This is a genomic window from Streptomyces sp. NPDC093546 (genome assembly GCF_044765045.1).
Classification (GTDB): domain Bacteria; phylum Actinomycetota; class Actinomycetes; order Streptomycetales; family Streptomycetaceae; genus Streptomyces.
The window spans coordinates 1-112222 of sequence record NZ_JBIWJG010000005.1 but is presented as its reverse complement, the minus strand read 5'-3'; the positions used below and the strand labels follow the sequence as shown (position 1 = coordinate 112222).

At 71.0% G+C, this 112222-nt stretch carries 104 protein-coding genes, 5 tRNA genes, 3 pseudogenes and 1 riboswitch (1 of these 113 cut by a window edge); of the genes and pseudogenes, 40 read left to right on the top strand and 72 right to left on the bottom strand.

Annotation, left to right across the window (positions count from 1 at the left end; translation table 11 throughout):
* The 3 genes and pseudogenes from ACIRNI_RS13160 to ACIRNI_RS13150 all read left to right on the top strand — a co-directional run.
* On the top strand, positions 1-150 hold the end of the coding sequence (locus ACIRNI_RS13160; RefSeq protein ID WP_403551051.1) for a hypothetical protein. It extends 207 nt beyond the left edge of the window; only the last 150 of its 357 coding nucleotides appear in the window; its start codon lies off the left edge, out of view; it ends in the stop codon at positions 148-150.
* 138 nt (positions 151-288) lie between these two features.
* Positions 289-815, top strand: a pseudogene (locus ACIRNI_RS13155) (bifunctional DNA primase/polymerase).
* Positions 806-879 (top strand) — tRNA-Lys (locus tag ACIRNI_RS13150). The pseudogene ACIRNI_RS13155 and the gene ACIRNI_RS13150 overlap by 10 nt, the downstream one beginning before the upstream one ends.
* Before the next feature lie 50 nt (positions 880-929).
* Here the strand turns inward: ACIRNI_RS13150 and ACIRNI_RS13145 are convergent.
* Positions 930-2171, bottom strand: coding sequence for a M6 family metalloprotease domain-containing protein (locus ACIRNI_RS13145; RefSeq protein WP_403551049.1), 1242 nt, complete (start codon positions 2169-2171; stop codon positions 930-932).
* A gap of 336 nt (positions 2172-2507) precedes the next feature.
* On the opposite strand from ACIRNI_RS13145, the gene ACIRNI_RS13140 reads away from it, so the two are divergent.
* Complete coding sequence (locus ACIRNI_RS13140) at positions 2508-4373, top strand: putative bifunctional diguanylate cyclase/phosphodiesterase (RefSeq protein ID WP_403551047.1); 1866 nt, start codon at positions 2508-2510, stop codon at positions 4371-4373.
* A gap of 63 nt (positions 4374-4436) precedes the next feature.
* Here the strand turns inward: ACIRNI_RS13140 and ACIRNI_RS13135 are convergent, their stop codons facing one another.
* The 3 genes from ACIRNI_RS13135 to ACIRNI_RS13125 form a co-directional block, all read right to left on the bottom strand.
* A complete protein-coding gene (locus ACIRNI_RS13135; RefSeq protein ID WP_403551045.1) occupies positions 4437-6143 on the bottom strand; it encodes a glycosyl hydrolase family 18 protein in 1707 nt (568 codons plus the stop codon).
* A 223-nt stretch (positions 6144-6366) separates the two neighbouring features.
* The gene (locus tag ACIRNI_RS13130) at positions 6367-7443 is read right to left on the bottom strand and encodes an LLM class flavin-dependent oxidoreductase (RefSeq protein ID WP_403551043.1); all 1077 of its coding nucleotides are present in this window, start codon (positions 7441-7443) and stop codon (positions 6367-6369) included.
* A gap of 126 nt (positions 7444-7569) precedes the next feature.
* Complete coding sequence (locus ACIRNI_RS13125; protein WP_403551041.1) at positions 7570-8307, bottom strand: decarboxylase; 738 nt, start codon at positions 8305-8307, stop codon at positions 7570-7572.
* An 82-nt stretch (positions 8308-8389) separates the two neighbouring features.
* On the opposite strand from ACIRNI_RS13125, the gene ehuB reads away from it, so the two are divergent.
* The 6 genes from ehuB to ACIRNI_RS13095 all read left to right on the top strand — a co-directional run bounded on the left by ehuB (position 8390) and on the right by ACIRNI_RS13095 (position 12409).
* Positions 8390-9277: an ectoine/hydroxyectoine ABC transporter substrate-binding protein EhuB gene (gene ehuB / locus ACIRNI_RS13120; protein ID WP_403551039.1), complete on the top strand. Its 888-nt coding sequence runs from the start codon at positions 8390-8392 to the stop codon at positions 9275-9277.
* Positions 9274-9933, top strand: a complete 660-nt coding sequence (gene ehuC, locus ACIRNI_RS13115; protein WP_403551037.1) for an ectoine/hydroxyectoine ABC transporter permease subunit EhuC — start codon at positions 9274-9276, stop codon at positions 9931-9933. Before ehuB ends, ehuC begins: the two co-directional genes overlap by 4 nt.
* Positions 9930-10580, top strand: coding sequence for an ectoine/hydroxyectoine ABC transporter permease subunit EhuD (ehuD, locus tag ACIRNI_RS13110; RefSeq protein ID WP_403551035.1), 651 nt, complete (start codon positions 9930-9932; stop codon positions 10578-10580). Before ehuC ends, ehuD begins: the two co-directional genes overlap by 4 nt.
* Entirely contained in the window at positions 10570-11325 is a 756-nt protein-coding gene (gene ehuA / locus ACIRNI_RS13105; protein WP_403551033.1) for an ectoine/hydroxyectoine ABC transporter ATP-binding protein EhuA, read from the top strand. Before ehuD ends, ehuA begins: the two co-directional genes overlap by 11 nt.
* 166 nt (positions 11326-11491) lie before the next feature.
* Positions 11492-12250 carry an IclR family transcriptional regulator gene (locus ACIRNI_RS13100; RefSeq protein ID WP_403551031.1) on the top strand — a complete coding sequence of 253 codons (759 nt, stop codon included), beginning with the start codon at positions 11492-11494 and terminating at the stop codon, positions 12248-12250.
* An 85-nt stretch (positions 12251-12335) separates the two neighbouring features.
* Positions 12336-12409: transfer RNA gene (locus ACIRNI_RS13095), tRNA-Lys, on the top strand.
* Positions 12410-12493: 84 nt separating this feature from the next.
* Here the strand turns inward: ACIRNI_RS13095 and ACIRNI_RS13090 are convergent.
* From ACIRNI_RS13090 to ACIRNI_RS13080, 3 genes and pseudogenes are all read right to left on the bottom strand, one after another.
* Positions 12494-13087 carry a lytic polysaccharide monooxygenase gene (locus ACIRNI_RS13090; RefSeq protein ID WP_403551029.1) on the bottom strand — a complete coding sequence of 198 codons (594 nt, stop codon included), beginning with the start codon at positions 13085-13087 and terminating at the stop codon, positions 12494-12496.
* Positions 13088-13233: 146 nt separating this feature from the next.
* A pseudogene (locus ACIRNI_RS13085) lies at positions 13234-14157 on the bottom strand (SPFH domain-containing protein); the annotation flags it as partial.
* Positions 14158-14534: 377 nt separating this feature from the next.
* A complete protein-coding gene (locus ACIRNI_RS13080) occupies positions 14535-15863 on the bottom strand; it encodes a peptidoglycan-binding protein (protein ID WP_403551027.1) in 1329 nt (442 codons plus the stop codon).
* Between the two features lie 166 nt (positions 15864-16029).
* On the opposite strand from ACIRNI_RS13080, the gene ACIRNI_RS13075 reads away from it, so the two are divergent.
* From ACIRNI_RS13075 to ACIRNI_RS13065, 3 genes are all read left to right on the top strand, one after another.
* A tRNA-Lys gene (locus ACIRNI_RS13075) sits at positions 16030-16103 on the top strand.
* Positions 16104-16504: 401 nt separating this feature from the next.
* Positions 16505-18442 (top strand): glycosyltransferase family 2 protein, encoded by a 1938-nt coding sequence (locus tag ACIRNI_RS13070; RefSeq protein ID WP_403551025.1) that lies wholly within the window; start codon positions 16505-16507, stop codon positions 18440-18442.
* Complete coding sequence (locus tag ACIRNI_RS13065; RefSeq protein ID WP_403551023.1) at positions 18439-20391, top strand: galactose oxidase-like domain-containing protein; 1953 nt, start codon at positions 18439-18441, stop codon at positions 20389-20391. The genes ACIRNI_RS13070 and ACIRNI_RS13065 overlap by 4 nt, the downstream gene beginning before the upstream one ends.
* Positions 20392-20460: 69 nt before the next feature.
* Here the strand turns inward: ACIRNI_RS13065 and ACIRNI_RS13060 are convergent, their stop codons facing one another.
* The 14 genes from ACIRNI_RS13060 to ACIRNI_RS12995 form a co-directional block, all read right to left on the bottom strand.
* Entirely contained in the window at positions 20461-21483 is a 1023-nt protein-coding gene (locus ACIRNI_RS13060; protein WP_403551021.1) for a glycoside hydrolase family 6 protein, read from the bottom strand.
* Between the two features lie 146 nt (positions 21484-21629).
* Entirely contained in the window at positions 21630-22304 is a 675-nt protein-coding gene (locus ACIRNI_RS13055) for a class F sortase (RefSeq protein WP_355353531.1), read from the bottom strand.
* A gap of 5 nt (positions 22305-22309) precedes the next feature.
* On the bottom strand, positions 22310-22948 hold the full coding sequence (locus ACIRNI_RS13050) for a hypothetical protein (RefSeq protein WP_403551018.1): 639 nt from the start codon (positions 22946-22948) through the stop codon (positions 22310-22312).
* 121 nt (positions 22949-23069) lie between these two features.
* Positions 23070-23849 (bottom strand): HAD-IIA family hydrolase, encoded by a 780-nt coding sequence (locus ACIRNI_RS13045; RefSeq protein WP_355353525.1) that lies wholly within the window; start codon positions 23847-23849, stop codon positions 23070-23072.
* Positions 23850-23930: 81 nt separating this feature from the next.
* Positions 23931-25460 carry an alkaline phosphatase family protein gene (locus ACIRNI_RS13040; RefSeq protein WP_403551015.1) on the bottom strand — a complete coding sequence of 510 codons (1530 nt, stop codon included), beginning with the start codon at positions 25458-25460 and terminating at the stop codon, positions 23931-23933.
* 147 nt (positions 25461-25607) lie between these two features.
* Positions 25608-26666 (bottom strand): 2-aminoethylphosphonate ABC transporter substrate-binding protein, encoded by a 1059-nt coding sequence (locus ACIRNI_RS13035; RefSeq protein WP_403551013.1) that lies wholly within the window; start codon positions 26664-26666, stop codon positions 25608-25610.
* Positions 26667-26680: 14 nt separating this feature from the next.
* Complete coding sequence (locus tag ACIRNI_RS13030; RefSeq protein WP_403551011.1) at positions 26681-27478, bottom strand: ABC transporter permease; 798 nt, start codon at positions 27476-27478, stop codon at positions 26681-26683.
* Positions 27459-28304 (bottom strand): 2-aminoethylphosphonate ABC transporter permease subunit, encoded by an 846-nt coding sequence (locus ACIRNI_RS13025; RefSeq protein ID WP_403551595.1) that lies wholly within the window; start codon positions 28302-28304, stop codon positions 27459-27461. Before ACIRNI_RS13025 ends, ACIRNI_RS13030 begins: the two co-directional genes overlap by 20 nt.
* Before the next feature lie 40 nt (positions 28305-28344).
* Complete coding sequence (locus tag ACIRNI_RS13020; protein WP_403551009.1) at positions 28345-29412, bottom strand: ABC transporter ATP-binding protein; 1068 nt, start codon at positions 29410-29412, stop codon at positions 28345-28347.
* A complete protein-coding gene (locus ACIRNI_RS13015) occupies positions 29409-30098 on the bottom strand; it encodes a phosphonatase-like hydrolase (protein WP_403551007.1) in 690 nt (229 codons plus the stop codon). Before ACIRNI_RS13015 ends, ACIRNI_RS13020 begins: the two co-directional genes overlap by 4 nt.
* Before the next feature lie 5 nt (positions 30099-30103).
* Entirely contained in the window at positions 30104-31219 is a 1116-nt protein-coding gene (locus ACIRNI_RS13010) for a TIGR03364 family FAD-dependent oxidoreductase (RefSeq protein ID WP_403551005.1), read from the bottom strand.
* 99 nt (positions 31220-31318) lie between these two features.
* The gene (locus ACIRNI_RS13005; protein WP_403551003.1) at positions 31319-32128 is read right to left on the bottom strand and encodes a GntR family transcriptional regulator; all 810 of its coding nucleotides are present in this window, start codon (positions 32126-32128) and stop codon (positions 31319-31321) included.
* Between the two features lie 59 nt (positions 32129-32187).
* Positions 32188-33048, bottom strand: a complete 861-nt coding sequence (locus ACIRNI_RS13000; protein WP_403551001.1) for a hypothetical protein — start codon at positions 33046-33048, stop codon at positions 32188-32190.
* Between the two features lie 163 nt (positions 33049-33211).
* Positions 33212-34306 carry an ROK family protein gene (locus tag ACIRNI_RS12995; RefSeq protein WP_403550999.1) on the bottom strand — a complete coding sequence of 365 codons (1095 nt, stop codon included), beginning with the start codon at positions 34304-34306 and terminating at the stop codon, positions 33212-33214.
* 56 nt (positions 34307-34362) lie between these two features.
* Here ACIRNI_RS12995 and ACIRNI_RS12990 point away from each other — a divergent pair, with 56 nt between their 5' ends.
* The 3 genes from ACIRNI_RS12990 to ACIRNI_RS12980 all read left to right on the top strand — a co-directional run bounded on the left by ACIRNI_RS12990 (position 34363) and on the right by ACIRNI_RS12980 (position 36496).
* Positions 34363-35445, top strand: coding sequence for a Gfo/Idh/MocA family oxidoreductase (locus ACIRNI_RS12990; RefSeq protein WP_403550998.1), 1083 nt, complete (start codon positions 34363-34365; stop codon positions 35443-35445).
* Complete coding sequence (locus ACIRNI_RS12985) at positions 35442-35918, top strand: heme-degrading domain-containing protein (protein WP_403550996.1); 477 nt, start codon at positions 35442-35444, stop codon at positions 35916-35918. Before ACIRNI_RS12990 ends, ACIRNI_RS12985 begins: the two co-directional genes overlap by 4 nt.
* A 212-nt stretch (positions 35919-36130) precedes the next feature.
* Positions 36131-36496, top strand: coding sequence for a hypothetical protein (locus ACIRNI_RS12980; protein WP_403550994.1), 366 nt, complete (start codon positions 36131-36133; stop codon positions 36494-36496).
* Positions 36497-36550: 54 nt separating this feature from the next.
* Here ACIRNI_RS12980 and ACIRNI_RS12975 read toward each other — a convergent pair whose 3' ends face one another.
* The 3 genes from ACIRNI_RS12975 to ACIRNI_RS12965 all read right to left on the bottom strand — a co-directional run bounded on the left by ACIRNI_RS12975 (position 36551) and on the right by ACIRNI_RS12965 (position 38614).
* Complete coding sequence (locus ACIRNI_RS12975; protein WP_403550992.1) at positions 36551-37408, bottom strand: fumarylacetoacetate hydrolase family protein; 858 nt, start codon at positions 37406-37408, stop codon at positions 36551-36553.
* Between the two features lie 116 nt (positions 37409-37524).
* Positions 37525-38205 carry a YidC/Oxa1 family membrane protein insertase gene (locus tag ACIRNI_RS12970; RefSeq protein ID WP_403550990.1) on the bottom strand — a complete coding sequence of 227 codons (681 nt, stop codon included), beginning with the start codon at positions 38203-38205 and terminating at the stop codon, positions 37525-37527.
* Positions 38206-38314: 109 nt separating this feature from the next.
* Positions 38315-38614 (bottom strand): DUF6412 domain-containing protein, encoded by a 300-nt coding sequence (locus ACIRNI_RS12965; RefSeq protein ID WP_403550988.1) that lies wholly within the window; start codon positions 38612-38614, stop codon positions 38315-38317.
* Between the two features lie 105 nt (positions 38615-38719).
* Here ACIRNI_RS12965 and ACIRNI_RS12960 point away from each other — a divergent pair, with 105 nt between their 5' ends.
* The 8 genes from ACIRNI_RS12960 (at position 38720) to ACIRNI_RS12925 (ending at position 48847) form a co-directional block, all read left to right on the top strand.
* Positions 38720-39736 carry an SEC-C metal-binding domain-containing protein gene (locus ACIRNI_RS12960; protein WP_403550986.1) on the top strand — a complete coding sequence of 339 codons (1017 nt, stop codon included), beginning with the start codon at positions 38720-38722 and terminating at the stop codon, positions 39734-39736.
* A gap of 137 nt (positions 39737-39873) precedes the next feature.
* Positions 39874-40350: an excalibur calcium-binding domain-containing protein gene (locus tag ACIRNI_RS12955; protein ID WP_403550984.1), complete on the top strand. Its 477-nt coding sequence runs from the start codon at positions 39874-39876 to the stop codon at positions 40348-40350.
* A gap of 131 nt (positions 40351-40481) precedes the next feature.
* Positions 40482-40886, top strand: a complete 405-nt coding sequence (locus ACIRNI_RS12950) for a very short patch repair endonuclease (RefSeq protein ID WP_403550982.1) — start codon at positions 40482-40484, stop codon at positions 40884-40886.
* A 102-nt stretch (positions 40887-40988) separates the two neighbouring features.
* On the top strand, positions 40989-42524 hold the full coding sequence (locus tag ACIRNI_RS12945) for an ATP-binding protein (RefSeq protein ID WP_403550980.1): 1536 nt from the start codon (positions 40989-40991) through the stop codon (positions 42522-42524).
* A complete protein-coding gene (locus tag ACIRNI_RS12940) occupies positions 42517-43497 on the top strand; it encodes a PD-(D/E)XK motif protein (RefSeq protein ID WP_403550978.1) in 981 nt (326 codons plus the stop codon). Before ACIRNI_RS12945 ends, ACIRNI_RS12940 begins: the two co-directional genes overlap by 8 nt.
* 10 nt (positions 43498-43507) lie before the next feature.
* Entirely contained in the window at positions 43508-46438 is a 2931-nt protein-coding gene (locus ACIRNI_RS12935; RefSeq protein WP_403550976.1) for a Z1 domain-containing protein, read from the top strand.
* An 87-nt stretch (positions 46439-46525) separates the two neighbouring features.
* Positions 46526-47521: a DNA cytosine methyltransferase gene (locus ACIRNI_RS12930; protein ID WP_403550974.1), complete on the top strand. Its 996-nt coding sequence runs from the start codon at positions 46526-46528 to the stop codon at positions 47519-47521.
* Positions 47522-47608: 87 nt separating this feature from the next.
* Positions 47609-48847, top strand: coding sequence for a DNA cytosine methyltransferase (locus tag ACIRNI_RS12925; RefSeq protein WP_403550972.1), 1239 nt, complete (start codon positions 47609-47611; stop codon positions 48845-48847).
* A 24-nt stretch (positions 48848-48871) separates the two neighbouring features.
* Here ACIRNI_RS12925 and ACIRNI_RS12920 read toward each other — a convergent pair whose 3' ends face one another.
* The 4 genes from ACIRNI_RS12920 to ACIRNI_RS12905 all read right to left on the bottom strand — a co-directional run bounded on the left by ACIRNI_RS12920 (position 48872) and on the right by ACIRNI_RS12905 (position 54146).
* A complete protein-coding gene (locus tag ACIRNI_RS12920; protein ID WP_403550971.1) occupies positions 48872-49753 on the bottom strand; it encodes a DUF6339 family protein in 882 nt (293 codons plus the stop codon).
* The gene (locus ACIRNI_RS12915; RefSeq protein WP_403550969.1) at positions 49750-50715 is read right to left on the bottom strand and encodes a hypothetical protein; all 966 of its coding nucleotides are present in this window, start codon (positions 50713-50715) and stop codon (positions 49750-49752) included. The genes ACIRNI_RS12920 and ACIRNI_RS12915 overlap by 4 nt, the downstream gene beginning before the upstream one ends.
* Complete coding sequence (locus ACIRNI_RS12910; RefSeq protein WP_403550967.1) at positions 50712-52832, bottom strand: helix-turn-helix domain-containing protein; 2121 nt, start codon at positions 52830-52832, stop codon at positions 50712-50714. Before ACIRNI_RS12910 ends, ACIRNI_RS12915 begins: the two co-directional genes overlap by 4 nt.
* Positions 52833-53531: 699 nt before the next feature.
* A complete protein-coding gene (locus ACIRNI_RS12905) occupies positions 53532-54146 on the bottom strand; it encodes a hypothetical protein (RefSeq protein WP_403550965.1) in 615 nt (204 codons plus the stop codon).
* Positions 54147-54369: 223 nt separating this feature from the next.
* On the opposite strand from ACIRNI_RS12905, the gene ACIRNI_RS12900 reads away from it, so the two are divergent.
* Positions 54370-54672, top strand: coding sequence for a hypothetical protein (locus tag ACIRNI_RS12900; RefSeq protein WP_403550963.1), 303 nt, complete (start codon positions 54370-54372; stop codon positions 54670-54672).
* A 434-nt stretch (positions 54673-55106) separates the two neighbouring features.
* Here ACIRNI_RS12900 and ACIRNI_RS12895 read toward each other — a convergent pair whose 3' ends face one another.
* Entirely contained in the window at positions 55107-56396 is a 1290-nt protein-coding gene (locus ACIRNI_RS12895) for a DUF445 domain-containing protein (RefSeq protein WP_403550961.1), read from the bottom strand.
* A 99-nt stretch (positions 56397-56495) separates the two neighbouring features.
* Between ACIRNI_RS12895 and ACIRNI_RS12890 the strand changes: the two genes are divergently transcribed.
* Complete coding sequence (locus ACIRNI_RS12890; protein WP_403550959.1) at positions 56496-57776, top strand: SGNH/GDSL hydrolase family protein; 1281 nt, start codon at positions 56496-56498, stop codon at positions 57774-57776.
* A 167-nt stretch (positions 57777-57943) separates the two neighbouring features.
* Here the strand turns inward: ACIRNI_RS12890 and ACIRNI_RS12885 are convergent, their stop codons facing one another.
* The 3 genes from ACIRNI_RS12885 to ACIRNI_RS12875 all read right to left on the bottom strand — a co-directional run bounded on the left by ACIRNI_RS12885 (position 57944) and on the right by ACIRNI_RS12875 (position 60656).
* Entirely contained in the window at positions 57944-58966 is a 1023-nt protein-coding gene (locus ACIRNI_RS12885) for an ATP-binding cassette domain-containing protein (protein WP_403551594.1), read from the bottom strand.
* Between the two features lie 36 nt (positions 58967-59002).
* The gene (locus ACIRNI_RS12880) at positions 59003-59770 is read right to left on the bottom strand and encodes an ABC transporter permease (RefSeq protein ID WP_403551592.1); all 768 of its coding nucleotides are present in this window, start codon (positions 59768-59770) and stop codon (positions 59003-59005) included.
* A gap of 85 nt (positions 59771-59855) precedes the next feature.
* On the bottom strand, positions 59856-60656 hold the full coding sequence (locus ACIRNI_RS12875) for an ABC transporter permease (protein ID WP_403550957.1): 801 nt from the start codon (positions 60654-60656) through the stop codon (positions 59856-59858).
* A gap of 131 nt (positions 60657-60787) precedes the next feature.
* Between ACIRNI_RS12875 and ACIRNI_RS12870 the strand changes: the two genes are divergently transcribed.
* Complete coding sequence (locus ACIRNI_RS12870; RefSeq protein ID WP_403550955.1) at positions 60788-63457, top strand: transglycosylase domain-containing protein; 2670 nt, start codon at positions 60788-60790, stop codon at positions 63455-63457.
* Here ACIRNI_RS12870 and ACIRNI_RS12865 read toward each other — a convergent pair.
* The 3 genes from ACIRNI_RS12865 to ACIRNI_RS12855 all read right to left on the bottom strand — a co-directional run bounded on the left by ACIRNI_RS12865 (position 63454) and on the right by ACIRNI_RS12855 (position 64589).
* The gene (locus tag ACIRNI_RS12865; protein ID WP_403550954.1) at positions 63454-63774 is read right to left on the bottom strand and encodes a DMT family transporter; all 321 of its coding nucleotides are present in this window, start codon (positions 63772-63774) and stop codon (positions 63454-63456) included. The genes ACIRNI_RS12870 and ACIRNI_RS12865 overlap by 4 nt on opposite strands.
* A 43-nt stretch (positions 63775-63817) precedes the next feature.
* Positions 63818-63883, bottom strand: a riboswitch (guanidine-III (ykkC-III) riboswitch).
* A 3-nt stretch (positions 63884-63886) separates the two neighbouring features.
* A complete protein-coding gene (locus ACIRNI_RS12860) occupies positions 63887-64225 on the bottom strand; it encodes a co-chaperone GroES (RefSeq protein ID WP_031076289.1) in 339 nt (112 codons plus the stop codon).
* A gap of 43 nt (positions 64226-64268) precedes the next feature.
* Entirely contained in the window at positions 64269-64589 is a 321-nt protein-coding gene (locus tag ACIRNI_RS12855; RefSeq protein WP_403550952.1) for a DUF3618 domain-containing protein, read from the bottom strand.
* Positions 64590-64712: 123 nt separating this feature from the next.
* On the opposite strand from ACIRNI_RS12855, the gene bcp reads away from it, so the two are divergent.
* The 3 genes from bcp to ACIRNI_RS12840 all read left to right on the top strand — a co-directional run bounded on the left by bcp (position 64713) and on the right by ACIRNI_RS12840 (position 66241).
* On the top strand, positions 64713-65180 hold the full coding sequence (gene bcp, locus ACIRNI_RS12850) for a thioredoxin-dependent thiol peroxidase (RefSeq protein WP_403550951.1): 468 nt from the start codon (positions 64713-64715) through the stop codon (positions 65178-65180).
* A gap of 139 nt (positions 65181-65319) precedes the next feature.
* Positions 65320-66153: an HNH endonuclease signature motif containing protein gene (locus tag ACIRNI_RS12845; protein ID WP_403550950.1), complete on the top strand. Its 834-nt coding sequence runs from the start codon at positions 65320-65322 to the stop codon at positions 66151-66153.
* 12 nt (positions 66154-66165) lie between these two features.
* A tRNA-Leu gene (locus tag ACIRNI_RS12840) sits at positions 66166-66241 on the top strand.
* 50 nt (positions 66242-66291) lie between these two features.
* Here the strand turns inward: ACIRNI_RS12840 and rdgB are convergent.
* The 4 genes from rdgB to ACIRNI_RS12820 form a co-directional block, all read right to left on the bottom strand.
* Positions 66292-66894, bottom strand: a complete 603-nt coding sequence (gene rdgB, locus ACIRNI_RS12835) for an RdgB/HAM1 family non-canonical purine NTP pyrophosphatase (protein WP_403550948.1) — start codon at positions 66892-66894, stop codon at positions 66292-66294.
* Positions 66895-66905: 11 nt separating this feature from the next.
* Complete coding sequence (locus tag ACIRNI_RS12830; RefSeq protein ID WP_403550946.1) at positions 66906-67289, bottom strand: hypothetical protein; 384 nt, start codon at positions 67287-67289, stop codon at positions 66906-66908.
* Positions 67290-67381: 92 nt separating this feature from the next.
* Entirely contained in the window at positions 67382-68113 is a 732-nt protein-coding gene (rph, locus tag ACIRNI_RS12825; RefSeq protein ID WP_403550944.1) for a ribonuclease PH, read from the bottom strand.
* 76 nt (positions 68114-68189) lie between these two features.
* Positions 68190-68423, bottom strand: a complete 234-nt coding sequence (locus ACIRNI_RS12820) for a glucose PTS transporter subunit EIIB (RefSeq protein WP_403550942.1) — start codon at positions 68421-68423, stop codon at positions 68190-68192.
* A 197-nt stretch (positions 68424-68620) separates the two neighbouring features.
* On the opposite strand from ACIRNI_RS12820, the gene ACIRNI_RS12815 reads away from it, so the two are divergent.
* Positions 68621-69907: a PTS transporter subunit EIIC gene (locus ACIRNI_RS12815; protein ID WP_403550940.1), complete on the top strand. Its 1287-nt coding sequence runs from the start codon at positions 68621-68623 to the stop codon at positions 69905-69907.
* Between the two features lie 211 nt (positions 69908-70118).
* Positions 70119-71381 (top strand): PTS transporter subunit EIIC, encoded by a 1263-nt coding sequence (locus ACIRNI_RS12810; protein ID WP_403550938.1) that lies wholly within the window; start codon positions 70119-70121, stop codon positions 71379-71381.
* A gap of 54 nt (positions 71382-71435) precedes the next feature.
* On the opposite strand, the gene ACIRNI_RS12805 is transcribed toward ACIRNI_RS12810, so the two are convergent.
* The 8 genes from ACIRNI_RS12805 to clpS form a co-directional block, all read right to left on the bottom strand.
* Entirely contained in the window at positions 71436-72188 is a 753-nt protein-coding gene (locus ACIRNI_RS12805) for an MBL fold metallo-hydrolase (RefSeq protein ID WP_403550936.1), read from the bottom strand.
* Between the two features lie 289 nt (positions 72189-72477).
* Positions 72478-73428, bottom strand: coding sequence for a PLP-dependent cysteine synthase family protein (locus tag ACIRNI_RS12800; protein ID WP_403550934.1), 951 nt, complete (start codon positions 73426-73428; stop codon positions 72478-72480).
* Positions 73428-73706 carry a MoaD/ThiS family protein gene (locus ACIRNI_RS12795; protein WP_361422815.1) on the bottom strand — a complete coding sequence of 93 codons (279 nt, stop codon included), beginning with the start codon at positions 73704-73706 and terminating at the stop codon, positions 73428-73430. Before ACIRNI_RS12795 ends, ACIRNI_RS12800 begins: the two co-directional genes overlap by 1 nt.
* Before the next feature lie 134 nt (positions 73707-73840).
* Complete coding sequence (locus ACIRNI_RS12790; protein ID WP_403550932.1) at positions 73841-73954, bottom strand: putative leader peptide; 114 nt, start codon at positions 73952-73954, stop codon at positions 73841-73843.
* 87 nt (positions 73955-74041) lie between these two features.
* Positions 74042-74464: a M67 family metallopeptidase gene (locus tag ACIRNI_RS12785; RefSeq protein WP_361422812.1), complete on the bottom strand. Its 423-nt coding sequence runs from the start codon at positions 74462-74464 to the stop codon at positions 74042-74044.
* An 82-nt stretch (positions 74465-74546) separates the two neighbouring features.
* Positions 74547-75962 carry an amino acid permease gene (locus ACIRNI_RS12780; RefSeq protein ID WP_403550930.1) on the bottom strand — a complete coding sequence of 472 codons (1416 nt, stop codon included), beginning with the start codon at positions 75960-75962 and terminating at the stop codon, positions 74547-74549.
* 284 nt (positions 75963-76246) lie between these two features.
* The gene (locus tag ACIRNI_RS12775) at positions 76247-76825 is read right to left on the bottom strand and encodes a DUF2017 domain-containing protein (protein ID WP_403550928.1); all 579 of its coding nucleotides are present in this window, start codon (positions 76823-76825) and stop codon (positions 76247-76249) included.
* Positions 76825-77130 carry an ATP-dependent Clp protease adapter ClpS gene (gene clpS / locus ACIRNI_RS12770; protein ID WP_355364852.1) on the bottom strand — a complete coding sequence of 102 codons (306 nt, stop codon included), beginning with the start codon at positions 77128-77130 and terminating at the stop codon, positions 76825-76827. Before clpS ends, ACIRNI_RS12775 begins: the two co-directional genes overlap by 1 nt.
* 115 nt (positions 77131-77245) lie before the next feature.
* Between clpS and ACIRNI_RS12765 the strand changes: the two genes are divergently transcribed.
* On the top strand, positions 77246-78574 hold the full coding sequence (locus ACIRNI_RS12765) for a nicotinate phosphoribosyltransferase (protein WP_403550926.1): 1329 nt from the start codon (positions 77246-77248) through the stop codon (positions 78572-78574).
* Positions 78575-78683: 109 nt separating this feature from the next.
* Entirely contained in the window at positions 78684-79271 is a 588-nt protein-coding gene (locus ACIRNI_RS12760; protein ID WP_403550925.1) for a nicotinamidase, read from the top strand.
* 25 nt (positions 79272-79296) lie between these two features.
* Here the strand turns inward: ACIRNI_RS12760 and ACIRNI_RS12755 are convergent, their stop codons facing one another.
* Together ACIRNI_RS12755 and ACIRNI_RS12750 are read right to left on the bottom strand one after the other, a co-directional pair.
* The gene (locus tag ACIRNI_RS12755; protein WP_403550923.1) at positions 79297-79638 is read right to left on the bottom strand and encodes a hypothetical protein; all 342 of its coding nucleotides are present in this window, start codon (positions 79636-79638) and stop codon (positions 79297-79299) included.
* Positions 79639-79758: 120 nt separating this feature from the next.
* Positions 79759-82218: an immune inhibitor A domain-containing protein gene (locus ACIRNI_RS12750; RefSeq protein WP_403550921.1), complete on the bottom strand. Its 2460-nt coding sequence runs from the start codon at positions 82216-82218 to the stop codon at positions 79759-79761.
* Positions 82219-82648: 430 nt separating this feature from the next.
* Here ACIRNI_RS12750 and ACIRNI_RS12745 point away from each other — a divergent pair, with 430 nt between their 5' ends.
* The gene (locus ACIRNI_RS12745; protein WP_403550919.1) at positions 82649-82906 is read left to right on the top strand and encodes a hypothetical protein; all 258 of its coding nucleotides are present in this window, start codon (positions 82649-82651) and stop codon (positions 82904-82906) included.
* Here ACIRNI_RS12745 and ACIRNI_RS12740 read toward each other — a convergent pair.
* Positions 82892-83599, bottom strand: coding sequence for an RDD family protein (locus tag ACIRNI_RS12740; RefSeq protein WP_403550917.1), 708 nt, complete (start codon positions 83597-83599; stop codon positions 82892-82894). The genes ACIRNI_RS12745 and ACIRNI_RS12740 overlap by 15 nt on opposite strands.
* A gap of 73 nt (positions 83600-83672) precedes the next feature.
* Entirely contained in the window at positions 83673-85079 is a 1407-nt protein-coding gene (locus ACIRNI_RS12735; protein WP_403550916.1) for an RDD family protein, read from the bottom strand.
* A 227-nt stretch (positions 85080-85306) separates the two neighbouring features.
* Between ACIRNI_RS12735 and ACIRNI_RS12730 the strand changes: the two genes are divergently transcribed.
* Entirely contained in the window at positions 85307-85717 is a 411-nt protein-coding gene (locus tag ACIRNI_RS12730; RefSeq protein WP_355364828.1) for an SsgA family sporulation/cell division regulator, read from the top strand.
* Positions 85718-85749: 32 nt separating this feature from the next.
* Here the strand turns inward: ACIRNI_RS12730 and ACIRNI_RS12725 are convergent, their stop codons facing one another.
* The 5 genes from ACIRNI_RS12725 to ACIRNI_RS12705 all read right to left on the bottom strand — a co-directional run bounded on the left by ACIRNI_RS12725 (position 85750) and on the right by ACIRNI_RS12705 (position 90122).
* The gene (locus ACIRNI_RS12725) at positions 85750-86067 is read right to left on the bottom strand and encodes an SCO5918 family protein (protein WP_403550914.1); all 318 of its coding nucleotides are present in this window, start codon (positions 86065-86067) and stop codon (positions 85750-85752) included.
* Positions 86068-86120: 53 nt separating this feature from the next.
* Positions 86121-87542 (bottom strand): DEAD/DEAH box helicase, encoded by a 1422-nt coding sequence (locus ACIRNI_RS12720; protein WP_403550912.1) that lies wholly within the window; start codon positions 87540-87542, stop codon positions 86121-86123.
* A gap of 319 nt (positions 87543-87861) precedes the next feature.
* Positions 87862-88065, bottom strand: a complete 204-nt coding sequence (locus ACIRNI_RS12715) for a cold-shock protein (protein WP_064071132.1) — start codon at positions 88063-88065, stop codon at positions 87862-87864.
* Between the two features lie 226 nt (positions 88066-88291).
* Entirely contained in the window at positions 88292-88633 is a 342-nt protein-coding gene (locus tag ACIRNI_RS12710) for a MerR family transcriptional regulator (protein ID WP_403550909.1), read from the bottom strand.
* A gap of 73 nt (positions 88634-88706) precedes the next feature.
* Complete coding sequence (locus ACIRNI_RS12705) at positions 88707-90122, bottom strand: FAD-linked oxidase C-terminal domain-containing protein (protein WP_355364815.1); 1416 nt, start codon at positions 90120-90122, stop codon at positions 88707-88709.
* A 98-nt stretch (positions 90123-90220) separates the two neighbouring features.
* On the opposite strand from ACIRNI_RS12705, the gene ACIRNI_RS12700 reads away from it, so the two are divergent.
* Positions 90221-91720, top strand: a complete 1500-nt coding sequence (locus tag ACIRNI_RS12700) for a tetratricopeptide repeat protein (RefSeq protein WP_403550907.1) — start codon at positions 90221-90223, stop codon at positions 91718-91720.
* An 84-nt stretch (positions 91721-91804) separates the two neighbouring features.
* Here ACIRNI_RS12700 and hppD read toward each other — a convergent pair whose 3' ends face one another.
* Positions 91805-92950 (bottom strand): 4-hydroxyphenylpyruvate dioxygenase, encoded by a 1146-nt coding sequence (gene hppD, locus ACIRNI_RS12695; RefSeq protein ID WP_403550905.1) that lies wholly within the window; start codon positions 92948-92950, stop codon positions 91805-91807.
* Between the two features lie 121 nt (positions 92951-93071).
* On the opposite strand from hppD, the gene ACIRNI_RS12690 reads away from it, so the two are divergent.
* Positions 93072-93599: an Lrp/AsnC family transcriptional regulator gene (locus ACIRNI_RS12690; RefSeq protein ID WP_403550903.1), complete on the top strand. Its 528-nt coding sequence runs from the start codon at positions 93072-93074 to the stop codon at positions 93597-93599.
* Here ACIRNI_RS12690 and ACIRNI_RS12685 read toward each other — a convergent pair.
* The 6 genes from ACIRNI_RS12685 to ACIRNI_RS12660 all read right to left on the bottom strand — a co-directional run bounded on the left by ACIRNI_RS12685 (position 93538) and on the right by ACIRNI_RS12660 (position 99330).
* Positions 93538-94326 (bottom strand): PDZ domain-containing protein, encoded by a 789-nt coding sequence (locus tag ACIRNI_RS12685; RefSeq protein WP_403551590.1) that lies wholly within the window; start codon positions 94324-94326, stop codon positions 93538-93540. The two genes, ACIRNI_RS12690 and ACIRNI_RS12685, sit on opposite strands and share 62 nt — an antisense overlap.
* A 25-nt stretch (positions 94327-94351) precedes the next feature.
* Positions 94352-94993 carry a helix-turn-helix domain-containing protein gene (locus ACIRNI_RS12680; protein WP_355364803.1) on the bottom strand — a complete coding sequence of 214 codons (642 nt, stop codon included), beginning with the start codon at positions 94991-94993 and terminating at the stop codon, positions 94352-94354.
* Between the two features lie 340 nt (positions 94994-95333).
* Positions 95334-97121, bottom strand: a complete 1788-nt coding sequence (locus ACIRNI_RS12675; protein WP_403550901.1) for a DEAD/DEAH box helicase — start codon at positions 97119-97121, stop codon at positions 95334-95336.
* A 159-nt stretch (positions 97122-97280) separates the two neighbouring features.
* Positions 97281-97655, bottom strand: coding sequence for a type II toxin-antitoxin system death-on-curing family toxin (locus ACIRNI_RS12670; RefSeq protein ID WP_403550899.1), 375 nt, complete (start codon positions 97653-97655; stop codon positions 97281-97283).
* Complete coding sequence (locus tag ACIRNI_RS12665) at positions 97652-97849, bottom strand: plasmid mobilization protein (protein ID WP_403550896.1); 198 nt, start codon at positions 97847-97849, stop codon at positions 97652-97654. Before ACIRNI_RS12665 ends, ACIRNI_RS12670 begins: the two co-directional genes overlap by 4 nt.
* 32 nt (positions 97850-97881) lie before the next feature.
* A complete protein-coding gene (locus ACIRNI_RS12660; protein ID WP_403550894.1) occupies positions 97882-99330 on the bottom strand; it encodes an MFS transporter in 1449 nt (482 codons plus the stop codon).
* 173 nt (positions 99331-99503) lie between these two features.
* Here ACIRNI_RS12660 and ACIRNI_RS12655 point away from each other — a divergent pair.
* A tRNA-Cys gene (locus ACIRNI_RS12655) sits at positions 99504-99578 on the top strand.
* Between the two features lie 75 nt (positions 99579-99653).
* On the opposite strand, the gene ACIRNI_RS12650 is transcribed toward ACIRNI_RS12655, so the two are convergent.
* From ACIRNI_RS12650 to ACIRNI_RS12610, 9 genes and pseudogenes are all read right to left on the bottom strand, one after another.
* Positions 99654-101972, bottom strand: coding sequence for a xanthine dehydrogenase family protein molybdopterin-binding subunit (locus ACIRNI_RS12650; RefSeq protein WP_403550892.1), 2319 nt, complete (start codon positions 101970-101972; stop codon positions 99654-99656).
* The gene (locus tag ACIRNI_RS12645; RefSeq protein WP_403550891.1) at positions 101969-103174 is read right to left on the bottom strand and encodes a (2Fe-2S)-binding protein; all 1206 of its coding nucleotides are present in this window, start codon (positions 103172-103174) and stop codon (positions 101969-101971) included. Before ACIRNI_RS12645 ends, ACIRNI_RS12650 begins: the two co-directional genes overlap by 4 nt.
* A complete protein-coding gene (locus ACIRNI_RS12640; RefSeq protein ID WP_403550889.1) occupies positions 103171-104049 on the bottom strand; it encodes an FAD binding domain-containing protein in 879 nt (292 codons plus the stop codon). The genes ACIRNI_RS12645 and ACIRNI_RS12640 overlap by 4 nt, the downstream gene beginning before the upstream one ends.
* A gap of 310 nt (positions 104050-104359) precedes the next feature.
* Positions 104360-106114 (bottom strand): beta-N-acetylhexosaminidase, encoded by a 1755-nt coding sequence (locus ACIRNI_RS12635; RefSeq protein ID WP_403550887.1) that lies wholly within the window; start codon positions 106112-106114, stop codon positions 104360-104362.
* A 7-nt stretch (positions 106115-106121) separates the two neighbouring features.
* Complete coding sequence (locus ACIRNI_RS12630) at positions 106122-106961, bottom strand: carbohydrate ABC transporter permease (protein WP_403550885.1); 840 nt, start codon at positions 106959-106961, stop codon at positions 106122-106124.
* A complete protein-coding gene (locus ACIRNI_RS12625) occupies positions 106958-107854 on the bottom strand; it encodes a carbohydrate ABC transporter permease (protein WP_403550884.1) in 897 nt (298 codons plus the stop codon). Before ACIRNI_RS12625 ends, ACIRNI_RS12630 begins: the two co-directional genes overlap by 4 nt.
* A pseudogene (locus ACIRNI_RS12620) lies at positions 107851-109160 on the bottom strand (extracellular solute-binding protein). The gene ACIRNI_RS12625 and the pseudogene ACIRNI_RS12620 overlap by 4 nt, the downstream one beginning before the upstream one ends.
* Positions 109161-109352: 192 nt before the next feature.
* The gene (locus tag ACIRNI_RS12615; RefSeq protein WP_063835429.1) at positions 109353-109640 is read right to left on the bottom strand and encodes a DUF3039 domain-containing protein; all 288 of its coding nucleotides are present in this window, start codon (positions 109638-109640) and stop codon (positions 109353-109355) included.
* Between the two features lie 41 nt (positions 109641-109681).
* Positions 109682-110242 carry a YqgE/AlgH family protein gene (locus ACIRNI_RS12610; protein WP_361422710.1) on the bottom strand — a complete coding sequence of 187 codons (561 nt, stop codon included), beginning with the start codon at positions 110240-110242 and terminating at the stop codon, positions 109682-109684.
* A gap of 238 nt (positions 110243-110480) precedes the next feature.
* Between ACIRNI_RS12610 and murA the strand changes: the two genes are divergently transcribed.
* Entirely contained in the window at positions 110481-111821 is a 1341-nt protein-coding gene (gene murA, locus ACIRNI_RS12605; protein WP_403550882.1) for a UDP-N-acetylglucosamine 1-carboxyvinyltransferase, read from the top strand.
* Positions 111822-112222: the final 401 nt, after the last annotated feature.

The following is a 112222-nucleotide window of genomic DNA, read 5'->3' as shown; positions in this document are numbered from 1 at the left end:
GCGCAGCTCGCGGATCCGCGGCGGTTCGACCGGCTGACCGCCGCCGACATCGCGGAGCGTGCGGAGTGGACCGAGGACTACGCGAAGCGGATGGTCGAGTTCGGGCGTGACCTGCTGCGGGACAGCGAGCAGGGCCGCGAGCAGGGCTGAGGCCCGCACCGCCCGAGGGGCGGGCCCTGGCCGACGGCATATGCCGGGTGGGCGAACCTTACTCTCGGGCGGACCCGGTTGTCCGGGTTTTCCGCAACCCTCGGAGACAGGGCCGTCACCAGGCGTAGGTGTGGGGGCATGAACGTATGCCACGTCACCTCCGACGGCGCCGACTGGCTCGCCTCCGCCGCCCCGCACCCGCACGCCACCCTCGAGCTCTGGGCGGCGCACCCGGCCGCTCCCGCCGTCCTGCCGTGCGGGCGGGTCTTCGACGTCGTGAGCGGGCCCGCGGTCGCCGGGCGCCGCATCCTGGACCGGCTGTGGGAGGAGGGCCCGGGCTCGGGCCCGGTCGCCGTGCACCGGGGGCGGATGCTGCTGTTCACCGCGCCGGGCACGGCCCAGCGGTTACCGTCGCTCCTGCGCTGGGAGCAGTGGGGCGACGACGACGTGCCGCCGCTGATCTGCCACGGGGTGGGGGACGCCGTGACCGTGCCGCCGCCGGCGCCGCTGGGTGCGACCGAGGGGCCACGCTGGGTGGTGGCGCCGGACTCCCGGCAACCGTGGCTGCCGGGGCCCGAGGTGCTGCTGTGGGCCGTGCGCCGTTATCGATTTCTCCTCGCCCCGAACAGGGTGCTAAGGTCTACGACGTCAGCAGGCGCCGCTAGCTCAGTTGGTTAGAGCAGCTGACTCTTAATCAGCGGGTCCGGGGTTCGAGTCCCTGGCGGCGCACAGACGGAAGAAGCCCCTCGCGGAAGCGGGGGGCTTCTTCGTTGCCCGGATCAGCGGGGCGTGATCTTGACGTTCCACGCGCCCGTGGCGGTGCGGTCCGCCACCTCCACCCGCGTGCCCTCCCCCGGCACCGTGAAGGTCTCCCCCACCCCCAGCGGCGCGTCCGCGAGCGGCGCGTACACCGAGCGGCCCCAGCAGGCGCCGGTGCGCGGGTGGGTGTCGACCACCTCGACCGGTCCGGCGCCGGACGACGCCTCGCCCCGGACGCGGTAGATCAGTACGCCCTCGGTGCAGGTGTCCTCGTCGTTGCCGGTCGCGGAGCGCGCCTCGATCGCCAGCGCGCTGTGCTCGCCGGTCCTGACGACCGCCAGCCGGGTGCCCACCGACACGCCCCACTCGGGCGCGGCGGCGAGCGGCTCCAGGGTGAGCAGGGTCGGCTCCCCCTCGGGCACGCAGCGGACCTGGTGCCCGCCGAGCCAGCCCAGCTTCCACTTGTGCCAGCCGAAGAGCTCCGGCGCCATCGCGAACTGGCTGCCCATGACGTCCCAGTCCCCCACATGGGTGTCCCAGTCGCCCTTGCCGTCCGTCGGCCGCCGGTAGAGGTCCGGCAGGTCGAACACGTGGCCGGTCTCGTGGGCGAGGACGTTGCGGTCCGGCGGGTGGCGCTCGAAGACGGTGACGACACGCCGGATGTCGGTGCCGTCCGCGCGCAGCGGGAGGTCGAGGTTGACGACCTTCGTGGCGTCGGAGTCCACGCCCGGCGCGTCCGGGTCGGCGACCAGGTAGACGATGTCGTACCGCGAGAAGTCGACGTACGGGTCGGCCACGGCGAGGGCGTCGCGCAGGTAGGCCGCGCGCCGGTGGGGCTCCCAGTCGCGCCGTATGGCGTACGCGGTGGAAGGCCGCGGCATCGGCAGCCACTCGCGCAACAGGTGCGGGCGGAGGGTGAACCTGCCGTACGACGCACGCTGGAAGAAGCGGCTGGTGGACGGGAAGTGGTCGGCGGCGATCTCGTCGGGGTGGGTCAGCGGCGGCGCGTCCGGGAAGGACAGGAAGAGCATGACCGCGTCGAGGTCGCGCACCGGCCGCGGGTAGGCGGCGTTCCAGGTATCCAGGCCCAGCGAGTGGTGTGCGCCGGTGCGGGGCAGGGCGCACGGCCCCGCCTCGGGCGCGGCGGACGCGGGACCGGCCACGAGGCCCGTCGCGGCGAGCGCCAGGAGAGAGAAGATGCCCGCGGCGGTGGACCGCAGGCGTGCGCGGTCCACTCCCTCGGGTGTCTGCTGACTCTCCACGTCGACCTCCGGGTGCGGGATGCGGGACGTCTCACCACCCTGGGGCGATTTGGTGCGATCCGTCCTGTTCCGCTGCCCCACTTGGGTGAGCGGGCCGATTTCACGCAACGTCACAACCGATCAGGGCGGGACCGGTGCGCGCCACACCCGGGCCAGACCCGTGCAGAAACGATCGACCGGGGGCGTGCGGGTGGGGCGGCTCACACCTTCCGGGCGCCTCTCACCCAGTGGCGACGCTGGAACGGCCGCCGCGACAGCCTCTATGATCGGCACACTTTCGATGGCTGACCATTCCGACCACATCTGTGCGTCACAACTGCCCTGCGGGAGCGAGCGGTGAGCGGAACCTCCAGCGGAACGCCCCATCCACCGGGAGCTGCGGCAGTCTCACCGCCCGACACCGCGGACCTCCCGAACACGCAGAGTCACCAATCCGGCGGTACCGGCCCCGCGCCCGACGCCGAACTGCGCGACTACCGCGCCGCCTTCAACGCCGCCCACCTGGCCATGGCCGTCGTCGACCCCGAGGGGCTCGTCGTCAGCGCCAACGACGCCTTCGCCGCCCTCCTCGGCACCGACCCCGCCTCGCTGAGCGAGCAGCCGGCCTCCGACCTCGTCGACCTCGCCTCCGACAGCCGCACCTGGCACGCCTACCGCGAGGTCCTGCGCGGCCGCCGCTCCCGCTTCCGCTGCACCCGCCGCCTCAAGCACCCCGACGGGCGCTCCCTGTGGGCCGAGGTCACCGTCGCGCCCGTACCGCACAGCCGGCGCGTGCTGCTGTCCATCACCGACATCAGCGACCGGCGCGAGCTCCAGGCGCGACTGCGCCACCTGCAGATGCACGACCCGGTGACCCGACTGCCCAACCGCACGCTCTTCTTCGAACGGCTCGCCTCCGCGCTGGAGAACTCCACGTACGACGCGTACGGATCCGGTGACGCGTACGACTCCTACGGCGATGGCGGATCAGGGCGGATCGGCCTCTGCTACCTGGACCTGGACGGCTTCAAGGCCGTCAACGACACCCTCGGGCACCGCGTGGGCGACCGGCTGCTGGCGGCCGTGGCCGCCCGGCTCACCGAGTGCGCGGACAGCGACGGCTACACGCGCAGCGGCGGCCATCTCGTCGCGCGGCTCGGCGGTGACGAGTTCGCCATCCTCGTCGAGGACTCGACGGGGACGGAGCAGCTCGCCGACCTCGCCCGGTCCGTACTCGCCGCCGTGCAGCGCCCGTTCGACCTGGCCGGGCAGCGGCTGTCGGTCTCGGCGTCGATCGGGGTCGTCGAGCGGGCCGCCGCCGGCACCACCGTGACGGGCCTGATGCAGGCCGCCGACACCACGCTGTACTGGGCCAAGGCCGACGGCAAGGCGCGCTGGACGCTCTTCGACCCCGAGCGCAACGCCCACCGCATGACGCGCCAGTCGCTCTCCTCCACCCTCCGCCCGGCCGTCGAGCGCGGCGAGTTCGCCCTGGAGTACCAGCCGCTCGTCGGCATGTCCGACGGGACGGTACGCGGCGTCGAGGCGCTGGTGCGCTGGAACCACCCGCAGTTCGGCTCGTTGGCGCCGAATCGGTTCATCGGGATCGCCGAGGAGGACGGCTCGATCGTCCAGCTCGGGCGATGGGTGCTGCGCACCGCGTGCCGCCAGGCCCGGCAGTGGCAGAAGGACCACCCGCGCGAGAAACCGCTGTTCGTCAGCGTCAACGTCGCCGTGCGCCAGGTGTGGGACTCCGACCTGGTCGCGGACGTCGCCGAGATCCTCGCCGAGACCGGGCTCGCGCCCCACCTCCTCCAGCTGGAGCTCACCGAGTCGGCCGTCATGGGGTCGGCCGGCCGGCCGCTCCAGGCCCTCCAGGCGCTCAGCGACATGGGCGTGCAGATCGCCATCGACGACTTCGGCACCGGCTACTCCAACCTCGCCTACCTCAGCCGCCTGCCGGTCTCCGTCCTCAAGCTGGACGGCTCGTTCGTCCGCGGCTTCCAGGACGAGGAGCACCCGAACCCCGCCGACGAGGTCATCGTCGAGGCCCTGGTCCAGCTCGCGCACCGCCTCGGCCTGACCGTCACCGCCGAGTGCGTCGAGACCTCCGGCCAGGCGGCGCGCCTGCGCCGCATCGGCTGCGACACCGGCCAGGGCTGGCTCTATTCCCGGGCGGTGGCCGCGGACCGCATCCCGCAGCTGATGGGCGCCGGGACGTGAAACCGCCCCTGCCCGGGGGGTGTTCGCCGGGCAGGGGCGGTGGTCGTGGGGGTGGGTCTCGGATCAGCAGGCGCCGAGGTCCTGCCAGACGCCCCACTCGCCGGTGGTGCCGGGCTCCTCGCCCTTCGTCCACCACTTGGCCTTCCAGGTCCGCCCCTTGTGGGAGACCTGCGCGCCACCGGTGTACTCCGCCGTCGCGGACCAGGCCGCGGCCGTGCACGCACCCGGCGTGGGAGTGGGAGTGGGGGTGGGAGTGGGGGTGGGAGTGGGCGTCGGGGTCGGGCTCGGCGTGGGAGTCGGGGTCGGGTCCGGGGTCGACGGCGACGAACCGACGGCCGCCACGATGTCGTTGAGCAGCGTGGTCCGCTCGTCCAGTCCGAGCAGCGAGTACATCATCGCGCCCGCCAGGCCCCGGCTGTGGGCGTAGTCCGCGCGGGCCTGGATCGACCGCTTGTCCAGCCCGGTGAAGAACTCGCCGTCCTTGTAGAAGTACGACGCCTTCGCCTGGTCGTCCCAGAACGTCGTCGCCGCGTTGTCGACGATGCCGCCGAGCTCCTTGTAGTGCGCGATACCGGCCTGCTGGCTGACGGGCCGGGCGGCGGAGGCGCCGGTCGCGGGCTGTGCGAGGCCGTTCTTCGCCCCGGCCGGGACGCCCTTCCAGCCGCGGTAGTAGAACTCGTACCCGAGCGTCAGCTTGTTCGCGGGGAAGCCGCCCGCGATGCCGTACGCCGGCTTGCCGTCGATCCAGGCGTCGATGGCGTTGTCGATCGAGTACTTCTCGGTGCCGGGCTTGATCGGGTCGGTCGGGTCGTCGGAGCCGGAGTACAGCGGCGACTGGTGGTACGTGGGCCCGTCGCCGTCCCAGGCGCCGTGCATGTCGTACGTCATGATGTTCGCGTAGTCGAGGTACGCGCCGATCTTGTCCGTCTCGATGTGCTTGATCTTGTCCTGCCCGGCCGGCAGGGCGGCGGTCAGCAGGTACTTCTTGCCGCCGTGGGCGGCGCCGTACGCGTCCAGCTGCTTGCGGAACTCGGCGAGCAGCAGCGTGAAGTTCTGCTTGTCCTCGGGGCCGTAGTGGTTGCCGAGGTGGCCGTCGGGCGAACCGGGGTACTCCCAGTCGATGTCGATGCCGTCGAAGATCCCGGCCGCCGTGCCGGGGCCGCCGTACCCGCCCTCGACCGGCAGGTCACCGGCGATGTACTGCTTGACGCACGAGGCCACGAACTTCTTGCGGCTCGCGTCCGTCTTCGCGGCGTCGTGGAAGTACTTGGAGTACGTCCAGCCGCCCAGCGAGATGTTGATCTTCAGCTTCGGGTACTTCGCCTTCAGCTCCTTGAACTGGTTGAAGACGCCCACGATCGGCTGGTCCCACTTGTCGGCGACCCCGTCGACGCTGTCGGCGGCCGAGAAGGACCGCTGGTAGTCGGCGTACGAGTCGCCCGCGCCGTCACCGGCGTTGGGGTTGGCGTCGTCACCCGCCGCCTTGTTCGCCTCGAAGCAGGTGAGCTCGGTGGGGTGGATGTTGCCGAAGGAGTAGTTGATGATGTCCAGCTTGCCCGCGATGCCCCGGGTGTCGAGGTGCTTGGGGTAGAAGGCGTTGCCGTAGACGCTCCACTGGTCGTAGTACGCGATCTTCACCCCACCGGAGGAGGGCGCGGCGGCGGCCGGGGCGGCAGCGGCGGCGGTGCCGGGGCCGGCGAGGGCGGCCAGCGCGCCGGCGGTCAGCGCCACGCCGGTGAGCGCGGCGACGAGGGGTTTGCGGTGCTGCACGTGCGGCCTCCGAGGGGGGTGGCGGTACGGGAGTTGGAGCAGTGATAGCGGCCGCGTGAACAGTGCGTCAATGGTCCGAACCAAACGAGGACTAGACCAATTCCACCACGAAACCCCTCGTCAGGGACGCGTGCGAACCGCCCGCCACCGGTGGTGACGAGCGGTTTAAGGCTCCCTTATGGATCTTGTGCACCCGTTCCCGAGCCCGAACCACGCGCAGCGGTCAGAAGCCGTAGGCGTCCGCGATCAGCTCGTAGCTGCGCAGCCGCGCCTCGCTCCCGTGCGCGTTGGCCGTGATCATCAGCTCGTCGGCGCCCGTGCGCTTCTGGAGGTCGTCCAGCCCCGCCCGTACCGCATCCGGCGTGCCGTGGACGACGTTCGACAGCCAGCCGTCGACGAACTCCCGCTCCGCCGGGCTGAAGGCGTACGCCTCCGCCTCCTCCGGCGTCGGGATCAGGCCCGGCCGCCCCGTGCGCAGGCGGACCATCGACAGCGCGCCCGTCAGCACCTGGCGCCGCGCCTCCCGCTCGTCCTGCGCGGCGAGCGCGGAGACGCCGATGAGCGCGTACGGAGCGTCCAGCACGGTCGAGGGCCGGAAGGAGTCGCGGTAGAGGTCCAGCGCCGGGATGGTGTTCCGCGCCGAGAAGTGGTGCGCGAACGCGAACGGCAGGCCGAGCGCCCCCGCCAGCCGGGCGCTGAAGCCCGAGGACCCCAGCAGCCACACGGGCGGGCGGCCCGACGGGCCCTGCACCGGCCCCGGCACGGCGTGGATCCGGGCGTACGGATGGCCGTCCGGGAAGTCGTCGTCGAGGAAGCGCACCAGCTCCGCGAGCTGCTGCGGGAAGTCGTCGGCGCCTTCGTTCAGCCGCTCGGTACGACGGAGGGCCGCGGCCGTGGCGCCGTCCGTGCCGGGCGCGCGCCCCAGGCCCAGGTCGACCCGGCCCGGGGCCATGGCCTCCAGGGTGCCGAACTGCTCGGCGATGACGAGCGGCGCGTGGTTGGGCAGCATCACGCCGCCCGAGCCGAGCCGGATGCGCTCGGTGTGGGCGGCGAGGTGCGCGAGGATCACGGCCGGCGAGGAGGAGGCGACCCCGGGCATGGAGTGGTGCTCGGCGACCCAGTGGCGGTGGTAACCGCGCCGCTCGGCCAGCCGGGCGAGGGCCACGCTGGTGGAGACGGCCTCGGTGGCGGTGCGCCCGCTGCCGACGGTGACCAGGTCGAGGACGGAGAGCGGGACGGGCGCGCTCCCGTGCGCCGTGCCGCGGATGGCGTCGCCGCCTCGTACGGCTTCGTCGTTCACCAAGGGATCCTCCTGCGTGGATGCGTGCATACAGCACCCATCGACAACATGAGGCCCTCTCCGTTTATTCCGGACGTTTGTCCGGGCGCTTGTACCGGACGCTTGTCCGGGCGCTTGTCCGGGCGCCTATTCCGTGAGCGCCTCCGCGCCCTCCCGCGCGAACAGCCGCCCCAGCTCCGCCGACCACGCCCCGCGCCGCTCCGCCAGCCGCAACCCCTCCCACACCGTCACCTGGTTCCCGGTGAGCACCGGCTTGCCCACCGCCGCCTCCAGCTCCGGGAGGTACGCCACCGTGTGGAGCGCCGTGTCGGGCAGGAGCACCGCCTCGGCCTGCGGGTGGTCGCCGGTCCTGGCGAGCTGGAGCACATGCTCCCGGCCCCACCGGGCGAGCTCGGCCGCCGTGACGACGGAGCTCGACCGGGCCGCGACCACCTCGAGTCCGGCGGCCTCCAGGAACCGTACGAAGAGCTCCGTGACGTCCGGCGGATACGTGGCCGCCACCGCGACCCGCCGCACCCCCAGTGCCCCCGCCGCGTGCGCGAACGCGAACGCCGTGCTCGACGCCGGCAGCCCGGCCGCCGCCGCGAGGGTCCGGATCTGCTCGTGGGCGCCCTCCCAGCCGTACACGAACGACCCGCTCGTGCACGCCCAGACCACCGACTCGGCGCCGGAGAGCCGCAGCTCCTCGACCCCGGCCGCGAGCCGCTCCGTGGCGCCCATCTCCCGCAGGACGTCCACGCGGTGCGCGTCCTCGCCGATGTCGGTGCGGACGATGGGGAGGTTGAGGCCGTTGAGCAAAGCCTCCATCCGGGGGTAGTCCTCCTCGGCGGCGTGCCCCGGGTAGAGCAGTCCGACCGTCGTCATGTCACGTCCTCCATGTCACGCCCTCCTGTCGGTCGGCGTTCCCGTACGCATACCCCGCGCGGTCTCGGGTAGCCGCGCGCCCATGGCCCGTACAGCTCGTCGACTCAGAACCACCCGTCCGATACCCCGGCGCACCCTGCTGCTCGGCTCGGCGGTCGCCGCCGTGGGCGCGGGGACCGCCGCGTGCAGCCGCGTCACCTCCGGCAACTCCCTGGACCGGCTCAGATCGCAGGGCACCGTCCGGCTCGGCATCGCCGGTGAGGTCCCCTACGGGTACGTCGACGAGCAGGGCGAGTTCACCGGCGAGGCGCCGGAGCTGGCGAAGGTGATCTTCAAGCGGCTCGGCATCGGCCGCGTCCAGCCCGTCGCCACCGATTTCGCCTCCCTCATACCCGGCCTGAACTCCCAGCAGTTCGACATCGTCTCGGCCGGGATGTACATCAACAAGGAACGCTGCGAGCAGGTCATCTTCTCGGACCCCGAGTACCAGATGCTCGACTCCTTCGTCGTCCGCAAGGGCAACCCCCTGAACGTGCGCTCGTACGAGGACGCGGTCCGCGCCAAGGCCAGGTTCGCCACCGCCACCGGGTACGCGCAGCTCGACTACGCCGTGGCCGCCGGGTACCCCGAGAAGGACGTCGTCATTCTCCAGGACCAGGTGGCCGGTCTGAACGCCGTCGAGTCCGGCCGCGTCGACGTCTTCGCGGCCACCGCGCTCACCGCGCGCCTGGTCGTGGAGAAGAGCCGGCGGGCCGAGGCGACGGCGCCCTTCTCGGCGGTCGTCGACGGCGAGAAGAAGATCGACGGCGGCGGCTTCGCCTTCCGCCCCACCGACCACGACCTCCGGGACGCCTTCAACGCCGAGATCCACAAGATGAAGAAGAGCGGCGAGCTCTTCCGCATCATGCGGCGCTTCGGTTTCACCCAGGCCGAGATGACCACGCTCACCGCCGAGGAGCTGTGCCGATGACCGCAGGACTCTGGCAGAACTGGGTGCTGCCGGGCATCTGGACCACCGTCCAGCTGCTCGTGTACAGCGCCGCGCTCGGCGCGCTGGTCGCCTTCACCGTCGGCACGGCCCGCACCCACCGCTCGCTCTTCGTCCGCTTCCTGGCGGGCGCGTACACGGAGATCTTCCGGGGCACCTCGGCGCTGGTGCTGATGTTCTGGCTGTTCTTCGTGGTGCCGCCGCTGCTGGGCTGGCAGCTGGTGCCGATGTGGGCGGCGGTGCTGGCGCTCGGCCTGTCGTACGGGGCGTACGGCGCCGAGATCGTGCGCGGCGCGCTGAACTCCGTGCCGAAGGCCCAGCGTGAGGCGGGCGTGGCGCTCAGCTTCACACCCTGGCAGCGGCTGCGGCTGGTCCTGCTGCCGCAGGCCGTGCCCGAGATGATCCCGTCCTTCTGCAACCTGCTCGTCGAGCTGCTCAAGGGCACGGCGCTGGTGTCGCTGCTCGGTGTCGGGGACGTGTCCTTCGCCGCGTACCTGGTGCGCCTGGCGACCCAGGAGAGCGCGCAGATCTACTCCGTCATCCTGGTGATCTACTTCGTGATCGCGTTCGTCATCACCCGCTCCATGAAGGCACTCGAACGGAAGACCAAGGCGAACGTCGGGGTGGTGGCCAAGTGAACTGGGACTGGTCCGCGGTGGCGGACTTCATGCCGCGCTTCTGGGACGGGCTGCTGGTCACGCTGCAGATCCTCGTCCTCGGCTCGCTCATCTCCTTCACCCTCGGGCTCGTGTGGGCGGCCGGTTTCCGCGCCCCGAGCCGGCTGGTGCGGTGGCCGGTGCACGCCGTGACGGAGTTCATCCGCAACACGCCGCTGCTGGTGCAGCTCTTCTTCCTCTTCTTCGTCCTGCCGGAGTGGGGGGTGCAGTTCTCCGCCCTCACCACCGGCACGCTCGCGATCGGGCTGCACTACTCGACGTACACCGCGCAGGTGTACCGGGCCGGGATCGACGCCGTACCGGCCGGGCAGTGGGAGGCCGCCACCGCGCTGAGCCTGCCGGCCCACCGCACCTGGGTGGCGGTGATCCTGCCGCAGGCGCTGCGCCGCGTGGCGCCGGCGCTGGGCAACTACGTCATCGCGATGCTGAAGGACACGCCGCTGCTGGCCGGGATCAGCGTGCTGGAGCTGCTCCAGCAGTCCCGGCTGGAGAGCGCGGCGACCTTCCAGTACACCGAGCCGCTGACGGTCGTCGGTGTCGCCTTCATCCTCATCGCCTATCCGGCATCCCTTCTCGTACGAGCCCTGGAGCGCCGCCTTGTCCACTGACTCCCTGTCCACCGAGCTGATCACCTTCGAGAACGTCACCAAGCGCTACGGGGAGAACACCGTCCTCGACGACCTGTGCTTCTCGGTCGAGGCGGGCCGGCACGTCACGCTCATCGGCCCGTCCGGCTCGGGCAAGACGACGATCCTGCGGATGCTGATGACGCTGGAGAAGCCCGACGCGGGCACCATCCGCGTCAACGGCGGCCGGCTGTTCCCGGCCGACGAGAAGCAGCGGCGCGAGACGCGCAAGAAGATCGGGATGGTCTTCCAGCACTTCAACCTCTTCCCGAACATGTCGGTGCTGCGCAACATCACCGAGGCCCCGGTACGCGTGCTGGGCCTGGAGAAGGACGAGGCGGTGGAGCGCGGCCGGGAGCTGCTGGAGATGGTGGGGCTCGCCGACAAGTGCGACGCGAGACCGGCTCAGCTCTCGGGCGGCCAGCAGCAGCGGGTGGCGATCGCGCGGGCGCTGGCGATGCGGCCGCAGGTGCTGCTGCTGGACGAGGTCACCTCGGCGCTCGACCCGGAGCTGGTGGCCGGGGTGCTGGACCTGCTCAGGGACATCGCCCGGTCCACGGACATCACCATGCTCTGCGTCACCCACGAGATGAACTTCGCCCGGGACATCTCGGACGAGGTGCTCATGTTCGACGCGGGGAAGGTCATCGAGTCGGGTTCGCCGGAGCGGATCTTCTCCGACCCGGAGCACGAACGCACGCGCGACTTCCTCGGCGCGGTGCTCTGACCTCCCACTCTGCGCCTGAACTAGGCCATTGGCATATGCCAGAGTGTCCCGTCCCTGCATATGACCCCGGGACGGGACACTTTCTTGCCAACGGGACCTCCTGAAACGGTTCTTGGCGGCTATCGTGGTACAGAAGCATGCGGTCACAACCTGGTAGGGGGAAACCGTGGCGCCGAAGCCCGAGCCGACCGCGCCGTTCCATTCGGTGCACTACGCCCTGCGCGTCCTCGAAACGATCTCCCGGCATCCCGGAGGCGTCACCGACGTCCAGATCGCACGCGAGACCGGACTCCCGACCGGCCACCTGGCCCCGATGCTCCTGATGCTGCGCCGCGAGGGGTACGTGGAGCAGGTCTCCGACGGCGCGTACGTCGTGGGCGACTCCCTCGTCCTGCTCGGCTCCGGCGCCACCCGCCGCGAGGCCCTGCAGAACAAGCTCCAGGAGACCCTCACCGAGCTGCGCGACTCGCTCGGCGCCGCCGTCTACATCAGCCGGTACATCGACGGCGAGGTGAAGGTCACCCAGGTCGCGGACGGGCCGCACACGCCGAAGGTCAACGAGTGGGTCGACTTCCGCTCCGCCGCGCACGCGAGCGCGGTCGGCAAGTGCCTGCTGACGCAGCTGGACGTGAACGGGCGCAGAGACCACCTCTCCCGCCACAAGATCGCGCGGCTCACCTCCCGCACCATCACCAGCGAGAAGGTGCTCTTCTCCAAGCTGGACAGCCAGCCGCCGACCGTCCCCGTCCTGGACCTCCAGGAGTACGCCGTGGGCACGGTCTACGCGGCGGTCCCGCTGACCGCCGGTTCGGCCGTGGGCTGCCTCGCGCTCTCGCTCCCGATCGAGCACGCGCACCGGCTGCGCTCGGCGGCCGACGCGCTGAACCGCAGGGCGGCGCCGGTGGTGCTCTCGCTGGCGCTCTAAACCTGTACGCACCCGATGTGAGGCAGCTCACGCCCTCGCGGTCCGAAGCACGCCTCGGACCAGGTAGTATTAACTCTGTCAGCAGGCGCCGCTAGCTCAGTTGGTTAGAGCAGCTGACTCTTAATCAGCGGGTCCGGGGTTCGAGTCCCTGGCGGCGCACAGACGGGAAAAGCCCCTCGCGGAAGCGAGGGGCTTTTTCGTGCGGGTGCCGCGAGTGCCCAGGTGCGCCGGTGCGCGCACGGCTCAGAACTGGACGTCCGAACAGGCGTAGAAGGCGTTCCCCGTGTCGGCGACCGTCCAGACGGCGAGGATGAGGTGCCTGCCCGTCTTGCCGCTGGGGATCGTCCCGCTGTGCGAGAGCGTGGACGGCGGCTGCTGGGCGTTGTACGGGACCGTCAGGAACGGCTGCGGGTCCAGGGCCGCGCGGGTGAGCGGAGCGCTGGAGTTCCAGCCGTTACGGGTGATGTAGTACTTGAAATCGGTGGTGCGGTGCCGCGCCGTGAACTGCCAGCGGAAGGTGTGGCTCTGACCTCCTGCCACCTTGGTGGCGGGCCAGTTCCCGCCCCGCGGGTCGTCGAGCTGGGCGAAGGTGGAGTTGCCGCCGGCGCATATCTTGCCGTCGGCGGGTCCGCCGGCCGGGAAGCCCTTGGGGCCCTCGACCGACTGCGGCTCCCACTGGATGGCGCCGCAGTTGGTGACGGTGCCGTTGGCGCAGAGCTTCTGGCGGCTGATGGGTGAGTCGGTGTAGCCGTGGCTGCTGGCGCTGCTGGTGGCGAGAAGAGAGGCTCCGGCGACGCCGAGGGCCACCACGGCCGCGCCTATCGTGCGGTTTCGCATGCTGGTGCTCCAGGTGAACGTGGGGGAAGTTCCATGAGCCGTGCTGCACACGCGCGCGCGTGGTGGTGCGGTGGTGCGATCCAGACCGGGCTTTGGTCTGGACCAACTCCCAATGTAGGGACGTCAATTAGACATGTCCATACCAATCACGGGCCTTCGACCGGACCACTGCGGCCCGTGTAGAACGCCACCGTCAGGTCCTTGACCAGCGCCTTGCGGTCGTAGTCGTCCAGCTCGACCAGACCACGCGTGGTCAGCCGGTGGACCATGTCGTCCACCGCGTCCACCACCGAGGTGAGCACCACGTCCCGGTGCTTGGCGTCGATCGACGCGATGCGCCGCCGCTGCATCGCGGCCGCGATCTCGGGCGCGTACTCGATCCGCGTCGGCTGCGCCGAGAAGACGTCGATACCGACCGGAGCGCACTCCTCCGACAGCATCCGCGTCAGCGCGTCCCCCACCACCTCCGCGTCCCGCAGGGTCGGGGCGTCCTCGTGGAAGGCGTCGGCCGGCAGCTGCGAGAGCACCCGGGCCATCGCCGCCTCCACCTGCTCGCGCAGGTACCGCTCGTGGTCCGCGACCCCGAGCGCCGCCCGGACCGTGTCCCGGATGCGCCACACCACCAGCACCACCACCCGCAGCGCCGTACCGTGCGCGTCGACGGCGGGCAGCGGCTCGCTGCGCCAGTGCCGCAGCCGTACGTCGACCCGGCGGCGCAGCATGAGCGGGCTCACCCACACCAGCCCGGTGCGCCGCACGCTGCCCCGGTAGTCGCCGAAGAGGGTCAGCACCCACGCGTAGCCGACCCGCCCGCGCGCCAGCCCGCCGAAGGCGAACAGCGTCAGCAGCACCCCGAGCGCCAGCAGCGCCCACCAGCCGAGGGCGATGCCGTTGTACGGAGGGGACGGCAGCCTCAGCATGTGCGTCAGCGCCGGGGGCACGACACCCACCCACCAGAGCACCGCCGCGCATCCGGCGAGCGCGGCGGCCCCGGCGACGACCCCGGCCCAGCCGGGCAGCGCGGGCCCCGGCCGCTCGGCGAGGCGCGGATCGCCGGACGGCACGGGCCGCGACCGGGCGGACGCCGCCACCTGTGCCGGTGCCTGGGTCGGTACGGACGCGGCGCCGGGCACGACGCCCGACCCGGTTCCGGACATGGTTCCGGACACGGCTTTGGGCGCGGGCCCCGCGGGCGGCCGCGGCGGCGCCTCCTCGCGCACCGCCGTGACGGGGCCGACCACCACACCGGTCACGCCGGTCGCGGTCGCGGTGCCGTCGCCAGCGCCCTCGCCCTCCCCGTCGTCCCGGAACAGCAGATGGACCGGGATGGGCCCGGTCGTCTCGTTGCCGATCACCGGGACGCGCCGCACGTGCGCCCCGCCGATCGGCGTCCCCTCACCCTCCGGCGTCCCCGTACGCATCACTCGCTCCTCGTCCTCACGCCCGGTCATCGGAACAGCCGCCGCCACGTCTCCGGCCCCGGATAGCCGTCCGCCTCCCGGCCCCGCCAGCCCTGCGCCCGCTGGAACGCCTCGACGTTGCGCCGGTCGGCCTCGCTCCAGCGCGGGCTCGGCCCCGAGCGGTAGTGGGCGCCGAAGCCCCGCTTCACCAGCCGGCGGCCGAGCTGCTCGACGTACGCGTTGGACTGGCCCGGCCGGAACCAGCCGCGCCCCGGGAAGGCCGGCGCGCCGGCGCTCCGGGCGGCGCCCGGGATGTCGCGGCCCTGCCCCTTCACCAGCAGCCGCCAGGTGTGCGGCCCGGGCAGCCCGTCCGCCTCGCGGCCCCGCCAGCCCTGCGCCCGCTGGAACGCCCGGGTGGCCTTGCGGTCGGCGTCGCCCCACCGGGGCCCGGGTCCGGAGCGGTAGAACGCCTCGCCGCCGCGCGCCGCGAGCATCCGCCCCAGCTGGGTCACGTACCGGTTGGCGGCGCCGGTCCCGAAGGAGCCGGCGCCGGGGTAGGACACCGGAGTGCTCCGGCTCCCGGCGGTGGGAAGGGCGCTGAGGCCCTTGTAGCGGTAGGCCACGTAGCGGCTGGAGTTGGTCCAGTACGCCAGGGGCGTGGCCTGCCGGCGGGCGTGCGGCCGGGCCTGCTCGTAGGCGATGTAGTAGGTGCGCGTGTAGTCCGTCCAGCCGCCGAAGATGGTGACGTGCGAGCCCTTGTTCGGGTCGTCGGGGTTGTGGAACAGCAGGATGTCGCCGGGCTGGAGCTCGCTGTGGCTCAGGGGGGTGCCGTACCGGTCGAGGGTGCCGGTCCACTCGTTGCCGGGCAGGCCCCAGGCCATCGAGACGAAACCGGAGCAGTCCTGGCGGTAGCCGTCGTGCCAGTACTTCTCCATCGAGTACGGGACCTTCGCCGCGACCCAGAGCTTGGCCCGGTTGATGATCTCGGCGCGGGTGGTGCGGCGCAGCGTGTGCGCGGACACGGCCGCCTGACTCGCCGTCGGCCCGGGACGCGGCCGCCCGTGCAGGGGCCCCGCCTGGCCCTGCGGCGTACCGGGCCCGGGATCGTCGCGCCCCGCGAGGGCGCCGGTGGTCCCGGCCCGTGCCGGCGGGTGGGCGGTGGGGGCCTCGGCCCCCGGTGCGGCGCCGGCGCCCGCGCCCAGGGCCACGCCGGCCGCGGTGACCAGGACCAGGGCGCGGCGGGCGCCGTGTGCGGCGGGGTGGCCGCCGGCGTGCACGGCGAGCCCGAGGGCCAGCTCGCGCCGCTGCCGGGCGCAGCCCGCACACGGGCAGTCGGCGTCGGGCTCGTACTCCTCGAAGACCAGGGCGGCGGCCATGCGGATCCTCTCCTCGCTGCGGTACGGGCGCCAGTGTCCCAACCATCCAGATATGTCGCATTTTGACTGAAGGAAGAGGAAAACCGGTCAGCTGACAGGCCGAGCCGCCGGGGCGGGACGGTCGGGACCACTCCCGGACATCCGGTAGAGTTATGCAGGTCAGCAGGCGCCGCTAGCTCAGTTGGTTAGAGCAGCTGACTCTTAATCAGCGGGTCCGGGGTTCGAGTCCCTGGCGGCGCACGCGAGGTCGAGGCCCTCTCACCACCGGTGAGGGGGCCTCGATCGTTTCCGTGGCCACATCCGTGCGGTCGCCCTCGCGACCATCCGTGTGATCAAGAAGGGGGTCGTAGACTCCGGCGTGGAACCGGCACCCCAAGGGGGCATTCGGGTCGCGCAGTTGGAGGAGTGGCCTTCCGCAGGTGCTCCGGTGACGGAATCGACGGGGTGGGGCCCCGCTCACAAGCCGATCACAGGACAGGCATCATGCAACCGGAAGGCCTCTGTTTCCTGTCTGAGGAGACGGCGGCCCGCCACTGATGCACCCGTTCGCGGCGGCCGAGGGAAGCCGAGGAAATCGCGCGGCCCGGGTGTGAACGAACACGACCAATCACGCAGCCAGCATGCGTGCAGGGGGATGACTCATGACGTCGACGCCATCCGGCGCCCGGCAGGACAACGACCCATCCCGGACCACTCAGCTTCGGGTTCCCCCGCAGCTTCGGACCGGGGGCGGGCCCCGGCAGCGCGCCGTCGCCAAGCCACTGCCGCGCTACGACTACGAGCACTACAGCAGGCTCGCCGGGCCGCTCACCCAGCCGGACCCGAGCAAGCCGTACACGGTGCAGTACCGGTCCCTCATCTCGCAGGAGCCGCACCGCATCCGGGTCGCGCTGATGCTCGCCGCGGCGCCGGTACTCTCGCTGGTGCTGCTGGTCTGGCTGCTCCAGCCCTCGCACTGGACGGAGCGCGACTACCCGGCCTTCGCCTGGCTGCCGGCCCTCGACGTCGTCATGCTCGTCTCGATCGGCCTGATCGAGCTCTTCCGCTGCATGAACGTCTTGTCGAACGCGCACGCGACCCTCGTCGCCCGTGACCCGATACCGGTCGTGCCGGAGACCGGCACCCGCGTCGCCTTCCTCACCTCCTTCGTCCCGGGCAAGGAGCCCCTGGAGATGGTGACGAAGACACTGGAGGCCGCGGTGAGGATCCGTCACCGCGGGCTCATGCACGTCTGGCTGCTGGACGAGGGCGACGACCCCGAGGTCAAGGCCGTCTGCGAGCGCCTGGGCGTGCACCACTTCTCCCGCAAGGGCATCGCGAAGTGGAACCAGCCCTCCGGCCCCCACCGCGCCAAGACCAAGCACGGCAACTACAACGCCTGGCTGGACGCGCACGGCGACAACTACGACTTCTTCGCCTCCGTCGACACCGACCACGTGCCGCTGCCGAACTACCTGGAGCGCATGCTCGGCTTCTTCCGCGACCCGGACGTCGGCTTCGTCATCGGCCCGCAGGTCTACGGCAACTACGACAACTTCGTCACCAAGGCCGCCGAGTCGCAGCAGTTCCTCTTCCACGCGCTGATCCAGCGCGCCGGCAACCGCTACGGCGCGCCCATGTTCGTCGGCACGTCGAACGCCGTGCGCATCAAGGCGCTGAAGCAGATCGGCGGCCTGTACGACTCGATCACCGAGGACATGGCGACCGGCTTCGAGATCCACCGCCACAAGAACCCGGCGACCGGCCGGAAGTGGCGCTCCGTCTACACCCCGGACGTCCTCGCGGTCGGCGAGGGCCCCAGCGCGTGGACCGACTTCTTCACCCAGCAGATGCGCTGGTCGCGCGGTACGTACGAGACGATCCTCAAGCAGTACTGGAGGGGCTTCGGCACGCTGCCGGCGGGCAAGCTCTTCAACTACACGATGATGATCATCTTCTACCCGATGTCCGCCCTGAACTGGATCCTCGCGGCGCTGAGCTGCGCGCTCTTCCTGGGCCTGGGCGCCTCGGGCGTGAACATCGACCCGACCGTGTGGCTGATGCTCTACGGCAACGCCTCCGCGCTCCAGATCGGCCTGTACGTCTGGAACCGCCGCCACAACGTCTCCCCGCACGAGCCGGAGGGATCCGGCGGCGTGGCCGGCATGGTCATGTCCGCGCTGTCCGCGCCGCTCTACGCCAAGGCGCTGATCGACTCCGCCCTGCGCCGCAAGAGCAAGTTCGTCGTCACCCCGAAGGGTGACTCGGCGAGCCCGGACCGGTGGTTCGGGACCTTCCGGTACCACTGGTACTTCATCGCGATCTTCGTCGGCTCCATGGTCGCCGGTTTCGTCTTCGGCAACTCCCACCCCGCGATGGTCATCTGGGCGACGTTCGCCACGCTGATCACCGCGCTGCCGATCTTCGTCTGGCGGCACATGCTCCGCCAGGAGAAGAAGCGGCGCCCCGCCCGGCACGCCGGCGGGGGCCGGCCGCCGCAGCCGCCCGCGCCGGCCGTGGACCACGCGCCGCAGGACAGGCCGAGCTGGGCCGAGCAGAACGACACCATGCAGATCGCCCTTGGGGGACGTAACAAATGAGCAGCCTGCCCGTCCGGCCCAACCACCGGAGGAACCGCGCCCGTCGCATCCTGATAGGCACGGCGGTGGTCGCGGTGGTCGCCGGGTTCAACGGGCCGGCCCTGTACCGGTACGGCTCGGAGAAGTACCACGACTACACGATCAACAAGCCGGAGTACAAGGCCGCCAACGGCCACTGGGACTTCCTCGACGTCCCCTCCGAGTTCCGGATCAACACCATCCACGCGGCGCTGCTGCACACCGGCAAGGTGCTGCTCATCGCCGGATCCGGCAACAACCAGAAGAACTTCGACGCGAACAAGTTCGAGTCGGTGCTGTGGGACCCGAAGACGAACACCTTCAAGAAGATCCCCACGCCCAAGGACATGTTCTGCGCCGGGCACACCCAGCTGCCCGACGGGAAGCTGCTGGTCGCGGGCGGCACCAAGCGGTACGAGAAGCTGAAGGGCGACGTCACCAAGGCCGGCGGCCTGATGATCGTCCACAACGAGGACCCGGACAAGCCGATCACGCTGCCCGCGGGCACCAAGTTCACCGGCAAGGCCAACGGCAAGACCTTCGTCTCCAAGGACCCCATCCTGGTGGAGAAGGCGAAGAAGGTCTTCGACCCGGCCACCGGCCGCTTCCTGCGCACCGAGCCGGGCCTCGGCCGGATCTACGTGGAGGCCGAGGAGTCCGGCAAGGAGTTCGAGACCGGCACCGAGGACAACTACAAGGTCGAGGGCCTCAAGGGCAAGGACGCCCGCAACGTCTACGGCATGGCGCAGAAGCTCGCCCTCGACAAGAAGGACTTCCAGGGCATCAAGGACGCCTTCGAGTTCGACCCGGTCGCCGAGAAGTACATCAAGGTCGACCCGATGAACGAGGCCCGCTGGTACCCCACGCTGACCACCCTGAAGGACGGCAAGGTCCTCGCCCTCTCCGGCCTCGACGAGATCGGGCAGATCGTCCCCGGCAAGGACGAGATCTACGACCCGAAGACCAAGACGTGGGAGTACACCGGGATCGAGCGCCGCTTCCCGACCTACCCGGCGATCTTCCTGATGGACAACGGCAAGCTCTTCTACTCCGGCTCCAACGCCGGGTACGGCCCCGCCGACGTCGGCCGCGAACCGGGCGTCTGGGACCTGGAGACCAACACGTTCGACAAGATCCCGGGCCTGAGCGACCCCGACAAGATGGAGACCTCGGCGACGGTCATGCTGCCGCCCGCGCAGGACCAGAAGTTCATGGTCATCGGCGGCGGCGGGGTCGGCGAGTCCCAGGAGTCCAGCGAGAAGTCCCGCCTGGTCGACCTGAAGGACCCGAACCCCCGCTTCAAGGACGGCGCCACGCTGGAGAAGGGCACCCGCTATCCGAGCGCCTCGCTGCTGCCGGACGACACCGTGCTGGTGACCGGCGGCTCCGAGGACTACCGGGGCCGCGGCGGCTCCAACATCCTCCAGGCGCGGACGTACGACCCGAAGACCGGCCAGTACAAGCGGGTCGCCGATCCGGAGGTGGGCCGCAACTACCACTCCGGGTCCGTGCTGCTGCCCGACGGCCGCGTGATGATCTTCGGCTCGGACTCGCTCTTCGCCGACGCCGCCAACACCAAGCCGGGCGTCTTCGAGCAGCGCATCGAGATCTACACCCCGCCCTACCTGTACCGGGACGCGCGGCCGAAGGTCACCGCGGGGCCGAAGACGATCGAGCGCGGTGAGAGCGGGGTCTTCAAGACGCCGGACGCCGCGAAGATCAAGACGGCGAAGCTGATGCGGCCGAGCGCGGTCACGCACGTGACGGACGTCGACCAGCGCTCGATCGCGCTGGAGGTGGAGAAGACGGCGGACGGCATCGAGGTGACGGTGCCGAAGAACCGGGCGCTGGTGCCGTCCGGCTGGTACATGCTCTTCGTCACCGACGACAAGGGCACGCCGTCGGAGGCGGTCTGGGTCGAGGTTCCGTAACGCGACCCCCGTGACGTCACGAGGGCCCCGGCGCCGCATCGGCTGCCGGGGCCCTTCGCGTACGCGGTCCTACTTCGTGTTGCGGGCCAGTTCGAGGGCGTACTCCGGGAACCAGTCGCCCGCCTTCGGGCCGCCCTTGCAGTCGCCGTCCGACTCGCCGGGGCGCTTGATCCACAGGTACGCGTCGACCAGCGGGTCGCCGGTGTCGGTGGTGGGCGTCTCGCCGAGCGCGCGGCCCGGCGGGTTGCACCAGCGCTCGGCGGGGTCGCCCTCGGTGTAGGGGCCGTTGCCGTTGCGGCTGGTGTCGATGACGAAGTGCTTGCCGCCGACGCTCGCCGAGACCTTCCGGCCGTACTCCTTGCTGGCCTCGGTGGTCTGGAAGTTGGCGACGTTCACCGCGAAGCCGTCGGCCTGCCCGACGCCCGCCCGCTTCAGCGGCTCGAAGATCTGGTCGGGCTTGCCCCAGCCCGCGTTGCCCGCGTCCAGGTACACCTTGGTGCGGGGCTGCTGCTTCAGCCGCTGCACGGCGCCGCGGAGGAGGTCGTACCGCTCCTCGTGGTAGCGCCCGTCGGTGCAGTTGTCCACCATGTGCATCACGGCGTCCGGCTCCAGGATCACCGTGGCCGGCCGGTCGCCGATGCCCTTGGCGACCTTGTCGAGCCAGTCGCGGTACGCGTTGCCGTCGGCGGCGCCGCCCGCGGAGTGCTGGCCGCAGTCGCGGTGGGGGATGTTGTAGAGGACCAGGACGGCGTCCCGGTCGGCCTTGGCGGCGGCCTCCGTGTAGCCGCGGGCCTCCGCTTCCGGGTTCTCCGCCCCCACCCACTGGCCCACCGGCTGGGCGGCGATCTTCTTGAGCAGCTCGGCGTTCTTCGTGTCGCCGTCGCGCAGGCGACTGCCGAACGCCTGGGCCGCCTTCCCCTCCGGGTTGACCCAGAACGGGGAGATCCCCTTGGGCTGCTGGCCGATCGCCGGTGCCGCCCCCTGCGGCTGCTCCCCGCCGTCGGAGGAGGAACACCCCGCCAGCAGCAGCGCCGCGACCGCCCCCACCGCGGCCGCGCCCAGGCGTACACGACCGGTGCAACTGCCGTACATCCACTCCCCTTTGGTGCACTGTCGTCGGGGGCCACCCCCCAGGCGCCCCTGCCCCGGACAAGCCCGGTCCAATCCATCCTGACACACGGGCCGGTCATGGATCAGCGTGCCCCGGATCAGCCGGCCCCGGATCAGCCGGCCCTGGATCAGCGGGCCCCGGTCACGCCCGTGAGGTACGCGGAGACGACGACGTTCGCCGTGTAGGCGCCCGAGGCGCGGTCGAAGGTGCCGCCGCAGGTGATCAGCCGCAGCTCGGCGCGGCCCGGCCGCCGCTGCCCGTACACCTTCTTCGGGTCGAACTCGTCGCGGGCGAAGACCTGCACGTCCTCGATGGTGAACTCGGCGGTCGAGCCGTCGGTCCTGGTCACCCGGACCCGTTCGCCGGGGCGGGCCGAGCTGAGCCCGTAGAAGACGGCCGGTTCGGTCTCGGTGTCGACATGGCCGACGAAGAGCGCGGCGCCGTCCGTGCCGGGCTCGCTGCCGGCGCCGAACCAGCCGACGGTCCGCGGTGTCTCGTACGGTGGCGGGTCCACCGCCCCGGTGGCGTCCAGCCCCCGCGCCACGACCGGCGCCGCGATCCCCAGCGACTCCACCTCCAGCCGCGTCGGCCCGGCCGGCTCCAGCGGCGGATGGGCGGGCGGCAGCGGTACGCCGAGGGGGCGGCCGACGGCGGCCGCGTCGCCGGTGGCGGGGGCGGACAGGCCGCCGGGGCCGTCGGGTATCTCCCTGCCCCAGAGCCACAGGCCGAGGAGGAGCAGGGCCCAGGCCACGCCGGTGAGCAGCCGCCCGGAGCCGGCCGGGCGGTCCGGGCTGGACGCCATGGCCGTCAGTCCGCGCCCGGGCCCGTACCCGCGCCGGTGCGCCGGCGGCGGCGCAGGCGGGCGCTGCGGAACGCGACGGCGACGGCCGCCGCGCCCGCGAGGACGAGGCCGATCACGGTGTGCGGGGTGCCGGGCCCGGCCTCGTCGGCTCCGGTGACGGCGTCGGCGACGCTCGGGGCCTGGGCGGGGTCGGCGGCGAGCGTGGCCGCGCCGCCGCCGCCGGCCCGTACGGGCGCGGTGGGGGTGGCGGGCGTGGGGAGCATGATGTGGACGGCGCCTGCGGCGTGGTGGTCGCGGCCGTCGCAGTGCACGGTGACGTCGTACGTACCAGGGGCGATGTGGGACTTGACGGCAGTGGTGCCGCGCAGGGGCGCGCCCTTGCCGTCGTGGGCGGAGAGCGGGGCCTCGGTGACGAACGCCTTGGACCTGGCGTGGCCGTGGTCGCGCTTGCAGCCGGTGACGCGGATGTCGACGTCGGCGCCGGGGGCCGCGGTCGCCGGGTAGACGAGGGCCGTCACCTTGTGGTGGCCCCCCGGTTCCTCCTCCCCCGCGTGCGCGAGGCCGGCGGCCGGTGCGAGCACCAGCACGGGCGCCAGTACGGTGGCCGCCCCTGCGGCACGGAAAGCGAGCAGTCCTGAACGCATCGTGAACCTCCTGGTACTCGAAGATTCACTCCTGTCGGGACTTTTCGCATCTCCAGGGGCCGACGGGGGCGGCCATTCGGCGCAGCCACCGCTGTGACCTGCGGTGATGCAGCCGGTTCCGTCAGATGCGCTCGACCAGATCGGCGATGGAGTCGACGACGGTGGACGGCCGGAAGGGGTAGCGGTCCACATCGGCCGGGCTGGTCAGCCCGGTCAGCACCAGGAACGTCTCCATGCCCGCCTCCAGGCCGGCCAGCACGTCCGTGTCCATGCGGTCGCCGATCATGGCGCTGGTCTCGGAGTGCGCGCCGATGGCGTTGAGCCCGGTCCGCATCATCAGCGGGTTGGGCTTGCCCGCGAAGTACGGGTCCTTGCCGGTCGCCTTGGTGATCAGCGCGGCGACCGATCCGGTGGCGGGCAGCGGGCCCTCGGCGGACGGCCCGGTCTCGTCGGGGTTGGTGCAGATGAAGCGGGCGCCGCCGTTGATCAGCCGGATCGCCTTGGTGAGGGCCTCGAAGCTGTAGGTGCGGGTCTCTCCGAGGACGACGTAGTCCGGGGCGTGGTCGGTGAGGATGTAGCCGATGTCGTGGAGCGCGGTGGTGAGCCCCGCCTCGCCGATGACGTACGCGGTGCCTCCGGGCCGCTGGTCGTCCAGGAACTGGGCGGTGGCGAGGGCCGAGGTCCAGATGTTCTCGACGGGCACGTCCAGGCCCATGCGGGCGAGCCGGGCGTGCAGGTCGCGGGCGGTGTAGATGGAGTTGTTGGTGAGGACCAGGAAGGGCCTGTCGGTGTCCCGCAGCTTCTTGATGAACGCGTCGGCGCCGGGGATGGGGACGCCCTCGTGGATGAGGACGCCGTCCATGTCGGTGAGCCAGGATTCGATCGGCTTGCGCTCTGCCATGGTTGCGGGACTCCTGCCGTGCAAGTCGTGCGTGGGTGCTGGGGGCGCCGCGACGGCACTGTGGCGACGCCCCCAGCGTAATCAGGATGAGGTGATCTTCACCCCGTCGATGGTCCAGTACCAGTTGTTGGAGCCGGTGTAACGGAAACGGAAGCTGACGCTGGACGCGCCGGAGGGGACGGCGACGGTGAGGGACTGGGGCTTGGAGATCACGTCGGAGGTGTAGCTCTTGACGACGGTCGGCGTGCCGCCGTTGAAGGAGGCGAGGACCTCGGCGGTCTGGCCGCCCTCCTGGCGGTAGAGCGTGGTGAAGTCGAGGGTGACCCTGCTCTTGCCGCTGACGCTGTACGCGGGGGTGACCAGCGTCGAGTCGTACGTACCGGAGAAGGACTTGTCGGCCCACTCGTCGGAGTCGGCGACCGCGAAGACGCCGCGCGCCCGGACGTTGAGCTCGCGCTGCTGGTCGCGTTGGGTGCGGGACCAGAACTCGTCGGTGGCGAAGGACCAGCCGCGCCACTCGGTCATGCCGCCGGTGCCCATGGCGTTGTTGATGACGGACCAGCCGCTGGGCGGGGTGTGCGTGAAGCCGAGGACCCCGGCGGGGATGCCCGTCTCGTCGACGCGCTGCGTCAGGGCGGACTGGAGGGTGTCGAAGGGGTCGGTGGAGCGCTGCTGGATCGGCTTGCCGTCCAGGCCCCAGGCCGGGTCGGGGACGATGCCGAGCTGGTGGAAGACGGTGGCGGCGACGTCGACGAGCCGGGTGTCGAGGGGCCGGGCGCCGGCGGCGATGCCGGGGCCGGTGGCGAGGACGAAGGTGCGCCGCTCCTCGATGGAGCTGCCGCCGTGGCCGCCCGCGTCCGCGTGGCCGTGGTCGGTGGCGACGATGACGGTCCAGCGCTCGGAGGCGTACGTGGGGCGGGCCTTGATGGCGGCGAGCATCCGCCCGAGCTGGGCGTCCTGGACGGCGATGGCGTCGAGGTACTTCTGGCCGGTGCCGCTCGCGTGCGCGACGACGTCGGTGTTGCCGAGGTAGACGAAGAGGACGTCCGGGTTCTGGTCGCGGAGGATCGCCTCCGTCTCGGCGGTGATGGTGGCGTCGTGGGCGACGTAGCCGTCCCGGTCGCCGTCGAGGACCAGCTTGGCGTCGGCGCCGGGGGTGACGGTGCCCTGGGTGTCCAGCGGCTTCCAGTCGACGGCGGCGTATGTGGACAGCCCGGGCCGCACCTGGGCGAGGCGGGCGAGGAAGCCGGGGTACTGCCCGTAGTTCTTGCCGGTGAAGGTGTTGTCCTTGACGCCGTGCTTGTCCGGCCAGACGCCGGTGGAGATGGTCGACCAGCCGGGGCCGGAGGAGGTGGCGGCCATGGGGTTCGCGTACAGCAGGGACAGGCCGTAGGTGCCGTTCGCCATCATCGCCTTCATGTGCGGGGCGTTGGCGGCGTCGATTCTGTCGTGGCGCAGGCCGTCCATGCCGACGACGAGGACCTTGTCCTGGCTGGTGCCGTTCGGCAGTGTCGGGGCCGCGACGGCCGGGGCGGCGGCGACCGCCGCCGTGGCGGCCCCGGCTGCTGCGGCGACGAGCACGGTACGGCGGGGCATGCCGGTGTTCGGCATCGGGGAACCTCCATCGAGGGGGTCGGGGCGCACGCCAACACCCCTGCGGCACAGGGGTGTTGGTCCATACCCGTTATGCTTCCGCTACTTTTCGCGGGGCACCAGATACGTGCGGTGAACTGTTGGCTGTGCTTCGGCTGCCGCGCTTCAGCTGCCCGTCGCCGTCTTCCACGCGTCGATGTACGTCTTCAGGTTCTTGTCGACGTCCGCCCAGTCCGGCTCGAAGACGTCGACGCCCTTCATCAGCGCGGCCAGCTCGATGGCGTTGGCGTCGGTGGGCTTGACGTCGGTACGGGCGGGGAAGCCGCCGCCGACCGCGCTGACCTGGCGCTGCGCCCGCTCGCTGAGCATGAAGTCGAGGAGCTTCCTGCCGTTCTCGCTGTGCGGGGCGTCCTTGACCAGGCCGGCGGCGTACGGGAGGGCGAAGGTGGTGGGCTTGCCCCCCTGCCGGGCCGGGAACCAGATGCCGAGGTTCGGCATGGACTTGGCCTGCGCGAAGTTCATCTGGACGTCGCCGTTGGCGACGAGGAGCTCGCCCTTGTCGACCTTGGGGGCGAGTTTGGAGGTGGAGGAGGACGGGCCGACGTTGTTGGCCTGGAGCTTCTTCAGGTACTCCATGGCCGGCTCCTGGCCGCCGAAGTCGTGCAGGGCCTTGATGACGACGGCGGTGCCGTCGCCCGCGACGCCCGGCGTGGAGTACTGGAGCTTGTCCTTGTACGCCGCACCGAGGAGCTCCTCCCAGGTGGTGGGGGCCTTGGGGAGCTCCTTCTTGTTGTAGACGAAGCCGAAGTAGTTGTTGACGACGGAGGTCCAGGCGCCGTTGGCGGCCTTGTCTGCGCCGTGGACGTGGTCGGCGCCCTGCGGCTCGTACCGCTGGAGCAGCCCCTTGGAGTCGGCCTGCTGGATGAAGGGCGGGAGGGTGACGAGCACGTCGGCCTGGGTGTTGCGCTTCTCGCGCAGGGCGCGCTGCACCATCTCGCCGGAGCCGCCCTCGACGTACTCGACCTTGATGCCGGTCTCCTTCTCGAAGTCCGCGAAGACCTGGTCGTACCAGCCGTCGCCCTTCTCGCCCTTGAGGCCGTCGGCGCTGTAGACGGTGACGACCTTCTCGTTCGAGGCGGCGGAGCCGGTGCCGCAGGCGGTGAGGCCGGCGGCGAGGAGGAGGCTCGCGGCGGTGGCGGCGAGCGGCTTGGCGTGCGTAAGCATGACGTCGTTCTCTCCTAGCGGTACGTGGCTTTGGTACGGATGCGGGAGACGGCGAGCAGGACGAGCAGCGTCGCCGCCATGAGGACGACCGCGAGCGCCGAGCCCGTGAAGAGGGACCCGCGGTCGGTGGCCGTGAAGATCAGCACCGGCAGCGGCAGCCAGTCCGGCGGGTAGAGCATCATCGTGGCGCTGAGCTCCCCCATGGACAGCGCGAAGCAGAGCCCGGCGGCGGCGTTGAGCGACGGCAGCAGCAGCGGCAGCTTCACCCGCCACAGCACGTACGCGGGCCGCGCGCCGAGGCTCGCGGCGGCCTGTTCGTACACCGGGTCCAGGCGTACGAGGGCGGCGGAGACGGACTGGTACGCGAACGCCGTGACGAGCACGGTGTGCGCGAGGACCACGATCCACCGGGTGCCGTTGAGCAGCAGCGGCGGCTGCGAGAACGCGACGAGCACGGCGAGTCCGACGACGACGGACGGGACGGCGACCGGCAGCACGAACAGCGCGTCCAGCGTTCTGCGCCCGCGCCTGCCGAGCGCGTGCGCCGCGAGCGCGGCCCACGTCCCGACGACGAGCGCGAGGGCGCTCGCGGTGAGGGCCGTGACCAGGCTCGTGGTGAGCGCCTGGAGCGACTCGCCGCGTACGGCGGAGGCGTAGTGCTCGGTGGTGGGGCCGGAGGGGAGGGCGCCGGACCAGTGCGTGGAGAAGGAGGCGGCGAGGATGACGAGGAGGGGGAGGGCGAAGAGCGGCAGGAAGAGGACGAGGAAGAGGGCCCAGAGCGCCCACCGGCCCTTAGCGCTGTGCACCAACACGACGGCTCACCACCCGGTACAGGGCGTACAGCCCCACGGAGATCGCGATGTTGACGACCGCGACGACGCACGCGGCCGGATAGTCGGACTCGAGGATCGCCTTGCCGTAGACCAGCATCGGCAGGGTCGTCACACCCTTGGCGCCGGTGAAGAGCACGATGCCGAACTCGTTCAGGCACATGACGAGGACGACGCTCCCGCCGGCGGCGAGCGCGGGCAGCGCCTCGGGCAGGATCACCTGCCGCACGATCCGTGCCGGGCGGGCGCCCAGCGAGGACGCCACCTCCAGCTGCGCGGTGTCGAGCTGCGAGAACGCGGCGAGGAGCGGCCGCATGACGAAGGGCGTGAAGTAGGTGATCTCGGCGAGCAGCACGCCCCACGGCGTCGCCAGGAACCGCAGCGGCCCCTCGGCGGCCCCGGTGACGTCGGTCCACAGGCCGTTGGCGATGCCGACGGTGCCATAGAGGAAGAGGAGCGCGAGCGTGATGAGGAAGGAGGGGAAGGAGAGGAAGACGTCGATGAACTTGGCGACGGCCCGCCCTCCCGGAAACGGTACGAACGCGATGACCAGCGCGAGCACGAACCCGAGGACGAGGCACCCGGCGGTCGCCCCGACCGCCAGCCACACGGTCGTGGCCAGCGCCTCCCGGAAGGCGTCCGACGCGAAGACGCCTGCGTACGCGCCGGGGGCGAGGGACTCCTGGACGACGAGGGCGAGGGGGTAGAGGAACACGACCCCGAGGGCCAGGACGGGCGGAAGGGCCCAGAGCCGGGCGGACAGGCCGGGCGGGGACGCGGAGGCCGACGGAGGGGAACCACCCGCCAGGAGACCTGCGCCCGAGCCCGCGCCTGCGGGCGGCGACGCGCTAACCACCGGACACCTCCGCGGGCAGCAGCACCGCGTCCTCCGGTGCGAAGTGCAGCGCCACCTCCGCGCCCAGCGGCGGCAGATCGCCCGGTCCGCGCAGCTCACGGACGTCCGCCATCACACGGTGCCCGGCGACGTCGACGTACAGGCGGTGCGTCGAGCCGCGCCACTGGACCTCGGCGAGGGTGCCGCGCAGGGTGTTGGGCCCCTCGCCGAGGCCGAGGAGGTGCGGGCGTACGCACAGGGTGGCGCCACCGGCCACGTCCACCGGGAGCGGGAGGTCCAGCTCGCGCCCCGCGAAGGCGACGGTCCCGGAGGAGGCGCCGACGGTCACCGGCAGCAGGTTCGCGTTGCCGACGAACGACGCCGTGAACTCCGTGCGCGGCCGCCGGTACAGCTCCTGCGGCGTGCCGCAGTCCCGCAGCCGCGCCCGGTCCATGACCGCGATGCGGTCCGCCAGCGTCAGCGCCTCCACCTGGTCGTGGGTGACGTACAGGAGGGACAAGTCCGGCAGCTCGCGGTGGAGCCGCGCCAGCTCCGCCAGCATCCCGGAGCGCAGCTGCGCGTCCAGCGCGGACAGCGGCTCGTCGAGGAGCAGCACCCCCGGCCGGATGGCGAGCGCCCGCGCGATCGCGACGCGCTGCTGCTGCCCGCCGGACAGCTCGCGCGGGTAGCGCCCGGCGTACGCGGCCATGCCGGTCATCTCCAGCGCCTCGGCGACGCGCCCCGGGATCTCGGCCTTCGGCGCCTTCTGGGCGCGCAGCCCGAAGGCGACGTTGTCGGCCACCTTCAGGTGCGGGAAGAGGGCGTACTGCTGGACGACCATCCCGATGCCGCGCCGGTACGGCGGCAGCGCGGTGACGTCGCGGTCGCCGATGAGGACCCGCCCCGACACCGGCCGCACGAACCCGGCGACCGTCCGCAGCGCGGTGGTCTTGCCGGAGCCGGACGGGCCGAGGAGGGCCATGACCTCGCCCGGCTCGACGGTGAGGTCGAAGGAGTCGAGGACGACGTTCCCGCCGTACGCGACGGAGACCCCCTCGAAGCGGATACCGCTCCCGGTCATGCCTCCACCTCGGCGAGGAGCGCGGGCAGTTCGGCGACCGAGCCGAGGACGTGCGTGGCGCCCGCCGCGCGGAGCGCGTCCGCGCCGTGCGCGCCCGTCAGCACGCCCGCGACGACCCCCGCCCCGGCCCGTACGCCGCTGAGCATGTCGTACGACGTGTCGCCGGCGACCGCGACGCCCTGGACGCCGTCCGCCGCGCCCGTGCGCAGCAGGGCGGCCAGCACCATGTCGGGGTACGGGCGCCCGCGCCCGCCGGGCGTGTCGGCGGGGCAGAGCGTCAACTCGACGAGGTCGCGCCAGCCGAGGGCGTCGAGGATGGCGTCCTGCGTGACGCGGGCGAACCCGGTGGTCAGCACCACCGTGCGCCCCTGGTCCCGCAGTTCGCGGACGGCGTCGGCGGCGCCCGGCACCGGCGCGATCCGCCCGTCCGCGACCAGCTTCCCGTACGCCTCCTCGAAGGCGCGGTTGGCGGCCTGGGCGCGGGTCGCCTCGCCGAAGAGGTGCCGGAAGACGGAGATCTTGGACTCGCCCATGGTGGCGCGGACGTGGTCCAGCATCGCCTCGGTCGGCTCCTCGCCCAGCCGGCGGGCGGCCGCGGCGAACGCCTCCTCCACCAGGCCGCCGTCGGCGACCGTGGTACCGGCCATGTCGAGGACGACGAGTTCCCTTGCCATGGTCGTTGTCATGGTGGTCACCAACCCAGTTCGTTCGCGGTCGTCTCGGCGATGGCGGGCGAGCACGTCATGCCGCGCCCGCCGGGGCCGGTCACCAGCCACACGCCGTCGCGCACCCGCCGGCGGTGGACGACGCGGCGCGTGTCGGTGCACTGCGCGTACACCCCGGCCCAGCGGCGGCGGATCCTCGGCAGCGGCCGGCCGAGGAAGGACTCGACGACCCGGGTGAGGTGCTCGTAGGGGTCTTCGCGGGTGTCGAAGGCGAAGGGGTGCTCGTACTCGTGCGTGTCGCCGATGGTCAGCCCGCCGTCGAGCCGCTGGACCATCAGCAGTTGCATGCGGTGCGCGGCGGCGACGGGCTCCTGGGGCTGGCCGGCTTCCAGAGCGTCGGACTCGTACGCCGGGTAGTAGCGGAAGGAGTCGGCGTCGGCGACGGAGGTGGTGAGGGGCTCGCCGAGCGGGTCGGTCTGCATCATCTGCAGGCGTACGCGGCGTACGGGCAGGTCGCCTCCCGTGAGCTCGCGGACGAGCCCGCCGAGCCAGGCGCCGGTGCACAGGACGACGGCGTCGCCGCGGTGGACGTCGCCGTGGTCGTCGCGTACCGCGTTCTCGCCGACGACCTCGCGGACCTCCCGCCCGGGGAGGAAGGTGTAGCGCCCGGAGGCGTGCAGCGCTTCGCGCAGCGCCGGTTGCGCGGTGCGCGGTTCGACGGCCGCGTCCCGCTCGCACCACAGGGCGGCGGTGAAGTCGCCGCGCAGGGCGGGGTTGAGGGCGCGGGCCCGGGCGGGGGTGAGCAGCCGGTAGCCGCGGGCGGCGGCGTCGGGCCGGGCGACCGCGGCCTCGGCGACGGCGAGCTCCAGCTCCGTGCGGACGGGGGTCAGCGAGCCGATGGCCCGGAAGCCGAGCGCGGGCACGCGGGCGCCGATGGACTCCCACAACGCGCGGGCGCGCAGGGCGGTGTCCAGCTCCTCACCGCCCGCGCGGCCACTGACCCAGATCTGGCCGAAGTTGCGGACGGAGGCCCCCCGGGCCTCGGTCTCGCGCTCGATCTGTACGACCTCGTGGCCGCGCTCCACTGCGTGCCAGGCGTGCATGGTGCCCACCACGCCGGCTCCTACGACGATGACTCTCACGGCGGAAACGGTCGCGGCGGCGGGTGGCGCGGGTGGGTCGGGCCGGCGACGGAAAGGTGAACGCCCCCGCAAGCTTGGCCTAGACCCGTTATCGTTCCGTTATCCGCCTTGGTGGGGCCCGAGATGGGTCGTGAAGCTGAAGCGGTCGCCGCGGTAGAGGGTGCGGACGCGTTCCAGCGGTCTGCCGTCGGCGTCCCGCGAGACGCGGTGCAGCAGGAGCATGGGCAGCGCGGGCGGCGTCCCGATGAGCAGCGCCTCGCGCGGGGTGGCCAGGACCGTCTCGATGCGCTCGTCGGCGTCGCCGAAGGTGATGGAGAGCCGTTCGCGCAGGTAGGCGTAGAAGGAGGAGTCCGGGTCGAAGTCGGTGTCCAGGCGCGGGACGCGGGCCTCGGAGACGTACGTGCTCTCCAGCCCGACCCGTTCGTCGTCCGCGAGCAGCACCCGCTCCAGGTGCCAGACGGGGTCGCCGGGCGCGATGCCGAGATCGGCGGCGAGCTCCCGCGGGGACGGGAAGCGGTCGAGGGAGACGAGGTGACGGCCGGGTCTGCGTCCCTGGCGCCGTACGCCCTCGGTGTAGCTGGCGAGCGCCAGCGGCTGCTCCAGCTTGGGCCCGGCGACGACGGTGCCGCGCCCCCGGCGGCGCAGCCGGCCCTCCAGCAGCAGGTCGCGCAGGGCCTGGCGTACGGTCTCGCGCGAGACCTCGTACCGCACGGCCAGATCGCGCTCGGTGGGCAGGGCCCCGCCCTCGCCGAGCTCGTCGACGAGGGCGGAGAGGCGGGCCTTGACCGCGTAGTACTTGGGGACGCGGCCGTGCTCCGGGATGCCGGAGCGGACGGGTGCGCCGGGTGCGCCGGGTGTGCCAGGTGTGCCAGGTGTGCCAGGGGAGGCCTGGCCGTTCGGGTAGTCCACGGCGGGATGGTCGCAGACGTACGTGAACGTCGGTGGCGCCCGTGAACGTCAGCTGAACGTCAGTGCCGCCCGCGCCCCCGGCGTCCGACCCACCACCGCGCTCCGGCGCCGAGAAGCAGCGCGAGGGCGGTGGCCCCGGCCAGGAGGAGGGTGTCGTGGCCGGTCCTCGGCAGTTCCTCGACGACACCCGGCTCCCCGGTCGCGGCCTCCCCGGGCGGCGACGGCCCCGTGGGCCGCTCCCCGGCTGTGGTCTCGCCGGTCGGGCGTTCCTCCTCGCCGTGCACGGTGAAGCGGTAGTCGCCGGACTCCCCGACCCAGTCGCCGTCGTCGCCCCGACGCTGCACGATCGCGGCGTTGGCGGTGACCTCGTCGGGGCGGGCGTCGGAGGTGAAGGCGAGCCGTACGGGGACGGTGAGGGTCCGGCCGGGCGGGACGGTGTAGCCGGGGAAGCCGTTGTCGAGGACGCCGACGAGCTCGTTGTGGTCGGTGCGCTCGATGGTGACGGGGTGCGGCCGGCCACCCTGCGCGGGGCCCTTCTCGTCCTCGTAGAACTCCAGCTGGACCTGCGAGGGCAGCAGCGCCTGCGCACGGTCCGTGAAGACGATGACGGGGTGGATGTTGCCGCAGGTCCGGGCGGTGGTGTTGGTCAGCTCGACGTGCCAGGTCCGGAAGCCGCCGCCGGCCTCGTAGGCCGTGGGCCCGTCCTTGATCCGCGTACCGATCGGGAAGGCGGTGTCGGTGGGGTTTCCGCACGTCGGCTGGCGCTCCGGTACGGCGATGGTGTCGGCACCGCCGGAGGTGTCGGCGCCGCCGCCGGCGACGGGTGGGGGGGTGGGCGCGGCCAGCGCGGTGCCCGCGGCGGAGGGGACGGCGAGCAGGGCAACCGTGGCTCCGGTGGCGAGGGCGTGGCGCAGTCGCATGGGGCACCTTCGGCGGGGCGCGGAAAGTCGTGCCCCGAGAACCTGCCACGCACCGGCGTCGCCCCATCGGGCAGGGCGGGACAGCCCGCCGTACGGGGGCACGTATGCGCCCGTACGGCGCAGCGGGGCGGGGTGTACGGGGCCGCGGCCGGGCGGGGCGGCCTCAGAGGCCGAACACCGGCGCGAGCGCGAGCAGCGCCGCGCCGTGGGCGACCGGATGGTCGGCGGTGGTGCCGTCGTCGGCGGGGCCACCGCCGTCGTCCGGGTCGGCGTCCGCGACGGTCACCGGCACCGGCGGTACGCCGCCCTCGCGGCGGGCGCGCTCCGCCAGGACCGCGCCGACACCTCGTACGAAGGGCTCCGGCGCGCCCGTGACGACGCGTCCACCCAGCAGCACGCGGTCGATGTCCAGCAGCCCGACGAGATTGGCGGCGCCGACGCCCAGCACCCGCGCGGCCTCCGCCAGGTCACCGCGCGCCACGGCCGCGAGGCACAGCGCCTCCAGGCAGCCGCGCGCCCCGCACCCGCACGGCGCGCCGTCGAGCTGCACGGTCTGGTGCCCGAACTCCCCCGCACCGGTCCGGGCCCCCCGGTACAGCGTGCCGCCGAGGACGAGCCCGGCCCCCAGCCCCGTACCGAGGTGGAGGTACGCGAACGACTCCCCGCCCCGCCCGCGCGCGGCGATACGGAAGGCGGCGGCGTTCGTGTCCTTGTCGAGGACGACGGGCAGGCCGAGGCGCTCGGCGAGCGTGTCGCGCAGCGGGAAGCCGTCCCATTCGGGGAAGCCGGTCACGCGGTGCGGCACGCCGGTGGCGTGGTCGAGCGGGCCCGGCATGGCGACCCCGACGCCGAGGACGGTCCCGCCGAGGAGGCCCGCCGCTTCCCGCGCGACCACCCCGAGGACGGCCTCGGTGCCGGCGCCGAGGTCCAGCGGTACGCCGCGCGCCGCGACGACCGCCCCGGCCAGGTCGACGCGTACGGCCGTCAACTCGTCGCGGTCGAGGTGGAGCCCGACGGCGTGGGCGGCGCCGGGCACGAGGCGCAGTACGGTGCGGGGCTTGCCGCCCGTGGAGGCGCGGCGCCCGGCGTCGACGGCGAGCCCCTCGTCCCGGAGCCGTGCGGTGATCTTGCTGATGGCCTGCGGGGTGAGTCCGGTGCGCTCGGCGAGCTCCAGCCGGCTGACGCCGTCCGCGCCGGCCTGCCGCAGGAGATTGAGCAGCAGGGCGGTGTTGTGGCTGCGCAGAGCGTTGATGTTCACGGTCCCATTGTCCGGGGCGCTTGCACTTTGGCAACAGCGTTGCTTAAGTGGTCGGCATGACAGGCACGCACGGTACGCATGGAACCCTCCGCGTCGGACTCGTCGGCTACGGCCTCGCCGGCTCCGTCTTCCACGCCCCGCTGATCGCCACGACCGAGGGCCTGGTCCTGGACACGGTCGTCACCTCGAACCCGCAGCGCCAGGAGCAGGCGCGCGCCGCGTTCCCGGACGTCCGGGTCGCCGAGGCCACGGAGGAGCTGTGGGCCCGGGCGGACGAGCTGGACCTGATCGTGATCGCCTCCCCCAACAAGACGCACGTCCCGGTCGCGACCGCCGCCCTCCAGGCCGGTCTGCCGGTGGTCGTCGACAAGCCGGTCGCGGGCACGGCGGCGGAGGCGCGCGGCCTCGCGGCCCTCGCCGACGAGCGCGGCCTGCTCCTCTCCGTGTTCCAGAACCGCCGCTGGGACAACGACTTCCTCACGCTCCGCTCGCTCGTCGAGCGCGGCGAGCTCGGCGACGTCCAGCGCTTCGAGTCGCGCTTCGAGCGGTGGCGGCCGCAGCTCAAGGGTGGCTGGCGCGAGTCGGGGGCGCCGGAGGAGTTCGGCGGGCTGCTCTACGACCTGGGCAGCCATGTCGTGGACCAGGCACTGGTGCTGTTCGGCCCCGCCACGCGGGTGTACGCCGAGTCGGACGTCCGCCGCGCGGGCGCGGAGGCGGACGACGACACCTTCATCGCGCTGACGCACGCGAACGGCGTCCGCTCCCACCTGTACGTCAGCGCCACCGCCGCCCAGCTCGGCCCGCGCTTCCGGGTGCTCGGCTCGCGGGCCGGGTACGTCAAGTACGGCCTGGACCCGCAGGAGGCGGCCCTGCGCGAGGGCCTGCTGCCGGGGGCGGACTGGGGCAGGGAACCGGAGTCGCTGTGGGGCCGCCTGGGTGCGGGCGAGTCCCCGCTGACGGGCGGCGGCACGCCGGTCCCGTCGCTCCCGGGCGACTACCCGGCGTACTACGCGGCGGTCGCCGCCGCCCTGCGCGACGGCACGGCCCCGCCGGTGACGGCCCACGAGGCTGCGGCCGCGCTGGACGTCCTGGAGGCGGCGCGCCGCTCGGCCCGCGACGGCGTGGCGGTGACGCTGTGACCGCGACCGCCCCCACCATCGAGGAACTCGAAGCCCAGCAGGCCCGCCTGGCGCTCCCTCACTTCACGCACGACGACGCCTGGCGCCTCGGCACCCTGCTGGTCGAGCTGGCCCGCGAACGCCGGGCCCCGGTCGCGATCGCCATCCACCGCGGCCCCCAGCAGCTGTTCCACTGCGCCCTGCCCGGCTCCAGCGCGGACAACGACGCCTGGATCGACCGCAAGCGCCGCGTCGTCGAGCGCTACGCCGAGAGCTCCCTCCTCGTGGGCACCCGCTTCCGCGCGAAGGGCAAGTCCTTCGACACCGACTCCCGCCTCGACCCCGACCACTACGCGGCCCACGGCGGCTCCTTCCCCCTCACGGTCACCGGCGTCGCGGGCCCCATCGGCACGGTGACGGTCTCGGGCCTGCCGCAGCTGGAGGACCACGCACTGGTGGTGGAGGCGCTGGAGCGGTTCATCGCGGGGTTGTGACGGCTACGCGGGCGACGCTCGGGCATCCGCATGCCGCCTGGAGGCGAAAACACAGGTTCACCCGTTCGGAGTAGTCCAACCGCGCGGCATCACTCGACCGGCCCTACGGTCGAGAAGGCGTGCGATCACCGAATCTCGCATCAGCGAACCTCGAACGAGCCAACCTCGAATCACCGAATCACCTCGCCGAAGCGCGCCGGAAGGAGGCAGTCATGCGCTCCACCAGAGCAGCAGCCGTCGCCCTCGCGGGAGGCGCCACCTTGCTGGCGCTGACCGCCGCCCCCGCTACGGCGGTGACCACCGGTCCCAAACCGCCGGCCAGGTCGGTGGACTGCGGGCAGGCCTCCAACGGCCTTCAGGTCATCGCGGTCACCACGAAGGGCAGCACCGCCTGCGGCACCGCGCACCGCGTGGCCGAGGCGTGGCTCGGGGCCGACCAGCAGGACGGCCGCAAGGCCGTGGTCGTCCATGTGGACGGAGCCCGCTGGAAGTGCCGTGAGAAGCAGGGCGACCCCAACCCGTCCACGGAGTGCGTCAAGTTCAAGGACCGCGCCGAGAAGGTGCAGCTGTTCTCCTGAGCCCGGAGGACGACGGCGGGCCGCCTCCCTTTCGGGGGGCGGCCCGTCCGTGCGTCACGCGTCCTTGAGCTCCTGCCGCTGCCGACCGAGGCCCTCGACCTCCAGCTCCACCACGTCGCCGGCGCGCAGGTACGGCTTCGGCTCCGGCTGGCCCATGGCCACGCCCGCCGGCGTACCGGTGTTGATGACGTCGCCGGGGTAGAGGGTCATGAACTGGCTGACATAGCGCACCACTTCACCGACCGGGAAGATCTGGTTGGCGGTGGTGCCGTTCTGCTTGAGCTCGCCGTTGACCCACAGTTTCAGCGACAACGCCTGCGGGTCCGGCACCTCGTCCGCCGTCACGAGCCACGGCCCCAGCGGGTTGAAGGTCTCGCAGTTCTTGCCCTTGTCCCAGGTGCCGCCGCGCTCGATCTGGAACTCGCGCTCGGAGACGTCGTGCGCGACCGTGTACCCGGCCACGTGCGCGAGCGCCGCCTCCGCGGACTCCACGTAGCGCGCCGTACGCCCGATCACGACGGCGAGCTCGACCTCCCAGTCGGTCTTGCGGCTGCCGCGCGGCACGAGCACGGTGTCGTCCGGCCCGACGACCGTGTCGGCCGCCTTGAGGAAGACGACCGGCTCGGCGGGCGTCGCCTGGCCGGTCTCGGCGGCGTGGTCGTGGTAGTTCAGCCCGATGCACACGACCTTGCCGATCCGCGCCACCGGCGGCCCGATCCGCAGCCCGGTCGCGTCGAGCGCGGGCAGGACGCCGGCACCGACGGCGGCGCGGATCCGGTCGAGGGCGGAGGCGTCGGAGAGCAGGTTCCCGTCGATGTCCGGCACGAGCGCGGACAAGTCGCGGAGGGTCCCCTCCTGGTCGAGCACCGCAGGACGTTCGGCGCCCGCCGTACCGACGCGCAGCAGCTTCATGGTCTTCTCCCTGTGGTCGAGGTAGGCCCCGGCCGATGGGGTGCGGCCATCGGAGGATTGGTCGATCCTCCAATACCGCAGGTCACCCGGCAAGACCCCGTTCACACAGTGGACCTTTACACCCGGGTAACCTCGGCGGTCCCGCGATACAGATACGCCCGCTCCGCCGCGCCCCACGCCGTGCTCGCGACGACGTACAGCCCGGCGGCCAGCGGCAGGACGGCGACGCTGACGAGGGTGCCGTACCCCAGCAGCGGCATGAGCCTGGCGCCGGGCAGCTCCGACCCGCTCATCTCGCGCCGCGTCCGCCGGTACGTGTACGTGGCGAGCCCGGCCACGATCACGAACAGCGCCAGGTACACCAGCCCGGCCGCCCCGAAGAGCCCGCCGTCGGCCACGGCGTCCGCCCAGTGCCCGCCGAGGGGCGCGGCCAGGAGCGCGTGCCCCTCCATCCCGCCGCCGCCCGAGAACAGGTGGTACATCAGGAAGAAGGCGGGCAGCTGCAGCAGGCTCGGCAGGAAGCCGGCGAACGGCGACACCTTCTCCCCCGCGTACAGCTCCATCACGGCCCGCTGCAGCCGCTCCGGATCCCGCCCGTACTTCTTCCGCAGCTCGGCGACGCGCGGCGCGAGCCGCATCCGCGCCCGCTGGCCGCGCGCGGCGGCCCGCGACAGCGGGTGGAGGGCGAGCCGTACGGCCACGGTGAACAGGACGATCGCGGCGGCGGTGGCGGAACCGTGGAACAGCGGCTGGAGCAGCGCGGCGAGGCGCTCGACCAGCGAGGCGAAAACGGACATGGGGAAGGAACCCTCCGAGGGTCTCGTCGTACCGGAATGAGGTGTTTTCGGCATGCCGGATTGACGACGGAACCGCGCGGAGAACGAACAGAAAAAGGAGCCGGAACCTCTACGCGGCCGTCGCGACGAGACGCGAGCCGGGCGCCCTGGGCCGCCGGCGCCCCGGCGCGTCGGGGTCGCGCTGTGCCAGGAAGGCGGTGCGCTGCTCGCGGTCGCGGAGGGCGGTGCGTATGTGGGTCGGCGGCACGGCGGCCACGCTGCGCGCGGCGACGACGGCGTACGTGACGAGCGCGGAGCCGACGGCGACGAGCGCGGCGGCGACGGAGAACGCCCCACCGCCGGCGAGGAGGAGGTACAGGACACCGGTCAGCCCGCACAGCACGGACACCCACGCAACAAGACGGCGCATGCGATTCCCCCTCCCTTCACCTCCTCGAACGCGTGCGCGTCACGGATGGTTCCCGCCGCGGGGGACACGCCCCCGCCGACCCCGTACAGCAGTACGGTGTCCCCCATGCGCCCCGATGACACGTCTGCCGACCACATCACCGAAGCCGAGCGCCTGCTGCGCACCGCGGCGCAGTACCCCGAAGACCGCGAACCGCTGCTCTTGCGGGCCGCCGCCCACCTGGAGCTCGCCGGCGACCGCGCACGCGCGTCGACGCTCTACGACGATCTCCTCGCCGCCACCCCGCCGCCGGAGAACCCGCACCTGGTCAAGGCGCTCAAGGCGGCGAACCTGTGGGAGTACGGCCACGAGGCCGAGGCCCGGGCGATCATCGACGGCCTTCGTGCCGCGACCCCGACCGACGCCGCCGCGTGGGAGATCATCGCCGAGACGCTCGAATCCCACGACGAACTCGAATCCTCCGAGGTCACCTTCACCACGGCGGTCACCACCCTCCTCCGCTCCCCCGACGACGAGGTGCCGTACCCGGCGCAGTCCCTCCTCATGGGCCGCCACCGCGTCCGCCGCCTGCTCGCGCTGCCGCACGACGACTGGGACGTCCTGGCCGACCGCCTCCACCGGGGCGCGGTCCCGCTGGACGAGCTCCACGACCCCAAGCGCCTCTGGTCCCTCGGCTCGGACGACCCGGCCGAGCTCCAGGCCGAGATCGCGCGCCTGCGCAGCGAGCTGGGCTCGTACCGTACGGCGCTCTCCCGCCCCTTCCCGGTGGCGGTCCTGCTCTGGCCGCCCGACGAACTGGCCGAGCTCCTCGCGGCCTACCCGGAGCTGGAGGCGGAGTACCCGACCCACGAGGCACACCTCACCGACCTGGAGGCCTCCCTCCGCGAACTCGCGGCCGCCGGCACCCCGAACCTCGGCATCGTCCAGGGCACGGTCCCCTCGTACGAGGCCTTCGCCGCCTCCGAGGCCGCCTCCCCCGCCAACCCGGACCTGCTCCCCCAATACGCCACCACCCTCGCCGCCCGCGGCCGCGCCACCCCGTGGCCCCCGGCGCGCACGTCCCCGTGCTGGTGCGGGTCGGGTGCGGCGTACGGGGAGTGCCACGGCGGAGCGCAGCCGTAAAAGCCCGAGGAGCAAATGGACCGTTCTCCTCCCCTTCACCGTCTCCTTACAGTAGTTTCACCATGAACCACTGTCGCTGACTGGCCGCCTGTCCCCCCACACAGCCCCGGCCCCTGTGTGTGAGGAGACGTGTGCCCATGAGCAACCCGTACCACCAGCCGTCCGCCGCTCGCCCACTGCTCCGCATGAAGCGCGTGTGGGCGGGCGGCCTGTTCCTCCTGCTCATAGGCACCGGCTGCGGAGCCCTCGGCTCCGACGACACCGCGAAGACCGGCGCCAAGCCCGCCCCGACGGCCACCGTGACGGCGACCGCCACGGTCACGGTCACCGCGACTCCCGCCGCCGCACCGGCCTCGGCCGCACCGACGGTCACCGCGACCAAGACCGTCACGGCGACGGCGACGGTCCCCCGTGAGGCCGCCGCCAACGACTCCTCCAGCAACGATGATTCGGGCAGCGGCGGCAGCAGCAACGACAGCGGTGGAGGCTCCGTCTACTACGGCAACTGCTCCGAGGCCCGCGCCGCCGGCGCCGCCCCGGTCCACCGGGGCGAGCCGGGCTACGGCCGCCACCTCGACCGGGACAACGACGGCGTGGGCTGCGACAACGGCTGACCAGCACCCAATGATCAGCTCCCACTCGGCAGCCACAGTGTGCAGGAACCTCTCACCACACGACCCGCATGCGCCGGCACAATGTCAAGGTGCCCCATGCCGTCCCTTCCTCGTCCGCCGTGTCAGCCCGAATGAGCCGCCAGCTCTCCCGCGACACTGCGCCGGAGGTGGCCGTACGCAAGCTCCTCCATGCGGCGGGGTTGCGCTATCGCCTGAACGTGCCGGTCCCCGGCATGCGACGACGCACGATCGACATTGCCTTCGGATCGGCCAAGATCGCCGTGTTCCTCGACGGCTGCTTCTGGCACGGCTGCCCCCAACATGCGACCCATCCGAAGTCGAATGCCGACTGGTGGCGCGCAAAGCTCGCCAAGAACATCGCTCGCGACCGCGAGACCACGGAGCATCTCCAAGCACTGGGGTGGACAGTCATGCGGTTCTGGGAGCACGAGAGTCCCGAAGCCGTCGCGCAGGCAGTGGCTCAGGCCCGTAGGACAATCGGAGCATCCACGCGACCCCCGAAGGCCCGAACCTGACCAGGTGTCGATCTCACTGGGACTGAAGACTCCACATCCGTGGTCGTCGGCTCTCACCACATTTTCCGATCGCATCAACCATTTGGCACGCAAGGCGAGGACATGACCCAGGATTGGCAGTTCGACGTCCCTACCGCCGGGAGCAAGCGCCTTCCACCCGATGCGCGGTACATGGAAGCGCTGAGCAGCCAGGGGTACAGCTTCGAGGTCGCGATCGCCGACCTCGTCGACAACTCCATCGACGCCGGAGCGAAAGACGTGGTCATCCACTTCCTACGTGATGGCGATCAACTCGTCAGCCTCCTCGTGGTCGACGACGGCAAGGGCATGGACGAGGAGACCTTGGACATTGCCATGACCGTCGGAGGACGACGTGACTACGCCGCCGGTGCGCTGGGCATGTTCGGAACCGGTCTGAAATCGGCCTCACTCAGTCACGCTTCGGGCGTCACGGTGGTCAGTACGACCAAGCGCACTCGCGCCGTCGGCCGCCGATGGCTCATGGAGCACGCCGTGTCGGGGTTCCAGTGCGACATCGTGGCCCCCGACTACGCCCAAAATCTCATCGACCGCTATGACAACAAGCGACCGATCGAGTGGCAGGGCACAGTCGTCCGCTGGGACGGGGTCAAGAGCTTTCCGAAGCACGGGGGTGGCGGCCAGACGGACCGTTACCTCCACCGCACCATCAACAAGCTGGGGCTGCACTTGGGCCTCCATCTGCACCGTTTTCTGGCCCGTGACGACTTCAACATCACCATCGCGGTGGAAGACGTACGCACCGGCACGGTTTACATGAACTTCGGCGTCGAGCCACTCGACCCCTTTGGCTACCCCGTCACCGGTCACTCCGAGTACCCGCGAACCTTCACAGCCTCTCTCCCCTCGGTCGGGGACATCACGCTGGAAGCCCACATCTGGACTCCCAAGTCGAATCTCGACGAATACAGGGCCGTGGGCTCGGTCATGGAACGACAGGGTTTCTACTTCTACCGCCACGACCGCTTGGTACAGGCCGGCGGGTGGAACAACTTCCGTCAGCCCGAGCAACATCTGTCCCTGGCTCGGGTGGCGGTGGACCTCCCTGACGACCAGGGCGACGCCTTCCGACTCACAGTGAAGAAATCGGGCGTGGAGGCGACTCCGGAGTTCAGCGCTGCCCTGGAGAAGGCCGGCGCTCCCGGAGGCCACACCTTCCTCGACTACTTGGTCGCCGCCGAGACTGCTTATCGGGATGCCCGTAAGCGGTCCGGCACCACGCGAAAGCCCGTGCTACCACCCGGAAAAGGCCTGGACCCGGCGGTACGAGAGACGATCGAGGACGAACTGCCGACCATCCCGTCCGAGGAACCGATCTCGATCCGTTGGCAGAAGATCGACAACGAGCTCTTCTTCGCGGTCGATCGCGAAGACCGCACCATCGTCCTCAACCAACACTACCGGGCCGCCATTCTGGGCGGCCGTCGTGGCGGCCTCAACGACGCCCCTCTCATCAAGTCGCTTATGTACATGCTTCTCCATCAGGTTTTCGAGAAGGAGTACAGCGGCAGTCGTGAGAAGGACAATCTGCAACTGTGGCAATCCATCTTGGTCTCCGCGGCCCGCGCCGAGCTGGACAGGGTGGCCGACGATGACTGACCGCCCCCACGTGCCCTGGCAGTCTGTCGAGCACTACCTGGGCGCAGGCCAGTCCACGTCGTACCGGCTCTCGGCACCCTCCTCCCACCCCGAGGTTTCATACGTCGTCGGCGACGACGGCCGTGAGATAGCCCTGCATGTCGAACTGGAGCGGCTCCACCAACCCCCGCGTTCACCACTGTCGTCCATCCGCATCGACCAGATCTGGGAGCGGGGTGTGCGCATGGCGCGCATCAGAACGACCCAGGCCACGCTTCTCCGCGACTTTCACGACCTGCTGAACGCGATCGCCGATCGCATCGTCGGCCAGAAACGCACACTTGATCAGGCATTCGGAGAGACAGTACGGGCCTGGAGCGCACTGCTCGACAGGCCGCGCGGACTCAGTACGGAGAAGCGCATCGGCCTCATGGGGGAACTCGCCGCTCTGGCTTCGATCGCCCGCACTCATGACTGGGCCACGGCTGTGGAGTCCTGGAAGGGCCCCAATGGGGAGGAACACGACTTCGGGCTCGCCGGCTTCGACGTCGAGGTGAAAACCACCTCTGCGGAACGGCGCCGACACAGCGTCCACGGTCTGGGTCAGTTGACACCCACCGAAGACCGCCCACTGTGGCTGGTCTCCTTGCAGGTGACCCGTGGCGGAACGAACGGCCGCACGCTCACCTCTTGCGTGGAGTCCGTACGAAGGCATGTCGGCGAGCATGCTCCGGCGAGCCTCGACCGGCTGGACGAACAACTCTCTGTGACGGGCTGGGACGCCGAATTGCGCGACGATGAAAGGTGGCGCCTGCGGACGAAGCCTCTCGCTCTCCTCGTCGATGACCGCCTTCCCCGCCTCGACTTCGGATTCATCCCCGTGCGGTTCCGGAATCACATCGCCGACATCACATACACACTGGACGTGAGTGACATCGAAGCGTCCGCTTGCCCTCCGGCCGTTCTGACCGGCCTCCGCTTCCCGCAAGCCTGAGGAACCATCGATGAACTCCACAGACATGCTCCGGCTCACGCTGCACACCTCGGCTCTGTCAGGCATGGACATCCGGCCCAAGAACCTGGTGCGCGCCCTGGCATACCAAGCAGAGGAGGAGGCTCCCGAGGCCCAGCTTCTGGCGAGTGAGGCGGACTTCCAGACCGTACTGAGCACCGCCCATTCCACAGACCAATTGGTGGAGCTGTGGCGCAAGCAGCTCACACAGTGGGACTACGCGGAGAACCCCACGTGGACTGGGACGGACCCACGCACGGACGAGCGCCGCCATGCTGCCCTTGTTCTCCTGGGAGTGTCGGAGCACACCCAGAGGCTCCTCAATTCTCTCATTCCTGTGCCCAAGGCTTCCGGGCCGGTCGTGATCAGCGACAAATTCGTCCCTTGGTACACGCCTCAGTCACAGCAGGGACGCTCCTGGTACTGGCCTGCATATCGCCGCCTACTTGCGAGGAAGGGCTGGTCCGAATCTGCCATTGCGGGCCTCGACGCGGCTTCGGACCGCGTGGTGGAACGTCTTGCCGACCCGACGTCCCGCAGCGCCTACCAGTCCAAGGGCCTGGTCGTCGGCTACGTGCAGTCGGGCAAGACCGCCAACTTCACCGGCGTCATCGCAAAGGCCACGGACGCAGGCTACCGACTCGTCATCATTCTCGGCGGAACTCTCAATCTGCTGCGTGCGCAGACGCAGCGCCGCCTCGACATGGAACTAGTGGGCCGCGAGAACATTCTGCGAGGTGCCTCCGAATACGAATCCGACTACGCTGACGACCCTGCTTGGAGTCGAGGCGAGTTCATTTCGCACGGCGGACTGCCGTCCGCCCTCGGCGGCTTCGACATCGTCCGCATGACGACCAGGGACAACGACTACAAGAGTCTTCTCCAAGGCATCGTTGCGCTGGAGTTCGAAAAGCAGGAGCCGGCGCTTCCGCTGTTCGATCCACGCAATCTGCACCGCTCCTCGGCCCGCCTGATGGTGGTCAAGAAGAACAAGACCGTACTGACCAAACTAGTCAAAGACCTCAACAAGATCAAGACACCGCTCAGCGAGATCCCCGTGTTGATCATCGACGACGAGTCCGATGAGGCCTCGGTCAACACGTCCAACCCGAACAAGCCGAACGCCGAGCGCACCGCCATCAATGAAAAGATCTCGGAACTACTGAGGCTTCTCCCTCGGGCACAATACGTGGGCTACACGGCGACACCCTTCGCCAACGTATTCATCGACCCGAGCGACAGCGAGGACATCTTTCCGAAGGACTTCATCGTCTCCCTTCCGCGCCCGGAGGGATACATGGGTGTACAAGACTTCCATGACCTGGACTCGCCGATTCCTCTGGCGGAGCGCACGTTCGCCAATTCCAATGAGAAGGCACACGTCCGCGACATCTACCTGTCGTCAGAGGATGACGACACAGCCCTCCAGCAGGCGATGGACATGTTCGTCCTCACGGCGGCCATGAAGCTGTACCGCGAGGCGAATGGCTTGGGAGACCGGTACTTCCACCACCACACCATGCTCATCCACGAGTCCGTTCGCACGGCCGACCATCGTGAACTTCGCGGTCGGGTGCAGAAGATGTGGTGGTCCGCCGGGTACACAGGGCCGTCCGGTCATGAGCGCTTGCGCAAACTTTTCGACACGGACGTGGCCCCGGTGTCGCACGTCAGGTCCGACGGATTTCCGGTCCCCCCCTCGTACGACGACCTGTCCCCCTACATCGGCGCCGCTGCCATCCGTATCGGCGGTGACGACCAGCCGATCATCGTCGTCAACGGTGACAACGACATCGAAAACGGTGAAGCCGACTTCGACAAGCGTTCCCTCTGGAAGATCCTCATCGGTGGCCAGAAGCTGGCCCGCGGTTTCACCGTGGAAGGTCTCACCGTCACCTACTACCGCCGCCGCACGAACAATGCCTCCACCCTGATGCAGATGGGCCGCTGGTTCGGCTTCCGCAAGGGGTACCAGGACTTGGTCCGGCTCTACTTGGGGCGAGAAGAGGCCATGGGCCGAAAAGACATCGACCTCTACGTGGCGTTCGAGGCAATCTGCCGTGACGAGGAGAGCTTCCGTGAGGAGCTGCGGCAGTACTCCGTCCTGGTCGACGGCGAGCCACAAGTCACACCGGAGCAAGTACCTCCATTGGTCTCTCAGCACCTCGCCTGGCTCAAGCCGGCGAGCGCCAACAAGATGTACAACACGCGTGTGGTCGAGATCCATTCACCCGGCAAGTGGGAGGAACCGGCCGCGTACCCGTCGTCTACGACCGACCTCCGGCACAACACTGAGCTGTGGCTGCCGGTGCTCGAAGCCCTGTCGACAACTCCGAGCACGTTTGCCTATCACTTCGACGATGCAGAGACCCACCACCGATTCGACGCCCTCACCGGTGAGCTCTCGAACAGCGAGCTCCTCCCCCTGTTGCGCTCGCTGAAGTGGGACGTCGAAGGCCGGTTCGATCCGCACCTCACCTATCTGGAGGAGATCAGCCGATCCTCTCCGCCAAAGGTGGAGGACTGGATCGTACTTGCGCCGCAACAGATGGCCCGCAACAAGCAGTTGTTCATTGGCACGTCGTCGAGGCCCCTCTCCTGGTTCGGCCGTCAGCGCCGCCGCGGAGAGGTTTTCGGGGCCATCAGCGAGCCCAAGCACCGTGCGGCTGCCCTCCGAATCGCCGGTGCCCTTCCACACGGAGGCAATGCCGCGACTGAGCAGTACGTGTCGGAGCGGCGCGGAGTGGTCACCCTCTATCCCGTGGTGGAGCCGGAACACAGGAGCGAAGTCGAATCGTCCGGACGCATCAACCCTGGGAAGGTCGTCATAGCGTTCACGTTCGTGGCCCCGGCTTCTGCACGAAGCAGTGACGGGAAGGTGATTCGCTTCAGCACGATCAACTCGGCCGACAAGCGGCGGTGAGCCGGCAGCCTGCCCTGGTTCGGTCCAGGCTGGGCGGACTTCTCCTACCATGGAGTTGCCAAGTGTCGGGGCGGGGAAGGCGGGCACATGCAGGATCGGCGTTTCACGGTGGTGGAGCTGTGCGCGGGGGTTGGGGGACAGGCCCTTGGGCTCGAGCAAGCGGGTTTCGATGTCGTCGCTGCGTTGGACATCGATCCCGACAGCTGCGCCACCCTCTCACGCAACCGACCGCACTGGTACACGGTTCATGACGACCTGCATCACATCGAGCCCGTGCACCACGAGCCGTTGGACTACGCCGACGTGCTCAGCTGCGGCCTTCCTCGCTCCCCCTACAGCATCGCGGGAAAGCAGCTCGCGACGGACGACAAGCGGGACACCCTCCGTGCCACTCTGGACATGGCCTCGTACATCCGACCGAGGGTGTTACTCCTGGAGAATATTCCCACTTTCCTCCACGCGGCGAAGTTCGAGGCAGAGCGCCAAGCCGTTCGAGAAGCTGTTGAGGACCTCGGCTACGAATTGATGTCGACCGTCCTTACGGCCACGGATTTCGGTGTGCCGCAGCATCGCCCTCACGGTTTCATGGTTGCCATGCACCCCGAGGATCTGTCCCACTTCCAGTGGCCGGCACCACATCCCGGCAGGTGCCCGAGCCTAGGAGAGGCGCTCTACGAGTCGATGGCCTCTGCCGGGTGGCCGGAGGCCGCCGCCTGGGCCGCCCGAGCTTCCGAACCGGCCCCACTGATCATGGGTGGGGCCACCGGCCGAGGAGGCGCAGACCTCGGGGCCAGTCGCGCCAAGGCAATCTGGGCACGCTGGGGGATCTACGGCGGCAGCATCGGCGACTCGGTGCCGGGACCCGACTTCCGCATGAACTTCGAGGTTGAGCCTCGCTTCGGCCTGCCCAGGATCACCGTCGACCAGGTCGCCCTTCTTCAGGGGTTCCCCACCGAATGGGAGATCCTCGGTAAGAAGACATCCGCATACCGGCAGATCAGTCAGACCACGCCCCCGCCGCTCGCTGCGGCAGTCGGGCGGCAGATCATGTCCGCTCTTCATCGTTCCGCACGTACCATCTGAAGCACCGGTCGGTTTCGTTGGCCGTGGTCAGCCTGGTGCCGGAGGTCGCACGCCACCCAGGCGATCACCTTAGTAGACTCACTCCCCATGGCGACCACCTTGACTGATACTGCTACGGGCACGATCCCGGCCCAGCCCGAGATCACGGTGGTGGACCTGTTCTCTGGTGCGGGCGGCTTCTCGGCCGGATTTCGAGCCTACGAACCGTCTGGTCCGGGGTCTTCCCCCTTCCGGTCAGTCGCAGCCGTCGAGTTCGACGAAGCAGCAGCGGCCACTTACGCGGCAAACTTCGGCACCGCTCATGTCGCCAACGTGGACATCAGCACATGGGACGCCCGGCCCTACGAAGGGCGCGTGGACGTCGTCATGGGAGGGCCCCCTTGTCAGGGTTTTTCCGCTCTGCACAGAAACAACCCGGACAAGCCCAAGGTGGATGACCCGCGCAACCTGCTCTGGATCGAGTACATGCGCGTAGTCACCACGATCAAGCCCAAGATCTTCGTACTGGAGAACGTCGATCGTTTCCTGTCCTCCCGGCAGTTCGAAGAGCTTCGGGCGGCGACCCGCCCCGGCGGCCCTCTCGCCGACTACGAACTCCGCTCGAAGGTCCTCAACGCTGCGGATTACGGTGTGCCCCAGGCCCGACGAAGGGCCATTGTCATCGCCACGCGGAAGGATCTCGCGGGAGCTCCTTTGGAGCACCCGCGTCCGACGCACGCTCGGAACGTTGCGCTCCCCCAGCCGACGCTCGACGAGGAACAGTCGCCGCAGTTGGCGCCATGGGTGGCTGTCGGACGTGCGGTCTTCTCCCGCACCCCGAAGGATGCCCCCGAGGTGAACCTTCCCCAGCGTGAGGACAAGCCTCTGGGTATCCTCCTGCCCGGCCCCTACCTGACGACCGAACTGCACATCGGCCGTACACCGACGGATCTCTCATTGGAGCGGTACAAGGCCATTGGGCGCGGAGGCAATCGTCACGACCTCCGGGGTAAGTGGGCCACGGTCAACGGGGAGAAGAAGTACCTGTCCACGGAGAGCTGGGACAGGCACAACACCGGCTCCGGGGACGTCATGGGCCGTATGCACGACGACCGCCCGTCCGTCACGATCCGTACAGAGTTCTACAAGCCGGAGAAGGGGCGGTATCTGCACCCGGTGGAGAACCGCCCCATCACACACTACGAAGCCGCCCTGATCCAGGGGTTCCCTGACGACTTCAAGTGGTTCGGCAGCAAGATCCAGATTGCGCGACAGATCGGTAACGCCGTGCCCGTCGGCCTGGGCCGCGCACTGGCCCGAGCCATCCACGAGCGACTGAGCGCCTGAAAGGCAAAAGCCGGAGGGCTGTCACTAGCTTTCACCGGCGGCGGGCCTGCCCCTGACCGGCGCATCGGCGAACAACTTCTCGAACCATGCCGTCAGTATTTCTGCGGAGCGGTGCGGAACACTGCCGTCGTGCGGGCCTTGCGGCAACGTGTCGTACTGCATGGCAGGTCCCTCTCCGGCAGCGAGAATCCACTCGTGCAGCGCTTCGGCATCCTGCAGCTCATCGGGTGCCATCGCCTCGTATACCAGGGTGGCGCCCGCCGCGTTCGCAACAGCTGCGGCTGCGTTGACCTCTCGTCCTGTATTGACGGCACCCCTGTGCAGCAGTCGGAGAAGTGCCTGCGCAGCGGGTCGGTGCTGGACCATCTCCTGCCTCAGAACCGTATTGAGAATGTCTTGATTCCCACAGGCGAGTTCGACCGGTCCATAATTTTTTCCGTCCCGGAAAAGCTCTGCCGCCCACCACAAGCGTGAGAAGCACTGGAGATCCCAGCGTCCGGTGAACCGGGCAGCCTGCGCCACCTCTCGACCACTCTCGCCCCGCCCCCAACGCCATCGAACGAAGTCCGGTGCCAGGCAAAGGGCCAGGAAGTTCCATATCCCCGTGTCCGATGCCTCGGCCCGCGTTAGCCGAAGAGTGCAATGCAGCCGAGGGGCCAGCCATGCATCACTGACTGTGGGAGCCGACCCTGCGAACCGACGTCTCGCCTCGGCGAGGAGTTCCAGCACGGGCGCGGATTCCCAACGCGCCGTGCCGTCGACCGGTTCCTCGACCTTGTCCTTGAAGGCCGAGAACGACAACGCTTCGTACCCCTGCAGGACGCGTGGAGTGATTGCCCGCCCGGCCACGGCGTCAGACAGCCGTCCTATCCTCGCCGGAACCTCGGAACTTACCTGGATGCTCACGCCTCGTCCTCCGTACTCGCCAGACGAGCCAGAGCCCGTGCAGTGCCCGCCACGGTCTTCTGCTTCTTCGAGTGCAAAGTCGCCGAATGCATCAGACGAGCATGCAGATCGGATCCACCCTCGCCGACCGTACGGCGGCCGACGAGATCAACGAGGGCCTCTTCGGGAGAGGTCTCCGGAAAGAAATCGGGCAACATCCGGCGCAATACATCCTCATGCCAGCCACCTGGCCACTGAGGCGCTCCTCCTTCGACAGCGCTGACGTACAAAGCCGTATTGAACATGGCTGTCCACGCCTCGGAGGCAATCTGGGTGGCTATAACCTCACGGACCATTTTGTGTTCCGGAATCGAAGCATTGTCGAGCACGGCCCTGAATCCTTCCAGAGAAGAGTTCAGGTATAGGATCGGCTCTCCGGCTTCCGCATCCAGAATCCACGGGTCATCGCGAAACTCGTTCAGCCGCGGGTGGTCCGCGAAGCTCTTCCAGAGCATCTTGATGCTTCGCTGTCTGGTCGGCTGCTTGGCCTCGAAGTCGGCACTCCAGTTCTTTTCCGCCCGGCCGATCAGGCGACCCTCCACCCCGTGAACCTCGGCAGAGATCCACGCATCGATCTCGCATCGCCCCACGTGCTCGCCTCGGCGCAGCTCCACCTCACCACTCCAGCACCCGGCCCCCTGGTATTCCAGAGGAAACGTAAGGCGGACGTTGGTCCTCCTATTGCGTACGGTGCCGAGGCAGAGGGGCGACACCCATGCGCCGCCGGCCAACTCGTCGGGGTCCACGGACACCGAGATCTTGATCCGTATCTCCTGCCAGTCGCGCTTGATCGCGTGGAGGGCGATCACGCGCTCCGACTCGGAGATGAGCTTGAGGGAAAGGGGGATGTTGTCGACCCAGACCTTGTCCGCAGTGAGGGCAACGTCTCCGGCCAGGATCGGGTAGGGATAAGCCTTCTTCACTCCACAATCTCCTTGGCCCTCGGGACATCCACCTCGATGCACGACATGCCGGCTGCCACGGGGTGGGTGGAAACGTCTGTGATTCCTCGGAAGACGCCTCTTCTCGCCCCTTGGCGGAAACGCAGGTTTCCGTCTCTGGTCAACTCGCAGTCGCGCTCCGGGACGAGCGTGCCGGCCCACTTCACGGGTAGGTTGCCGCCAGACCTCACGACGAACCGAGCGACGGGGGCCAGGACCCAGGGGGCGTCACGCTCCGGCAGCTTCACGGTCACTCGGACTCGCCATGCCCCACTGTCGGCCACATCACCCTCAACAGCGTGGACCACGGGAAAGCCCGGGGTTCGCGACTTCGCCGGTGTTCCGATGGTCAGCAAGTCTCGCAGAATTTGCGGCCCCTCGTCCGCGTCGCTCTCCTCCTCCTGCGCTTCCAACAGCCCACGGATGGTCTGCTCGGCCGTCTTCTTGAAGTCGAGGATGCACTGCCGGGCACCACGTACATAGGAGGCTGTGAGGTCTTCTGTGCTGGTCCAGTCGTTGTGGTCGGGAGGCTCGGCAGTACGCAGGAGCTGTTCGGCGGCCACGGCGTCCGGGGTGTCGGCCCCCGTAGCCACGCCCGCGAGAAGAACAGCCTGGAAATGTCGGTGCCCCAAAGGCAGATCGTTGACCCGCTTGTACCGCACCACCATGCGTGTGGATCGCATGTACGCGATGTGATCCGGCTTTGGATCGTCCTCTGTCGTCGGGGTGACGAGCAGGACTGCTTCGTGGGATGTGGGCCGCTGCTCCCCACCGATGACGGGTTCTTTGTGGGCAGGCAGCTTGAGAGTCACGGACGCCTGCAATACATCTTCGCGCGACGTCAACTCGGACGTCGTTCGACCGTCCAGGAACGCCTTCACCGCTCGCGACCTCGCCGGCTCGTGAGCATGAGGGTCGATGTAGCGCTCTGCCCTTACGACCTGACCGTTCCGCCACGCCGCGACGGATGCGCGCAGCAAGGGGCCGCCCCTCTCGCCTCCGACCATGCAAGCCCAGAAGTTGCGTGCAACTCCGTTCACCAACTGCTCGTGCATCTCCTCCAACTGCTCGGTGTCACCGGAGCCGTCGTAGGCACCGACCACCAAGAAGGAGCTGCCGGGGGAGGGATCGCTCCTTTCCAAGTACAGGCTCTCGGCGGTGATGTCGTCGGCCCACCAGGATCGTGCCGAGTTCGTGCGCTCCTTGTCCCTGATGCCGAACCAGGCAGGACCTGCGAACTCTTCACCGTCCAACGTGTGCCAAGGAAGTTCCAGCCTGCCGGCCATCCGACGCTCGTGTCGGCCGTCCTGAGCCTCGGAAAGGGTGCTGTTGACGAGTACGAGACCAAACCTGCTCGCCGCCCACAGAGCCGCCTTTCCCAAACCGTACGACCCACCCTGAGCACCGTTCTTGCCACTGTCCAACGTCCGCCGGACGACACGGGCGAAACGACCGTCGTCGTAGTCCGGACCGGTCAGTCCGGTCGCGTTGTAGTCGTCGATCCGAAGCAGGACGAGACGACCGGTCCGTTCCAATTCGTTGAGACCGTCGAGCAGCACTCGTCCGGCCTTCTGCCGCCGGTCCGCAGCTTCGCGGAGGTGTCGTTCGATCGAAGTCCACCGAAGGGCGGACAGGAAGTCCCGCAGGTGACAGCCAGTCAATTCGTGCAGGACAAATCGAGACGTCACCGGCAGCCGACGCTCCAACTGTTCGTCAAGGCTGTTCTGCGTCGCCTCGCGCGCCAGCACCTCGAGGTTGGCAGCGAACGCGTACGCTGCGGCGTTGCCGCCGATTCTGCTGCCATCCTGTGGCGCCCGCTGAAAGATCCACTCCAACTCGGACGGTGTCGACTCAGGAGGACGGCGACTCACAGCGTCTTCGACCGCGACACCCAAGGCTTCCGCTATGTCTGCGATCTTCTCGTACCGAGGTACGGATCGTCCCTTCGCCCAAGCATTGACCGCCGCCGGCGTCACCCCTACAAGTTGAGCCAACTCTTTCTGCGGCATGTCCCGTTGCCGCAGCATCCCGTTGAGCCAATCCGCGAAGTCTTGTGTCACTCCCGCGCCCTCCCACGTCTGCGCTTGCAGATCGTACAAGGGGGCACTTCATTCGACCAGCAAAATGAAGAGTTCTAACATCACTGTTCAGGCAAAATGGGCAAATCGCAAATATCAACCTCCCTGCGAGTCGGACGAACGCTCGTCGGATTCGAGGAGCATCACACGACGGGACGGATGTGCGACGCCCATTCGTGCGGCTCCGCATCAACGGACCAGAGCACAGGGCTTACTGGCCAGGCATGCACCCCCAGGGCGGTTGCGCACGTAAGCGACACCCAGGAGGTGCACGCTACAAGAATGTGTGCGATTTAGGCACAATACTACCCATTGCCTCATTATGCCCACGGGTTCCATTTCGAATGATTCGCACAACAGAATCCCGGAGAACGGATTCTCACGCGTGACCGCGAAGAGGATGGTCGAGTGCAGCTTTTCCGTACCCGCTGACAGCAAGGCATCAGTGTCCGTCAACCACACGAAGAGGCGGAACGACCAGCCGCATCGAGACCGAGAGCGGCTGCTACGACATCGCCGTCCGCCACTACGACATCACCGAGGAAGACCGGCTCGTGCGCTGAACCTGGCGTCCGGCTCGCGCACTTCGGCCTCGAACCGCGTCTGGGCCGGGTCCAGCGACTCCTTGAGGTCGCAGCTGTGTGCCTGAAGCCCACCACGGTGACAGGCCTGCGAATAGCGGTTACCCATCCGGGTTGCACCGGTCGCAAGCGCGGCAGTTCAGGACTCGTCCAACCGGCGCAGAACCGCCAACACCCCAAGTTCGCCGCCCGGTTGCGCGGCTGCTCGTACCTCTGTCATGAGGTCGTCGGGCCGGCAGAGACCCCGTTCCACGGTCGCCGTCAGCAGTGCCGCGATCGCGGCCTCGCTTCCGAGGTGCGGGATCGCGTCCGCGACCGCGCGGGGCAGGGGCGCGCAGGCCAGGTTGCGGACCGGGACCCGGAGCGCGGGGCGGACCGTGGGGTGGACGCGGACGTAGGCGTGGCTGCGGGGCGTCGCCCGGTGGGCGACCAGGACGTCCACCTTCGCGAGCGCGGCGGGCGACGGGACGGACGCCAGGCCGTACAGGGCCAGGGCCGCCGGGCCGGTGAGGAGCGCGTCGGGGCCCGCGTACAGGAGGGCTCCGCGCAAGCGCTGTTGGGGCGTGGGGTCCGTCGACTGGAGGGCGATCACCCGCGGCAGCAACCGGCGCCAGGGGCCCGGCGGGCGGCAGTGGGCGGCGATCGCGGAGGACGCGCAGCCCAGGTCCATGAGCTGGTGGACGGTGGCCACTCCGTCCTGCGCGACGACCAGCGGGTCGGCGGCGTAGCGGTGCGGCGGCGTGGGGGTCGGCATGCGCGTTTCGTGCCCGTACGGCGCGGCCCGCCATGCCTGGGGCGTGCGGTTGTTACGTGCTGGTGGCAGGAAGGGTCCTGCACCTTCCCTGGCTGTTACCTCCTGTCGGCCGATCGTGACGGTGGCGTTCGGGTCCGCGTACGGGGACGCCGCAAGCGTCCACACCCCCCGCGTTAGCCTCGGGGCAGGCATGAACACGCGTGCGGAAGGCAGGACAGCGAAGATGGCCAGGATTCCGGCAACAGCCGTGGCGGCGAGTGGGCTCGTCGGTGGGTACGCCGTGGCGCGGTGGACCAAGAAGCGGCCCCTCGGGGGCGTGGCGCTCGCGGCCGCGGGGGCCGTGGCCGCGCGGGAGTGGCAGCGGCAGAGCGGAGGGAAGGCTGCGGCCGGGCTGACCGCGGCGTATGTAGCCGCGTTCGCCGGGTCGCACCCGCTGGCGAAGAAGGTCGGGGCGTGGCCCGCGGTGTTCTCGGTCGCCGGGGCCATGGCGGCCGCGTCCTGGGCCGTCGGCCGCCAGAACGGCTGAGTCGGGGCGCTCCGCGGAGCCGGGCCGAATCGGCTGATCCTGCCGAGTCGGCGGGCTCCACGAACCCGGGCCGAGTCGCCTGAGCCTGTCGTGAGCCTGTCGAGTCGGCGGGCTCGCGCCGGGCCGAATCGGCAGAGCCTGTCGAGTCGGCGGGCTCGCCGGGCCCGCCGAACCCGCCGGGCCCGCCGAACCCGCTCGGGCCGCTGTGCACGCCGCGCCGCTCAACTCGTCGAGCCCCGCCGCCGGGCCGGTACGCCGCGGCCGGCGGCCGCTCCAGTCGCCGCCGAAACCCGCGCGGGCGCCGCTGAACACGGCGCCCGCCGTCCGCGTATAAGACGGCACCTCCCCATGGTGGCTGGGCGGGGCCCGGGCGGCAGGGTCCGGGCGCCCGCCCAGCACGACCCCGGCACGAACCCGGGACGCCCACCGCGCGCCTAACCGCCCACCGCCCGCGACACCGTGTAGATCAGCAGGCCCGCCAGCGCACCGACCACCGTGCCGTTGATACGGATGAACTGCAGGTCCCGGCCGATGTGGGCCTCGATCTTCCGCGACGTCTGGTCAGCGTCCCAGCCCGCCACCGTCTCGCTGATCAGCGACGTGATCTCGGCGCGGTACGTCGTCACGACGTACACCACCGCGTCCTCCGCCCAGCCCTCCACCTTCGCCTGCAACCGCGCGTCGGTCGCCAGGCGGCGGCCCAGCGCGAGGAGGGAGGCGCGGGCGCGCAGGCGCAGTTCGCTGCGTTCGTCCTCGGCCGCCGAGATCACCATGGCGCGGACCGACGCCCAGGCCGACGCGATGATGTCCTGGACCTCCGGGCGCGCCACCAGCTCCGACTTGAGGCGCTCCACCCGCGCCCGGGTGTCCGTGTCGGCCTGGAGGTCGGAAGCGAAGTCCGTCAGGAAACGGTCCAGCGCGCCGCGCGCCGGGTGCGCCGGCATGTCCCGCATCTCCGTGACGAAGCGCAGCAGCTCCTTGTAGACGCGCTCGCCGACCTTCCGGTCGACGAAGCGGGGCGTCCAGCCGGGCGCCCCGCCCTGCACCGCCTCCATGATCGAGTCGGCGTGCAGCACCAGCCAGTCGTGGGCGCGGTTGCAGACGAGGTCCACGGCGCCGTGGTGCGCGCCGTCGGAGACGACCTTCTCCAGCGTCTTGCCGAGCCCGGGCGCGATCTCCGCCGCCTCCGCGCGCCGCGTGACCGCCTCGCCCACCACCGCCTGGACGTCCGCGTCCCGCAGCACGGTCAGCGCGCCGCGCAGCGCCGTGGACAGCTCGGCCGTGACCCGGTCGGCGTGCGCGGGCTCGGCGAGCCACGCGCCGAGGCGGCGGCCGATGGACAGGGCGTGCAGCCGGGCGCGTACGACGTCGCCGGAGAGGAAGTTCTCGCCCACGAAGGAACCGAGCGAGGCCCCCAGCTGGTCCTTCTTCGTCGGAATGATCGCCGTGTGCGGAATGGGCAGGCCCAGCGGCCGCCGGAACAGCGCGGTGACCGCGAACCAGTCCGCCAGCGCGCCGACCATGCCCGCCTCCGCCGCGGCCGCGACATAACCGGGCCAGCCGGTCACGCCGGAGTTCCGCGCCCACGTGGCCAGGGTGTAGATGACGGCGACCAGGAGCAGCAGCCCGCTCGCCATGAGTTTCATCCGGCGCACACCGCGGCGCTTCTCCTCGTCCGCCGCCGTGTACGAGAACGCCACGAGCGGGGTCTTCGACTGGTTCATCCGCACCACCATGTACGTAGTCCCTCTCCCTGGGTCCCTACCTCAGGTACTCCCGGGGCGCACGCCGAGTTCCCGTGTCCATGCCGGATGATGTCCGTCATGAGGGGAGTACATCGGGGACCGCTGGCCGTCGTGCTGGCGGCGGCCGTGCTGGGCTGCGGGGGGATCTTCACGGCGGTGGAGCGGGCGGGCGCGGACGGCCCCGTCCGCAGCAGCGCCCTGCCGCGCCAGGGCGCCCACGCCGCCACGGCCCTCGGCACCGCCGGATGGACCGGCACCTGGTCGGCGGCGCCCGTCGAGCCGGCCCCCGTCACGCACCTGACCACCGCCCGCTCCGTCCGCAACGTCGTGCACACCAGCATCGGCGGCACCGCCGCCCGTATCACCCTCACCAACCGGTACGGCGGCGAGCGCGCCCTCCGCGTCGACGCGGCCTCCCTCGCGGTACGCGACGAGGGCGCGGCGGCCGTGCCCGGCACGCTGCGGCGCGTCACCTTCGCCGGCCGGCCGTACGTCACCGTCCCGCCCGGCGCCGACGCCGTCAGCGATCCCATACCCCTCCCCGTCCCGTACGACGGTGACCTCCTGGTCACGCTGTACGTCCCGGCCGGCGCGCCCGTGACCCGGCACCCGGTCGCCCGGCAGACCTCGTACGCCGCCGACGGCGACCACACGCGGGAGGTGAGCGGCGCCGCGTACACCGAGGCCGCCCCCACCTGGCAGCACCTGGCCGCCGTCGACGTCGTCAACCCGGCCGCCCGCGGCGCGGTCGTCGTCTTCGGCGACTCGATCACCGACGGCGTCGGCTCGACCCGCGACGCCAACCGCCGCTGGCCGGACGTGCTCGCCGACCGGCTGCGCGGTCGCGGCTACGCCGTGCTCAACCAGGGCATCGGCGGCAACCGCGTCCTGCGCGACGGCAGGGGCCCCAGCGCCCTGTCCCGCTTCGAGCGCGACGCGCTGGGCCGGCCGGGCGTGCGGACCGTCGTCGTCTGCCTCGGCATCAACGACATCATCCGCCCGCCGCACGAGACCGACCCGCGCCGCATCACCGACGGCCTGACCGCGCTGACGCGGCAGGCGCACGCGCGCGGGCTGCGCGTCGTCGGCTCGACCCTCATGCCGTTCGGCGGCCACCGGCGGTACACGAAGGAGCTGGAGGCCGTACGGCAGCAGGTCAACGCCACCATCCGCGCGGGCGGCGTCTTCGACGAGGTCGTCGACTTCGACCGCGCGCTGCGCGACCCGTACGCGCCGACGCGGCTGCTGCCCGCGTACGACTCCGGGGACGGGCTGCACCCCAACGACGCCGGCTACCGCCGGATGGCCCGCTCCGTCGACGTCGCCGAGCTCATGAGTCGCGGCGATCAGGACCTCTAGGGCCTGTCTTTCGGATCAGGCCGGATCAGGGAGCGGGGTCTGGTGCCGTACATCGCAAGGCGGAGGAGGGAGTCACTGCGGTGGGGGCACCTCCCGTGCCCGAAGGGCTACGGGGGAGAGGTGCGGTGCCAGGCCACGCGAGCCCGGCAAGATCCGGAAGACAGGCCCTAGCCCTTCACTCCGGCGCCCGGCGCCTCCGACCGTTCCGCGTACATCTTGGCGATCACCGCCTCGATGTCCGGCTCCCGCACCGACAGGTCCACCAGCGGGTACTCCGCCGCGATCCGCGCCACCAGCGGCGCCGCCGACTGTGCCGCCGGGAACGCGAGCCACTGCCGCGGCCCCTCCACCCGCACCACCCGCGCCCCGTCGGGCGCCTCGATGGGCGGCAGCTCGCGCTCCAGGTCGACCACCAGCGTGCGTTCGCTCCGCCCCACCTCGTGCAGGCCGCCGAGCGCCCCGTCGTACATGAGCCGACCGTGGTCGATGACCATCACCCGCTTGCACAGCTGCTCGATGTCGGTCAGGTCGTGGGTGGTGAGCAGGACCGTCGTGCCGCGCTCGGCGTTCAGGTCGCGCAGGAACTCCCGCACCTTGGCCTTGGAGACGACGTCGAGGCCGATGGTCGGCTCGTCCAGGTACAGCACCTCCGGATCGTGCAGGAGCGCGGCCGCGATGTCGCCGCGCATGCGCTGGCCCAGGGAGAGCTGGCGCACGGGTACGTTGAGCAGCTCGCCGAGGTCGAGGAGCTCGACGCAGCGGTCGAGGTTCTCGCGGTAGCGGGCCTCCGGGATCCGGTAGAGGCGGTGGATCAGGCGGTACGAGTCGCGCAGCGGCAGGTCCCACCACAGGGTCGTACGCTGCCCGAACACCACGCCGATCCGCCGCGCGAGCCGGGTGCGCTCGCGCGAGGGGTCGATGCCGGCGACGCGCAGCCGGCCGCCGCTCGGGGTCAGAATGCCCGTCAGCATCTTGATGGTGGTGGACTTCCCGGCGCCGTTGGGGCCGATGTAGCCGACCATCTCGCCGCGCGCCACGCGGAAGGTGATCCCGTCCACCGCCCGGACCTGACGCTTCTCGCGGCGCAGGGTGCCGGGCACGCGGCGCCGTACGTCGAAGACCTTCTCGACGCCGTCCAGCTCGATGAAGTCGGGGTCCGTGAAGTCCGCGTCCATGAGGTTCGCGTCCATGAGGTCCGGCTCCCTGCTCTCGTCGCTCACCGCTGCTCAGCTCCCTGTACTCCGGTACGAACGGACCCCGAACCGCCACGCCAGCCCCGCCAGTGCCCCCAGCACCACCGCCACCACCGGCGACGCGAACGCCGCCCACCCCGGCAGCCCCACCGGGGCCGGGCGCCCGAGCACGTACAGCGCGGGCACCCAGTTCACGAACGCGAGCGGCACGACGCACACCACGCCCCGCACCAGGTCGGTCGCGAAGACCGTGGGCGGGTACTGGAGCAGCGTGTTGCCGCCGTACGTGAACGCGTTCGACACCTCCGCCGCGTCCTGCGCCAGGAACTGGAAGGCCGCGCCCGCCACCATCACCGCCGCGAAGATCAGCGCGCCGCACACCACCATCAGCGGGACGAGCGCCACCTTCACCGGCGTCCACTCCACACCGTCGAGGACCACCAGCGACCACACCAGCACCAGCAGCCCCTGCGACACCCGGCCCAGCCGCCGCAGCGCGAACCGGTCCGCCGCCACCTGCGCCAGCACCGGCGCCGGCCGCACCAGCAGCGTGTCCAGCGTGCCGTCCCGCACCCGCCGCCCCAGCCGCTGCGTCTGCCCCAGCGCCATGTCCGCCAGGCCGAAGGCGGTGGCGGTCGTCCCGTACAGGAACGCCACCTCGGCGAAGGAGAAGCCGCCGAGGCCGCGCACCTGACCGAACATCAGCAGGATGACGACGAAGTCGAAGCCGGTGGCGACGAAGTTGGCGAGCAGCGTCATCACGAAGGAGAAGCGGTACGTCATCGTCGACCGCACCCACATGGCGGCGATCAGCCCGTACGCGCGGAGCCCCGTGCCGACGTGCCCGAGGCCGTGCCCGAGCCCGTAGTCCCGCGCGAGATCCCGATCAGCCACCCTGCACCACCACCCGGCGCGTCGCCGCCGCCTGGAGGGCCCGGCCCGCCAGCAGCAGGACCAGCGCCCAGCCGCCCTGGAAGGCGTACGCCTCCACCAGCCCCCAGCCGGTGCGCTTCTCCAGGAAGACGTCCGCCGGGACCTGGAGCATGGACGACCAGGGCAGTACGCGGGCGACCTCGCCAAGCGCGCCCGGGAAGACGTGCAGGGGCAGGAGCATGCCCGAGAAGAACATCCCCGACAGCCACGCCACCTGCACCACCCCTTGACCGTCCATCAGCCAGAACGCGCTCAGCGCCACCAGGAACCACACCGCGAAGCTCACCACCGCGCCCAGGGCCACCGAGAGGAGGAAGGCGAGCCAGGTCAGCGACTGCTCGGGCAGCGCGATGTCGAAGGCGAGCGCGCCGACGGCCAGCGGCGCCACGCCCCGCCCGAGGAGCAGGAACCCGGACCGGCCCAGGGCGGCGGACAGCCACCACAGCTGGAGGTCGGCGGGGCGGTAGAGGTCGACGGCGATGTCACCGGTCCTGATGCGCTCCATCAGCTCGTCCTCGAACCCACCCCCCATCAGGCCGCAGGCGGCGAGGAGGGCTTGGCCGATCCACACATAGGCGAGCGCCTCACTCATGTCGTAGCCGCCGAGCCGGGGACGCTCGTCCCAGAGGGCTATGTAGGTGAACGCCAGGATGAAGCCGAAGACGGTGTTGGTGAACACCCCTGCCGCGGTGGCCACCCGATACGTCGCATGGCGCCGGAAACCACCGGCTGCCACGGCCGCGTACAGCCGCACCCTGAGCTCCCTCCGTCAAAGCTGACGAGCCTAGCCCTGCGGAATCCGTCGTCGCGACTGCTTTTCGGTGCAAGATGAGTTTCGGACAAATCGTCATAAACAGCGCAGCAGTCATCGACAGGCCGGAGAACATGAGCGACGAGCCACCGAAGCAGGCCTGGGAGCCCCGCGACCCGACCGTCGCCGGACCCCCGGCCCGCGAGACGCCGAACGAGCCGAAGAAGGCGAAGCAGGCGGGGAAGGAGGAGGGGCGGAAGACGCCTGGAAAGCCCGGCAAGGCCGAGAAGCCGGCGAAGCCGGAGGCTCCGAAGCAGGCGGCTCCCAAGCAAGCGGCCGACGCCGAACGCCCCCGCGCCGCCACCACGCCCGAGGACGAGCCCACGGCCCGCCCCGACGCCGGCACCGGTGCCCGTACCCGTACCCGTACCGACAGCACTGGTACCCGCGCGACCGGCACCCACCCCGGCACCCGCTCCGGCCCCCGCGACAAGCAGCGGCCGCCGAAGGACCGCAAGCGGCGGCAGCGCGAGAGGCGCACCGGGTGGCGGCGCGCCGTGCCGACCTGGCGCATGCTGCTCGGCGGCTTCCTCTTCGCCTGCCTCCTCCTCGTCGGCGGCTTCTTCGCCGGCTACCAACTCGTCGACATCCCGCCCGCCAACGCCGCCGCCACCGCCCAGTCGAACGTCTACCTCTACAGCGACGGCACCCAGATCGCCCGCGACGGCAGCGTCAACCGGGAGAACGTCCGCCTGAAGCGCGTCCCGCCCCACGTCCAGCACGCCGTCCTCGCCGCCGAGGACCGCGACTTCTACTCGGCGGCCGCCGTCGACCCCGAGGCGATGCTCCGCGCCGCCTGGAACACCCTCACCGGCAAGGGCACCCAGGGCGGCTCCACCATCACCCAGCAGTACGTCAAGAACTACTACCTCGGCCAGGAACGCACCATCACCCGCAAGGTGAAGGAGTTCTTCATCGCGATCAAGCTCGACCGCGAGAAGACCAAGAACGACATCTTCGAGGGCTACCTCAACACCAGCTACTACGGCCGCAACGCCTACGGCATCCAGGCCGCCGCCCACGCCTACTACGACAAGGACGTCGAGGACCTCGGCGTCGCCGAGGGCGCGTACCTCGCCTCGCTGCTCAACGCCCCGAGCGCGTACGACGTGGCCACCCACCCGCAGAACCGGCCCCGGGCCATCGCCCGCTGGGTGTACGTCCTCGACGCGATGGTCAAGGAGCGCTGGCTGACCCCGAGGGCGCGCGCCGAGGCCGTCTTCCCCACACCGCTCGCGGCCCGCTCCACCATCGGGCTGTCCGGTCAGCGCGGCTACGTCATCCAGGCCGTCCAGGACTACCTCACCGGCCACGGCGTGCTCCACCGCAAGGACCTCGCGCGCGGCGGCTACCGCATCACCACCACCCTGCAGAAACGGAAGCAGGACGCGTTCATCCAGGCCGTCGAGGACCAGGTCATGGCGCGGCTCGACCCCACGGGCAACGAGACCGACCGCTTCGTACGCGTCGGCGGCGTCTCCCTCGACCCCGCCACCGGCAAGGTCCTCGCCATGTACGGCGGCGTCGACTACACCAAGCAGTACGTCAACAACGCGACGCGCCGCGACTACCAGGTCGGCTCCACCTTCAAGCCGTTCGTCCTCGCCGCCGCCGTCCACCACGGCTCGCGCACCCAGGGCGGCGAGCGCATCACGCCCAACACGACGTACGACGGCACCAACGAGCGCCATGTGGAGGGCTGGACGGGCCCGGCGTACAACCCGGCGAACGAGGACGACGTGTCGTACGGCAGCATCCCCGTGACGACCGCCACCGACAAGTCCGTCAACGCCGTGTACGCCCAGCTCGCCGTGGACGTCGGCCCGGCCAAGGTCGAGCAGACCGCCATCAACCTGGGCCTGCCCGTCGACACCCCGGACCTGAACCCGTCGCCGTCGATCGCCCTCGGCCCCGCCACCGCCTCCGTACTCGACATGGCACAGGCGTACGCGACCCTCGCCAACCACGGCAGGCACAGCGCGTACTCGCTGGTCGAGCGGGTGCAGCGGGACGGCGAGGACCTGGAGCTGCCCGGCGGCGAGACCACCCAGGCGGTCAGCCGCGAGGCGGCGGACACGACCACGGCGGTGCTGCGCGGCGTCATCGAGGGCGGTACGGGCACGGCGGCCCAGGCGGCGGGGCGGCCGGCGGCCGGCAAGACCGGCACGGCGGAGGACGACAAGGCGGCCTGGTTCGCCGGCTACACGCCGAACCTCACGACCGTGGTCGCCGTGATGGGCCAGGACCCGAAGACGGGCGGCCAGAAGCCGCTGTACGGGGCCCTCGGCCTGGAGCGCATGAACGGCGGCGGCGCACCGGCGGAGATCTGGGCCCAGTACACCCGCGAGGCCCTGGCGGGCACGGCGGCACGCGACTTCGACCTGCGGATCGCGGAGGGCATGGAGCCGCGCCCCGACCCCTCGGACGGACCGGACGGACGGGAGGAACGGGACGGCTTCGACCGCCGCAGCCCCGACACGGAGAACGCCGGCCCGAGACACGACCGGGGCGGCGGCGCCCCCGCGGCCGCCACGGCCCCGGCACTCCCGGCGACCCAGGCCGAGCCGCGCGCCCGGAGCGCCCCGGCCACCCCCTCACCGGAGGCACCGGACACACCCGAGGCAGCCGAGGCACCCCTGCAGGCCCCGGACGCGACGGACCAGAAGCCCTGGGAAGCCTGGGGGTCCTGGGAGGCGCTCCAAGCGCCCCGGGGGGCGAGCCGGGATCCACAAGACGCGCCCTAGTGGCCCGAGGTGGCCTTCAGACCGACCACCGCGACCAGCAGCAGACACACGAAGAAGATCCGGGCGGCGGTCGCCGGCTCCCCCAGGACCACCATGCCGACCACCGCCGCGCCGGCCGCGCCGATGCCGACCCACACGCCGTACGCCGTACCGATCGGCAGGGTCTTCGCCGCCTGCGACAGCAGCAGCATGCTGGCGACGATGCCGGCGCCGGTCAGCAGGCTCGGCCACAGCCGCGTGAACCCGTCGGTGAACTTCATCCCGATCGACCAGCCGACCTCGAGCAGACCGGCGATGATCAGCAGAACCCATGCCATGACGGCGGCACCTCCGTGAACGCGAAAACGAACGGACAACAGGGGTGCGTCGTCTTTGCGTCAACCCGGTACGGCGCGTCTCGTCGGGTCCGTCAACCGTAACAAACCGGGGCTACAAGTACAGCCCCGTCGAGTCCTCCGAGCCCTCGAACCGGTCGGCGGCGACCGCGTGCAGGTCGCGCTCCCGCATCAGGACGTAGGCCACACCGCGCACCTCGACCTCGGCACGGTCCTCGGGGTCGTACAGCACCCGGTCACCGGGCTCCACGGTCCGTACGTTCTGACCGACCGCGACCACCTCGGCCCAGGCCAGCCGGCGGCCGACGGCGGCGGTCGCCGGGATCAGGATGCCGCCGCCCGAGCGCCTCTCGCCCTCGGGCGTGTCGTTCCGTACCAGCACGCGGTCGTGCAGCATGCGGATGGGCAGCTTGTCGTGGGTGTTCTCGCTCACCCCACGAAACTACCTGGCCCGGCGCGGCGCGCGCGCCGAAGGGTCAGCCCTTTCGGCGCCGCGCGGACACGGCGAGCAGCCCCACCACGCCGATCGCGAGCAGCGCCACCGGCACGACCCGCTCCAGCCTCGGCGAGCCGTCCTCCGCGACGAACCGGTCCTTCACATCCGTGACGACACGGTTCACGGCGACGAAGGCGCGCCCCGCGGTCTGGTCGACCGTCGACGCCACCTTCGCCTTCGCGTCCCCGATGATCGTCTTCGGGTGCATGCGTACGCCGATCTCGTCGAGCGTGACGGCGAGCTGCTCACGACGGCGGACGATGTCCGCCTCGATCTGCGCAGGGGTCCTGGCTTCCGACACCGCGCTGCCTCCGTAGGTCTGTCCACATCCGTGGTGGACAGTCTGTCAGTTCAACGGCCCGCTCACTGTCCCAGACCCCCATTAGGCTCTGAAGGCGTACGCCCGAGCCAGGAGAGAGAGACCATGAGCGAGCGACTGCAGCCCGGTGACACCGCCCCCGCCTTCACCCTGCCCGACGCCGACGGCAAGGACGTCTCACTCGCCGACTACAAGGGCCGCAAGGTGATCGTCTACTTCTACCCGGCCGCGCTGACGCCCGGCTGCACGAAGCAGGCGTGCGACTTCACCGACAACCTCGGCCTGCTGGCGGACGCCGGCTACGACGTGATCGGCGTCTCACCCGACAAGCCGGAGAAGCTCGCGAAGTTCCGCGAGAAGGAGGACCTGAAGGTCACGCTGGTCGGCGACCCGTCGAAGGAGACGCTGGCGGCGTACGGCGCGTTCGGCGAGAAGAAGCTGTACGGCAAGACGGTGACGGGCGTGATCCGCTCGACGATCGTCGTCGACGAGGACGGCAAGGTCGAGCGCGCCCTGTACAACGTGAAGGCGACCGGCCATGTCGCCAAGATCATCAAGGACCTCGGGATCTGAGGGCTCCACGCTCCTTCGACGGGGCTTCGGATCGCGGAGCCCTGTCGAGCGGGCGTTCCCCTTCGGCCGTGACCGTCCGATAAACGGTTCGTTACTCCGTGCGAGGCTGCGAACACGCGGCCGGTACGGAGGGGGCGCGGTGCCAACCAGGTATACCCATGAACTGCTCGCCGAGGCCGCACGCCGGACGAACAACTGGGACGATGCGGTCCGCTGGTGCGGCGGCACACCGACACCAGGCCGTCGGCGCTATCTGCGCCAGAAGATGGCGGACTCGGGGGTGGACGTGTCGCACTTCCGCACCCACTCGGCGCGCCACACCGAGGAGCGCCTTCGGCAAGCCGTCGCCGCCGCCACAAGCGTCAACGATGTCGTCCGCCGCCTGGGGCTCAGCCCGGTAGGCGGCAACCAAGCGCACATCGGCCGCCGGATTGCGGCACTCGGGATCGACACATCGCACTTCCCACTGCGTCCGCCGCAGCGACGCCACGGCCCGAGAGGCGCCCTCCTGACGCTGCGGGCACCGGAGAACGGAAGAGTTCCGGGCGAACGGCTCCGGCGGGCACTGCTGCGAACCGGCGTGCCTGAGGAGTGTGCGATGTGCAGGACGGGACCTGCGTACGAGGTGTCCACGGCTCACTTCGTCGGACAGGGCCATCAGGCTGGACGCCCCTCCCCCACGCGTAAGTCGGCGGCGGACATCCTCCGACACAGTTCCCCTGGTTCGCCCCAGACCAAAACCGTTCAGCTGCGTCGCGCGCTCGACGAACTGGGCGTACCGCACCGCTGTCAGGCGTGCGGCACCGGCGACGTCTGGCAGGGCAAGCGGCTGATTCTGGAGATCGACCACATCAACGGCGACAGGTTGGACAACCGCTTGGAGAACCTCAGGTACCTGTGCCCGTCCTGCCATAGCCAGACGAGAAGTCATTCCACGCAATCTCGACGCACAGCCGCATCGACGGGCCAGTAAAGTAACCACCACGGGTCCGTACCCCAGCTGGCCAAGAGGGCGCCGGTTTAGGTCCGGTGTGTCGTGGGTTCGAGTCCCACCGGGCCCACATGTGACGGCGCGGCACCAAGCAGGTGCCGCGCCGCCGTTATGTCCGCCTCAGGCGACCAGCTCCCGGATCACCGGCACCAGGGCGCGGAAGGCCTGGCCCCGGTGGCTGATGGCGTTCTTCTCGGCCGGGGTCAGTTCCGCGCAGGTGCGGGTCTCGCCGTCGGGCTGGAGGATCGGGTCGTAGCCGAAGCCGCCGGTGCCCGTGGGGGTGGGGCGGAGGGTGCCGCGGAGGCGGCCTTCCACCACGCGCTCGGTGCCGTCGGGGAGAGCGAGGGCGGCCGCGCAGGCGAAGTGGGCGGCGCGGTGTTCGGGGGCGATGTCGGCGAGCTGGGCCAGCAGCAGGTCGAGGTTGGCCTTGTCGTCGCCGTGGCGGCCCGCCCAGCGGGCGGAGAAGATGCCGGGGGCGCCGCCGAGGACGTCGACGCAGAGGCCGGAGTCGTCGGCGATGGCGGGCAGTCCGGTGGCCTGGGCGAGGGCGTGCGCCTTGAGGAGGGCGTTCTCGGCGAAGGTGACGCCGGTCTCCTTGACGTCGGGGACCTCGGGGAAGGAATCCGCGCCGACGAGGTCGTGGTGGAGACCCGCGTCGGCGAGGATGGCGTGCAGTTCGGTGATCTTCCCGGCGTTGCGGGTGGCGAGGATCAGGCGGCTCATGCCCCCAGTATCTACGGGGTGCAGACCTTGCCGATCTCGGTGGCCGCGTCCGTGACGGGCTTGATGTCGGGCGAGGTGTCGCCGTTCTTGACGGCGGTGCGGACGCTGTCGACGCCCTTGCCGAGGTCGTCGACCGCCTTGGACAGGTCGGCGTTGTCCGTCTTGTCCTTCAGCGAGGCGAGCTCCTTGTCGATCTCGTCGAGGGACTCGTTCAGCTGGGTGGGGTCGTTGCTCACGGACGAGGCGGCCTTGCTCAGCTTGTCGACGCTGGTGGCGATGGCGTCGGCGGCCTGGACGCAGTCCATGGCCTTGTCGAGCGCGCCGCAGCCCGTCACGGCGGTCAGGGCGAGCACGGCGGTGGCGGCGGCCAGGGCTGCGGTACGGCGTCGGCGCATGGGGTGGTGTCCTCCTGGGGTTGGCCGGGCGTACGGGTCGATCCGTACGCCCGTACTCGTACGGACGCAGCCGGACCCCGTCATGGTTGCTGTTACAGGGTCTCCGCCAGCGCGCGGCGCTGGATCTCGGCGAGGTCGGCGCAGCCGCCGGTGGCGAGGTCGAGCAGGGCGTTGAGCTCCTTGCGGTCGAAGGGCTCGGCCTCGGCGGTGCCCTGGACCTCGACAAAGCGGCCGTCGCCGGTGCAGACGACGTTCATGTCGGTCTCGGCGCGCACGTCCTCCTCGTAGCAGAGGTCGAGCAGCGGCGTGCCGTCGACGATGCCGACGGAGACGGCGGCGACAGTGCCGGTCAGCGGCTTGCGGCCGGCCTTGACGAGCTTGTTGCGCTGGGCCCAGGCGACGGCGTCGGCGAGGGCGACGTACGCGCCGGTGATGGCGGCGGTGCGGGTGCCGCCGTCGGCCTGGAGGACGTCGCAGTCGAGGACGATGGTGTTCTCGCCGAGGGCCTTGTAGTCGATCACGGCGCGCAGGGAGCGGCCGATGAGGCGGGAGATCTCGTGGGTGCGGCCGCCGATCTTGCCGCGCACGGACTCGCGGTCGCCGCGGGTGTTGGTGGCGCGGGGCAGCATCGAGTACTCGCCGGTGACCCAGCCTTCGCCGCTGCCCTTGCGCCAGCGCGGGACGCCTTCGGTGACGGAGGCGGTGCAGAAGACCTTGGTGTCGCCGAAGGAGATGAGGACGGAGCCCTCGGCGTGCTTGCTCCATCCGCGTTCGATGGTGACCGGGCGGAGCTGTTCGGGGGTGCGGCCGTCGATTCGAGACATGGGATGAGCCTAGCCCCCTCACGCGAAGGGCCCGTTCCGGTTCCGGAACGGGCCCATGCGGGTGAGCGGCGGTGGCTCACATCATGTCTTCGATCTCCGCGGCGATCGGGTCGGCGTCGGTGCCGATGACGACCTGGATCGCGGAGCCCATCTTGACGACGCCGTGGGCGCCGGCGGCCTTCAGCGCGGCCTCGTCGACCAGGCCGGGGTCGGCGACCTCGGTGCGCAGGCGGGTGATGCAGCCCTCGACCTCTTCGATGTTGTCGATGCCGCCGAGCCCGGCGACGATCTTCTCAGCCTTGCTGGCCATGTCCTTCTCCCTGCGTCCAAGAGCCGTTTCGGAGCACTGAGCGCTGCTCGGCCCACCTAGGTCTTTCGTCACCGTAACGCACGGTTGGCCCATCTTCGCGGGCACATGACCGGCCTGTAGCCAAGGATGACGATCACCAGCGCCTACGATATCGCAACTGGTCTACACCAGTCTCGCAGGAGACCAGGAGGACGCCGATGAGCTCCGACAGCACGGCCGCGCCGAGGCGGAAGCGGTGGACCGGCGCCTTCCAGGGGCTGCAGAAGATGGGCCGCAGCCTCCAGTTGCCCATCGCCGTGCTGCCCGCGGCGGGCATCCTCAACCGCCTCGGCCAGCCGGACGTCTTCGGCGCCGACGGCCTGGGCTGGAACGACGTCGCCAAGGTGATCGCGGGCGCGGGCGGCGCGCTGCTCGACGCCGACCTGGGCCTGCCACTGCTCTTCTGTGTGGGCGTCGCCATCGGCATGGCCAAGAAGGCGGACGGCTCCACCGCGCTCGCCGCGGTCACCGGCTTCCTGGTCTACCGGGGCGTGCTGCGCGCCTTCCCCAAGGACTGCCCGCCGGGCACGACGGACGTGAACGGCGGCTGCCTGGGCGCGGACGACACCTTCGCGGCGTACACGTACCAGAATCCGGGCGTCTTCGGCGGCATCGTGATGGGTCTGCTCACGGCCTTCTTCTGGCAGCGGTACCACCGCACCAGGCTGGTGGACTGGCTGGGCTTCTTCAACGGCCGCCGGCTCGTGCCGATCATCATGTCGTTCGTCGCGATCGCCTTCGCCGTCGTCTGCCTCTTCGTCTGGCCCCCGGTCGGCGACGCGCTGGAGGACTTCAGCGACTGGCTCGTGGGCCTTGGGGCGTGGGGCGCCGGCCTCTTCGGCATCGCCAACCGGGCGCTGCTGGTGATCGGGCTGCACCAGTTCCTCAACGTCCCCGTGTGGTTCCAGTTCGGCACGTACACCAAGCCGGACGGCACGGTGGTGCACGGCGACATCAGCATGTTCCTGGCGGGCGACCCGAACGCGGGGCAGTTCACCACCGGCTTCTTCCCGATCATGATGTTCGCCCTGCCGGCCGCCGCGCTGGCCATCACCCACTGCGCCAAGCCGCACCGCCGCAAGGAGGTCGGCGGCCTGATGCTCTCGGTGGCCCTCACCTCGTTCGTCACCGGCATCACGGAGCCGATCGAGTACTCGTTCCTCTTCGTCGCGCCCGTGCTGTACGTGATCCACGTCCTGCTGACCGGCGTGTCGATGGCGGTGACGTGGGCGTTCGGCGTGAAGGACGGCTTCAGCTTCTCGGCCGGCCTGATCGACTACGTCATCAACTGGGGGCTCGCGACGAAACCGTGGCTGATCATTCCGATCGGTCTCGCGTTCGCGGCGGTGTACTACGCGATCTTCCGTTTCGCGATCACCGCGTTCGACCTGAAGACGCCGGGCCGCGAGCCCGAGGAGGCGGAGACGGACGTCACCAAGCCGTAGCCGCCCGCTCACGCCGAAGGGGTCCCTATCACGGGGCCCCTTCGGCGTTATCAAATTGCAAGTTCCTTATCTAACCCTCACCGTGCTACAACAGGTCTACACCACTCAATGGTGTAGACCACGCGGTGTTGCACCGCGTTCACGGAGACGCCGCCGTCCCCCATTAGACATCAATGTCCCCGGGCGGCGCCTTGCCACCTGGAGGAACCTGATGTCCACCGCCACCGCCCCCGCGGCGGAGAAGAAGAAGGGCGCCGGCGTGATGGCCGTCCTGCAGCGGATCGGCCGCAGCCTCATGCTGCCGGTCGCCGTGCTGCCGGCCGCCGCGCTGCTGGTGCGGCTCGGCCACGACGACATGCTCGGCCGCGCGTCGTTCCCGACCTTCGTCACCAAGATCGCGGGCTTCATGGCCGCGGGCGGCAACGCCATCCTCGACAACATGGCGCTGCTGTTCGCCGTGGGCATCGCCATCGGCTTCGCCAAGAAGTCGGACGGCTCGACGGCGCTCGCCGCCGTCGCCGGCTACCTCGTCTTCAAGAACGTCCTGGCCACCTTCACCGACCCGAACCTCCCCAAGGTCGGCAAGGTCGTCGACGGCAAGGTCGTCATGCTGGAGGCCCCGGTCGACGCCAAGGTGCTCGGCGGTGTCGTCATGGGCATCGTTGTCGCCCTGCTCTACCAGCGCTTCTACCGCACCAAGCTGCCCGACTGGGCGGGCTTCTTCGGCGGCCGCCGTCTCGTCCCGATCCTGTCCGCCTTCGCGGGCCTGGTCATCGGCATCGTCTTCGGCTACATCTGGCCGGTCCTCGGCACGGGCCTGCACAACCTCGGTGAGTGGCTGGTCGGCTCCGGCGCCGTCGGCGCGGGCATCTTCGGTGTCGCCAACCGCGCGCTGATCCCGATCGGCATGCACCACCTGCTGAACAGCTTCCCCTGGTTCCAGGCCGGTTCGTACGAGGGCAAGAGCGGCGACATCGGCCGCTTCCTCGCCGGCGACCCGACCGCCGGACAGTTCATGACCGGCTTCTTCCCGATCATGATGTTCGCCCTCCCGGCCGCCTGCCTCGCGATCGTGCACTGCGCCCGCCCCGAGCGCCGCAAGGTCGTCGGCGGCATGATGTTCTCGCTCGCGCTGACGTCCTTCGTCACCGGCGTCACCGAGCCGATCGAGTTCACCTTCATGTTCATCGCGCCGGTGCTGTACGCCGTGCACGCGGTGCTCACCGGTGTCTCCATGGCGCTGACCTGGGCGCTGGGCATGAAGGACGGCTTCGGCTTCTCCGCCGGCGCGGTCGACTTCGTCCTGAACCTGGGCATCGCGTCCAACCCGTGGGGCCTGGCCCTGGTGGGCCTGTGCTTCGCGGCGGTCTACTACGCGGTCTTCCGCTTCGCGATCACCAAGTTCAACCTGCCGACGCCGGGCCGCGAGTCCGACGAGGAGCTCGCCGAGCTCCAGAAGGCCGAAGCGAAGTAAGTCCCCCCACGAAGAAGGCCCCCGGTCACCCGGGGGCCTTTTTCACACCCTTTTTCACACCTCGTACACGGCGCCCGCGTGCGCCAGCTCCGACGGGCCGTCGTAGACCGCCCGCGCGTCGGCGAGGTTCCGCTCGCCGTCCGTCCACGGCGGGATGTGCGTGAGCACGAGCCGTTTGGCCCCCGCCCGGGCGGCGTGCGCGCCCGCCTCACGGCCGTTCAGGTGCAGGCCGGGGATGTCCTCCTTGCCGTACGTGAACGACGCCTCGCACAGGAACAGATCGGTCCCGGCCGCCAGCGTGTCCAGCTCGTCGCACACCCCGGTGTCGCCGGAGTACGTGAGCGACTTCCCCTGGTGCTCGATGCGGATGCCGTACGCCTCGACCGGGTGGCACACCTTCTCCGTACGGATCTGGAAGGGGCCGAGCTCGAAGGTGCCGGGCTTGAGCGTGTGGAAGTCGAAGACCTCGCTCATCGACTTGTCGGACGGCGTGTCCGCGTACGCCGTCGTCAGCCGCTGCTCGGCGCCGTCGGGCGCGTACACCGGGAGGGGGGCGCAGCGGCCGCCCTCGTGCCGGTAGTAGCGGGCGACGAAGTACGCGCACATGTCGATGCAGTGGTCGGCGTGCAGATGGCTGAGGAAGATCGCGTCCAGGTCGTACAGACCGGTGTGGCGCTGCAGCTCGCCGAGGGCGCCGTTGCCCAGGTCGAGGAGCAGCCGGAAGCCGTCGGCCTCTACGAGGTAGCTCGAGCAGGCCGATTCCGCGGACGGGAACGACCCGGAGCAGCCGACGACGGTGAGCTTCATGGAGCGTGAACCTCCGTGGACGGGGGCGGGGCGCTGGGGGGAGGTCGTGCGGTTTACCGAGCGTAAGGCGCGGGAGGGCGGGCCGCTCCTTCGCAGTGGCCGCTTGTGGTCGAACTCACCCGCGCTGTCACCGGATCGGGCCTCTCCCCGCCCCTGTGCCGCCTGCGGCGGGCCTCTCCCCCACCCCCTGCCCCGTAGCCCTTCGGGCACGGGAGGTGCCCTCCCATCGCCCTGCGGGACGACTGCCCACAACCGGGCAGTCGTCGGGCCGCCCCGCGCCCCGGCAGGGCTACGCCCAGAGCTGGCCCTGGAGGGTTTCGATGGCCGCTTCCGTCGTCGGGGCCGTGTAGACGCCCGTCGACAGGTACTTCCAGCCGCCGTCGGCCACGACGAAGACGATGTCCGCGCTCTCGCCCGCCTTGAGCGCCTTCTGCCCGACGCCGATCGCCGCGTGCAGCGCCGCACCCGTCGAGACGCCCGCGAAGATGCCCTCCTGCTGGAGCAGCTCCCGCGTGCGGGTCACCGCGTCGGCCGAGCCGACCGAGAAGCGGGAGGTGAGGACGGAGGCGTCGTACAGCTCGGGGACGAAGCCCTCGTCGAGGTTGCGCAGGCCGTAGACGAGGTCGTCGTACCTCGGCTCCGCGGCGATGATCTTCACGTCGGGCTTGTGCTCCCGCAGGAAGCGGCCGACGCCCATGAGGGTGCCCGTCGTGCCCAGGCCCGCCACGAAGTGGGTGAGGGAGGGCAGGTCCGCGAGGATCTCCGGCCCCGTCGTGGCGTAGTGCGCGCCCGCGTTGTCGGGGTTGCCGTACTGGTAGAGCATCACCCAGTCGGGGTGCTCGGCGGCGAGCTCCTTCGCGACGCGGACGGCCGTGTTGGAGCCGCCGGCGGCGGGGGACGAGATGATCTCGGCGCCCCACATGGCCAGCAGGTCGCGCCGCTCCTGCGAGGTGTTCTCGGGCATCACGCACACGATGCGGTAGCCCTTGAGCTTGGCCGCCATCGCGAGCGAGATGCCCGTGTTGCCGCTGGTGGGCTCGAGGATGGTGCAGCCGGGGGTGAGCCGGCCGTCCTTCTCCGCCTGCTCGATCATGTGCAGGGCCGGACGGTCCTTGATCGACCCGGTGGGGTTGCGGTCCTCGAGCTTGGCCCAGATGCGTACGTCCTCGGAGGGGGACAGGCGCGGCAGGCGTACCAGCGGCGTGTTGCCGACCGCCGCGAGCGGGCTGTCGTAACGCATCAGCGCATTCCACCGGCGACGGCCGGGAGGATCGTGACGTTGTCGCCGTCGGACAGCTTGGTCTTGATGCCGTCCAGGAAGCGGACGTCCTCGTCGTTCAGGTAGACGTTCACGAACCGCCGCAGCTCGCCCTCGTCGACGATGCGGCCCTGGATGCCGGCGTGCCGGGTCTCGAGGTCGGCGAAGAGGTCGGCGAGGGTCTCCCCGTTGCCTTCGACGGCCTTGGCGCCGTCGGTGTAGGTGCGGAGGATGGTCGGGATGCGGACCTCGATGGCCATGGCGTGGGCTCCTGTCGGAAGGTGAGTCGATAGCAGGCGAGCGGGGCGAGCGGGCGTACTGCGTGCACGCGGCCCGGAAGGGCGCGCGCGGCGGTGCGGGAAAGCGGTGCGGACAGCAGTGCGGAGAGGTGCGCTCAGGCGGCGCAGCGCGGACACATCGCGCTGGCGAGGCGGCACAGGTCGACGTGCAGCCGCGCCACGAGCAGCACGGTGCCCGGCGTCTGTTCGCTCACGTCGATGGAAACCATGCGGTCATCGTATCGATTCCCGGTCCGGATCCTGGAGTGTGATCTCGCATGGCGGACGCTTTCCGCCCGCCTGGCGAGACGCCACACTCAGTACGCGTCGACGACCTGGACCTCTTCCTCCGTGATCTCGCCGTCCACGATCCGGTAGGAGCGGAACTGGAACGGTCCCGCGCCGTCCGTGTCCGCCGTCGACACCAGCACGTAGTGCGCGCCGGGTTCGTTGGCGTACGAGACGTCCGTGCGCGACGGGTACGCCTCGGTCGCGGTGTGCGAGTGGTAGATGACGACCGGCTCCTCGTCGCGGTCGTCCATCTCGCGGTAGAGCTTCAGCAGGTCGCCCGAGTCGAACTCGTAGAACGTGGGCGAGCGCGCGGCGTTGAGCATCGGGATGAAGCGCTCGGGGCGTCCGGAGCCGGCCGGGCCCGCGACCACGCCGCAGGCCTCGTCCGGGTGGTCCTCGCGGGCGTGCGCGACGATCTGGTCGTAGAGGGCCCGTGTGATGGTCAGCATGCGCATCAGGATAAGCAGAGGGGCCCGCCTGTACCGAGGGTTGGTACGGGCGGGCCCACATGCTGGGACGAGCGGTCGCGGACTACCGCTTGAAGGCGGTGTTCTCCGGGTTCCGGTTCTTCAGGAACAGGTAGCTGACGCCCAGGAGCAGGGCCCACAGCGGGGCGCAGTACAGCGAGACCCGCGAGCCCGCGTCGACGCCCATCATCACGATCACGCCGAAGATGAACAGCAGCGCGAACCAGCTGGTGAACGGCGCACCGGGGGCCTTGAACTCCGACTCCGGCACCTCACCGCGCTTGACGGCGGCGCGGTAGCGGATGTGCGAGACCAGGATCGCGATCCAGGCCCACATGCCGGAGATGGTCGCGAAGGAGACGACGTACTCGAAGGCCTTGCCGGGGGCGACGTAGTTGATCCAGACGCCCACGAGCATCAGCGCCGCCGAGAAGGTGGTGCCGAGGAGCGGGGTGCCGGACTTCGTCAGCCGGGTGAAGACCTTGGGGCCCTGGCCGTTGAGCGCGAGGTCGCGCAGCATGCGGCCGGTGGAGTACATGCCCGAGTTGCAGGAGGACAGGGCGGCCGTCAGCACCACGAAGTTCACGATGGCGGCGCCGATGCCGAGGCCCATCTTCTCGAAGGCGGCGACGAACGGCGAGACGCCCGGCTGGAAGTGCGTCCACGGCACGACCGACAGGATCATGATCAGCGCGCCGACGTAGAAGACGGCGATGCGCCACGGGACGGTGTTGATGGCCTTCGGCAGCGTGACCTTGGGGTTCTTGGACTCGCCGGCGGTGACGCCGACCAGCTCGACCGCGAGGAAGGCGAACATCACGATCTGGAGCGTCATCAGCGTGCCGCCGATGCCCTTGGGGAAGAACCCGCCCTCGGACCAGAGCATGGTCATGGACGCGGTGTCGGCGGCGTCCGAGAACCCGATGGTGAGGATGCCGGCGCAGATGAGGATCATGCCGATGATGGCGGTGACCTTGATCATCGAGAACCAGAACTCCAGCTCACCGAAGAGCTTCACCGAGATCAGGTTCGCGCCGTACAGGATGACCGTGAAGACCAGGGCCGAGACCCACTGCGGGATGTTCCACCAGTACGTCATGTAGGTGGCCGCGGCGGTGACCTCGGTCATGCCGGTGATGACCCAGAACAGCCAGTACGTCCAGCCCGTGACGAAGCCGGCGAAGGGGCCGATGAACTCGCGGGCGTACTCAGAGAAGGAGCCCGAGACGGGGCGGTACATGAGCAGCTCGCCCAGGGCCCGCATGATGAAGAAGATCACGAGACCCGCGATGGCGTACGCCAGGATGAGGCTCGGGCCCGCCTTGGAGATGGCCTTGCCCGCGCCGAGGAAGAGCCCCGTGCCGATGGCTCCGCCGATCGCGATCATCTGGATCTGCCGGGCTCCGAGGCCCCGCTGGTAGCCCTCGCCCTCACCGGCGATGTGGCTGTCGTGCTGGTTGCCGACCTGCGTTGAGGTCATCGTTCTGCTGCGCCTTTCTCCACGCTGATCCCCCCGGATATGGATGGAGTGCCACCGGCGGTCAGCCGGCCCAAGCGCACCCGGGCAACAGGGGTGGCGTTCCCGGGCGATCGTGCAGATTTATCACGGCCGCACCGGTGATCGAGTAGACGTGACGTGAATTGAGACACAACGAAAACAGGACAAGCACCCCTTTGCATGACCGAAAGGGGTGTCCTGCGTAATCCGATCGTTATGCGGATTTGAGCGTCCGCTGAGCGGACGCCGTCAGTCGTGCGGCGCGCTCACGGCATCAGCGACTCGACGAGCGTCTCCTGGAGCGCACCGAGCCAGAGGTACGCCATGACCATCGGCTTGCGCGGGTCGCTGTCCGGCAGCCGGTACAGCTCGTCGCTCTCGTCCTCGTCGGTGACCTCCAGCCGGGTGCCGATGGTCAGCCGCAGGTCGTTGAGCGCCCCGAGCCAGCGGCGCGCCTCGTCGGCGGACAGCTTGAGGACGGCGGCGCCCTCCCCGGCCACGGTCAGCGCGTCCAGGCTCCGCACGACGGCGAGGGCGTCCTCCCGCTTGCGGGTGCGCAGGTCGTTCTCGGTGAACCGGCGGAACTCGGCGGACATGGCGCGCAGCTGCTCGTCGTCGTCCGCGTACGCGTTCGGGAAGAGCCGGGCCAGGGCCGGGTCGGCCGGCGGCTCGCTCGGGCCGTCGCGGAACAGCTCGGCCAGGGGGTCCTCGCCCTGGGCGGGCTGCTCACCGGGGCCGATCAGCTCCAGGAGCTGCACGGCCAGGGAGCGGAGGATGGAGATCTCGACCTCGTCGAGCAGGACGGCCGCGCCGCCGCCCGGCAGCGCCTCGAAGTGCCCGCTCATCAGCCGCGGTCCTGGGAGAGCGTCGCCCACAGCCCGTATCCGTGCATGGCCTGCACGTCACGCTCCATCTCCTCGCGGGTGCCGCTGGAGACCACGGCCCTTCCCTTGTGGTGCACGTCGAGCATCAGCTTGTGTGCCTTGTCCTTGGGGTAGCCGAAGTACGCCTGGAAGACGTAGGTGACATAGCTCATGAGGTTGACCGGGTCGTTGTGCACGATCGTCACCCAGGGCACGTCGGGCTCGACGACGGCGAACGACTCTTCGGCCGATTGGGGGCGTTCGATCTCAGTGGGAGCAACACTCACCTAGCCCATGCTGCCACTGGAGGTGGGCCACCGCACAAACCGGCCCCGCCGAAGCGGATCTCGACCCCCGAGAGAAATCGTCACTCTGACGAGTATTGGGGGTAGCATCCGTCATATGAACGCTGCGGATCTTGGGCTGCCGGTGGACGTGCCGTCTACCGCGCTCTTCACCGACCAGTACGAGTTGACGATGCTCCAGGCCGCCCTGCGGGGCGGGACCGCCGACCGGCGCTCGGTCTTCGAGGTCTTCACCCGGCGCCTGCCGGAGGGGCGGCGGTACGGCGTCGTGGCCGGCACCGGCCGCGTCCTGGACGCCGTGGAGAACTTCCGCTTCGACGCGGGCGTCCTCGGTTTCCTGCGCGAGCGCGGCATCGTCGACGAGCCGACCCTCGAGTGGCTGGCCGACTACCGCTTCGGCGGCGACATCTGGGGCTACCCCGAGGGCGAGGTGTACTTCCCCGGCTCGCCGATCCTGCGCGTCGAGGGGTCCTTCGGCGAGTGCGTGCTGCTGGAGACGGTGATCCTGTCGATCCTCAACCACGACTCGGCCATCGCCGCCGCGGCCTCCCGGATGTCGTCGGCGGCCGGCGGGCGACGGCTGATCGAGATGGGCGCCCGGCGCACCCACGAGCTGTCCGCGGTCGCCTCGGCCCGCGCCGCGTACGTCGGCGGCTTCGACTCGACCTCGGACCTGGCCGCCGGGTTCCGCTACGGCATCCCGACCGTCGGCACCTCCGCGCACGCCTTCACGCTGCTGCACGACACCGAGCGCGACGCCTTCCGTGCGCAGGTGGAGTCCCTGGGCCGCGGTACGACGCTGCTCGTCGACACCTACGACGTCACCGAGGCCGTCCGTACCGCCGTGGAGGTGGCCGGGCCCGAGCTGGGCGCGGTGCGCATCGACTCCGGCGACCTGCTGCTGGTGGCGCACCGGGTGCGGCAGCAGCTGGACGAGCTGGGGGCGCGCGACACACGGATCGTCGTCACCTCGGACCTCGACGAGTACGCCATCGCCTCGCTGGCGGCGGCGCCGGTGGACGCGTACGGCGTCGGTACGCAGCTCGTGACCGGCAGCGGCCACCCCACCTGCTCCATGGTCTACAAGCTCGTCGCCCGGGCGGAGTCGGCGGACCTGCGGGCGCCGCTGCGGCCGGTGGCGAAGAAGTCGCTCGGCGCGAAGATGTCGATCGGCGGCCGCAAGTGGGCCGCGCGGCGCCTGGACGCGGACGGCGCGGCCGAGGCGGAGGTCGTCGGCACGGGCCCGGTGCCGTCCGAGCTCGCCGACCGGCAGCTGCTGGTCGAGCTCGTCAAGGGCGGCGAGATAGTGGCCCGCGAGCCGCTGGAGGCCGCGCGCGAGCGGCACATCGCGGCGCGGGCGGGGCTGCCGATGTCGGCGACGCAGCTGTCGCGGGGCGAACCGGTGATCCCGACGGAGTACGTGTGAGGACGCGTGAGTGCGTCGTCCGGGCTCCTGGGCCCCCTCCCGCCGGGCGGGCGAAGTCTCTAGGCTCGTTGCCATCCCCGCCGTCCCCCACCACCGAAGGACACCCGCCATGCACCGCGCATTGATCGTCGTGGACGTTCAGAACGACTTCTGCGAGGGCGGCAGCCTCGCGGTGGCGGGGGGCTCGGACGTCGCCGCCGCCATCACGGACCTGATCGGCGAGGCCGCCGGAGCCGTGTACCAGCACGTGGTGGCCACGCGGGACCACCACATCGACCCGGGCGGCCACTTCTCCGAGGACCCCGACTACGTCACCTCCTGGCCCCGGCACTGCGTGGCCGGTACGGAGGGCGTGGGCTTCCACCCGAACTTCGCCCCCGCGGTCGCCTCGGGCGCGATCGACGCGGTCTTCGACAAGGGCGCGTACGACGCGGCGTACAGCGGCTTCGAGGGCACGGACGAGAACGACGTGCCGCTGGCGCGGTGGCTGCGGGAGCGGGAGGTGACGGAGGTCGACGTGGTCGGCATCGCCACCGACCACTGCGTGCGGGCCACGGCCCTGGACGCGGCCCGCGAGGGCTTCAGAACCCAGGTGCTGCTGGACCTGACGGCGGGCGTCTTCGAGGAGACCACCCAGCGGGCCCTGGAGGAGCTGCGCGCGGCGGGCGTGGAGCTGACGGGCAAGCCGGTGGTCTGAGCGCGCGAGACGGCCGCCAGGGGCCCTACGCGCCGTCGGCGAGGCGCGGGGCGCCCCAGGTCCGCACCTGGGGCAGCAGCGCCCGTATCGGGTGCCAGAGCTCCGTCACGCCCTCGGGGCAGGTGCGCCACAGCAGGCCGTCCGGGTGGTGGAGGACGGCGGTGATCTCGTCGGGTGTCGGCGGGTGGAGGTTGCCCCGGAGGTAGACCGAGCGCAGGCCGAGGTTGCGCAGGCGGGTGAGGGCCCGGGCGCGGTTCGGGGCGTGGACCAGGACGCGCACGGTGGAGCCGTCGCCGACCGGGTTGGGCAGGCTGAGCGCGACCACCACGCTGCCGCCGGGCAACTTGGCGAAACCTCCACCGGGCATACGAAACCACTCCCCCGTGAGATGGTGTGTCAATAAGACGGGCCACACGCACCTAAACAGAATCGGCCGCCGCCCGCTAGAGGGCGACGGCCGATCGTGCTCTGACCTGCGACGATGTCGTTACTTCGTCGACGGGCCGACCTGGACCGTGATCGTCCGGCCGTTCTTCGGCTGCTTGACGATCGAGATCTTGGTGTTGGTGTCAGTTACCTTGACGCCCGCGCGCGGGTTGTCGTCGTAGTAGTAGACGCCCTTGCGGTCGTCGAAGACCGGGACGCCGGCCTGCGAACCGATCTTCAGCGGGACGCCCGCCTTGTGCAGCGTGATGCCGCCCGTGCGGTAGTGGCTGAACGGCGAGTCGTACGCCTGGATCCGGTTGCGCAGCAGCGTGCCGTCCGTCCACTTCAGCGGCTTGGCGTGGGCGTCGACCGGCAGGATCAGGCCCTCACCCGGGTGGACGGCGGTGTTGTTGTCCTTCTGGGAGGTGTCCCACTGCCAGACCAGCAGACCGGTCTGGTACGGGTAGTGCTCCACCCAGCTGTCCATCGGCGCCGCGAAGCCGAAGTTGTACGGGCCGACCTTGAGGGTCGCGTCGTACGAGACGTACTGGCGGTTCTCGGCGAGGTAGTACTGCTCGTACTCGTTGGTGAAGGACTCGCCGATGCGGGAGAAGCCCTTCGCCGTCCAGGCGGCGTCGGCGTTCTCGGCGTTGTCCGAGAAGACCGGGGCGCCGTCGGCGGTGAGCACGACGTTGTCGGCGGTGAAGCCCTTGCCGCCCGCGCCGCCGTCCGTCTGGTAGCGGAAGCGGAGGTCGAACTTCTTGCCGGCGTACGCGTCAAGCGGGAAGGCCAGCTTCTGCCAGGAGCCGGAGACGTCCGTCAGCGCCGGGGCGCCGCTGGCGTCGGCCGGGATCGGCTTGCCGTTCGCGGCGCCGGCCAGGGCCGTCCAGTTCTTGCCGCCGTCGGTCGACACCTCGGTGTAGAGGTAGTCGTAGTCCTTCTCGATGTCCCACCAGCCGTCGAGCGTCAGCTCGGCCTTGGTCTTGCCGGTGAGGTCGACGGACCGGGTGAGGGTGTTCTTGAGGTCGTCACCCATGTCGCTCCACCACTGCGTGGCGCCCTGGGCGGGCTTCACGACCGGGGTGGTGACCTTCTTCTTCGGCAGCTCGACGACGAGCGCCTGCGGGTTCTTGGTGTTGTACTCCGCGACGCCCAGCGTGTGCTTGGACTTCGTCGCCGCCTGGGCCTTCTCGTAGTTGAGCCAGCCCAGCTGCAGCTTGTCCCAGGCGGTCATGTCGCCCGGCATGTCGCCGATGGAGTCCTTGCCGAGGCCGAGCCACGAACCGGAGGACATCAGGGACCAGAAGCCCGTGGAGTTCTCGGCGCCCGCCTTGCCGGAGGTGTCGTACAGGTCCGGCAGGCCGAGGTCGTGGCCGTACTCGTGGGCGAAGACGCCGAGGCCGCCGTTCTCCGGCTGCATGGTGTAGTCGCCGACCCAGATGCCGGTGTCGCCGATCTGGGTGCCGCCGGCCTTGTTGTGCGCCGGGCCGGTCTTGCCGGCGTCGGTGCCGTATGCGTACCAGCGGTGGGCCCACAGCGCGTCGGAGCCCTGGGCGCCGCCGCCCGCGGACTCGTCCTCGCCGGCGTGGACGATCTGGAAGTGGTCGATGTAGCCGTCGGCCTCGTTGAAGTTGCCGTCGGCGTCGAAGTCGTAGCGGTCCCACTGGTCGTACTGGGCCAGCTGCGCCTTGATCTCGGCGTCGGTCTTGCCGGCCGCCTTCTGCTGCGCGGTCCAGGCGGTCACACCGTCGCGGACGGCGTCCCAGACGTTGGCACAGTTGCTGTTGCCGCAGTAGTTCGAGCCGTAACGGGCCTCGTTGTACTCGACCTTGACCCAGTCGGAGACCGCGCCGTCGACCGAGTAGCGGCCGGACGAGGTCTTCTCGTAGTAGGTCTTGAGCGAGTGCTTCTGCTGACCGGTCTTCGGGTCCTTGCCGGTGCCGAAGTACAGGTCCTCGAAGTGCTTCTGGTCGTAGTCCTTCTGCCAGGCCGTCGAGTTGTCCTTCGAACGGTCCGGCTCGGCTATCTGGTTGTGCAGCGGGCCGGGCGTGCCACCGAACTTGGGCTTCTTCTCGGTGGTGTCGTCGTCCGCGCGGTCGACGAGCGTCTCGTTGTCGACCTTGTCGCCGAACTCGACCAGGATCGTGAAGATCTTGTCGGTCTTCTCGCGGCCCAGCTCGACGTACTTCTTGTCGTCGAGCTTGACGACCTGGGAGGCACCCCTGCGCTCCACCTTCAGGTCGCCGGCCAGCACCTGCTCCAGCGCCGCCTCGCGCTGCTGCGCCTGCTGCTTGCTGAACGGGCCGTCGAGGTCGTGGTCGACCTTCGCGGCGTGGTCGTGCCCCGGGGCCCCGTGGGCGTCCCCGGCCTCGTGCGCGCCGGGCGCCGGGTCGTGGCGCTCGATGCCGTGGTCGGGGCGGTTGTCTGCCTGGGCCGGGCTAAGGGCCGAGGCGGTCGCGGCGGTGGCCGCGAGGGCCACGATCACCGCGGACGCTCTGAACGCGCGTCGTCTGCTGGTCACTTAATGTCCTCCCCGCGCCCGCGATCCGCGGATGGGGGGTCGAAGTGATATCCGCGTGCGAGTCGCGCCATAAGTGACGACATTCGACCGGATGGACGCGAGAAAAGACAGATCTTGACTTGAACAGGCCAAGCCACTATGCGCGAACCATGATCCGCATTCCGGACGAACGGCGCGGCCGCGCGCGCGAGTTCGCCACGAGGGTCATGTGGGCCCCACCGTACGGGCGGTGACGGCGGTTCGCGTCACCTCCCGCCCTCTTCCGGCCAATTGGCATAGGCCGTGATTCTGTGCGCCCCCCATACACCGGTACCGTGGGTTAGGTCACGCTTACTGCCGGTTCCTCACGGGCATCCCCCCTCGTAGAGTCGCCGGTGCGTGCGACCGAGTTGCGAGTCACCCATACCGATGCATTGAGGACGGTTCCGACATGCCGCGTCCGACTGCCGCACAGCTCGCCTACGGTTCGGCCACCGTCGTCTTCTCGACCGTCGCCATGCTGCTGCTCTCCCGCACCACCACCGGGCTCGGCGTCGCGCTGATCGGCGTGGGCGCGCTGCTGCTCGGCCTGCTGGTCGCGCTGACCATGCCCGTACCCGCGAAGGCGAAGGCGAGGGCGGCGGCCGGCGACGCCCGGGTGCCGCGCCCGCGCGCCGAGGCCACCGCCCCGCATTCAGTGCGTCGTTGACACGACGACGGTCCTGGCCGCCTTGTCGTGCAGGCCCTGCTTGTACGGCTTGTCGACGAGGATCAGGATCAGCAGGAGCAACGGCCACAGACAGGCGCAGCACACCAGCGCGGGCAGCCACAGCACGATCGCCCGGGTCAGCGCCGCGCTCGTGTTCGGCACGCTCCCGTCGTTGAGCATCGCCACCCGCAGGCCCATCAGCCGCTTGCCGACCGTCTGCCCGTGCCACTTCGTCGTCATGAGGGTGTCGTAGGCGATGTACGCCACGATCGTGATGAGCTGGAACACCCACTGGCCGCCGTCGTTCGTCGTCTGCCAGACGTCCGCGAAGTCGGACTCCTCCGCCACGCGGTCGTAGATGTCGAACGGCAGCCCAATGAGCGCCAGCGGTACGACGATGATGAACCAGTCGATCAGTCGGGCCAGCACCCGCTTGCCGGAGTCGGCGAGCGGCGGCATGCCCGCGAGCGGGTCGGTGCCGCCGTAGCCGTACGGACCACCGCCACCACCGCCATAGGGACCACCGCCACCGCCGTACGGGCCGCCACCGCCGCCATAGGGGCTGCCGCCGCCGTACGGGCCGCCGGAGGGACCGCCGCCGCCAGGAGGCGGAGGGGGCGGCTCCTCGGGCGGCCTCTTGCGGAACGGATCGTCCTCGGGCGGCTGACCGGGCGGCGGCGGTTCGTTGCTCATGTGGGCAGTGCATCCCGCCCGCCGGGGACCCGCAACGGATCACCGGCCGTTCGGGCTACCCGCCCTACTCGCCCTACTCGCCCTTGCCCGCCACGAAAGTGTGCGCCGCCTTGTCGTGCCAGGCCTGGCGCCACGGGCGGTCGATCAGCGCCCACAGGACGCCCACGACCCCGATGACGAGGAGGCCCGGCACGCTGTAGACGAGCCAGCGGCGCAGCGCCGCGCCGAACGCCGGGGGCGCGTGCGACTCGATGTCCCGCACCTCCAGGCCGCACACCCGCTTGCCGAGGGTGCGGCCCCACTTGGCGGTCGGCAGCGCCTCGTACAGCACGCCGAGGATCAGCAGGGCGGCGAGCGTGATGCCGAAGTACGTGGACGTGGTGGAGTCCAGCAGCCAGACGGTGACCGTCTCGCCGGACTGCTTGGCCTGCTGGATCTTGCCGTCGATGTGGTCGATCGCCTTGGAGACGAGCGGTACGCCGACGGCGCCGGCGGCCGCCCCCAGGACCACGGTGTCGATCAGCCGGGCCGCCAGCCGCTTGCCGAGCGGGGCCGGGCGGGCCGCGGCCTGGGCGCGGGCGGCGCGCAGGAACGGGTCCTCCACCGGGGGCTTCCACGGCATGACCGGCGGCGCCTGCTGCGGCTCCTGCCGGAGCGGCTGGTGCGCCGCCTGGGGCGGCTGCGCGAGCTGGTGCACCTGCTGGGCCCAGGAGGCCGCCCCGCCGCCGGCACCGTGCGAGACGGGCGTGGCGGGGGCGGGCGCGGGCTGCGGGACCGGCGCGGGAGCCGGGGCGGGCTGCGGGGCCACGGCCTGCGGCTGGTGCTGGTGCTGGGCCGGGACCTGCGGGGTGCGCGGCGCGTCCGTGCCGAGCGCGCGGATGGTCATGGTGCCGTCGGCGGGCCGCTCCTGCGCGGCTGCGGGCGTAGGCGCGGGGCCGGGCGCGGGCTTCTGGGCGCGGATGGTGACCGTGCCGTCGGAGCGGGGCTCCACCTTCCGTACGCCCGGGAGCGCGCCGCCCGTCGGGTCCGTGCCCGCCGGCACGCGCGGGTCCGCCGCCGCGCCCGAGGGCTGCGCCTGGGCGCTCTCGGCGCCCCAGGAGACCCGGCGGTCGCGGTCGCCGCCGAAGCCGGTCTGGCGCGAGGCGTCGGCCTGCCAGGCGGACGCGGGCTCCGATTTGGCGGCCGCCTCCTCGGCGGCCTCCTCCTCGTCGAAGAAGACCGGGCCGGTCTCCTCGACGGACGGCCTCGGCGCCGGGGCGGGAGCCGGGGTGGCCGGCGCCGCCGAGGCGGGCGGCGTCGGCATCGCCTCGCCGTCCTCGGGCGCGGGCCGGCTCGTGCCGGGCACCCAGGCGGCACCGTTCCAGTACCGGATGTATCCGGGGATGGACGGATCGGGGTAGTACCCCGCCAGGGGTACGTTCCCGCCGTCACCAGGAGGTGTAGCCACAGCCCCCAACTCCGTTCCTTCACGACACCGCATGTCCAGGGAGGACATTAACGAAGAACGCCGGAGCCGTAAGAAGGAGACGGGCAAAGACCGTGTTCGAGCGAGCTTGACCGATCAGGTGACGGACACCGGGGACAACATCACGGAAAGTAATGAGAAATTCCCCGCCCATGTCGCGTAATGACGGAGGGGGGAGCGCCTCTCCACCGGTGCGGGGCCACTCCAGGACCCCGCATGAGGAGCAGGAGAAGGAGCGTCCCATGGAGCACACCGCCGTCGAACGCGAGCTGGAGCTGAACCTGGTGCTGTCGCCGGAGCGCAGCATCCCCGTGCCGGCCCGGCTGACGTACCGCACCGACGACCCGTACGCCGTGCACATCACCTTCCACGTCGGCTCCGACCACCCGGTGAACTGGACTTTCGCCCGGGAGCTGCTCGTGGAGGGGGTCTTCCGGCCCTGCGGCCACGGCGACGTGCGGATCTGGCCCACCACGCTCGACGGGCGCGCGGTCGTGCTGATGGCGCTGACGTCGCCGGACGGGGACGCCCTCCTGGAGGTGCCGGCCGTGGCGGTGTCGGCGTGGCTGGAGCGGACGCTGCGGGTGGTGCCGCCGGGAGCGGAGGCGGAGCAGCTCGGCCTGGACGAGGAGTTGGCCGAGCTGCTGGCGTGAAGCCTGAAGCCCGAAGCCGCCCGGAGGAGCTGCTAGAGCTGGGCCTGCGGGGCCGGCGTGCCCAGCAGTGCGGCCGCCGTCTGCAGGGGGGTCTGGGCGGGCGCCGGCAGGGTGGCGGAGGCCGAGTGGCAGGTGAAGCCGAGCTTGGTCAGCGCCCTGCGCACCTCACCGGCGGTGAAGTCGCGGCGGTCCTGCCGGGTGATCACTTCACCGACCTGCTTGAGCGGGTAGGTGCGGCGGCCGATGGTCACGGACTCGCCCGAGACGGGTTCGGGCTTGATGCCCCTCATCGCTTCCTGCACGTCGGACTTGAACAGGTCGAAGGGGAAGTTGGCGATGACGCAGCGCATGGTTCCTCGCGGGGGTCGAAGGGGAGTTCCGGAAGGGACGGATGAGCCTGGGGTTACGCGGCGGTGCGCGGGGCGGAGGAGCGGCCGCGCGAGCGCGCGGGCCGGCTCCGTCGTCCGCGCGTGGTGGAGTCGGCGCGTCCGGCCCGCTCGACCGCGGGGGCGCTGATGGTGACGGGGACGCCCGAGGGCATCTGGGCGCCGGTGATGCGGCTCAGCTCGGCCTCGCCCGAGCGGACCTTGGTCACCCGCGCGGTGATGCCGGCGTCGGCCATCACCCGGTTCATGCCGCGGCGCTGGGCGGGCAGGACGAGCGTGACGACCGTGCCGGACTCGCCGGCGCGGGCGGTGCGGCCGCCGCGGTGCAGGTAGTCCTTGTGGTCGCTCGGCGGGTCGACGTTGACGACCAGATCGAGGTTGTCGACGTGGATGCCGCGGGCCGCGACGTTGGTGGCCACCAGGACCGTGACGTGCCCGGTCTTGAACTGCGCGAGCGTGCGGCTGCGCTGGGGCTGGGTCTTGCCGCCGTGCAGGGCGGAGGCGCGCACCCCGACGGCCAGGAGGTCCCTGGTCAGCCGGTCCACGGCGTGCTTGGTGTCCAGGAACATGATCACTCGTCCGTCGCGGGCGGCGATCTCCGTGGTGGTGGCGTGCTTGTCGGCGCCGTGCACGTGCAGCACGTGGTGCTCCATCGTGGTGACGGCCCCCGCGGAGGGGTCGACGGAGTGGACCACCGGGTCGGACAGGTAGCGGCGGACCAGGAGGTCGACGTTGCGGTCGAGCGTCGCGGAGAAGAGCAGGCGCTGCCCTTCGCGCCGTACCTGGTCGAGCAGCTGGGTCACCTGGGGCATGAAGCCCATGTCGGCCATCTGGTCGGCTTCGTCCAGGACGGTGATGGCGACCCGGTCCAGGCTGCAGGCGCCCCGGTCGACGAGGTCCTTGAGCCGGCCGGGGGTCGCGACGACGACCTCGCTGCCGTTGCGCAGGGCGTTCGCCTGGCGGCCGATCGGCATCCCGCCGACGACCGCGGTGAGCCGCAGGTGCAGCGACCGGGCGTAGGGCGTGAGCGCGTCGGTGACCTGCTGGGCCAGTTCCCGGGTGGGTACGAGGACGAGGGCCAGCGGCTGGCGGGGCTCGGCCCGCTGTCCGGCCGTGCGGGCCAGCACGGCCAGGCCGAAGGCGAGCGTCTTGCCGGAGCCCGTACGCCCTCGGCCCAGGACGTCCCGGCCGGCCAGCGAGTTCGGCAGCGTCGCGGCCTGGATCGGGAACGGCACGGTCATGCCTTCGGAGCGGAGCGCGGCCAGCAGCCGGTCGGGCAGGCCGAGGTCGGCGAACGCCTCGACGGCCGGCAGCGCCGCGGTGCGGGTGACCGGCAGCGCGAACTCGCGGGGGCCGGACGCGGCCGGACGGGAGGCCGGGCGAGAGGCCGGGCGGGAGGAGGAGTGTGAGCGGGTGTTCATGCGAGCGGTGCGGTTCATGAGAACCTTCCTCGATGCGGCAACGTATCGAGGAATTCCTCCCGGCGGCGGTGAGCCGCATGGAAATCCGCAAGAACGAGCCGAAGAAAAAGACGAAACAGAGCCGGGCCGACAGGGGCGACGGATGGTTCGTCTTGAAGAGGGCGCCGGAGTGCGAGCCGCAGCTGAGTGCGTCGCTGCTCGGGGCGCGAGAGCCTGGACGGATTCGTCCGGCCGGAGGTGCCGATCCCGTCGGAACCGACGGGCGCGAGCCAGGGGGTACACGAGCTGGGGCCCACACCCACGGTGCGGGCCCCAGCGACGTTGTAGCGCGTCAGCGTCAGGCGGGAACGATGTTCTCGGCCTGCGGGCCCTTCTGGCCCTGCGTGACGTCGAAGTTCACCTTCTGGCCTTCCTGAAGCTCGCGGAAGCCGGAGCTGGCGATGTTCGAGTAGTGGGCGAACACGTCAGCGCCGCCACCGTCCTGCTCGATGAAGCCGAAGCCCTTTTCCGCGTTGAACCACTTCACGGTGCCAGATGCCATATTGAATCTCCCTCGGGGGCAGTGCCCGGAGTCCGCACCTTGCGAACCCGGAGTCGCTGCATGATTTACCCTCCGGAAGAACCGGACTGAAAAAAGTTTCTGGGAACCACGACTGCAACTGACATCACCGTAGCACGATGACCGCCGGAAGTGCGCGATATGTTTACCGGCCGCCCGTTTCCCGAATTTCTGTATTGGCGGGAAGAGATTTTCTGGGCGTCGCGGTTCAGCGGCTCTCGTCCGTGGAAGAGGCTCCGCCCGCGCGGCGCATTTCCTCGTTGAGGCGCAGGGCCTCTTCGAGCTGGTCCTCCAGGATGATGATGCGGCAGGCGGCCTCGACCGGCGTGCCCTGGTCGACGAGTTCCCGGGCCCGGGCGGCGATGCGCAGCTGGTAGCGGGAGTAGCGCCGGTGTCCGCCCTCGGAGCGCAGGGGGGTGATGAGCCGCGCCTCGCCGATCGCGCGGAGGAAAGCGGGCGTCGTGTCCAGCAGGGCGGCGGCCCGCCCCATGGTGTAGGCGGGGTAATCGTCGTCGTCGAGGTGGTCGACGGCGGGCTTCTCAGAGGGCATAGCACCTTCGTTCGGGGGCGCGTCGAGGACGCCTGCGTACAGCGGAAACCCTACGGTCCGCGCCGCCCGATATCTACTTCCGCCGGTGCAGGAAGTCCTCCTGGAAGAGTTTGCCCGGGTTGAGGATGCCGAGCGGGTCGAAGGCCTGCTTGATGGAGCGCTGCAGCTCGAACCCGACGGGCCCCAGCTCCCGCGCCAGCCACTCCTTCTTCAGGACGCCGACGCCGTGTTCGCCGGTGATCGTGCCGCCCAGCTCCAGGCCGAGCGCCATGATCGCGTCGAACGACTCCCGGGCGCGCCGGGACTCGTCGGGGTCGGTGTGGTCGAAGCAGACGACGGGGTGGGTGTTGCCGTCGCCCGCGTGCACGCAGACGCCGATGGTCAGGTCGTACGCCGTGGCGATGGCGGCCGTGCCGTCGAGCATCTCGGCGAGCCGGCTGCGCGGTACGCACACGTCGTCGATCATCGTCGCGGAGGAGACGGTCTCCAGGGCGGTGAGCGACAGGCGCCGGGCCTGGAGGAGCAGCGCGGACTCGGCCTCGTCCTCGGCGGGCACGACCTGCGTGGCGCCCGCCGCCGCGCACAGCTCGCCCACCGCCGCGAGGTCGGCGGCCGGGTCCGGGGTGTCGAAGGCGGCGAGCAGCAGCGCCTCGGTGGAGTCGGGCAGGCCCATCTTGGCCAGCCGGTTGACCGCCCGGATCGTCGTACGGTCCATGAGCTCCAGCAGCGACGGCGTGTGGCCGCGCTCCATGATCGCGCAGACGGCCGCGCAGGCGGCCGCCGCCGAGGGGAACTCCGCGGCCAGCGCCAGCTGCCGCGGCGGCCGCGGCTTGAGCGCCAGCACGGCGCGGACGACGACGCCGAGGGTGCCCTCCGAGCCGACGAGGAGCCGGGTCAGGTCGTAGCCGGCGACGCCCTTGGCGGTGCGGCGGCCGGTGGTGAGCAGGCGGCCGTCGGCGAGGACGACGTCGAGGCCGAGGACGTACTCCGCCGTCACCCCGTACTTGACGCAGCACAGTCCGCCGGACGCCGTGCCGATGTTCCCGCCGATCGTGCACGTCTCCCAACTGGACGGGTCTGGCGGGTAGTAGAGGCCGTGCGCGTCGACCTCGCGGGAGAGGACGGCGTTGACGACGCCCGGTTCGACGACCGCGATCCGGTCGACCGGGTTGATCTCCAGGATGCGGTCCATCTTGGTGAGCGACAGCACGATGCAGCCGTCGGAGGCGTTCGCGGCGCCGGACAGGCCCGTGCGGGCGCCCTGCGGGACGACGGGCACGCGCAGCTCGGTCGCCGTGCGCATGACGTGCTGGACCTGTTCGACGGTGCTCGGCAGGACGACCACGGCGGGCGTGCCGGCCTCGCAGAAGCTCGCCATGTCGTGGGCGTACGAGGCGGTGACGTCCGGGTCCGTGATCACCGCTTCGGGCGGGAGGCCCGCGCGCAGCAGCTCCGGGAGGCGGCTCGTCGGTGTCAGCAGGTCGTCCATGATCCCAGCCTGGCACCCGGGGCCATCGGTGTGAACCCGTCCGCCGATGTGTCGGGCGTGCCGCGGCGGGCCGGTCGTCCGGGCGCACAGTGAGCCGCATGAAGAGCCGTACCCAGGGGCGGGAGCGTCCACGTCGTACGAAGTCCGAGCGGGTCACGCTGACCGTCCTGCTCTCGGGTGCGGGCGCGGTGCTCGCGGGCGCCGTGCTGCTGTACGTGCCCGGCGTGCCGGGCGTACCGGCCGCCCTGCGCGGGGTGGACGCGGCGCCGCCCGCGCCGGGGCCGCTCGCGCGGGCCCAGGCGGCGGTGCGGGCGGGCGCGCAGGCGTCGCTGCCCGAGCTGACCGCCTTCATCGGTGACCGCGAGAAGTGGCTGCGGACGCATCCTCGCGACGAGGTCGCCTGGGCGGAGCTGGGCACGGCGTACGTGGAGCGGGCGGCCCGCGACGGCGACACCGCCGCGTACGTACGCGCCGAGAAGGCGCTGAAGCGGTCCCTGACCGTGCGGCCGGCCGCCGAGGGCAACACCGACGCGCAGCTCGGCCTGGGTGTGCTCGCGCAGGCCAGGGGCGACTTCGCCGGGGCCCGGCGGTGGGGCGAGGCCGTACGGCAGCGGGAGCCGAGGCGCTGGCAGGCGCACGCGCTGCTCGTCGACGCGTACACCGGCCTCGGCGCGTACGGGGCCGCCGACAAGGCGGTGGCGCGGCTGCGCGCGCTGCACCCGGGCGGTGTGCCCGCGCTGTCCCGCGCGTCCCGGGTGTACCGCGACAAGGGCTGGCGCGAGGACGCGGCGGCCCTCGCCTCCGATGCCGTCGCCCTCGCCGCGACACGGGCAGAGCGCGCCGAGTGCCTGCGCCACCTCGGTGACCTGGCGTGGGAGCGGGGCGAGCCCGCCGAGGCGATCGGCTACTACGAGCCCGCGCTGCGGCTCGTGGCCGGCCACCCGCCGTCGCTCGCCGGGCGGGCGCGGGCGCTGGCCGCGCTGGGGCGGGCGGACGAGGCGCTGCGCGACTACGGGGCGGCGCTGGACGCGCTGCCACTGCCGGAGTGGGCGCTGGAGGCGGGCGAGTTGTACGCGTCGCAGGGGCTCGACGGGGACGCGCGGTCGCAGTACGAGCTGCTGCGCACCCGGGTGGAGAAGGCGCGGGCGCACGGCGTGGACGCGTACCTGGTGCTCGCGCGGTACGAGTCCGACCACGGCGACCCGGAGAAGGCGGTGAAGTCGCTGACGGCCGCGTGGGCGCGCGGGCATCGCTCCGCGCACGTCGCGGACGCGCTGGGCTGGGCACTGTACCGCTCGGGCGAACCGGCGCAGGGCCTGCCGTACGCGAAGCGGGCCACGGAGGCGGGCCTGCGCAGCGCGCTGTTCGCGTACCACCGGGGCCAGATCGAGCGGGCGCTCGGGCAGTACGGGCCGGCGCGGCGCCACCTCACGCAGGCGCTGCGCACCCACCCGGCGTTCTCGCCGCTGCTGGCACCGGAGGCGCGGCGGGCGCTGGCGGTGCTGGGCGAGCCGGCGGCGGGTGGCCCGGCGGACGTGCGGGGGAAGGGCACGAAGCCGCGGCCGGCCGCGAGCCCCGCGGCACGCCCGTCGCGCTGAGGCGGGTGCGGGCGGGGTGGCGGAGTCCCCGGTGCTCCGCCACCCGCGCGGCCGCGGGTCCCCCGTCTCCCCGTCTCAGAGGTTTCAGAGGTTGCCGCGCTTGGCCTGCTCCCGCTCGATCGCCTCGAAGAGGGCCTTGAAGTTGCCCTTGCCGAAGCCCATCGACCCGTGCCGCTCGATGAGTTCGAAGAACACCGTCGGGCGGTCCTGGACCGGCTTGGTGAAGATCTGCAGCAGGTAGCCGTCCTCGTCCCGGTCGGCGAGGATCTTCAGCTCGCGCAGCTCGTCGATCGGCACGCGCGTGTCGCCGACCCACTCGCCGAGCGTGTCGTAGTACGAGTCCGGCACGTCGAGGAACTGGACACCCGCCGCGCGCATGGTGCGGACGGTGGCGACGATGTCGTTCGTGGCGAGCGCGATGTGCTGGACGCCCGGGCCGCCGTAGAACTCCAGGTACTCGTCGATCTGCGACTTCTTCTTCGCGATCGCCGGCTCGTTGATCGGGAACTTCACCTTCTTGGTGCCGTCCGCGACGACCTTGGACATGAGCGCGGAGTACTCGGTGGCGATGTCGTCGCCCACGAACTCCTTCATGTTGGTGAAGCCCATGACCTTGTTGTAGAAGGCCACCCAGTCGTTCATCTTCCCGAGCTCGACGTTGCCGACGCAGTGGTCGATCGCCTGGAAGGTGCGCTTGGCGGGCGGCTCGACCATCGGCTGCGCGGCGACGAAGCCGGGCAGGTACGGGCCGTCGTAGCCGGAGCGCTCGACGAGGGTGTGACGGGTCTTGCCGTACGTGGCGATGGCGGCGAGGACGACGGTGCCGTGCTCGTCCTTGAGCTCGTACGGCTCGGTGACGCCGGTGGCGCCCTGCTCGACGGCGTACGCGTACGCCTTGCGCGCGTCCGGCACCTCGATGGCGAGGTCGATGACGCCGTCGCCGTGCGCGGCGACGTGCTCGGCGAGGAAGCGGCCCCAGTCGGTGGACGCCTTGATGACGGAGGTGAAGACGAAGCGCGCGGCGCCGTTCGTCAGGACGTAGCTGGCGGTCTCGCGGCTGCCGTTCTCCGGTCCGGAGTACGCGACCAGCTTCATGCCGAAGGCCGTGGAGTAGTAGTGCGCGGCCTGCTTGGCGTTGCCGACGGCGAAGACGACCGCGTCCATGCCCTTCACCGGGAAGGGGTCGGCCTGCCGGGCGGTGTCGGGGGTCTGCGAGAGGGTCTCTGTCATGGCCGCAGACTCTCTCCGTTCCGCAAGGTGCGCAATAGTTCGCGGAAGGGCTGGGCAAGCTGCACAGCGACTGGGCAGTATGGCCGGGCGTTCTGTACAGGATGACCACCGGGAGGCCGTCGTGGCGATCGATCATCTGGACGGCAGGCTCATCGTCCTGCTGGCGCGTGAGCCGCGCATCGGCGTCCTGGAGGCGTCACGCCGCCTCGGCGTGGCCCGCGGGACGGTCCAGGCGCGCCTGGACCGTCTCCAGGGCAGCGGCGTCATCCGCGGCTTCGGGCCCGACGTGGACCCGGCGGCGCTGGGCTACCCGGTCACCGCGTTCGCCACGCTGGAGATCAAGCAGGGGCAGGGCGCCGACGTACGCGAGCACCTGGCGGGCGTACCGGAGGTGCTGGAGCTGCACACCACCACCGGCCACGGGGACATGCTGTGCCGGCTGGTGGCCCGCTCGAACGCCGACCTCCAGCGGGTGATCGACCGGGTGGTCGCCTTCGACGGCATCGTGCGGGCCTCCACGGCGATCGTCATGGAGAACCCCGTGCCGCTGCGGATCATCCCGCTGGTGGAGCAGGCGGCGGAGGACGTCAGCAGGACGGGACCTTCGTCCCCCGCTCCAGCGCCCGGAGCGACGACACCGCGTCCTTGAGCGTGGTCACGGGGATCAGCCGGAGGTCCTCGGGGCGCTCGGCCTCGGCCTGGGCGCACTCGTCCTTCGGTACGAGGAAGACGGTGGCGCCGTCGCGCGCGGCGGCCTGCGTCTTGAGGGAGACGCCGCCGACGGCGCCGACCTCGCCGTCCGGGGAGATCGTCCCCGTACCGGCGATGGTGCGCCCGCCGGTGAGGCTCGCGCCGCCGCCGTCGAGCTTGTCGACGATGCCGAGCGCGAAGAGCAACCCGGCGCTGGGCCCGCCGATGTCGGCCAGGCGCAGGGTGACCTTGACGTCCCGGGGGCTCTTGCCGAGGTAGCCGAGCGCGGCGTCGACGGCGGCGCCCTGCGACTGCGCCATCTGGGCGAGGTTGCGCTTCTCGATCTCCGCGTCGCTCTTGCCGGGCGGGTAGACGGAGTCGTGCGGCAGGACGGCCCGGTCCGTGCGGAACCAGCCGTCGACGACGTCCGCGAGGTCGACGTGGGTCCTGGGCCCGGTCGCGACGATCGTCGTCATGCGCAGCTCGCCGTCGCTCTCGTCGACGGGCGCGCCGGAGACGGTGATCACCTCCTGGCCCTTGTGCTCCCCCAGCACGTCGGCGGTCGAGCCGGGCTGCGCCAGGGTGTACGGCAGCGGCGCGAACCCGGCCACGCCGAGCAGCGCGAGCACGGGCAGCCCGGAGGCGAGCAGGGCACGGGTCCGGTTACGCAGGAGACTGGTGAGCAGCACGACGCCAATCTATCGGCCGGACTCAGCGCAGGGCGTCGGCCACCTCGCGGGCGGCGTCGACCACGCGCAGGCCGACCCGTTCGGGGACGGAGTCCGCCAGCATCACCACGCCGACACTGCCCTCGATGCCGGTCACGCCCAGCAGCGGGGCCGCCGCGCCGCTCGCGCCGGCCTCCAGCTCGCCGTGCGTGAGCGTGTATCCGGGGTCCCCGGGGGCCCCTTGGCGGGCGGCGAGTATCGCCCGTCCGGCCGCACCCCGGTCCAGCGGGTGGCGGAAACCGGCCCGGTACGCGACGTGGTAGTCCGTCCAGGTGGGTTCGACGACCGCGACGGCGAGGGCCTCGGCGCCGTCGACGAGCGTGAGGTGCGCGGTGGCACCGATGTCCTCGGCGAGCGACCGCAGCGCGGGCAGCGCGGCCTCGCGCACCAAGGGGTGGACCTGTCGGCCCAGCCGCAGCACGCCGAGCCCGACCCGGGCGCGGCCGCCCAGGTCGCGGCGGACCAGCGCGTGCTGTTCGAGCGTGGCGAGCAGGCGGTAGACGACGGTGCGGTTGACACCGAGCTTGTTGGACAGCTCGGTGACGGTCAGCCCGTGATCGGTGTCGGCGAGCAGCTTGAGGACGCGCAGTCCCCGGTCGAGCGTCTGGGAGGTCTCCGCGGTCACGACGCCCTCTCCTTCGGAGTGAGTCGGCGGACACTCTCAACGTCGGCTGCGCCGCCGGTCCCATCGGCGACGCACGGAGAGGCCGCCGGCAGGCCATGGCACACCGGCTGCGCTCCGCGGCGGCGTTGCCACGGGGCGTTTGCATTGCGATTGCGGGGACAGTAGCGAGGGACTCCGCTGAGCGGAAGACCTCGTCCAGAATCCGGGCGCAAGCGCTTGCCCTGCGCCTGATTCGCCCTGGTATGCCCCCCTTTATGCCGCGGGTGTGCGTCAATCCGGGCATGAAAGGGCGGCAGCACCCTTACGGCCCGCGGTCGGCGCGAGCCGCCGCCGCCCGTGGTCAGCGCATGCGGGTCGCCCACTCCTGGACCTTCTTGATCCGCTCCTGGATCTGCCCCGCCGTCGCCTCCGCGCTCGGCGGGCCGCCGCACACCCGGCGCAGTTCGGTGTGGATCACCCCGTGCGGTTTGCCGCTCTGGTGGACGTACGCGCTCACCATCGTGTTGAGCTGTTTCCTCAGCTCCAGCAGCTCCTTGTGCGATACGACGGGCCGCCGCTCCGCGGGCAGCTCCAGCAGGTCGGCCTCCTCGGCCGGCTTCTGCCGGCTGTGCGCGATCTGCCGGGCCTGCCGCTTGCGCAGCAGCAGCTGCACCTGGTCGGGCTCCAGCAGGCCGGGGATGCCGAGGTAGTCCTGCTCCTCCTCGCTGCCCGGGTGGGCCTGCATGCCGAACTCGGCGCCGTCGTACAGCACCCGGTCGAAGACCGCGTCGGACTCCAGCGCCTCGAAGGGCAGCATGTCCTGCTCGCCGGTGTCCTCGTCCTGCTGCTTGTTGGCCTCGTCCATCTCCTTCTCGGACTCGGCGTACGGGTCCTCGTCCTCGCCCGCCTTCTTCGGCTTGTCGAGGGCGTGGTCCCGCTCCACCTCCATCTCGCTCGCGAAGCCGAGCAGCGTCGGGATCGTCGGAAGGAACACGGACGCGGTCTCGCCGCGCCTGCGCGATCGCACGAAGCGCCCGACGGCCTGGGCGAAGAACAGCGGCGTGGAGATCGTCGTCGCGTACACCCCGACCGCGAGGCGCGGCACGTCGACGCCTTCGGACACCATGCGGACGGCGACCATCCACCGGTCGTCCCCGGCGCTGAACTCGTCGATCCGCTTCGAGGCGCCCGCGTCGTCCGACAGGACGACGGTCGCCTTGGTCCCGGTGATCTCGCGGATGAGCTTGGCGTACGCGCGGGCGGAGTCCTGGTCGGAGGCGATGACGAGCCCGCCCGCGTCCGGGATGCCCTTCCTGACCTCGGTCAGCCGCTGGTCGGCGGCGCGCAGGACGTTGGGCATCCAGTCGCCGCGCGGGTCGAGGGCGGTGCGCCACGCCTGGGAGACGGCGTCCTTGGTCATGGGCTCGCCGAGCTTGGCGGCGACCTCGTCGCCCGCCTTCGTGCGCCAGCGCATGTTGCCGCTGTAGCTGAGGAAGATCACGGGGCGGACGACGCCGTCGGCGAGGGCGTTGCCGTATCCGTACGTGTAGTCGGCGGACGACCGCCGGATGCCGGCGTTGTCCTCCTCGTACGTCACGAAGGGGATGGGGTTGGTGTCGGACCGGAAGGGCGTACCGGTCAGCGCGAGGCGCCGCGTGGCGGGCTCGAAGGCCTCCAGGCAGGCCTCGCCCCAGGACTTGGAGTCACCGGCGTGGTGGATCTCGTCGAGGATGACGAGCGTCTTGCGCTGCTCGCTGCGGTTGCGATGCAGCATGGGCCGCACACCGACACCGGCGTACGTGACGGCGACGCCCTGGTACTCCTTGCTGAGCGGCCCGGCGCTGTACTCGGGGTCGAGCTTGATGCCTATGCGCGCCGCCGCGGCAGCCCACTGCTTCTTCAGGTGCTCGGTCGGGGCGACGACGGTGACCTGCTGCACGACGTGGTGGTGCAGCAGCCAGGACGCGAGGGTGAGCGCGAAGGTCGTCTTACCGGCGCCGGGCGTCGCGACGGCGAGGAAGTCGCGGGGCTGCTCCTGGATGTACCTGTCCATCGCGGCCTGCTGCCAGGCGCGCAGCTTGTTGGCGGTGCCCCAGGGGGCGCGGCCGGGGAAGGCGGGTGAGAGGTGATGGGAGGCGGTAGTAGTCACGGTCTCCGATTCGGCTCTCGGTTACGGCGGTCACGCCGCCTGCGGCGTTACGTACGACAACCGGGCCACCCTACCGGGGGCGTAGGCCGTCCCCGGCGCGTACGACGCCGTGACCACGGCGACTGCGACGCGGGTCACAACCGCCGGCGGGTCACACCCTCAGCGGGAGGCGAACCGCGGCAGCTGCGCGGCGATCTTGGGTACGTCGAGAGCCCCCTGGCACACGTCCAGAACGAGCTCCTCGGCCCGGTCGACGTCGAAGCCGGCGCCCAGGGGATGGCCGTTCAGGTGCAGGAAGACCCAGGTCGCGTACCAGGCGAGGCGCTTGTTCCCGTCGACCAGCCCGCGGTTGCGGGCGAGGGATTCCATCAGCGCGGCGGCCTTCTGCCAGACGTCGGCGTAGGCGTCCTGCCCGAAGACGCTCGACTGGGGGCGGGCGAGGGCGGAGTCCAGCAGTCCGTAGTCGCGCACGTCGGGCGTACCGAGCCGCTCGGCGAGGTTGATCAGCTCGGCGAGGATGAGGTACCGCGTCACGCGAGCCTCCGGTTCAGCTCCTCGCTCACCTTCAGTACGTGCTCCGCCGCCTCGTCGAAGAGCCGGGAGTGTTCGTTGATGGCGTTCATGACGGCGTCGTGGGCGAACGACTGCATGCTTCGGCCCTCCGCCTCGGCGCGCTCGCGCAGGGCGTCCAGCTCTTCGTCGGTGAACCGCACGTTCAGACCAGCCATGCGTCAACGGTACCGCCTGGTACCACGTGGTGTCACCGGGATGGGGACGCCTCCAGCCGCGTCGCCACCCACGCCCCCACCAGCGCCACCCCCGCCATCGGCAGGAACACCGCAGCGAAGGCCGCCGTGTGCGAGCCGGCCGCCGCCGCGGCCGCGTGGCCGGAGAGGGCACCGCCGCCGAGGGCGGCGAAGGCGGCGCCGCCCGCCGCGAGAAGCAGGACGTTCGACAGGCCGTCGGAGATCTGGAGCGCGGCGGAGTTCGCGCCCGCCTCCTCCGGCGCCGACAGCTTCAGCAGGAGCACGCTCGTCGAGGCGATCACCATGCCCATGCCGAGGCAGCCGAAGCCCCAGGCCACGCCCACGGTCCAGACGGGCACGGCGGGGATGAGGACGCTCGGCGCGGTGGCGATGGACGCGGCGACCAGCAGCATGCCGCACACCATCAGCCCCCGCCGGTACGGCTCCAGGCGCGGCCGCGCCTGGATGTACGAGCCGAGGGCCCAGGTCGCGCCGCCCACCGCGAGCGACAGCCCGGCCATGGTGGGGCTCAGGCCCCGCTCGCTGACCAGCATCAGCGGCACGAACGACTCCGCCGCGATGAAGGCCCCCGCCGCCACCCCGCGCAGCAGCACCACCGACGGCAGCCCGCGCGCCGCCCGGTACGTGCCGCGCGGCAGCAGGCCCCGCGCGGCGGGCACCAGCAGCGCCACGCCCGCGAGCGCCGGGACCACCGACAGCCAGCGCAGCTCCTGCCCCGCGTACTGGAGCAGCCCCGCCCCCAGTGAGATCCCCAGCGCCAGCCGGATACGGCGCCGGTCGAAGGGCACCGGCGGCGCCTCCGGGTCCGTGGGCCCGGAGGCCGTCCGCCGTATCGCGGGCAGCGCGAGCGCCAGCGGCAGCACGATGAGCGCGGGGATGCCGATGAAGACCCACCGCCAGCCGAGCCGCTCGGTGATCGTCCCGGCGACCAGCGGTCCGACCACCGAGGGCACGACCCAGCCCGCCGCGAAAGCGGCCATGATGGCCGGCCGCAGCCGCTCCGCGTAGGCGCGGCTGATCACGACGTACAGCGCCACGATCACCAGCCCGCCGCCCAGCCCCTGCACGGCCCGCCCGGCGATGAACAGCCACATGGCCCCGGCCGTTCCCGACAGCAGCAGCCCGGCCCCGAAGGCGGTGATCCCGGTGGTGAGGGGCGCGAGCGGACCGGCGCGGTCGGACCACTGGCCGGAGAGGACCATGGCGAAGAGGCTGGTGGTGAAGTACGCGGAGAAGGCGAAGGCGTACAGCGGGATGCCGTGCAGTTCGCGCGCGGCGACCGGCATCGCCGTCCCGACGGCGGTCGCCTCGAAGGCGATCAGCATGACGACGGAGACGATGCCGATGCTGAGCGCGCGGTGCTCCCGGTCGAGTACGCCGCCGCGCGGCTCTTCCTGCTGGTCGCCGGTGGATATGCCGGCACTGCTCCCCAAGGCGGTCATGCACCCAACAGTAAGGGGCATGAAGGGAGCTGACCCCTGTCTCCGGACGGGGAAGACCTCCCTCCTTGGTCGTACGACCATGAACAGCACATGGCAGTCGTGTTGCGGCCGTCCGGTTGCGCTTCCGTCCCAACTCCCGCAGCCCGTACGGTCGTACCGCAGCAACACCCCACGACCGTGTGCCCGAGTGGCTCAGGGGCCGGATTGCAAACCCGGTTACGCGGGTTCGATTCCCGCCACGGTCTCCATCGGTGCTACGCGATCCTGGCCTGGTCCAACCAGGCCAGGATCGCGTCGCGTTGCCGACTCCCTCGTGACGACGGTTACGCCGTGGGCACGGCGACCGCCGCCTGAGGGCGGATCGGGAGGCGGTTGACGGAGCGGCCCGTGGCGGCGCGGACGGCGGAGGCCACGGCGGCCGGGGCGGTGACCACCGGGACCGCGCTGGCGGCCTTGGCGCCGAAGGGGGCCACGACGTCGCGCTCCTCGACGAGGGTGACGATGCGGATGTCGGGGGCGTCCAGGGACGTCGGGAGCGCGTAACCCGTGAGGTCGGGGTGGCGGACGAGGCCGCGGGGGGTGCGGAGATTCTCGGTGAGGGCCGCGCCGATGCCCTGGGTGACGCCCGCTTCGATGCGGGTGGCGAGCTGGGCCGGGTTCAGCACGCGGCCCACGTCCTGGGCGACCGCCATCTCGACGACGCGGACGGAACCGAGCTCGACGTCGACGTCGACGACCGCGCGGATGGCGCAGAAGGCGAGACCCACGAAGGCGTCGCCCTGCCCGGCGCCGTCGAGGGGTTCGGTGGGGTGGGGGCGGCACTGGGCGGTGGCCCAGAGCTCCTTGCCGTCCATCGCCTCCATGACGGTGGTGGACAGGACGCCGTCGTACGACGTGATCTTGCCGTCCGTGATCTGGAGCAGCTCGGTGGACATGCCGAACTTGTGGGCGAGCGGCTGGAGGAGCTGCGTTCTGACCATCTTGGCCGCGCGTTCGACCGCGCCGCCCGAGACCCAGGTGTGGCGGCCGTGCGCGGCCGGGCCCGCCGGGGGCTGGTCGGTGTCGACGGAGGCGACGTGGACCTCGTCGACGCCCAGGACCTCCTGGACGATCTGGCGGGCGAGGGTGGAGAAGCCCTGGCCGGTGTCGACCGCCGCGCAGATGACGGTCGCCACGCCGTCGTGGACCTTCACCGTGGCCGTGGAGACCTCGTCCGTGCCCTCCGCGCCGAGCATGTGGACCATGCCGAGCGCGTACCCGACGCCCCGGCGTACTGCTCCGGGCTCGCCCGCGCCCTCCGGGCCGCCGGGGAGCAGCCAGCCGTCCTCCGGGGAGTCCATGGGGAGGGCGGGGAGCGGGAAGTCGCGCACGGCCTGGAGGAGTTCGGCGACGGGCGCCGGGCAGGTGACCGTCTGGCCCGTGGGAAGGATGTCGCCGGTGGCCATGGCGTTGCGCAGGCGCAGTTCGGCGGGGTCCAGGCCCAGCCGTGCGGCGAGCTTGTCCATCTGGGCCTCGTACGCGGCGCAGACCTGCATCGCGCCCTCGCCGCGCACATGGCCGGAGGGCGGGTTGTTGGTGCGGACGGCCCAGCCCTCGATGAAGGCGTGCGGCACGACGTACGGGCCGCAGGCGAAGGCGACGGCCGCGGCGAGGGACTCGGAGGAGGCCTCGGCGTACGCGCCCGCGTCAAGGAGGATCTGCGCCTCGACCTTCACCAGGCGGCCCTCGGCGTCGGCGTGGTGGCGGTAGCGCAGCAGGGTGGGGTGGCGGTGGGCGTGGCCGAGGAAGGACTCCTCGCGGGTGGCGGCCAGTTTCACCGGGCAGCCGGTGCGCAGCGCCAGCAGCCCCAGCGGGATCTGGAAGCCGGGGTCCTCGCGGTCGCCCATGGCGCCCGGGACGCCGGTGACGACGACCTTGACCTGTTCGGGCGCGAGGCCGAAGCACGCGGCGGCCAGGTCCCGGTCGGTGTGCGGGTCGGTGGAGGCGGTGTAGATCTCCACGCCGCCGTCCGGGCGCGGCACGGCGAGGCCCGCCTCCGCGCCGATGGGCGCCGGGTCCTGGCGGCCGATGCGGTACAGGCCCTCGACGATGACCTCGCCGACCGCGTCCGGGTCGCCGTAGCGCAGCGGGATGTGGCGGATCAGGTTGCCGTCGGGGTGGAGGGGCGGGGCCGCGAAGGCCTTCTCCGGGTCGGTGACCGGGTCGAGGAGCTCGTACTCGACCGCGATGGCGGCGGCGGCCAGGCGGGCGGTGTCCGGGTGGTCGGCGGCGACCGCGGCGATGGCCTCGCCGTGGTGGCGTACGAGGTCGGCGGCGAAGACCGGGCGGTCGGCGACGGTACGGCCGTACGTGGCGGTGCCGGGCACGTCGGCGTGGGTGACCACGGCGCGCACGCCCGGCATCTCGGCGGCGGCGCTGGTGTCGATCGACACCACGCGCGCGTGGGCGTGCGGGGAGCGCAGGACGGCCGCCCACAGCAGGCCCTCGGCCCACAGGTCGGAGGCGTACGGGAAGGTGCCCTCGGTCTTGGCGCGGGCGTCGGCGGCCGGGAGCGACGCGCCGAGCCCGTGGGTCGGGACCTCCTGCTGCGGGCCCTGGGGGCCGTCGACCGCCGGGATGGCGGTGGCCGCGTCGTTGCTCACGCCATGCCTCCGTCGTGCGGGTGGGGAACCTGGTGCGGGATGCGGGCCGTGTCGGCCGCCGTCGCGGAGGCCGCCTCGGCAGCCGCTTCGGCCGCCGCGGCGGCGGAGGCGGCGCGCTCGGCGGCCACCTCCCGTACGGCGTCGAGGACGCCGCGGTAGCCGGTGCAGCGGCAGAGGTTGCCGCACAGCGCCTGGCGGGTCTCCAGCTCGGTGGGGGCGTGGTTGCCCTCGAGCAGGTCGTGCACGGTCATGGCCATGCCGGGGATGCAGAAACCGCACTGGACGGCGCCGCACTTGGCGAGGGCCCGCTGGACGTCGGAGGGCTCGCCGTTCACGGCGAGGCCCTCGACCGTCCGGACCTCGCTGCCGGCCGCGGTGGCGGCGGGGACCAGGCAGGAGGCGACGAGGCGGCCGTCGACCTGGACGTTGCAGGCGCCGCACTCGCCCTGCGAGCAGCCGTCCTTCGCGCCGGCGAGGCCGAGGCGCTCGCGCAGCACGTACAGCAGCGACTCGCCGATCCACGCCTCGGAGACGGGGCGGTCGGTGCCGTTGACGCGCAGGACGTACGAGACGTGGGGGTGCTCGTCGCTGTCGGTGGCGTGGGTCGGCGCGGCGACTTCTTCCGGTTGCCGCGGTTCCGGCTCCGGTTCCGGGGCCTGTTCCGCGGCCTGTTCCTGCTGCGGCTCAGGGGCCGGCCCGGACTCCTGCTCCTGCGGCGCTTCCACGGGCGCGGCCGCAGGCTCGGGTTCGGGCTCCCGGACCGGCTCCGGGGTCGCCCACGGCGCGGCGGCGCCGCCCGGCAGGGTGGCCGGCGGGTTGCCGCTCGTCCACTGCGAGGCCGCCACCGACGTGACGAACTCGCCCGATTCGTCCGGGATATCCCCCTGCGCGACCGGGATCGTCCACTGCCCGGTCAGCTCGGTGGGCGCGGCCTCCGAGCCCTCCGGAGCGGAGGGAGCGGCCGGAGCGGCCGGGTAGCTCCACTGCGCGGCGGCGTTCGGGTCGTGCGCCGCCCACGCCTCCGCCGGTACGTACCCGTGCCCGGGCGCCTCCAGCGGGGCCCCCTCGCCCGCCAGTTCCGGCGGCAGCTGCACGAAGGCGGTCGCGTCGCCGTCGTACTCGCCCTGCGGCGTCGGCCGCCAGCCGCCGTACTCCTGCCCGCTCTCGTACTCGTACTCGTTCTCGTTCTCGCCGGTGGTCACGACAGCGCCCTCCCCAGTGCTCGTCGGGCCAGCGCGGCGACCGTGCGCCGCAGGTGCAGTACGGCGGGCGGCAACTGCTCCCCGCCCTCCGGCGGGTCCGGGATGCACGCCGCCGCGACGTACTCCCCGAAGGCCGACAGCGCGTCCGGCGCCAGCCCCCGGTCGCCGTCCCAGTCGATCAGCGACGCGATCCAGCGCTCCGCCTCCAGCGGCCGCAGCGGCATCGGCGCGATCGCACCCACCGCGCAGCGCACGCCGCGCCGCGCCGGGTCCAGGACCAGCGCGACCGACGCGGTGGCGCGGCCGGGTCCGGTCCGGCCGGTGGCCTTCAGGAAGACCTGCGGCGCGTGCAGCAGCGGTACGCGGACGAAACCGACCAGCTCGCCCGGCGCGAGCAGCTCGCGGCCGGCCAGCAGGTACGAGACCGGGATCTCGCGCGTACCGGCCGGGCCCGCCACGACGAGGTCCGCCTCCAGGGCGGCCAGCACGGGCAGGGAGTCACCGGTGGGCGCGGCGCTGACGATGTTGCCGCCGAGGGTGCCCGCGTTGCGGATCTGGGGCGGTCCGGCGGCGCGGGCTGCGGCGGCGAGTGCGGGGATGAGCGCCGCGAAGTCGGGGCGGCCCATGCGCGCGTGGGTGAGACCGGCGCCGAGGAGGGCGTGGCCGTCCTGGTACTGCCAGCCGCGGATCTCGTTGACGCGGCCGAGTCCGACGAGGCCGGCCGGGCGGAGCTGGCCCTTGTTGACGGCGGCCATCAGATCGGTGCCGCCCGCGACGGGCACGGCGGCGGGCATGGCCGTGAGTGCCGCCACGGCCGCGTCGAGCGTGGCCGGCAGCGTCACGGACTGCGCCGCCTGCGGTGCGTGCGTGGTCAACCCAGCTGCCCCTTCCCGGTGTCCCCGGATGTCCCCGGCTGTCCCGCCTGTGTTGCCGTACCGTACGTGCTCACAGAGCCGACGTGGCAACTCTGGCACATCTTCCGGGCTGCTCGACGCGAGGGTCCGCGAAGGGCGCATCCGCCCCGGACGTCCCGTGACCTGCGGGATGGGCGGGTTTGGCGCACCATCGGCGGCAGGTGCGGATTGCGACGTCATTGGCACTTCTCGGCGACCTTGTACGGCTTGTTCCGGACGGCCTCCACCGTGTCAGGCGGCGGGCGCGCGGCGGGCTCCGTTCGGGCCGGGCTCACACGTTCGGGGGCGGCCCCTCGATCGGGCGTCCGAGTACGCCGGGGCGCCGCTGCCACGGCAACGGGCCGCCGGGCGGGCGGTAGTCGACGCCGAGCGCGGCCAGGCGCCGATAGTGGGCGGTCATCCGGCGTTCGAAGTCCGCGAAGTCGCGTTCGGCAGGGGCCGGGAGGCGCGTGGACCAGGCGACCTCGGCGAAGGCGGCGAGGCGCGGGAAGACCTGGTAGTCGACGCGGGCGCGGTTCTCCATGACCTCGGTCCAGGCGTTGGCCTGGGTGCCGATGACGCGCGCGGCGGCCTCCGGGGAGAGGCCGGGCGGTACGGGCTCGAAGCGGTAGACGTCCTCCAGGGTGCGGACGAATCCGATGGGCACGGGCTCGTCGGGGCCGCCGTGCTGCCGGTGGTCGAGGTAGACGTGCTGCTCGGGGCACATGACGACGTCGTGGCCTGCCTCGGCGGCGGCGATCCCGCCGGCGTACCCGCGCCAGGAGGCGACGGCGGCCCCAGGTGCGAGGCCCAACGATGTCGTCTCGCCTCCGGGCGCTCGTACCCCCTGTCGACGTTCCTCGTCGCGCGGTCGCTCGTGCCTCGCTCCCTCCTCCTCGTCGCTTTCGACAGGGGCGCGCCCTTTGGCTCGACTCCCGCCCTCCAGGATCTCGTCCCACCCGATCAGGCGCCGGCCCCGCTCCGCCAGCCAGCGGTCGAAGTGCCGCATGAACCAGGACTGGAGCTCGTACTCGTCGGCCAGCCCGAGCTCCTTGATGCGCGCCTGGGCGGTCGGGGACGCCTTCCACTGGTCCTTGGGGCACTCGTCGCCGCCCAGGTGGATGTACGGGGAGGGGAAGAGGTCGAGGACCTCCTCCAGGACGCCCTCGAAGAAGCGGAGGGTCGCGTCGGTGGGGGCGAGCACGTTCGGGTTGATGCCCCAGGTGTCCCAGACGGGGAGGGCGGCCGTGTCGACGACGTCGGTGTTGCCGAGCTCCGGGTACGCGGCGATGGCGGCCTGCACGTGGCCGGGGAGGTCGATCTCCGGGACGACGCGGATGTGCCGCTCGGCGGCGTACGCGACGATCTCGCGGATGTCGTCGTGCGTGTAGAAGCCGCCGTGCGGGGTGTCGTACCAGAGCTCCGAGGCGCGGTGCCCCCGCTTCGTGCGCCCCCGCCAGGCGCCGACTTCCGTGAGGCGGGGGTGGCGCGTGATCTCCACGCGCCAGCCCTGGTCGTCGGTGAGGTGGAGGTGGAGGACGTTGAGCTTGTGGGCGGCCAGGAGGTCGACGTAGCGCAGGACGTCGTCCTTGGGGAGGAAGTGGCGGGCGACGTCGAGCAGGAGGCCGCGCCAGGCGAAGCGGGGTTCGTCCTCGACGACGACCATGGGGAGGTCCCATTCACGGCGGGTGGTGACCGGTGCGCGCCGGAAGGCGTCAGGGCCCAGCAGCTGACGGAAGGTCTGCGCGCCCCAGAAGACCCCGGCGGCGCTGCCGCCCTGGATGCGCCGGGCGTATCCGTCGACGACGACGCGGTACGCCTCGGGTGCCAGCGCCGGGTCGACGCTCAGCACGACGCGGTTGTCGTCGTCGTCCCCGTCCGGGAAGGGGAGCCCGGTGGCGGCGCCGATCGTGGCGCGGAACCACCGCGCGACGCCCTCCGTGCCCGGCTGGGCCTCCAGTCGGGTGTCCGTGTCGAGGACGTCGTACGCGGCGGGCGGTACCCACCGGGAGGAGCGCGGGGCCGGAATCAGGTCCATCGGGTCCATCGGGTCGTCAGTCCTTCACCGCGCCGCCGAGCCCGGACACCAGGCGGCGCTGTACGAGTACGAAGAAGACCAGCACCGGGATGGTCATCACCGTCGACGCGGCCATGATGCCGCCCCAGTCGTTCTCGTCCGGCTTGAAGAAGACGAGGAGCGCCATGGGGAGTGTCGACTGCGAGGTGTCGCTGATGAGGAACGACTTCGCGAAGAGGAAGTCGTTCCAGGTGGAGATGAAGGAGAAGACGCTCGTCGCGACGAGCCCCGGGAAGACCAGCGGGAAGAGGATCCCCCACAGGAAGCGCGCCCGGCTGGCGCCGTCGAGGTACGCGGCCTCCTCCAGGGCTTCGGGGACCGCCTTGACGAAGCCGCGGAGCATCCAGATCGCGAAGGGGAGGGAGAACGCGAGGTGCGGGAGGATCAGCGAGCCCAGGGTGTTGAGCTGGCCGAGGTCCCGCATGAGGAAGAAGAGCGGGATGGTCAGGGCCTCGATCGGGACCATCTGGGCGACGAGGAACATCACGAGCAGCGTCGTACGGAAGCGGAACCGGAAGCGGGTGACGGCGGTGGCCGCGAGGAAGGCGATGAGCGCGGACGCGACGACGACGGCGGAGGCGACGAGGAGGCTGTTGAGGAAGTAGCGCCCGAAGTCCTGCTGTTCGAAGACGCGGCGGTAGGAGTCGAGCGACGGGGAGAGCGTCCAGGGGCGGGGATCGGTGGACTGGATCTCGCCGGCCGGCTTGAGGGCGGAGAGGACCATCCAGTACAGGGGGAAGGCGACGACGGCCGCGACGAGCAGGGCGGCGGCGTCGGCGGCGAGGCGGCCGGGCCTGCGCGGGCGGAGGCGGTTCACAGGTCACCTCCCTGGCGGCGCAGCAGCCGCAGGTACACCAGCGTGACCGCGAGCAGGATCAGCAGCATGACGACGCCGATCGCCGAGCCGAGGCTGTACTGGGAGGACGCGAAGGCCTTCTGGTAGGCGTACACGTTGAGGACGAGGTTCTGGCCGGCGATGCCGCCGCCGTTCGTCATCACGTAGATCTGGGTGAAGACCTTGAAGTCCCAGATGACCGACTGGATGGTGACGACGGCCAGGATGGGCCGCAGCAGCGGCGCGGTGACGGAGCGCCAGGTGCGCCACTGGGAGGCGCCGTCGAGCGCGGCGGCCTCCAGCACCTCGACGGGGACGGCCCGGATGCCCGCGTAGACGGTGATCATCACGAACGGGAACGAGCACCACACCACCTCGAAGAGGACGAGCGCGAAGGCGCTGTAGCGGCCGTACGTCCACGAGAAGTCCCCAAGTCCGAGCAGCCTGTTGACGGGCCCGAAGTCCGCGTCGAAGAGGAACACCCAGACGGTGGACCCGGTCACGGCGGGTGTCGCCCAGGCGCCGAGGGCGGCCAGCATCAGCGCGAGGCGCGGTACGGCGCGCACGCGCGTGAGGAGGACGGCGAGGGCGCAGCCGACGGCGAGGGTGGCGGCGACGCAGGCGGCGGCGAACAGCACGGTGGCGAGCAGGACGCTGCGGAACTGCTCGTCGCGGACGAGGGCCGTGTAGTTGCCGAGCCCCTGGAAGGAGGTCGGCTCACCGCCGCTGACCTGTGCCTGGGTGTACTCCAGGAAGGAGATGAGCCCGAGTTGGTAGACGGGGTACACGAGCAGCCCCGCGAGCACGGTCAGCGCCGGCGCGAGGTACAGCCAGGGCGCCCATCCCCCGCGCCCCGGGCGGCTGACGGCGCTCAACGCGACGACGCGAACGCCGCGTTCATCTTCTCCGCCGCGTCCTGCGAGGCCGTCGCCACGTCCTTGCGGCCGCTGACGATCTCCTGGAACATCGTCGGCAGCACCTGGGACGCGTCGATCTGCCCCCAGGCCGCCGACGCCGGGACGGACTTCGTCCCGGCCGCGAGCGTGTCGATGAAGGGCTTCAGGGCCGGTTGCCTCGCCGCGGCGGCCGCGCGCACGTCGGTGTACGTCGGCAGGAAACCCATCGCGTCGAAGAACGCGCCCTGGGTCGCCTTCCCCGCGAGGGACTTCATCAGGTCGACGGCCAGCGTCCGGTGCGAACTGCTCTTCAGCACACCGAGGTTGTTCCCGCCCGCGAACGCCGGCGCCACCGAGCCGGGGCGCACCCCAGGCAGCGGCACCACCGCGTACACACCCTTCACCGCCCCGGCCTCGACGGCCGCGCGGCTGAAGTCGCCGCCGATCGCCATCGCCGCCTTGCCCGAGGCGAACGCGGTGACCGTCGCGTTGCCGCCCATCGAGGCGCACGTGGCGGCCGGGCAGTTGTCGTCGCCGAAGAGCGAGGTGTACGCCGTGATCCCCCTGCGCGCGCCCTCGCCGGTGAGGGCGGAGGTGTACGAGCCGCCGTGCGCCACCGCGAGGTGCCGCCGTGCGCCCAGACGAAGGGCATCGCGCCGTACGTGTACGCGCCGCCGACGGCGATTCCGTACAGCTCCGGCTTCGCCTGCCGGACCCGCTTCGCCGTCGCGGTCAGCTCGCCGAGGGACCTGGGGGCCGAGAGGCCCAGCTCCCGGAACACATCGGTGCGGTAGTACAGGGCCCGTACGCCGACGAAGAGCGGCGCCCCGTACACCTTCCCGCCGACCGTGACGGACGCCCGCGCGGTGGGGTCGGTGTCCCGGGTGTCGGGCCAGGCGGCGAACTCGGCGCTGATGTCGGCGAGTCCGCCGTCCTTCACGTATCCGGCGGTGTCGGTGTTGCCGTACTCGATGAGGTCCGGGGCGCTGGAGGGGTCGTTGAAGGCGGCCTTGATCCGCTGGGCGCGGGTGTCGACGGGGATGTACTCGACCTGGACGTCCGTCCCCGCGTGCCGCTTCTCGAAGGCGGCGACGGCGGCGTCGACGACCCGTTCCTTCGGTGTGTTGTTCACCTCACGGAAGAGCCAGACGCGCAGGGTGCCGCTTTTCTCGTCCTTCTGCGCGGCGGTGCCGGCGGTCTGCGGGGCGCAGGCGCCGGCCAGGAGTAAGGACACCAGGGCGGCGGCGGTGGCCGCCCGGCGGAGCGTTCGTGCAGGAAGCTTCATGGCAGAGTCCCCTCCGCAGCGTTGCAGCATGCGCAACAGGCGTTTCGTGCTGCACAACACTCAGGAGGTTAAAGCCGCCCCGGCAGCCCCACAAGAGGTCTGAACCAGTCAGCGGACAACCTCCGGCACGACAAGGCCCCCGGTCGTGGCGTACGCACACGGCCGGGGGCCTTCGTCCTGAAACCGGAGGGGCTACTTCTTGTCCTTGCCGCCCTTGTCCTTGTCGCCGCCGGCGCCCATGGACTCGTAGATCTCCTTGCACATGGGGCAGACCGGGTACTTCTTCGGGTCGCGCCCGGGCACCCAGACCTTCCCGCACAGCGCCACCACGGGAGTGCCGTCGAGGGCGCTCGCCATGATCTTGTCCTTCTGGACGTAGTGGGCGAAGCGCTCGTGGTCGCCGTCGCCGTGCGACACCTGCGGCGTCGGCTCTACGAGGGTCCCCGTACCTGCCCCGCGCTCGGGCTCAAGAGTGCTCATGAGCTCCAAGGGTACCCCCGCGCGGACAGCGACCGAAGGAGTCAGTTGAGCGACGGGTCGTCCAGGTACGTCGCGATCATCGCCAGCTCGCTGCGCTGCCGCCGCAGCACCTCGCGCCACAGGTTCTCGGGCCGCGGCGACGAGACGTCGCCGGGTTCCGAGTCGACGACGAACCACGCCCCGCCGGCCAGCTCCTCCTCCAGCTGGCCCGGTCCCCAGCCCGCGTACCCGGCGAAGATCCGCAGCGAGCCGAGCGCCGCCGCGATGAGCTCCGGCGGGGTCTCCAGGTCCACGAGCCCGATCGCGCCGTACACGCGCCGCCAGCCCAGCGGGCCCTCGTCGCCCGGGATCACGGCGAGACCGAGCGCCGCGTCCAGCGAGACGGGGCCGCCCTGGAAGACGACGCCCGGCTCCCCGGCCAGCGGGGCCCAGGGTTCCAGGATGTCGCCGACGCCGACGGGCGTCGGGCGGTTGAGGACCACGCCGAGCGACCCTTCGTCGTCGTGGTCGAGCAGCAGCACCACCGCGCGGTCGAAGTTGGGGTCCACCAGCGCGGGGGTGGCCACGAGCAGCCGTCCTGTGAGCGAGGACACCTCGGTCATGCCGACATGATCCCGCATCTCGGGCCGGAGCGGGGGGTCGAACGGCAGGCCGACTCCGGTCACCCGGGAGCACCCGGTGGCTGGAAGTGGACCGTAACCCTCCGCAAGGGCGGGAAAACAGAGGGTGTTGTGCCGAATTCATTACATCTGACTGAGCCCCTCGCCCTACCGGTACACGGTCCGAAGCCCCTTACCCTTTTCCCTGGCCCCCTGCCCCTCACTCCGGAACGCGAGATTCATGACCGGCACAGACGATGTACTGCTTGTCCACGGCGGAACCCCGCTGGAGGGCGAGATCCGCGTCCGCGGCGCGAAGAACCTCGTGCCCAAGGCGATGGTCGCCGCCCTGCTCGGCAGTGAGCCGAGCCGCCTGCGCAACGTGCCCGACATCCGTGACGTCCGGGTGGTGCGCGGGCTGCTGCAGCTGCACGGCGTGACCGTGCGCCCCGGCGACGAGCCGGGCGAACTCGTGCTGGACCCGACGTACGTCGAGTCCGCCAACGTCGCCGACATCGATGCCCACGCGGGCTCGTCACGCATCCCGATCCTCTTCTGCGGCCCGCTGCTGCACCGCCTCGGCCACGCCTTCATCCCGGGCCTGGGCGGCTGCGACATCGGCGGCCGCCCGATCGACTTCCACTTCGACGTGCTGCGGCAGTTCGGCGCGACGATCGAGAAGCGGGCGGACGGCCAGTACCTGGAGGCCCCGCAGCGGCTGCGCGGCTGCAAGATCCGCCTGCCGTACCCCTCGGTCGGCTCGACCGAGCAGGTGCTGCTCACCGCCGTGCTGGCGGAGGGCGTGACGGAGCTGTCCAACGCCGCGGTGGAGCCGGAGATCGAGGACCTCATCTGCGTGCTGCAGAAGATGGGCGCCATCATCTCCATGGACACCGACCGGACGATCCGGATCACCGGTGTCGACAAGCTCGGCGGCTACACCCACCGCGCGCTGCCGGACCGCCTGGAGGCGGCCTCCTGGGCGTCGGCGGCGCTGGCGACCGAGGGCAACATCTACGTGCGCGGCGCGCAGCAGCGCTCGATGATGACGTTCCTCAACACCTACCGGAAGGTGGGCGGCGCCTTCGCGATCGACGACGAGGGCATCCGCTTCTGGCACCCGGGCGGCGCGCTCAACGCGATCGCGCTGGAGACGGACGTGCACCCCGGCTTCCAGACCGACTGGCAGCAGCCGCTGGTGGTGGCCCTGACGCAGGCGGCGGGCCTGTCCATCATCCACGAGACGGTCTACGAGTCGCGGCTCGGCTTCACCTCCGCGCTGAACCAGATGGGCGCGCACATCCAGCTGTACCGCGAGTGCCTGGGCGGCTCGGACTGCCGCTTCGGCCAGCGCAACTTCCTGCACTCCGCGGTCGTGTCGGGCCCGACGAAGCTCCAGGGCGCCGACCTGGTCATCCCGGACCTGCGCGGCGGCTTCTCGTACCTGATCGCGGCCCTGGCGGCGCAGGGGACCTCCCGGGTCCACGGCATCGACCTGATCAACCGCGGCTACGAGAACTTCATGGAGAAGCTCGTGGAGTTGGGCGCAAAGGTCGAACTCCCCGCGTCGGCGGCGATCTGACTCTCCGCGCCCACGGCCCTGGTCGCCCCTGCTGGGGGTCCGGGGGTCATCCCCCGGGAAGACACAGCATGGAGAAGCTCGTGGAGTTGGGCGCGAAGGTCGAACTCCCGGCCACCGCTGCGATCTGACGGCGCGTAACGCACCGCATCCGCACAGACGCCGACGGCCCCCGCACTTCGCGGGGGCCGTCGGCTTTTGCCTCGCACAAGAGCCCTACAGGGCCTTTCGCGGGCCTGTACGGGGGTGTGGGCGGGCGAACAGAAGGGGGGGGCCCCCCCCCGGGGGGGGGGGGCCCCCCGGGGGGGGGGGGGGGCCGGGGGGGGCCGGGGGGGGGGGGGGCGGGGGCCCCGCGGGGGGGGGGGGGGGGGGGGGGGGGGTGTTGGTTGGTGGCCCCGCGGGCG

Coding starts and splice junctions, on each gene's coding strand:
- ACIRNI_RS12740 (WP_403550917.1), bottom strand. CDS start 83,599: ATGAGCAACGAACCGCCGCCGCCCGGTCAGCCGCCCGAGGACGATCCG.
- ACIRNI_RS13020 (WP_403551009.1), bottom strand. CDS start 29,412: ATGACCGGGAGCGGTATCCGCTTCGAGGGGGTCTCCGTCGCGTACGGC.
- ACIRNI_RS13065 (WP_403551023.1), top strand. CDS start 18,439: ATGAGCAGCCTGCCCGTCCGGCCCAACCACCGGAGGAACCGCGCCCGT.
- ACIRNI_RS12975 (WP_403550992.1), bottom strand. CDS start 37,408: ATGAAGCTGCTGCGCGTCGGTACGGCGGGCGCCGAACGTCCTGCGGTG.
- ACIRNI_RS12900 (WP_403550963.1), top strand. CDS start 54,370: ATGGCCAGGATTCCGGCAACAGCCGTGGCGGCGAGTGGGCTCGTCGGT.
- ACIRNI_RS12760 (WP_403550925.1), top strand. CDS start 78,684: ATGCACCGCGCATTGATCGTCGTGGACGTTCAGAACGACTTCTGCGAG.
- rph (WP_403550944.1), bottom strand. CDS start 68,113: ATGTCTCGAATCGACGGCCGCACCCCCGAACAGCTCCGCCCGGTCACC.
- ACIRNI_RS13015 (WP_403551007.1), bottom strand. CDS start 30,098: ATGACAACGACCATGGCAAGGGAACTCGTCGTCCTCGACATGGCCGGT.
- ACIRNI_RS12965 (WP_403550988.1), bottom strand. CDS start 38,614: ATGCGCCGTCTTGTTGCGTGGGTGTCCGTGCTGTGCGGGCTGACCGGT.
- ACIRNI_RS13060 (WP_403551021.1), bottom strand. CDS start 21,483: ATGTACGGCAGTTGCACCGGTCGTGTACGCCTGGGCGCGGCCGCGGTG.
- ehuC (WP_403551037.1), top strand. CDS start 9,274: ATGACCGCAGGACTCTGGCAGAACTGGGTGCTGCCGGGCATCTGGACC.
- ACIRNI_RS13125 (WP_403551041.1), bottom strand. CDS start 8,307: ATGACGACGGTCGGACTGCTCTACCCGGGGCACGCCGCCGAGGAGGAC.
- ACIRNI_RS12810 (WP_403550938.1), top strand. CDS start 70,119: ATGTCCACCGCCACCGCCCCCGCGGCGGAGAAGAAGAAGGGCGCCGGC.
- ACIRNI_RS12940 (WP_403550978.1), top strand. CDS start 42,517: ATGACTGACCGCCCCCACGTGCCCTGGCAGTCTGTCGAGCACTACCTG.
- ACIRNI_RS12830 (WP_403550946.1), bottom strand. CDS start 67,289: ATGCGCCGACGCCGTACCGCAGCCCTGGCCGCCGCCACCGCCGTGCTC.
- ACIRNI_RS13050 (WP_403551018.1), bottom strand. CDS start 22,948: ATGCGTTCAGGACTGCTCGCTTTCCGTGCCGCAGGGGCGGCCACCGTA.
- ACIRNI_RS12955 (WP_403550984.1), top strand. CDS start 39,874: ATGAGCAACCCGTACCACCAGCCGTCCGCCGCTCGCCCACTGCTCCGC.
- ACIRNI_RS12800 (WP_403550934.1), bottom strand. CDS start 73,428: ATGCGTTACGACAGCCCGCTCGCGGCGGTCGGCAACACGCCGCTGGTA.
- ACIRNI_RS12720 (WP_403550912.1), bottom strand. CDS start 87,542: ATGAACCGCACCGCTCGCATGAACACCCGCTCACACTCCTCCTCCCGC.
- ACIRNI_RS12735 (WP_403550916.1), bottom strand. CDS start 85,079: ATGCGGTGTCGTGAAGGAACGGAGTTGGGGGCTGTGGCTACACCTCCT.
- ACIRNI_RS12765 (WP_403550926.1), top strand. CDS start 77,246: ATGAACGCTGCGGATCTTGGGCTGCCGGTGGACGTGCCGTCTACCGCG.
- ACIRNI_RS12785 (WP_361422812.1), bottom strand. CDS start 74,464: ATGCTGACCATCACACGGGCCCTCTACGACCAGATCGTCGCGCACGCC.
- ACIRNI_RS13040 (WP_403551015.1), bottom strand. CDS start 25,460: ATGCCGAACACCGGCATGCCCCGCCGTACCGTGCTCGTCGCCGCAGCA.
- ACIRNI_RS12980 (WP_403550994.1), top strand. CDS start 36,131: ATGCGCTCCACCAGAGCAGCAGCCGTCGCCCTCGCGGGAGGCGCCACC.
- ACIRNI_RS12795 (WP_361422815.1), bottom strand. CDS start 73,706: ATGGCCATCGAGGTCCGCATCCCGACCATCCTCCGCACCTACACCGAC.
- ACIRNI_RS12660 (WP_403550894.1), bottom strand. CDS start 99,330: ATGACCGCCTTGGGGAGCAGTGCCGGCATATCCACCGGCGACCAGCAG.
- bcp (WP_403550951.1), top strand. CDS start 64,713: ATGAGCGAGCGACTGCAGCCCGGTGACACCGCCCCCGCCTTCACCCTG.
- ACIRNI_RS12635 (WP_403550887.1), bottom strand. CDS start 106,114: ATGGACCCGATGGACCTGATTCCGGCCCCGCGCTCCTCCCGGTGGGTA.
- ACIRNI_RS12870 (WP_403550955.1), top strand. CDS start 60,788: ATGAGCGACGAGCCACCGAAGCAGGCCTGGGAGCCCCGCGACCCGACC.
- ACIRNI_RS12790 (WP_403550932.1), bottom strand. CDS start 73,954: ATGGTTTCCATCGACGTGAGCGAACAGACGCCGGGCACCGTGCTGCTC.
- ACIRNI_RS12715 (WP_064071132.1), bottom strand. CDS start 88,065: ATGGCATCTGGCACCGTGAAGTGGTTCAACGCGGAAAAGGGCTTCGGC.
- ACIRNI_RS13070 (WP_403551025.1), top strand. CDS start 16,505: ATGACGTCGACGCCATCCGGCGCCCGGCAGGACAACGACCCATCCCGG.
- ACIRNI_RS13080 (WP_403551027.1), bottom strand. CDS start 15,863: ATGGCCGCCGCCCTGGTCTTCGAGGAGTACGAGCCCGACGCCGACTGC.
- ACIRNI_RS13035 (WP_403551013.1), bottom strand. CDS start 26,666: ATGCTTACGCACGCCAAGCCGCTCGCCGCCACCGCCGCGAGCCTCCTC.
- ACIRNI_RS12730 (WP_355364828.1), top strand. CDS start 85,307: ATGGAGCACACCGCCGTCGAACGCGAGCTGGAGCTGAACCTGGTGCTG.
- ACIRNI_RS12705 (WP_355364815.1), bottom strand. CDS start 90,122: ATGGACGACCTGCTGACACCGACGAGCCGCCTCCCGGAGCTGCTGCGC.
- ACIRNI_RS12905 (WP_403550965.1), bottom strand. CDS start 54,146: ATGCCGACCCCCACGCCGCCGCACCGCTACGCCGCCGACCCGCTGGTC.
- hppD (WP_403550905.1), bottom strand. CDS start 92,950: ATGACAGAGACCCTCTCGCAGACCCCCGACACCGCCCGGCAGGCCGAC.
- ACIRNI_RS12745 (WP_403550919.1), top strand. CDS start 82,649: ATGCCGCGTCCGACTGCCGCACAGCTCGCCTACGGTTCGGCCACCGTC.
- ACIRNI_RS13090 (WP_403551029.1), bottom strand. CDS start 13,087: ATGCGAAACCGCACGATAGGCGCGGCCGTGGTGGCCCTCGGCGTCGCC.
- ACIRNI_RS12970 (WP_403550990.1), bottom strand. CDS start 38,205: ATGTCCGTTTTCGCCTCGCTGGTCGAGCGCCTCGCCGCGCTGCTCCAG.
- ACIRNI_RS12665 (WP_403550896.1), bottom strand. CDS start 97,849: ATGGCTGGTCTGAACGTGCGGTTCACCGACGAAGAGCTGGACGCCCTG.
- ACIRNI_RS12780 (WP_403550930.1), bottom strand. CDS start 75,962: ATGACCTCAACGCAGGTCGGCAACCAGCACGACAGCCACATCGCCGGT.
- ACIRNI_RS12805 (WP_403550936.1), bottom strand. CDS start 72,188: ATGAAGCTCACCGTCGTCGGCTGCTCCGGGTCGTTCCCGTCCGCGGAA.
- ACIRNI_RS12710 (WP_403550909.1), bottom strand. CDS start 88,633: ATGCCCTCTGAGAAGCCCGCCGTCGACCACCTCGACGACGACGATTAC.
- rdgB (WP_403550948.1), bottom strand. CDS start 66,894: ATGAGCCGCCTGATCCTCGCCACCCGCAACGCCGGGAAGATCACCGAA.
- ACIRNI_RS12950 (WP_403550982.1), top strand. CDS start 40,482: ATGAGCCGCCAGCTCTCCCGCGACACTGCGCCGGAGGTGGCCGTACGC.
- ACIRNI_RS12925 (WP_403550972.1), top strand. CDS start 47,609: ATGGCGACCACCTTGACTGATACTGCTACGGGCACGATCCCGGCCCAG.
- ACIRNI_RS12610 (WP_361422710.1), bottom strand. CDS start 110,242: ATGACCGAGGTGTCCTCGCTCACAGGACGGCTGCTCGTGGCCACCCCC.
- ACIRNI_RS12880 (WP_403551592.1), bottom strand. CDS start 59,770: ATGTGGGTGCGGTCGACGATGACGTACCGCTTCTCCTTCGTGATGACG.
- ACIRNI_RS12885 (WP_403551594.1), bottom strand. CDS start 58,966: ATGGACGCGAACCTCATGGACGCGGACTTCACGGACCCCGACTTCATC.
- murA (WP_403550882.1), top strand. CDS start 110,481: ATGACCGGCACAGACGATGTACTGCTTGTCCACGGCGGAACCCCGCTG.
- ACIRNI_RS12865 (WP_403550954.1), bottom strand. CDS start 63,774: ATGGCATGGGTTCTGCTGATCATCGCCGGTCTGCTCGAGGTCGGCTGG.
- ACIRNI_RS12725 (WP_403550914.1), bottom strand. CDS start 86,067: ATGCGCTGCGTCATCGCCAACTTCCCCTTCGACCTGTTCAAGTCCGAC.
- ACIRNI_RS12755 (WP_403550923.1), bottom strand. CDS start 79,638: ATGCCCGGTGGAGGTTTCGCCAAGTTGCCCGGCGGCAGCGTGGTGGTC.
- ehuB (WP_403551039.1), top strand. CDS start 8,390: ATGGCCCGTACAGCTCGTCGACTCAGAACCACCCGTCCGATACCCCGG.
- ACIRNI_RS12990 (WP_403550998.1), top strand. CDS start 34,363: ATGACAGGCACGCACGGTACGCATGGAACCCTCCGCGTCGGACTCGTC.
- ACIRNI_RS13045 (WP_355353525.1), bottom strand. CDS start 23,849: ATGGCAGAGCGCAAGCCGATCGAATCCTGGCTCACCGACATGGACGGC.
- ACIRNI_RS12930 (WP_403550974.1), top strand. CDS start 46,526: ATGCAGGATCGGCGTTTCACGGTGGTGGAGCTGTGCGCGGGGGTTGGG.
- ACIRNI_RS12775 (WP_403550928.1), bottom strand. CDS start 76,825: ATGAGCGGGCACTTCGAGGCGCTGCCGGGCGGCGGCGCGGCCGTCCTG.
- ACIRNI_RS13000 (WP_403551001.1), bottom strand. CDS start 33,048: ATGCGACTGCGCCACGCCCTCGCCACCGGAGCCACGGTTGCCCTGCTC.
- ACIRNI_RS12895 (WP_403550961.1), bottom strand. CDS start 56,396: ATGAACCAGTCGAAGACCCCGCTCGTGGCGTTCTCGTACACGGCGGCG.
- ACIRNI_RS12890 (WP_403550959.1), top strand. CDS start 56,496: ATGAGGGGAGTACATCGGGGACCGCTGGCCGTCGTGCTGGCGGCGGCC.
- ACIRNI_RS13055 (WP_355353531.1), bottom strand. CDS start 22,304: ATGGCGTCCAGCCCGGACCGCCCGGCCGGCTCCGGGCGGCTGCTCACC.
- ACIRNI_RS12945 (WP_403550980.1), top strand. CDS start 40,989: ATGACCCAGGATTGGCAGTTCGACGTCCCTACCGCCGGGAGCAAGCGC.
- ACIRNI_RS12960 (WP_403550986.1), top strand. CDS start 38,720: ATGCGCCCCGATGACACGTCTGCCGACCACATCACCGAAGCCGAGCGC.
- ACIRNI_RS12815 (WP_403550940.1), top strand. CDS start 68,621: ATGAGCTCCGACAGCACGGCCGCGCCGAGGCGGAAGCGGTGGACCGGC.
- ACIRNI_RS12820 (WP_403550942.1), bottom strand. CDS start 68,423: ATGGCCAGCAAGGCTGAGAAGATCGTCGCCGGGCTCGGCGGCATCGAC.
- ACIRNI_RS12935 (WP_403550976.1), top strand. CDS start 43,508: ATGAACTCCACAGACATGCTCCGGCTCACGCTGCACACCTCGGCTCTG.
- ACIRNI_RS12615 (WP_063835429.1), bottom strand. CDS start 109,640: ATGAGCACTCTTGAGCCCGAGCGCGGGGCAGGTACGGGGACCCTCGTA.
- ACIRNI_RS12700 (WP_403550907.1), top strand. CDS start 90,221: ATGAAGAGCCGTACCCAGGGGCGGGAGCGTCCACGTCGTACGAAGTCC.